This window comes from Rhodobacter capsulatus SB 1003 (genome assembly GCF_000021865.1).
GTDB classification, from domain to species: Bacteria; Pseudomonadota; Alphaproteobacteria; order Rhodobacterales; family Rhodobacteraceae; genus Rhodobacter; species Rhodobacter capsulatus_B.
Genome location: NC_014034.1, coordinates 1517501 through 1630110 on the forward strand (window position 1 = coordinate 1517501; position 112610 = coordinate 1630110).

Consider the following 112610-nt stretch of genomic DNA (forward strand, 5'->3'; position numbering starts at 1 on the left):
GATCAGAAGCGAGAATGTTGACATGAGTAGCGACAAAGAGGGTGAGAGACCCTCTCGCCGAAAGTCCAAGGGTTCCTGCTTAAAGCTAATCTGAGCAGGGTAAGCCGGCCCCTAAGGCGAGGCCGAAAGGCGTAGTCGATGGGAACCAGGTTAATATTCCTGGGCCAGGAGGATGTGACGGATGCTTACTGTTGTCAGACCTTATCGGATTGGTCTGGCAGCTGCGGTGTCCCTGGAAATAGCCCTCCATATGACCGTACCCTAAACCGACACAGGTGGACAGGTAGAGTATACCAAGGCGCTTGAGAGAACCACGTTTAAGGAACTCGGCAAAATGCCTCCGTAAGTTCGCGAGAAGGAGGCCCCATTGATAGGCAACTATCGGTGGGGGGCACAAACTAGGGGGTGGCGACTGTTTACTTAAAACACAGGGCTCTGCGAAGCCGTAAGGCGACGTATAGGGTCTGACGCCTGCCCGGTGCTGGAAGGTTAAAAGGAGGGGTGCAAGCTCCGAATTGAAGCCCCAGTAAACGGCGGCCGTAACTATAACGGTCCTAAGGTAGCGAAATTCCTTGTCGGGTAAGTTCCGACCTGCACGAATGGCGTAACGATCTCCCCGCTGTCTCAAACGTGGACTCAGCGAAATTGAACTGTGTGTCAAGATGCACACTACCCGCGGTTAGACGGAAAGACCCCATGAACCTTTACTCCAGCTTTGCACTGGCATCAGGATTGTGATGTGCAGGATAGGTGGTAGCCTTTGAAGCCGTGACGCCAGTCGCGGTGGAGGCTCCCTTGAGATACCACCCTTCGCACTCTTGATGTCTAACCGCGGTCCGTCATCCGGATCCGGGACCCTGCATGGTGGGGAGTTTGACTGGGGCGGTCGCCTCCCAAATCGTAACGGAGGCGCGCGAAGGTAGGCTCAGACCGGTCGGAAATCGGTCGTTGAGTGCAATGGCAAAAGCCTGCCTGACTGCAAGACTGACAAGTCGAGCAGAGACGAAAGTCGGTCATAGTGATCCGGTGGTCCCAAGTGGGAGGGCCATCGCTCAACGGATAAAAGGTACTCTGGGGATAACAGGCTGATGATGCCCAAGAGTCCATATCGACGGCATCGTTTGGCACCTCGATGTCGGCTCATCTCATCCTGGGGCTGGAGCAGGTCCCAAGGGTATGGCTGTTCGCCATTTAAAGAGGTACGTGAGCTGGGTTTAGAACGTCGTGAGACAGTTCGGTCCCTATCTGCCGTGGGTGTAGGATACTTGAGAGGAGTTGCCCCTAGTACGAGAGGACCGGGGTGAACGTTCCACTGGTGGACCAGTTATCGTGCCAACGGTAGTGCTGGGTAGCTATGAACGGACAGGATAAACGCTGAAGGCATCTAAGCGTGAAGCCCCCCTCAAAACAAGGTATCCCTTGAGGGCCGTGGAAGACCACCACGTCGATAGGCCGGAGATGTAAGTGCAGCAATGCATTCAGTTGACCGGTACTAATTGCCCGATTGGCTTGATTTGATCCAGTAGCAGCAAGGCTCAGGACCAAAAGCAAGTATACACATTGGTTAGAAACAGAACGCTCCGCGCCGGCGCAATGCCGGTGGCCGCATCCGCGGCAGCAGCGCTTCTCAATGTACTCAGACTTGGACATGGCTTCTTCCTCGGTTTGGTGGTCATAGCGTTGGCTAAACACCCGATCCCATCCCGAACTCGGCCGTTAAGGGCCAACACGCCGATGGTACTGCGTCTCAAGACGTGGGAGAGTAGGTCACCGCCAAACCTAGAAAGAAACCAACGTTCTCTCATAACGATACCAATACCCCGATCGCAAATCAGCCCTCGGGACAAACGCGGGGTGGAGCAGCCCGGTAGCTCGTCAGGCTCATAACCTGAAGGCCGCAGGTTCAAATCCTGCCCCCGCAACCAAAAATCTTGTTAAACAATAGATACTTATAACTTGACGCAAACCGTCGGGCTTTTGGCGTTCCCACCTACATCAACGCCACATCAACACCACCCAAGAAAAACCGCAACAGCACGCATAAGCGGGCACCTGCAGGCAGCGACGGGTCTTGCTAGCAACGTCATCGGCGCGGCGTCGCCCGAGCCCGAGAGCGGGGCGACGAGGCGGGCCAGAGCGGCAAGTTGGCCCTGATCTGGCAGGAAGAGCGCGCCGGTGCCGGTGGCGAGGGCGAGACAGCCCGCCCACCAGGTCAGGGATTTGGGGCGAAGGTAACGCATGACAATGTCTCCTTGGGTCAGAAGGGGAAGGGTTCAGAGTGTGTTGGGCTGAGAGAGCAGCGCGAGGGTGTCCGCCTCGCTCAGCCGCCGCAGCGGGCGGGCGAAATCCACCCGGCCGTTGCGATCGACCGGCCAGACGGTGAGCGCGCCGGTGGGATAGCGGCCGTCGCGGAAGAGATCGCGTTCGGCCTCGCGCCGGGGCCGGATCCCGGCGGGGCGCAGCCAGCCCATGAAGGCATCGGCCGCAGCGCGGCGGTTGCCTGCATTCAAATGGCGGGTGAGGGCCGCCTTGGCGATGCCGCCGGTGTTGTAGTGGAAGCTGACCAGCGCATCGAATTCGTGTGGGGCAAGCGGTACCTGCACCGCGCGCGAGACCGCGGCCTCGTAGGTTGTGATGTCGGTGCGGAAAAGGCGGAAGGCGTCTCGGATCGCGGCGGTGACATCCGCAGGCAGACCGCGCGGCATCTGTGCGGGGTCGGGCGGGCCCGCCGCGGCGGTGTGGCCGATGCCGAAGGTCCAGATCTTGCGGACGTCAAGATAGGGCCCGGGCACGATGCCCTCGTGCCGGGCGAGGGCCAGAAGCCCCCGGTTGGTCATGTGCATGGGATCACCCGAATGTGGAGACGAGGAAAATCAGCGCAGCGATGATCACGCCGATGCGCAGGCGGTGGCGGAAGGCCTGGCCCGGATCGGCGGCATCACAGCGGATCGTGCGGGCGCGGCGGAGAAGCTCATGCATCGGCGTCGTCTCCCTTCCGCGCCCGCAGCCGGGCGAGGGCGACCTCGATGAACGCGGGTCCAAAGACGCCGACGAGATAGGCGGCCGAGCCTGCTGCGCCCCCGGCCGGGATCGCCTCGGGCGGCAGAGCAAGCCAGGCGGTGATGAGCGCCATCGAGAGACTTCCCATGCCCGCGGCAATCAGCCCGCCCAGAAGGATATGGCGCAGCGCATCGCGCAGTCGCATGCGCGTGGTGAGCGCGTTCGTGGCGCCGCCGAGCGCTCCCCAGGCGGCGAGGATCACCGCCGTCGAGGTGAGCAGATCGCGCAGCGCGGCGCCGACAAAGCTCGTGTCGTCATTCATGGCCGGATCTCCGTGAGGGGGATGGAGGGGATCGAGCCGAGCCGCTCGAGATCGAGGGTGATGTCGAGCGTGTCGGTGTCGAAGCGGACGGGGACGTCGAAGTCGAAGCCCGCGGTGAGGGTAGCGCCTGCGGCGGGGGCAGTGGCGAAGGTGACAAGGCCGGTGGCGGGCGAGACCGACCAGCCGGAAGGCTGCGGCACCCCGTTCAAGGCGATGGTGACGGTCCCGGCGACGGGCTTGGCGATGATCCGGGTCCAGCTTTGCGCGCCGGAGGTGTAGCGCTTCGTCAGCTGAAACTGCGTCGTGCTACCGTCGCCGGTGCCGATCAGCTGATCGGCCGGGCCCGGGATTTGCGAGGGCAGGCAGGATTTGAAATCGGCCCAGTCCTTGAAGCGAAAGCCGTAAAGACGGCCGTTCCGCGCTTCGAAGAAGGCCACGACCGCCGCCAGATCATCGGCACGGCGAATGCCATAGGCGACGTCATATCGGCGGCGCGAGTTGGCCCAGCTGGCATTACGTTCCTCAGCGCCCGAGGCCAGTTCGACGATCTGGGTGCGCCGTTCCGGGCCACCCCGCGCCCCGCGGCTGATGTTGTCCGGAAACCGGACGTCGTGAAAGGCCATGGTTGATCCTCACATGCCCCGTCGCCCAAGCGAGACGGCCCGGGCGATATCGGCGGCGACCTGCGTGCGCGATTGGCGGAAGCTCTCCGCGTCGCGCGCCATGATCGTGACCTTGACGGTTGGTGCGGTGGCGCTGCCGGTCGCCGCCGCCTCGCGCTTCGAGAGCACCCGTTCTCCGCGCTGCAAGATCGCGGGCACTTCGTCGGGACGCAGACCGGCCCAGCCGCCGGAATGCATCCGAGGGGCATTGGCGAAGGCCAGCGCCGGAACCATCCGGCCCGGGCCCGCGGCGCCGACGGTGCCGCCCGCGTGCAGGATGTTGGCGAAGATCCCGCCCGCACCGCCCAGCGCACCGGAGTGCACATTGGCGAGGGGGCCCAGAATAAAGCGCCGCGCTGCGAGTTTGGTGAGATCGGCGATCATCGAGGTGACCAGATCCCGGAAATCGAGCTTGCCGGTCTTCACGAAGCTGCCCACTGCCTCCTCGGCCGAGGAGAAGGCGCCGACGAGGGCGTTGCCGATATCGCCGCCGATGTCGCGCGCCTTGGCGGCATAGTCGGCGAGCGCATCACTCGCGGCACGCCAGAGCGGCACCGCGCGCTCCGCCCCTTCTGCGGCGGCAGCGCCTGCCGCGCGCGCGGCCCCGCCCGCGCCCCGCGCTGCCTCGGCGGTCTCGTCGAGGCCGGAGGTCAGCCCGCCAGCGGCACCGGTTGCTCCGGTCAGAGCCGTTTCCGCATCGGTGCCGGTGCGTGTCACGGCATCCTTGAGCGCCTGCCAGGAGGCAAGCGGGCGCCCGGCCGCGTCAGAAAGCATGCCCGAGGCTTCGCGATAGGCCTCGGCGCGGGTGCGGGCCTCATCGGCCATGGTGCCGAGGCCGAGATCGGGCGGTTCAATGTAACTCCGCCCGAGCGCCGCCGAGAAGGCATCGGCGGCCGCCGTGCCCGCGGCGGAAGCCGCGCCCTCGAACGGATTGCCGATGCGCCCCAATTCCACCGGATCGAGCGTGCCGATCTTCACCCCGCCATCGCCCACCGCCCAGTCGGGCAGCAGGTCCAGGGCAGCGTTCAGCGCGGTGATGAAGCGGTTGATGCGGCTGACGACGCCGTTCAGCATCGCCTCGACGCCCGAGATCAGCCCGTTCGCCGCCTGAAACGCAAAATCGCCGATCGCGCCCGGCAGCTTGCCCCAGATCGCCACCGCCGCGTCATAAGCGCCTTGAAACACCGCCGCCGTGCGGTCGCCAAAGCTGACGACGCCGGAAATCACCCCGTCTAGCGCCATGAGGCTGTCGGCCTTCAACCCCTGCCAGCCTGCCGCCATCCGGGCGAGCGCCGCGTCGAGCGCGAGGCCGATGCGCGACCAGACCTCGCGCGCTAGATCTGCAAGCAGCCGGAACGCCTCGCCCACGCCCCCAACCCGGGCCGCGAATTCGGAGAACTGATAGACGAGCTCGCCCGCGCCGACGATCAGTGCCCCGATGCCGGTGCGGATCAGCGCCCCGCGCAGGACGACGAGCGCGGTGGCAAGGCCGCGCACGGAAAGCGCCGCTGCGGCAAGGCCCGCGACCCAGCGCGCGCCCAGGAAGGCGGCGAAGGTCGCTGCATAGGTGGTGAGCCGCCCGAGGTTGTCGAAGACGAGGTCGATGGCGCGTCCGAGCGGGCCGCTTGCGCGCGCGGCATCGGCCAGCGCGTTCGCCACGGTCTCAAGCGCGGGGGCGAACGCGGCCGTCAAGCGGTTCGTCAGGCCAAGCCAGATCAGGCTCAGCCGATCCAGCGCATCGCCGGTGCGCTCGATCTGCGCCGCATCGGCCGCGCTCACCGCCACCCCGAAATCGCGCACGTCCTTTGCGGCATCGCGCAGCGTCGCGCTGTCGATCCGCAGAAAGGCAATCGCCGCCCGATCGCCAAAGAGGTCCGAGGCCACCGCCGCGCGCTCGGCCTCCGGCACGAAGCGGGTCAGTGCGCCCTGGATAGCAATGATGCGTTGATCGAGCGGTAGCGCCTGCAACGCGGTCGCCGTCAGGTGCAGCCGCGCCAGCGCGCCGACCGCCGTTCCCGATCCCGCCGCCGCTTCGGAAAGCCGCGTCGTCAGCTTTTTCGTCGCCTGCTCGATCTCGCCCATCGAAACCCCGGCAAGCTCGCCCGCCCAGGTCAGCACCTGCAGGCTCTCGACCGTGGTCTTGAGCGACGCGGCCAGATCCGCCTGCGCGCCGATCGTCTCAAGTCCCGAGCGCACCATTGCCACGCCCGCCGCCGCGGCCGCAGCCGTCACCGCCGCGAGCGCCACCCCGGCCCTGCGCGCGAAGCCCGCGAGCCGCGTGTTGGCCAGCTCCATCTCCGACGAAAGCCGCCCGAAGCCACGGGCTCCGGCCTCGCCGATCCCTTCCAGTTCGGCACGCACCTGGCGCCCGCCCTCCGCCACAAGGCGGACGGAAACGCGTTTTTCAGCCATCGCGATAGGTTTCCATCTGTTCGTTGAGCCTGCGCACCATCACCGCCTCGATCTCGGGCAGGGTTTCGGCGGCCATGAGCCTGTTCACGCCCAGCGCTTGTGCGAGCGTGAGCGCCGCGCCCATGTCCCAGCCGAGCACCGCGCCGGGGACCAGGCGCAGCTGCCCGCCAAGGCGTTGCACCAGATCCCAGACCTGTGCGCCCTCGACCGTCTGCGGCCGGTTCAGTCTTGCGGGGCAGTCGGGGCAGGGGCCTTGGCAGGCGGCGCAATAGTCTTCGCCCCCACCGAAGGACCAGTCGGCGAGGGCGCAGAGGCGTTTTTTCCGCATCCAGCATCAGGCCTCGGGCAACGTAGCGGGTCTGAAACGCCTCGAACACCGGCCAGATGTCGAGAAGCGCGTCGATGCCCTCGGGCGTCACCGGCATCGGAGTGCCAGCTTCGTCGCCTACCCCCTCCCAGTCGAGAATGGCCAGACGCGCCACGGCTTTCGCCATGGCCAGCGCCAGCTCTTCCTGCGCGGCGCCCTCGGGCAGCGCGGCAAGGTCAGGATCGGCGCGAGCGGCCACCATCAGCGCGGTCGTGAGTGGTGCAAGCTTCAGCCGCAGGCCCGGGGCAAGGTCCAGCCATTCGGGCTGGCTTGAGAGGTTTAGACGGATCATGGTCAGTATCCCGTGACAGTGTTCACAAGGGTGGCGGTGCACATGCGGGCCGGGCTGATCGCTTTCGCCGCCTGCCAGTCGAAACTCGCCTGAATGCCCTGCGGGCCCGGGATCTCGATGCGCGGCCGCGGCAGATAGACGGCATGGGCGGTGAAGGTGAAACTCGCGTTTGCACCAAGGCTCCAGGCGAATTCAAGCTCGCAAGGCGTGCCGTCGATGGCCTGGGTCACCAGCGTGCTGTCGGCAAAGCGCACCTCGATCTTGCCGTCATTGCGGATCGTCTCGATCCGGTCGAGACCGTTGGCATAGGTGACCTCGGCCGAGACGACATTGCCAAGCGCCGCCCCGTTGCGCTTCACCGCGCCGTTGAAATGGCCAAACCGCTGCAGCGCGAGCGTGGTCGGCGTGCCCGCGGCCGTGACCGTGTCGATGGCCTCGCCCTGCGCGATCAGCCGGGCGGTGGCGGTGAGCAGCCCGGAGCGGCTCATCTGCCAGCTCAGCTGATCGACCATGCAGCCGGTGTACATCGCGTAGCGCGGCACTTCGGGCATCGCCACTTCGATCGCCATCGAGGGCAGGGTCCAGTTGCCCGACTGAAACGTGTGGGTTTTGGGCGTTGTGCCGGTGGTGGTCGGCGCCCCGAAGGTGCCCTTCAGCCAGAGACCGAAGTTCTCGACATCGATCGGCACCACGACATCGCCATCGGCGGTGAGGGCATCCTTGATCGGTGCCACCGGGTCGCGTCCCTGGCCCAGCAACTCCGAGGCAAGCAGCGGCTGTTCGGAGCCAAGCGAAGTGCTGGCGAAAGGCACCGTGCGAAAGCCGGTGGCGGGGGCGGTGCCATAGACGGATTCGAACGCAAGCGCCATCTGCGCCCGCGCCCCATGGGCTCGTGCCATCGTAGTCTCCTGTGCTTAAGGGGGTCAGCCGAGCGGATCGGCCGTGGTGTAGTGCAAGACGACCGGGATCACCGCCGCCTTCAGACTGGCCGCACCCTCGACCGGCAAATCGACTGGACTCGGGGCCTCGGGTTCGACCCAGTCGCACAGGCCACCGAGCGTCCGGTCGGCGGCCAGCGTGGTGCCGATGGCGGCGATCAGGTCGTCGAAGGCGCTGGCCCGGCCGGGGCTCGCCTGTACGACGACCTCCAGCTCGGCCCGGTGCTGGTAGTGAAAGCGTAGCGGCGAGAGCGTCACCTCGGGCTCCCCGGGTGTACCATCGCGCAGGATGACCAGCCCGGCCGCAGGGATCCGTTCGGGCAAAACCTCGTCGCGCAGGGTGAGGGCGGCAAGCGGCGAGAGCCGCGCGTGCAGCGCGGTGAGGATGAGTTCGCGGGTGGTGGGCATCTACAGTTCACCATATGTACGTCTCGACGGGCCACAGAGCATGTACCCGTAAAAATTGTGTCTTGCCTGTTAACCAGAACTATCTGAGAAATGCGGCATGCGTTCATTAGTCTAGGAGCACACGTTCGAAATGGATCTAATTGTTGCAGGAGCAGATGCACCGCTTTTTGATCACTTTCATCTAAAGCACCTTCAATCTGTTAAGGCGGAGGGAGGGAATTTCTACCGCAATCAAAAGTTTCTAGGAAAAGGTGGAAATGGCACGGCGTTCCTAGTTACATGCACTTCCGGCGCAAACCAAGGAATACAGTTCGCCCTGAAGGTCTTCCACAAAATTAGCGATGAGAAGCGACGCTCTCGATTTCTAGGTGAAATTCGCCATTATCGCTCTCTAAATCATCCGGCACTCTTAAAAGTCTATGACGAGGGCACTTATGTGTCCGGGGATCGCGAATATCCCTTTGCCGTAATCGACTATGTGCCGCGTAATTTGGAGTCTATGATTGGGCGTGGTGGTGCGCCTCAGATTTCCAGACTTGAAGCGGTGAGGTATGTCTACAACATCGCCTCAGCGGTAAATTATCTTCATGCTCAGCCGCAGCCAATAGTTCATCGAGATATTAAGCCTGCCAATATTTTGGTCGACGGTCACTCTGCAAAGCTGGGCGATTTGGGGCTCGCAAAGGTTCTCTTGGGCGAGCATGACGAGATGACTGAGGAGTTTAACGCCTATGCTGCCATGCCATACTTCTACAGAACACCTGAACTGGTTGAGATTGCGAGAGGTAAGAATATTGCACTGAGTCCAGCAAGCGACGTTTACCAGTTGGGGCTAGTGCTCTATCGCTGTGTAACTGGTTTTAATCCACAAAAGCCCCCTGTCAGCAACATAAAGGAAGAAATCGAGTTGGACGTTCGGCCCGTGATAGGTGCTGCAAGTGAGCTACTCAATGAACTATTTGGCTGGATATTCCAAAGCGATCCAACGAAACGCCCGAATACGCTTCAATTGCTGCAACGACTGAATCAGATACACACAGAGGTTTGCGCGGCTGATCTTGCGGCTACAGGCGTAATGCGTTGAAAAGGATAGCAATAGAATACCTTACACATCGCTCCCGTTCGCGACCACCAGCGCAGGAAACGTTCCCATCACCCGCTCGGCCTCCCGCGCCAGATCCAGCCGCTTGCGGAGCCTGACCTGCGGCACGAGGAGGAAGATCGGCATGGTGGTCAGCCCGCGGCCTGTCTTTGCGCGCGACGCCACAGCGCGGCCCTTGCTGTTCAACCGACCCTCGGCCACCAACAGGCTCGGGCCGCGGCGGCGATAGATGAACCGCAACCTCAACCCGGTGCGGCGTTCCCATTCGCCGGGGGTAATCCGTCCGCCGCGGGTGGACTTGCCTGCGGCCGGAGTGGGGATCGCGAGCCAGAAGCCGTCTTTTGAGCGGATCAGCGGCCCCGTGTCATGCGCGCCGATGATCACCGGGGCGTTCGACCATACGAGCGCCGCCGCGTTCAGGCTCTCGCTGCCCTTCGGATAGGTCGCGAGCCGAATCGAATTGCCAAGCCTTGTGCCGAGCCCCGAATGCACGATCTGCCCGCTCCAAGCGGATTTCAGGCGGGCGCCTGCCGCGTGCATCGCGGTGGTGACGGCCTTTTCGCCCGCGCGGATTTCCTCCTGCATCAGCGCGACCAGATCGGGGCGGAAGTTGAGTTTCAGCTTCATCGGGTCCCCTCCGGCCGCAGGTCCAGCGTCCAGATCAGCCGCTCGCGGTCGCGCAGCGGCTCGCCCTGGATCACGAACCGTTCGGCGCCGAGCAAGATCAGATCGCCGGGCCGCGGCGCGGGCAGGTCGCTCACCCGCACGTCCACCACGGTCGTGTCGCTGACAAACCGCCCAGCGCCGAAGTCGGTCACCCGGTCGGGCGCACGGGCGATGACCCTGATCTGGCGCTCTTCGGCGCTCGTGGCCGAGATCCAGAGCGCCGGTGCCGCAAGGGCAGGGTGCTCGAAGAGCCGATCGAGGGCCGCGGCAAAGACCGTCATGGCGCGATGAAGCCCTGCGCATTCACATAGACCTGCGCCCCGGTGGTGATGCAGGCGACGTTCAGCGCCGTGTTGGCCGTCGTGCGCAGCGGATCGGCGAACTGGTGGCTTTCCGAAAGCGTCATCGAAGCGCCAAGATGCCCGCGCCAGATCACGGTGGAGCCATCTTTCAGCACCACCTCTGTCGCCACCGTCCCCGCATTCTTCAGCTGCAGCGCGGTCACGAACCGCCGCAGCCCGGCCCCGGCCGCAGCGCCCAGAACCATATCGCTGGTGTTGGTGATCCCGCCCGCCGCGGCGGCCGAGCTCCATTCCAGCTCGGGGATCTGCCAGGGACGCACCACCTGCACGCCCTGCACCGTGGTGATCAGATCGGCCACATCGCCGCTGGCGACGCTCGCATAGGCCGCCGTCACCGCGCGGGCGGCGACGATCACCGGTGCGGTCGAACCGCGCGCGCCGTCATGGGCGACGGGGCCGACCGCCGTGGCCGTCACCACCGAGCCCGCGACCGTGCGCGCGGCAATCGCCTGTCCCTCGACGATCTGGCCGCGCCCGGCGGTGATTTCCGCGGTAAGCTCGGCATAGTCTTGGCAGTTGATGAAGGACATCTGCAGGCTGACCGCGGTCGGCGCGGCGGCGAGCGCAACCCGGCCCGAGCCTGCGATGTAGGATCCACCGAAGATCGTGCCCTGCAGCTCGATCTGGTTCGCGTCGATCACCGTCACGGTAACGTTGCCGCGCAGCTCCGCCCCGGCATTCGTTACCCCGTTCAGATATTCGACCCAGACGAGGTTGCCGGTCGCAAGCCCATGCGCGGTGACGGTAAGCCGGATCACCCCGCCCGTGCCCGCAACCGCCCCGGTCACCGCCTTCCAGGCGGCATGGTTCAGGCTGCGCAGCCGCAGCTTGTAAAGCGCCGAAGGGTCGGGGATCTGCTGGTGGCGGACATAGGAATTGGCCCGCCCCGAGGTCGCATCGAGCGCACGGGAATGCACATAGGCCTCGTCCGAGAAGGGCTCGATCTCCAGAATGCTGGCGCTCGCGGTGGTGAGGATCGTTACCGTGGCACTTTCAAGCGGCGTCAGACCGCCGTTCTGGCTGAAGTATCGCATCAGCGTGGCGGTGGTGCTGGCCGCGCCGCCGATGTCGATGCCAAAGCAGTGCTTGCCATCGGGCAGGCCGGTGAGCGGATCGACCGAGACGGCTTCAAGGATCTGGTGGTTGTTCGCATGACGCGTGTTCACCACCCCGGCCATGGCGCGAAACGGGATGGTGAAGCTGTCTTTTGACAGAAGTTCGACGACCGCGCCCGCCGTGGTGCCCGAAGCGATGGTCAGTGCGGTGCATGAGATAAAACCCGCGTAGATTTCAGATTTTTAAAATATATTTCAATTATATTTTATTTGCTTTGTGAGCGGATCGCATTAGATAACGTGCAAGATCTATTCGTCCTGATGCAAGAAATTCTTTGTAAATATTAACGAGTTCCTTGGGGGTTTTTCTTGCGATTAATTCTTGAATTCTCAGTCGTTCATGGGCGGGCATGATTTTCTCCAATTGTTGCGATAACTCAAATCTAGGAGCGTAATACTGCATTGCAACTCGTAAGAAGCGCGGCGTCGAGAAAAATACACTTTACCGGGGACTGCCGCGAAATAAGCGAGTACAACTTCCCCGGCATCCAACTCGATACTCGACAAAGCAGGGCCGTGTGATCTGCCGGGTCAGGCTGGGCATGGCGACCTCAGTTCGAGCTGTGGATCCGGACGGCGAGGCGGGGCCGCTTGTTCACCGGCAGGATCGAGGCCTCGGTCATCACGTCGATCCAGCGGCCCTTTTCGTCGAGATGCTGGCGGGCATAAAGCGGCAGGCCGATGGTGTTCGCGGTCTCCAGGAGGTTCGCGGGGCCGCCATAGGTGGTGAAGGTGTCCATCGTGCCCAAGGGGAAGGCGATCCCCTCGTTCGCCGGAACCAGCCGTTCGGTCGCCTTGGTCGAGAGGGTGACGTTGCCAGAATATTCCTCGAAGAGGATGCCGCCGAAGGGGAAGTTGCGCCGCACATCCTCGCGCAGCGGCTGGGCGCCGGTCGCGGGGTAGAACTTGTAGGCCTCCTCGGTCTTGGGGTGCGCGATCAGCTCGTCGAAGAACTCGCGGCTGACGAGGGCATGGACCGAAGTCATCGCCTCGCCCAGAAGGTTGTCCTCGATGGCGCGCAGCACCTCGCGGACCTTGCCTTGCACGACATGACGGCCGCCGTGGTTTGCGGCGGTGCGATCGCCGCGGGCGAGGCCGGTTCCGGCGGGGTGCTGGCAGAAGGCTGCGCATCATCTTCGGAGGCAGTGGTCATCATCGGGCCCTTTCCTTTGGGAGTGGATTTGAGGGTGGCTGTGCCGCGGGGTGCGGCGGCGAAAGCGCAAAAGGCGGTGACCGGATCGGCCACCTCGTCGGCGAGACCGGCGAAGACCGCGGCCTCCCCGCGGAACACGGCGGCCTCGGTGTCCAGCGCCCGGCTTGTGTCGAGGCGGCGGCCACGACCTTCGGCGACGGTTTCGGCGAAGAGCTGGCGGAGGTCCTCCAACTCGCCCGCGATGCGGGCACGGATGGTCTCAGGCAGCGGCTGGTATGGGTTCGCGTCAACCTTGCGGGCGCCTGCGTGGATCAGCGTGACGGCGATGCCCTTCTGATCGAGCGCCCCGCTCATGTCGCTGTGCATGGCCACAACGCCGATGCTGCCGACGGCCCCGGTGCGGGGCAGGATGATCCGGCCGGCCTGGGAGGCCAGCGCATAGGCGGCCGAGAGGGCGTGATCGGCGACGAAGGCTTGGACCGGCTTCTGCGCCCGTGCTGCCCGGATCCGATCCGCCATATCAAAGGCCCCGGCGACCTCGCCACCGAAGCTGTCGATATCGAGGGCAATGCCGCGGATGGCCGGATCGGCGACGGCCGCCTGCAGCTGCGCCGCGATCCCCTCGTAGGAGGTCAGCCCCGAGGATTGCCCGATCCAGGCGCCGCGATGCACCAGCGTGCCCGCAATCTCGATCACGGCCATCCGCACCGGTTCGGCCGCGAGATGGGCGTATCGCGCCGTGGTCTGAACCTGCATGTGGCCGAGGAGCTTGCCGATCATCGGCAGGCCCTGACCTGACGCTACGGCTGTGGATGCGAAGGTGTGGCGCAGGTCGTGGATCCGGACATCCTTGACCCCGGCACGGGCACGGACGCGCTGCTAGAAGGGTTGCAGATCACTCAGGGGCTTCGCCATTGGGCTCGAACCAATGGCGCCGCAATGGCTCACCAGCTGGACCAGGTCGTCGTGCGGTAGCGCGCGGGTGCAGGCTCGCTCATGCATCCCGTCTAACCGCATGGATTCGCGATGTGAATCCTTCGAAGACAGTGTTCTGCAACAACGCCCACCGGCGTCGCCATCTCGACTCCGACATTGTTGAGTAATTCACTTTTCTTTTGTTAGATTCCTGACAATTTTGCCCGACAATGGGCTTCGAAACCGCGCGCAAAGCCTGGCACGAAGCTTGCGAAGCAACTGCGGGGGCATCAGGCCCGTCAGCCAAAAGGGGACATCATGGCGAAGATCGGACTCTTCTTCGGATCGGACACCGGAACCACGCGCAAGATTGCCAAGCAGATCAAGGACATGTTCGACGATGAGGTGATGGCCAAGCCGCTCAACGTCAACCGCGCTGATGTGGCCGATTTCATGGCTTATGACTTTCTGATCCTTGGCACGCCGACGCTGGGCGACGGACAATTGCCGGGGCTGAGCGCCAATGCCGCCTCGGAAAGCTGGGAGGAATTCCTGCCCAGGATCGCCGATCAGGATTTCAGCGGCAAGACGATCGCGCTGTTCGGGCTGGGCGATCAGGTCACCTATCCGCTGGAATTCGTCAATGCCTTGTTCTTCCTGCATGAATTCTTCTCGGATCGGGGGGCGAAGCTGGTCGGGCGCTGGCCTGCCAAGGGGTATGGGTTCGAAGACTCGCTCGCCGTGGTGGAGGGCGAATTCCTGGGCCTTGCCCTGGATCAGGACAATCAGGCGGCGCTGACGCCCGAGCGGCTCAAGGGCTGGCTGTCGCTGATCGCGGCCGATTTCGGCCTTGTCCTGCCTGCATGATCGCTTGCCCCGGAAAGGCCCCCCCCATGAAAGACCTGCCCATGAAAGACCTGCCCCTGTCGCCCGCGACCGATGCCCGCGCCGCCCCGGCCCCGGCCGCGCCCTGGCAAGATGATGTTCTGGCCGTGCTGCGGTTGATGATCGACAGTTACCGCGCGCCGGAACGCGACGGCTGGTGTCTTGCGCTCGACCGGGCGCAGGCGCGCTGGGGCGAGACGCGGGGGGCGATCGTCTTTGCCGATCTGGCGCAGGTTCTGTCGCGGCTGCGTGTGACGCGGCATTCGCCTTTCGGCTTTGGGCGGGTGGACGGATCGCAGCCCCGTCCGACCCGGCACGAGGCGCTGTTTTTGCAGGTGGCGCGGCTGAGCCACGCCGGGCACGCGACGCAGGCCGAGGCGGTGGCCACGCTGCTGTGCGAGGGCAACGAGGTCACCGCTTACCTCAATGCGGTGCGCCGTCTGGTGGCCCATTTCGACTGAGCGGCAAAGCGGAACGCGGGGCCGGAATGCAGAAAGGGCAGCGCCCTGCGCTGCCCTTTTGACGTGGTCCCGATCAAAGCTGGCTGGGGTGCTTTGTGGCTTGCCGTGGTGGCTGGCGGAAAGCGGACCTGGCTTGCGAAGTCGGATCAGGCGTTTTCTTCTTCGAAGTGCCCGCACCAGTCGGATTCCTTCACCACCGGCCACAGGCCGCGGGCGTCGGGGGCAATCTGGGTGACGGGCGGGTTGAAGCGGCACAGACCGGCATCGGCCAGTTCTTTTTCACCGTTCGCGACATGATCTTCGAAGAAAGCGCATTTGGCGCAAGTGGCAGACATGACATGTCTCCTCTGTTCAAACCGGGCGTCGCCCAACCGCGGCGCCTAGGTTTTTGATAGACCCGGCGATCGCGAAAATCAAGTGAACATTAAATGAAATCAAATACTTGATCGTTTTCATGCGGATTGGCCGGGCAAGGGTTTTGCTTGGGTTTCCGTCCCGGTGACGCCGTGCCGCAACCTCCTGATCGAACCGTCGCTTTTCTTCGCTCTCGAATTCCGATAGAAACACTCGACAGTTTACAGGGGCGGTTTGCCCCCCGATCGGCAGGCCCCAACGGCGGTTTCGTCCCCGCAAGGCCCCCTGCGATCCCGCGCGGTGCGCCTCCCCGGCGCGCAAGGAGAATCGCACATGTGCAATGACGAGGGACGGCCGAAACTTGCGCTTGGAAGCGGTGTCGGCAGCGATTTCGGCGGGCAGGGCCCGGACGCGGCGCAAGTCCCCGACATCGCGCCGCCGTTGCACGACGCGCGGGCGCTGACCGAGGGGGGAAGCCTTGTGCGGATCGTGCTGGACGGCGTCACCTATACCCTGCGCATCACCCGCAATGGCAAGCTGATCCTGACGAAGTGATCCGGCCCCCGGGGGGACTATCGGCCTTTTGCGGGTGGCCGGGACCGGCTCAGCCGCTCTTGCGCGGCAACGCCCGGACCAGAACCGCCGCGGCCGCAAGGCCGATCGCCCAGACCAGCGGGCTGGCTCCCGACGCGGGGCTTGCGGCAGGGCGGGGCGCCGCCCCCGATCCGGCCCCCGATCCGGCCCGTGCCAGACAGGCCCGGAACGCGGGCAGGTGATTGAGCGCCGAGGCCGCACGCAGCCGGGCAAAGATCAGCAGCGCGGCCGGATCCTTGACCGTCCGGCTCAAACGGTCATACATCGCGGCATTGGCGATTTCGGCGGCGACTCCGCCTTCACAGGCCGCGATCAGGCTTTCGGGGGCCGCAATCCGACCGGCGAACCGATCTGGCGGCACCGCAAAGCCGTGCTGGCGCAACAGACCCGCCAGCGCCGCCACATGCCGTCCCTCGGCCTGCACGATAGTGGCAAAGGGCTGCACCGGGCCGAACCGCGCCAGAACCGCCGCATAGCTGGCCCGCGCCCTGTATTCATCCTCGATCGCCTCGATCAGCGCCGCCTGCAGCCCGCTTGCCCGTGTCATCGCCTGTCTCCGACCGTTGCCACGCCCGCAGGATACAGATCTGCTCCGCATTGGCCGATTGTTTTTGTCGGATTGCGCAACATGTCGCAGCCGCCCGCGGCGCACAAGTTTTGTTTCGCAAATCACAACCCGGCGCGGTTGAGCGGGGGGAGGCATAATCCTAATAAAAACACTCGGAATAATCGGAGGCGGATCGTGGCAGCGACAGGAACGGACGAGGCGGGGGTGAAGCTCTGGCCGGTGGCGGGGCGGCTGATCGGGTTGATGCGGCGCCGCCGCGGCTTGCTGGCGCTTTCGGTGGTCAGCGGCACGCTGGCGGCGCTGTTCTCGCTCAGCCCCTATCTGGCGACGGCGGCGGTGCTGATGGCGTTTTTCGCGCCGCAGGTCGATTGGGGTTTCGTGGCGCTGGCGGGGCTGGCCGGGCTTGCGGGGGTGGTGGCGGAAAAGGCGCTCTTTGGCCTCTCCACCTATCTGTCGCATCGCATCGCCTTTGCGACGCAGCGCGAATTGCGCTTCGAGCTCGCGCAGAAGCTGGCCCGGGTGCCTTTGGGCTTCACCGACGCGCGTTCCAAGGGCGAGATCCGCAATACGCTGGTGGACGAGATCGAGGTGCTCGAAGACGGCATGGCGCATCTGGTGCCCGAGGTCAGCGCGGCGGTGATCGCGCCCTTGCTGACGCTGGGGCTGATGCTGGCGATCGACTGGCGGCTTTCGCTGCTGATGATCGCGCCGATGCTGGTCGGGCTGTGGATGATGGGCCGGATGATGAAGGATGCCGAGGGGCCGACGCGCGATTATCTGGAGATCCAGTCGCGCATGGCCACGGTGGCGGCGGAAATGGCCGATGGCATCGCCACCGTGCGCGCCTTCAACCAGGATGCGCAGGCCAGCCGCCGCGCCGGGGCGGTCTTTGCCGAGATGCGGCAGATGTCGGATGCCTGGCTTGATCGCGCGATCATTCCGGGCACGGCGGCGCAGGTGCTCTTGACCAGCCATCTGATGTTGCTCGGCTCGGTCGGGCTGGTGATGGCGGCGGCGGGATGGGTCGATCTGGCGGTCTTCGCCGCCTTTCTGGCCGTGGCCTACGGCTTTGGCGATCTGTTCGCGGCGATCCAGGGCATCAGCCACCGGCTGTTTCGCCAGCATGAGCTGCTGGAACGGCTTGACGCCCTGCGCAACGTCGCCGAACTGCCCCCCGCCACCGGCACCCCGATGATCGCCAAGGCCGCGATCCGCTTCGATCACGTCAGCTTTTCCTATGGCCCGCGCGAGGTGATTTCCGACATCAGCTTCGATCTGCCCGCCGGGCGCTGTCTGGCGCTGGTGGGGCCCTCGGGGTCCGGCAAATCCACCGTCGCGCGGCTGATCGGCCGGTTTCAGGACCCCGCCGCGGGCACCATCCGCATCGGCGGGCAGGATCTGTGCGCGATCGACCCCGAGGCGCTGCACCGCCATCTGGCCTATGTGTTTCAGGATGTCTTCCTGTTCAGCGGCACCGTGGCCGAGAATATCGCGCTGGGCCGGGTTGGCGCGACGCAGGCCGAGATCGAGGCGGCGGCCCGGGTGGCGCGGGCGCATGATTTCATCACCGCCCTGCCGCAGGGCTATGACACGGTTCTGGGCGAACGCGGCTTCGGCCTTTCGGGCGGCGAGCGGCAGCGGATCTCGATTGCGCGGGCGATCCTGAAGGATGCGCCGATCCTGATCCTTGACGAGGCGACGGCCTTTGCCGATCCCGAAAACGAGGCGCTGATCCAAGATGCGGTGGCCGATCTGGCGCGCGGGCGCACCGTCGTTGTCATCGCGCATCGGCTGCACACCATCGTTCATGTCGACGAGATCCTGGTGCTTGAAACCGGCCGGATCGTCGAGCGCGGCAGCCATGCGGCGCTGCTGGCGGCGGGCGGGCTGTTCGCCCGGATGTGGCAGGCGCAAGAGGCGACGCGCAGCTTCCGCCATGCCACAGGCGCCCCCCCCATCCCCGCAAATCCGGCCCTGGAGGCGGCACAATGAAACTGATGCGGTTCATCTGGTCCTATCTGCCGCCGATGCGCGGGCAATATCTGGTCTCGATCCTGCTCGCCGGGCTCGAGGGGCTTCTGGCCGCGGTGCCGCCCCTGGCGGTGGGGTTGGGGCTGATGCGTCTGGCCGAGGGTCCGGCGAGTGTGGCCGAGATCGCCCCCCATGCCGCGGCCTGTCTGCTGGCGGTGCTGCTGCGCATCCGGGTGATCCAGCGCGCCTGGAAGCTGGGCTATGGCGCGGGCAACCATGCCGCCGAGGCGGTGCGCAACCGCATCGTCACCCATATGCGCCGCGTGCCTTTGGGCGCTTTGGCGGGGCGCTGGGCCCCGGCGCAGCTGGCCACGCTGATCGCCGAGGATGGCCGCTGGCTGAACGAGACCTCGACCTTTTATCTCAACCGTTTCCTCAATGCGCTTATTGCGACGGCGCTGCTGCTGGCGGCGGCGCTCTGGTTTGCGCCCGCGGCGGGGCTTGCCATCGTGCTGGCGCTGGGCGGGGGCGTCGCGGCGCTGTTCGTCGCCGGGCCGATCCTGACCCGCTTCCTGCGCGCCCGCAACGAGATGATCGGCGAGGCGACCTTGCGGATCGGCGAATATGCCGATGGCATTGCGGTCTTTCGCGCCTTTGGCCGCACCGGCACGGCGCAGGCGCAATTCCGCGCCGCCGTCGAGGCGCTGCATGACACGACGCTGGCGATGGCGCCGAAACTGGTGCCGCTGCAACAGGCCGGGGCGGCGATGATCGCCTTTGCCGCGCCGCTGGCCATCCTGTTCGTCGCGGCCTCGGCGCGGACGGGGCAGGCGCCCGACCCGGCTGCGGTGATCCCGGCGCTGTTCCTGACGCTTGCGGCGGCGACCACCTTTTACACCGGCGTGCTCAAGATCGTGCTGCCGCTGGAGCTGGGCGAGCGGGCGCGGGTCAATATCGGCGCCTTTCTGGCGGTGCCCGAACTGGGCGGCACGCGGCATGATTTCCGCCCCGATCTCGACATCGACTTTCAGGCGGTGCGGTTCCGCCATGCCCCCGACAAGCCCGATGCCGTGCGCGACATTTCCTTTGCCGCGCGGCAGGGCCGGGTCACCGCCATCGTCGGGCCAAGCGGCGCGGGGAAATCGACGCTGGTCGCGCTGCTCTTGCGGTTTCACGACCTGAGCGGCGGGCAGATCCGGCTGGGCGGGGTCGATCTGTCCGAGGCCGATCCGGCGGCGGTGCAGGCGCTGGTTTCGCTCGTGTCGCAAGACGTGCATCTGTTTCGCGACACGTTGCGGGCCAATCTGCTGCTGGGCGATCCGGGGGCCGATCCCGACCGGCTGGCCCGGGTGATCGAGGCGGCGCAGCTGCGCGATCTGGTGGCGGCGCTGCCGGCGGGGCTTGACACCGTGCTGGGCGACACCGGGCGGACGCTTTCGGGCGGCGAGCGGCAGCGGGTGGCGATTGCGCGGGCGCTTCTGAAGGACGCGCCGGTGATCGTGCTGGACGAGGCGACCTCGGCGATGGACCCGCTGAGCGAGGCGGCGATTCAGCGCGCGATTGCGGCGCTGGAAACCGACCGCACGGTGATCGTCATCGCGCATCGGCTGCGCACGGTGACCGAGGCCGACGAGATCATCGTGATGGAGGGCGGCCGGATCGTGGCGCGCGGGCGGCACGAGGCGCTGCTGGCGGCGGGCGGGCTTTATGGCAGGCTTTGGGCGGCGCAGGAGAAAGCCGCGGGATGGCGGCTCAGATGAGCGCCGCGATGCCGGACGAAAACGCGGGGCACTGGCGCATCCTGACGGGGGTCTTTGCCTTCATGCTGGCCTCCTCGGTGCCGATGTCGTTTTTCTACTATGTCTTTCCGCCGATGCTGCGCGCTTCGGGCCATTCGGCGGAGCTCGTCAGCGCGCTGGCGCTGGTCTATCTGCCCTATGTGCTGCGCGGGGTCTGGGCCTTTGCGATTGCCCGGGCGTTGGGCGGGCGGGCGCAGGCCTGGCGCCGTGCGACGCTGGCCCTGTCGGTTCTGGCGGCGGCGGGGGTGCTGGCGTTGCTGCCGCTTGATCCGGCACGCCAGCCCGGCCCGATCATGGCGGTGGCGGCGGTCCTGTTTCTGGTGCTGGCCAGCGGCATGACCACGCTTGACGGCTATGTTCTGGCAACCCTTGGCGAAAAGGGCCGCGCGGCGGTGCCCGGCTGGGGCGCGTCGGGCATGGCGCTCGGGGGCATTCTGGTGGGGGTCGCCTCCTGGCTGGGCTGGATCGGCGGCGATTGGCGCCAGGCGGTCTGGCTTTTGGCGGCGATGACGCTTGCGCCCGCACTGGCGGTGGCGATCCTGCCGCCTCAGGCCCCGGCAGAGCGCGCCGATCCCGCCACGCCGCCGCGGCCGCGGCTGCCGCTGCGCAGCCTGTGGCGCGCGGTCTGGCAGGACCCGGCCCTGCCGCGGCTTGTCCTCGTGTCGCTTCTGGCCCATGGCGCCATCGGGCTCGTCTCGGGCTATCTGCCGGTCCTGCAGGTCGATGCGGGTCTGCAGATCGGCGAGATCGGCCTGTTCAGCGCGGTGGCGGCGAACGGGCTTGGCCTGGCGGGCGCTGTGATCGGCGGCGCCATCGTCGCGCGGATCGGCGGCTGGAAAAGCCTGTCGCTGGTCACGATGCTGCTGGCGCTGTGCCTTGGCGTCGCGGCGGCGCTGCACGGGCTGATCTGGGGCCGCGGCTTTGCCGTCGCGCTGACCGCGGTGACGATGCTGGCGGGCTACATCTATTACGTGCCCTATCGCGCGCTCTGCCTGCAATCGAGCCGCGGCGATCATGCGGTGACGCAGGCGGCCTGGCTGTCCTCTTGCGACATGGTGGTCAGCATCCTGGCGATGTCGGTTGCGGGCACGCTGGCCGCGCGGCTCGGCCTCGTGCCCTTCCTTGTCCTTTGCACCCTTGCGGCCTCTGGCGCCGCCCTTGTGGCGCTGCGCCAGGCCCTGCCGGCCCGGGCCGCGCTGGCCCCGAATTGACAGATTGGAGCGTTCCATGACCTTGCCCGCCCGTTCCTTTGCCCCGCCGTTGGCCCGGAGCACCGCCATCGCCGCCGCGCTGATCTGCCTGCAGGGCGCCGCCCCGGCGCTTGCGCAAGAGCTTGTCGAGCTGGACGAGATCGTCGTCACCGGCTCCAAACGCGGCGAGAAGCTGCGCGATGTTCCCGGCTCGGTCGCCGTCGTCGATGCGCAGAAACTGGCCGAGGAGGGGGTGACCGACGGCGCCACGGCGCTGCGCGAGATCCCCGGGGCGGTGATGTATTCCTATGGCGACCGCAGCAATGCCTTTGTCACGCTGCGCGGGGTCGGCCCGCTTCTGATGCCGCTCAGCCCCGACGACAGTTCGGTGCTGACCTTCGTCGATGGCGCGCCCTTGATGCTGGAACAATCGGCCTCGAGCTATCTGGACCTTGAACAGGTCGAGGTGCTGAAGGGGCCGCAGAACACGCTGTTCGGGCGGTCCACCTCGGGCGGGGCGATCAACCTTGTTCCGGCGCTGCCGACCGATGTTTTCGAAGGGTCGCTGCGCAGCGACTTCGGCAGCGACGGGCTTTACCGTGCCGAGACCGTGCTGAACCTGCCGATCAGGCCCGGGGTGCTCTCGACCCGCTTCGCTTTGCGGCAATCGGGGGTGAACGGCTATGCGGCGAATGATGCGGGCCCGGATCTGGGCGGCAATCAGGTGCTGGCGGGCCGGGCCTCGGTGCTTTATACGCCCGGCGATGCGACGCGGCTTCTGGTCACGCTGGCGGGGGAAAACGCCGATACCACCCCGGTTTACTACACCACCCAGATCGGCGAGGCCGATCCGCTGCCCGCGCGGCAAAGCTTTGCCAGCGACAATTCGCAGTCGCGTCAACTGATGGCGAAATTCGAACAGGATTTCGAGCGCTTCACCTTCACCGCCCAGACCTCGTTCAACGACTACAGCGTGGAGAACAATTATCAGGGCGATCAGCTGCTCTTTTCCACCGTCACCGGGCTACCGATTTCCGATTTTTCCGACACCGCCGACAATTACATGTTCTGGACCAAGGATCAGAGCCGCCTGACGCAGGAATTCCGGCTCTCTTCGCTGGAAGGGGCCGCAATCGGCTGGGTGGCGGGCGCCGTCGCCTATCGCGACGAGAACCGCAACACCAACAGCAGCAATGTCACCGCCTTTGGCGCGACGCAGGCGGGGTTCAAGAGCTATGACCAGGTCACCGATGGCGTGGCGGTCTTTGGCGACATCAGCCTGCCGCTGAGCGAACGGCTGACGGCCTCGGCCGGGCTGCGGCTGACCCATGAGGACAAGGATTTCAGCGCCGATTTCGACTCTCTCGGCTATGACCTGCTCTATCCGGGGATGCTGGCGCGCTATTCCGAAAGCGGTCGGCTGAGCGACGATTTCTGGACCGGCAAGGCGGCGTTGTCTTACGAATGGTCGCCCGATCTGACCACCTATGCCTCCATCGCGCGCGGCTACAAATCCGGCGGCTACGGGTTTTACAACACCTTCATGGGCTTCGGCGTGCCGCGCGGCACCTATGCGCCCTCCGAAACGATCAGCTACGAGATCGGCGGCCGGGCCAGCCTGTTCGAGGGTCGGCTCGATCTTTCGGGGGCGGTCTTCTTCAACGACCTGAACGACGAGCAGATCATGCTGTACGATTCCGCCACCCTGGCCTCGGCCAATGCCAATCTGGATGCGCGCTCGCAGGGGGTCGAGCTCGATGCCACCTGGCGGCCGGATGATCATTGGCAGCTGGGCACGGGCCTGGCCTATACCAGGACCGAGATCACCGATGTGCCCGCCGCCGCCTCGGTGGTGAATGCCGGGCTCGAGGCGGGGGACCGGCTGCCCAACACGCCCGAATGGGCGGGCAGGCTTGATCTGGGCTATCGCGCGACGGCGGGCGAGATCGGCTGGAAGGCGGCCGCTCCGGACACCGAGGTCTATGGCAAGATCGGCTATTCCTGGATGGGCGCGCGCTATTTCGACGCCGCCAATCTGGGCAAGCTGGCGCCGGTCAATCTGGTGTCGGCCCGGCTCGGGATGCGCTGGGGCAATGGCGAGATCTATCTCTTCGGCGAAAACCTGCTCGACGAGCGCTATCTGACCGTGCGCCAGCCCTATGGCGTGGCCGCGGGCACGACGACGCCGGTTTACGGCGTGTCCTATGACCGGGGCCGGGTGATCGGCGTCGGGATGACGGTGACATTCTGAAGGGGGATCCCATGACACAGGTTGCAAGGATCGGGACGGGGGCGCGGATCGCGCCGCGGCTGGGTGGCGTGCCCGAGACGCTGCTCTGGCCACTGCGCTCGCGCGCGGGGATGACGGTGCTTGACCGCGGGTTCTTCGACGATCCGATGGCGGTCGATCTGCTGAACCGGATCGATTATGATTTCGACCGCTTCGGCCCGGTCAGTCACTGGCATGCGGTGCGGTCGAAATATTCGGACGGGCTGATCCGGCGCTATCTGGCCCGCCATCCCGAGGCGCAGGTGCTGGCGCTGGGCGAGGGGCTGGAGACGCAGTTCTGGCGGCTCGACAACGGGCGGCTGCGCTGGCTTTGCGTCGATCTGCCCGAAAGCATCGCGCTGCGCCGCCAGCTTCTGCCCGACCATCCGCGGTTGACGGAGCTGCCGCTTTCCGCGCTTGACCCCGCAGTGTTCGAGGCGGTCGATCCCGAACGGGGGTTTTTCGTCACCGCGGCGGGGCTGGTGATGTATTTCACCGCAGAAGAGACGCTGGCCCTGCTGCGCCGGATCGGCGCGCATCGCGGCCCGTCCCCGGCCGAGATTTTCTTTGACACCATTCCGCACTGGTTTTCGCGCCGGACGCTCCGGGGCATGGTGGTGGACAAGGATTACACCGCGCCGCAGATGCCCTTTGCGCTGGCGCGCCGCGATGTGCCGGCGTTCTTGCGGCAGGTGCCCGGGCTTTCGCTTGTCACCGCGATCGGCTATGGCGAGGCCTTTCCGGAGCGGTCGCGGCTGATCGCGACGCTGGGGCGGTTGCCCGTGGTGCGCGACATGGCGCCGCTTCTGCTCCACGCCCGTTTCGGCTGAGCTCAGCCGCGCTCGGCGCGGGGCGGGCGGCCGAAGCGGCGGCGATAGGCATGGGTGAAATTCGCCGGATCGCCATAGCCGCAGCGCCAGGCGATGTCCCCGATCGGCAAGGCGGTGTCGCGCAGCAGATCGCGGCCCATCTGCAAGCGCCTCTCCAGCACGTAATCAAACAGCCGCACCCCATGCGCGGATTTGAAGGCACGGCGCAGCGTGGTTTCGTTGGTGCCCAGATCATGCGCCAGCCTCAGCGCCGAGGGCACCGCCTCGGGGGCGGCATCGATCCGGGCTTTCGCCTCGGCGGCGAGCTGCGCAGAGCGGCGCGGCAGCGCGGCGGGGCCGGGGGCACGGTCGCCAAGATGGCGGGTCAGCTCGACCACGAGGCCAAGCGCCAGACTTTCGCGATAAAGATCGGCCAGCGCGCCTTGAAACGGCACCGCATGCAGCCGCGCCAGGATCTCGCGCAGCGCCGGGGCCCCCGGCAGGGCGCAATGCCGGACCCCCGGATCCAGCAGCGCCCGCAGCTCCTTCAGCCCGTCCTGCAGATCCTCCGGCCCCTGATCGAAAAAGCCGGGCGTGATCAGCAGCCCCGCCATGCGATAGCGCTGCCCCATCGGTTCGCAAAAGCCGATCGGCGTGTCCTGCCCCAGCGCCGAGATCTGCGCGATGCCCTGGCCCGGATGCACATGCTGCTGCCCCGCGACCTCCCAGCTCGATGCGCCCTCGAACAGGGCCGAGACCCGGATGCAGCGCGGCGAGACCGACACCATATCCAGCGTGGCCGCCAGTTCCAGATCGCAATCAAGGCATTGCAGCCCGCTGCGCAGGGTCTTGCACAGATAGCGCCCCGCCGCCACCACCCCGTTGCGCGGCGGCGGCTTCGGGGCATCCCGGAAGGTGCAGGCGATCTCGTCCCTGAGCATGTCGCGCAGGGCAATCGCCGCTTTGGGGCCATCGTCGACGACGATATCGCGATAGGGCGAGCCATCGGGCGCGGGGTTTTTCATCTGGATCTCCGGAACCGGGCAGAAGGCTAATGTGACAAAAATAGTCAACAAAAGACAGCCCGTCTTCTGCGCCGCGGTCCCTGCGTCCAGATGCCGCCCGCGGGAGATGATTTTCAGCAAGACGTGAGCCCGTTGCCCGCTGCAGGCTTCGTGCCCGCTTCGCCAGGTCAACGCCGGGGATCGAGACGTCCTTCATGGCTCAGCGCTCCTGATCCGCGCCGGATCAATCGGGCCAAGTGGCGTCAGGAGGGGCTCCCCAACCCATCCTCGATGCTCTCGCTTGCACGAGGCCCAGGGCTGAGCGGCAGCCCCGGCGGGCTCTCTTGCGCCGGGCCGGGCAATGGCCTAGGTTTGGCGCCTGCGCACTACCCATGCCGCCGCGGTCGCTTTGGCCGCTCCGGTGCCACAGGCAAGCGTCGTTTCGGTCTTTTCCGCCTGTGGAGAAAAGGGAAATGGGCTTCCTGCCTGCGATGACCAGCCAGACGCACGGGATTTCCCGCACCGCGCCGGTGCGGTGGCGTTCCTTCGAGGCGATGTGCGGGGTGTTTTGGGAAGCCGAGGGCCGGGCCGGGGCGACGGGCTATTACAGCTCGCCCGATCCGCGGGTGATGCTGTTCTTCAACGATGTCTCCGACCAGATCCGGCTCTCGGACCGGGGCGCCGCCGATCAGGGCCATGCCCGCCCGCTGCTGCGCGCGCTTTATGTGCCCGCGGGCATGCCGATCTGGACCCGGTTCGTGGCCGGGCATCGGTTTTCGCATCTGGATCTGCATCTGCACCGCAGCTGGCTTCTGGCGCGGCTGGGCGCGGGTCTGGGGGCGGGCGATGCGATGCGGGTGGTCAGTCAACCGGCCGAGCTGCAGGAGGTTTCGGCGCTCGCCGCGATCGGCGCGGCGCTGCGCCAGGAGATCATCGCCCCCGAGCGCCACCCGATCTTTGCCGAAAGTCTGGCCGTGGCGCTGGTCACGGGGCTTTTGGACATGCCCGGGGCGCCGCCGCCCGAGACGCGCCATTCCGGCGGCCTGACGCCCGAGCAGATGCGCCGGTTGCAGCGGCTCCTGGAGGAGGACGGCAGCGGCCGGCTGAGCACCGCGGCGCTGGCCGAGGCGGTGGGTCTGTCGCCCGGCTGGTTTTCGCAGGCCTTCAAGAAGACCACCGGCAAGACGCCGCTGCAATGGCAGCAGGAACGCCGCATCGCGGGGGTGAAACGGGCGCTTCTGGCCTCGGAGATGATGATTGCCGATGTCGCGATGCAGTTCGGCTTTGCCGATCAGGCGCATCTGACGCGGGCCTTTCGCCGCCACGAGGGCACGACGCCCTCGGCCTGGCTGCGCGCCCAGCGCAAGGGGTGACCCCGGCCGCAAGCGTGGCCGCCGGGGTCGCGCGCTTACCAGCTCTTGCGCAGGCTCAGCCCGATTTCACGGCCGGGGTTGTAATAATCCGCCGTGCCCGAGCCGACGACATGCTGTTCGTCGAGCAGGTTGCTGACATGCAATTCCAGCGTCGCGGTCTCCGACAGATCATAGCCGACCGAGGCATCGACCAGCGTCGCGGCACTGGCCTTGCGGCTGTTGACCGCGTCGAAATAATAGCTGCCGACATGGCGCAGCCCCAGCCCCAGCGTCACATCCCCCCGCGCCTGCGTGCCCGCCAGCGTGTAATTCGCCCAGATCGAGGCGACATGATTGGGCGTTGAGGCGAATTGCTTGCCCGCGATCGAGGCGCCCGAACGCAGCGTGCCCGTCACCACCTCCGAGTCGATGTAGGAATAAGACCCGATCAGCGTCAGCGCCGAGGTCAGCTCGGTCTTGGCTTCCAGATCAAGGCCGCGCACCCGCGATTCCCCGACCTTCTCGCGCTCGATCGCGCCACCGGGCTGCACCACCGCAATCGTCACATCCTTTTTCGTCAGGTCATAGACCGCCGCCGAAATCAGGGTGTTCGACCCCTCGGGGGCGAATTTCACCCCGATTTCATATTGTTCGCCGCGTTCGGGATCGACGCCCACTGTCGGCGGTGCGATCGATTCGACGAAGCTGCCATAGATCGACAGGCTGGGGGTGAACTTCCAGGTCAGCGCCGCCCGGCCCGAACTTTCGGAAAAATCGCCGCTGGCGCTGACCGGCGTCGCGCCCATCAGGTTGGTGCTGGTGACATCCAGCCAGTCATGGCGCAGCCCGACAGTGGCGATCAGCCGGTCGTTGAAGGCCAGGTTCTGCGTCGCAAAGACCGAACGCGTCAGGTTTTCCACCCGCGTGCGGGCATAGACCGAGGGGCTGGCCGGGCCGCCCGAATAAACCGGATTGGCCAGGTCGATCGACCCGGCAAGCCCGTAGATCGAGGTGTCGGTGCTGGTGCCGTCGCGGAATTCGATCCCGCCCAGCGTGCTGCTGCCGATGCTGCCAAAGCGCGTGTCATATTGCAGCACGGCATTGCCGATCGTCTCGGTCGCGCTGCGGTCGGTGCCGAAATAATAGCGCGAGAGCGTCGTGCCGGTGCGTCCGGCATAGTCATAAAGATAGACATAGCCGAAATCGTCGGTCAGGTCGCTGTAGCGCAGATTGCCGCGCAGCGTCAGGCCATTGCCGAAATCATGGGTCAAAAGCGCGGTGACCGAGGTGCGTTCGACATCGTGATAATTGAACCCGGGCTCGCCATAAAAGGCGCTGCGGTCATAGTCCCGATCCAGCGGATAGCCGCCGCTGTTGGGCGTGCCGTCGCGGTCCAGATGATCGACGATCAGGCTCAGCGAGGTGGCGACGTCGGGCGACCAGGTCAGCCCGGCCATCAGGAAGGTCTCGTCATCGTTGGAATGGTCGTATTCCAGCGCGCCATCCTTGAGCTTGCCGGTCAGCCGAAAGGCCAGCGTATCGGCCGCATTCAGCACATTGCCGAAATCAAAGGCGGCTTCCGTGCTGCCAAAGGACCCGTAGCTGAGCCGCGTTTCGGCGATGCGTTCGAATTTCGGCTGTTTGGTGACGAAATTGACCGAGCCGCCCGGATCGGCAACGCCAAACAGCGTCGAATTGGCGCCACGCAGCACTTCGACGCGCTCATAGGCATAGGGGTCTTCGCGCACGCCGCGCATCGAGCCCAGCGTCAGCCCGTCACGATAAGTCGTGGCGCTGAAGCCGCGGATCTGGAAATAGTCGTTGCGGTCGTCGGTGCCGTAGTAATCGGTGTGCAGACCGGCGGAATATTGCAGCACCTCTTCCAGCGTGTCGGCCTTGCGGGCCTCGATTTCCTTTTGCGTGATCACCGAGACCGAGGCGGGCGTATCCTGCAGGCTGGTGGCGACCTTGCCGCCCACCCAAAGCTCGCGGGCGACGACCGTGGCCGCATCGTCATCGGCCTTGCCCGCGGCGTTCACGGTGATCGGCGACAGGCGGAACGGGGTTTCGGCATCGGTTTCGGCGCCGTCTTGGGCCGTGGCGGGCTGGGCGGCCAGCAGCGCCAGCACCGCGCAGCCCGATTTCAGCAGCCGGTGGCGCGGGGCTGCGGTCTGGGAAGGCAAGGTCACGTCGATATCTCCAAAAGGGGGGCGGGCTGGCTCTCCGGGGGCGGGGCCCGGCCGGATGGCTGTGCAAGACAGTGCCGCCGGGCCCCGGGGGCGGCGGCCGAAGCCCTGCGATGCTCGCGCTCTAGCAGCCGGGCGCGGATGGGTCTTGAAGAAACTGATGGTTTTTGTCAGAAACTTTGGCGAAGCCGCGCCGCGCCCGGTTCCGACGGCTGCGCCGCCTTGACCGGCCCGGCCGCCACGGGCAAGGCGGTGCCAATCGAAGGACTCCTGCCGCCATGAAACGCCCCCTGTTCCTGTTGCGCCTTGGCGCCCTTGCCCTTGTGGCGGTGCTGCCGCAGGCGGCGCTGGCCGAATCCTATCCGCTGGAAATCCGCCATGCCTTCGGCACCACCGTCCTGACCGAAAAGCCGGTCCGCATCGCCACGGTGGCCTGGAGCAACCACGAGGTGCCGCTGGCGCTGGGGGTGGTACCGGTGGGCTTTGCGCGGGCGAATTTCGGCGATGACGACGGGGATGGCATCCTGCCCTGGGTCGAGGCGCGTCTGGCGGAACTGGGCGCCCCGCCGCCGGTGCTCTTTGACGAGGGCGACGGGATCGACTTCGAGGCGGTGGCGGCGACCGAGCCCGATGTGATCCTGGCGGCCTATTCCGGCCTTTCCGCGCAGGATTATGCCACGCTCAGCCGCATCGCCCCGGTGGTGGCCTATCCGCAAGCGCCCTGGACGACGGATTGGCGCCAGATGATCGCGCTGAACAGCGCGGGTATGGGCATGGCCGCCGAGGGGCAGGCGCTGATTGCGCGGCTCGACGCCCAAATTGCGAAGACCCGCGCGGAACATCCTGAATTCGCGGGAAAAACCGCGATGTTCGTGACCCATCTGGCGGCGCAGGATCTGAGCCGGATCGGCTTTTACACCGAGCGCGATGCCCGGGTGCAGTTCTTTCGCGACCTGGGCTTTGACGCGCCGCAGATGGTGCGGGAGGCCGCCGCGGGGGGCGCCTTTTCGGCCGAGGTCAGCGCCGAGCTGATCGACAGCCTGGCCGATGTCGACGTGCTGGTGACCTATGGCGGCGCGGCTTTGCGTGACAGCCTGTCAAGCGATCTTCTGACCGCGCAGCTGCCCGCAGTGCGGCGCGGCGCGCTGGTGATGCTCGACAATGACCCGATGGGCACCGCGGCCAATCCCACGCCGATGTCGCTGCCCTGGGTGCTGGAGGCCTATGCCGACCGGCTCTCGGCGGCGGTGACGGCGGGGCGATGAGCGGGCAGACGATGCGCGGGCAGACGGCAATCGGGCAGGCGGGCAGGGTGTTCCGCGGGCTGATGGCCGTGGCGGCGCTGACGGTCGTTGTCGGGCTGTCGCTGGGCCTTGGCGCGCGGTCGGTCGGGCTGGCGGATCTCTGGATCGGGTTGACCGGCACGCCGCACACCATCGCCGAGGCGGCGGTGGCGGCGCGGCTGCCGCGCACGGTTCTGGCGGCGCTCGCCGGGGCTTCGCTGGCCATGGCCGGGGCGGCGATGCAGGGGCTGACGCGCAATCCGCTGGCCGATCCGGGCCTTTTGGGCACCAATGCCGGGGCGGCTTTGGCGGTGGTGATCGCGCTGGCCTGGCTTGGCCCCGGGGGCGCCGCCGCGACGATCTGGATTGCCATTGCCGGGGCGGGGATCGCGGCCGCGGCGGTCTATGCAATTGCCAGTCTGGGGCGGGGCGGCGCGACGCCGCTCAAGCTGGCGCTGGCGGGCGCGGCGCTGGGGGCGGCGCTGGGCGCGCTGACGACGGCAGTGATCTTGCCGCGCGGCGATATCGGCGGTCTGGCGCAATCCTGGATGATCGGCGGCGTCGGCGGCGCCCGCTTTGCGCAGATCGCGCCGGTCTTGCCGTTTCTGGCCGCGGGGGCGGTGGCGACGCTCGTTTCGGCGCGCAAGCTGAACCTGCTGGCCTTGGGCGAGGAGACCGCGACCGGGCTGGGCGAGACGGTCTGGCGGGCGCGGGCGCTGGCGGCGGGCGGGGCGATCCTGCTGTCGGGCGCCACCACCGCGCTCTGCGGTCCGATCGGCTTCGTGGGTCTTGTGGTGCCGCATGCCTGTCGGGGGCTTTTCGGCGTCGATTACCGCTGGATCCTGCCCTTTTCCGCCCTGGGGGGCGCGCTGCTGCTGCTTCTGGCCGATGTCGCGGGCCGGGTGATCGCCCGCCCGGCCGAGGTGGATGCGGGCATCGTCACCGCCTTTCTGGGGGCGCCGGTCTTCATCTGGATCGTGCGGCGCCTGGGCGGGCGGGCGCCATGACGGCGACGCTTGCCATCATCGCCCGGTTGCGCCGGGACCGGCTGCGCCGCCGCGCCCTTGTGCTGGCGCTTCTGGCGGCGCTGATCTTCGCGGGCCTTGCCGCCATGCTGATGCTCGGCCATCGGCTGCTTGCGCCCGGCGTCGTGCTTGAGGTTCTGCGGGGCGCCGAGATCCCGGGCGTCAGCTTCACCCTGCGCGAGCTGCGCTTGCCGCGGGCGCTTCTGGCCGTGGCCGCGGGGGCGGCCTTCGGTCTGGGCGGCATCGCCTTTCAGACGCTGTTGCGCAATCCGCTGGCCAGCCCCGACATCATCGGCATCAGCGCGGGGGCCAGTGCCGCGGCGGTGCTGGCGATCGTCGGCCTTGGTCTGGGCGGGCCCGTGGTGTCGGTTCTGGCGGTGGCGGCGGGGCTGGGCGTGGCCGGGCTGATTACACTTTTGTCCTGGCGCGACGGGCTTTGCGGCACGCGGCTCATTCTGGTGGGGATCGGGCTTTCGGCGCTCTTGCAAAGCCTGACCGCCTATGTGCTGAGCCGCGCGCCAAGCTGGTCGTTGCAAGAGGCCTTGCGCTGGATGTCGGGCAGCCTGAACGGCGCGCAGATGGGGCAGGTGGCGCCACTTGCCGTGGTGCTGGGTCTTGGCGGCGGTTGGCTGATCGCGCGTGCCGCCGATCTGGAGGCGCTGCGGCTGGGCGACGAGGCGGCGGCGGGGCTGGGCTTGCGGCTCGGTCGGCTGCGGGTGGGCGTGATCCTGGCGGCGGTGGCGCTGGTCGCGGTGGCCACGGCGACGGTCGGTCCGGTGGCCTTTGTCGCCTTTCTCTCGGGGCCGATCGCGGCGCGGCTGACCGGGCGCGAGGGATCGCTTTTGCTGCCCGCGGCCTGCGTTGGCGCGGTTCTGGTGCTGGCGGCCGATCTGGCCGGGCAGTGGCTTTTGCCCGCGCGCTATCCGGTGGGCGTCGTCACCGGGGTTCTGGGCGCCCCCTATCTTCTGGCGCTGATCTGGCGCGACAATGCGAAAGGAGCCGGTCTGTGACACCCCCAACCCTGTCGGCGCGCGGTCTTGTGGCGGGCTATGGCGCGGCGCCGGTGCTGCAGGGCATCGACCTTGACATCGCGCCGGGCAAGATCACCGTCATCGTCGGCGCCAATGCCTGCGGCAAGTCCACGCTGCTGCGCGCGCTGGCGCGGCTCTTGCCGCTGCGGGCGGGGCGGGTGACCTTTGACGGCACCGATCTGCACCGGATCGCGCCGCGCAGGCTGGCGCGCAGGCTTGGCTTCTTGCCGCAAACGCCGATCGCCCCCGAGGGCATCACCGTGCTGGATCTGGTCAGCCGCGGGCGCCATCCGCATCAGGGGCTGTTTGCGCGCTGGAGCCCCGCCGATGCCGCAGCCGTCGCCCGGGCGCTCGATGTCACCGACACCGCGGCGCTGGCCGGGCGCGATCTGGCGGCGCTGTCGGGCGGGCAGCGCCAGCGCGTCTGGATCGCCATGGCGCTGGCGCAGGAGACCGAGCTGCTGCTTTTGGACGAGCCGACGACTTTTCTGGACATCAACCATCAGATCGAAGTGCTGGATCTTCTGGCCGATCTCAACCGCCGCCGCGGCACCTCGGTGGTGATGGTGCTGCATGATCTCAATCTGGCGGCGCGCTATGCCGATGTGCTGGTGGCGATGCGGGCCGGGCGGCTGCACGATCAGGGCCCGCCCGGGGCGGTGCTGAGCGCGGCCAATATCCGCGCGCTTTTCGGACTGGACAGCACGATCCTGCCCGATCCGGTCAGCGGGCGGCCGATGATGATCCCGCACGGGCGGCAGACGGGACAAAGGGGGCTTGCGCATGGCTGAAGAAGCGCATCGGATCACCACGCTGTTGCCGGTCGATGCCGAAACCGCACTGCCGCGGTTCGAGGCCCGCGCCAGCGCCATCGGCTTTGCCTCTGCGCGCATCGGGGGGCGGCTGCGGGTGACGCTTTCGGGCGGCACGGCGACGGTCGGCCCCGCCCCGGGGGGCACCGCGCTTGAAGTCACGGCCGAGGATGGCCCGCATCTGCAGATGCTGCGCGACTATCTGACCGAGGAATTGCAGGCGGCGGGGCTGCGCCCGCTTTGGCAGGGACCGCCGGGCGACGGCTGGCCCGCCAGCCATGCGCGCACGCGGGTGGTGGCGGTGCAGCGCCTCTCGCCCGCGTATCGACGCGTCACTCTGGCCGGGGCCGATCTGGCGCGCTTTGACGCGGGCGGGCTGCATTTCCGCCTGCTTCTGGGGCCTGCGGGCGCGGATTGGCCCCGCACCGATGGCAATGGCGTGACGCAATGGCCGGGGGGCGCTGCGGCCTGGCACAGGCCCGTCTACACGATCCGCCATCTGGATCTGACCCCGCCCGAGCCGCAGCTGGCCTTTGATGTCTTCGTGCATGCGGGCGGGCGCGTCACCGACTGGACGGCAACTCTGCGCCCCGGCACCGACGTCGTGCTGGCCGGGCCGGGCGGCGACCGGGGGCCGCGTCCGGCGGCCTGGCACGGCCTTGTCGGCGACGAGACCGCGCTGCCGGTGATCGCCCGGCATCTGGCGCTTTTGCCCGCCGATGCGCGTGGCGCGGCGCGGATCGTGGTTCCCGACCGGGCCGACATCCAGCCGCTGACCGCCCCGCCGGGGGTGGCGCTGCGCTGGCTCTTGCGGGCCGAGGGCGCGACGCCGCTTGCGGCGCTGGCAGAGCTGTCCATTCCCGAAACCGGCCGCGCGGTCTTTTTCGCCGCCGAACAGGCCGAGGCGCAGGCGGCGCGGCAGGCGCTTTTGGCGCGCGGGCTGGCCAGGTCCGAATTCACCGCCGCGGGCTACTGGAGCGCCGTCACCGCCCCCGGAGAGGCCTGACCTGTTGGCGCCACCCGCGCGCGGATATCGCCCAGGTCCGCCCCGCGGCGGCAGATCGGAGAAGACGGCTTGCCTTTCCCGGGCCGAGCGGTCAGATTTTCCGCGTCAGCCAGCTGTGCCTTGCCGCAGCCCAGCCAGAGAATGCAGTCATGCAGGAAAAGGCGGGCAGATGGCGGTTTCGGAACAGGCGGGCACAGAGGCACCGGGGGCGGGGCGCAGGCCGCCGTCGCCCTGGCGCATCCTGAACCCCGTGCGGGGGCAGATCCGGCTGGCGATGGCGATTTCGGCGGGCTCGGCGCTTTCAGCGCTTGGGGTGATGGTGTCGCTGACGCTGGTGATCCGCGCGCTGCTGGACCGGCCGGAGATCATGCCCTGGGGCCCGCTTGGCGCGGCGGCGCTTTGCACGGTTGCCGCCTATGCCGCCCGGCTTGGCGCCTTCAACCAGGCGCATTACGCGGCCTTCCGGCTGGAGCGGATCTTGCGCATCGGTCTGGCGAACCGGCTGGCGCGGGTGTCGCTGGGCTATGTCGAGGCGCAGGGCGCGGGCGCGCTGGCCAAGGTCATCCATGACGACGTGAAGGCGCTGCATGTCTTTGTCGCCGACAGCACGCCGCTTTATGCCCGCGCCTATGTCACGCCGGTCGTGACCTTCGCGCTGCTTTGGCTGTTCGACTGGCGGCTGGCGCTGGTGGCGCTGGCGGTGCTGGCGCTTGGCTGGGGCATCCTGCGCGGGGCGCAGCGGCGGCGGCGCGACATGGTGCGGGCCTATAATGCGGCGCGCGAAAAGGTCAGCGCGGCGGTTGTGGAATATGTGCAGGCGATGCCCGTGGTGCGCAATTTCGACAGCGGCCAAAGCAGTTTCGGCCGCTATCAGGCGGCGCTCGACGGCTATCTGGCGGTGATGCTGGACTGGTACCGCGCCGCGGGTTTTCCGGCGCGGTTCTCCTGGCTGATGCTGGGCCCGATGCCGACGCTGACGCTGGTCCTTGGCGCGGGGCTTTGGTTCAGCGCGATGGGCGATCTGTCGGTGCCGCGCTGGCTGGGGGTGCTTCTGGCCTGCACCGGCATGGCCGAGGCGATGATGCCGATGATGATGCTGCGCCACATGATCGAAAAGGTCGGGCTGAGCGTGGCGCGGATCGAGGAGGTGATGGCCGCCCCCGATCTGGACGAGGCCGGGGCGATGCCGCCCGGGCCGCTCGCCTTCGACCCTGCGGCGCCTGCGCTGCGCTTTGACCGGGTGCGGTTTTCCTATGCGCCCGACCTGCCCCCGGCGCTTGACGATGTCAGTTTCGAGGTCGCGCGCGGCAGTGTCACCGCGCTGGTCGGCCCCTCGGGCGCGGGCAAGACCACGGTGGCGCGTCTGGTGCCGCGGTTCTGGGATGTCACCGCGGGCAAGATCGAGATCGGCGGCCATGACATCCGCAAGATCGGCGCCGGGCGGCTGATGCAACAGGTCGCCTTCGTGTTTCAGGAAAGCTTCCTTTTTGCCGATACCATCGCGGCGAATATCCGCATCGGCCGCCCCGAGGCCACCGAGGCCGAGGTGATCGCGGCGGCACGGGCGGCGCAGGCTCATGACTTCATCACCGCGCTGCCGCAGGGCTACGAGACCCGGGCGGGGGAACGCGGCGTGTTCCTCTCGGGCGGGCAGCGCCAGCGCATCGCCATTGCCCGGGCGCTGCTGCAAGATCGTCCGGTGCTGGTGCTGGACGAGGCGACGGCCTTTGCCGATCCGGAAAACGAGGCCGAGCTGATTGCGGCGCTCTCCGAGCTGATGCGCGGGCGCACGGTGATCATGGTGGCGCATCGGCTGGCGACGATCCGCGATGCCGATCAGATCCTTGTCTTCGAGCGCGGCCGGATCGTCGAGCGCGGCCGTCACGCGGCGCTGGTGGGGCAGGGCGGGCTTTATGCAAGGCTTTGGCAGAATTACGAAACGGCGCAAAACTGGTCGCTTGGCGCGGCCCGGGAGGGGATCTGATGGCGGTCATCGGCAAGGAACCGGCCGGGCGGCCGGGGGCAAGTTCCTTTGCGACGACGTTCCGGCAACTGGCCGAAAGCGTCGGGCCGGAAGATGCGCCGGGGCTGCGGCGCGCGCTTTTCGGGCTGATCGCGGCGGCGGCGCTGCAGGGGCTCGGGCTGGCGGTGATCGCGCCCCTTTTCACCGCCGCGGCGACGCCGGGCGGGCTTGACCGGGCGCTTTCGTGGTTTGCTGTTCTGCTTTTGCTGATGGGCGCGGCCTCGGCGCTGCGCTGGCGCGCGCAGGGCTTCGATTTCGACGGCCGGATGGTGCGGGCGACCTGGCGGCTGCGCCGGCGGCTGGGGGCGAAGCTGCGCGAGATCCCGCTGGAACAGCTGCAGGACAAGCGCGCGGGCGAGATGAACGCGGTCGTGCTGGGCAATGTCGATGAAAACCTGCTTTATGCGCTGACCGTGCTCAATCTGGTCTTTGCCGCGGTCGTCACGCCGTTTTGCGCCGCGCTGGGGCTGATGCTGTTTGACGGGCGGCTGGGGCTTTTGCTGCTGGCGGTGTTTCCGGCGATCGTGCCGCTTTACCGCTGGCGGCGTCCGGCGCTGGGGCGGGGCAAGCGCATCCTCGGTCAGGCGCACCAAGAAGCAAGCGCCGATGTGCTGGAATACACGCAAGGCTTGGCGATCCTGCGCGCGGCGGGGCGGGCCGGGGAAAAGGCCGCCCGGCTGTCGCAGACCTTCCAGAAACTTGAGGCGATTCAGGTCTTTGGCCATCGCAAAGGGGCGAAGCCCAATATCCTTGTGGCCAGCGTGGTCGAGCTGGGGTTGCTCGCCGTGCTGATGACCGGGGTTTTTCTGGTGACGCGCGGCAGTCTTGATCCGGCGGCGCTTGGGGCGGTTTTCGTGATCGTGGTGCGGCTTTCCGAGCCGCTTTCGACCTTCATCCTTTACACCGCGATGCTGGAGGTGATGGAGGCCGCGCTGGAACGGATCGGCGCGCTTCTGGCGATGGCGCCCCTGCCGCAGCGGGCGCCCGCCCTGATGCCGACCCGCCATGACATCCGCTTCGAGGCGGTCAGCTTCACCCATGCCCGGGCCGGGGCGCCGACGATCCGCGCCTTCAGCGCCCTTTTGCCCGAACACTCGCTGACCGCGCTGGTCGGGCCCTCGGGCTGCGGCAAGACCACGCTGACGCGGCTTTTGCTGCGCCATTTCGATCCGCAGGAGGGGGCGTTGCAGATTGGCGGCATCGATCTGCGCCAGATCCCGGCAGAGCGTCTCAACGATCTGATTTCGGTGGTGTTTCAGGACGTCTATCTGTTCAATGACACGGTGCTGGCGAATATCCGCATGGGCCGCCCCGACGCGACCGAGGCCGAGGTGCGGGCGGCGGCGCAGGCGGCGCAATGCCTTGAATTCATCGAGCGGCTGCCGCAGGGCTGGCAGACGCCTTTGGGCGAGATCGGCGGCAGGCTGTCGGGCGGCGAACGGCAGCGCATCTCGATCGCGCGGGCGCTGCTCAAGGATGCGCCGATTGTCGTTCTGGATGAACCGACGGCGGCGCTCGATACCGAAAGCGAGCTGGCGGTGCAGCGCGCGCTGGATGCGCTGGTGGCGCGCAAGACGGTGATCGTGATCGCGCATCGGCTCTCGACGATTGTCGGGGCGGATCAGATCCTGGTGATCGAGGACGGGCGGCTGGTGCAGGCGGGGCGGCATGCCGATCTTTTGGCCGCGGGCGGGCGCTATGCGCGGATGTGGGCGGCGCAGGGGGCGGTGAAACGCTGGTCGGTCGGGCGCTGATTTGGGGGACGTTGATCTGGGGGGCGTTGAAGGGGGTCAGCGCGCCACGATCAGCGGCGTGTGGCTGATCGGATCGTCAAGGATCACCGCCTCCAGCCCGAAGACCTGCCGCAGCAGATCGGGGGTCATCAGCCGGGCGGGCGGGCCCTCGGCCACCACCCGGCCCGCCGCCATCACCACCAGATGATCCGCATAGCGGCAGGCCTGGTTGAGATCATGCAGCACGGCGACGATGGTCCGGCCCTGATCGCGGTTGAGCCGTTGCAGCAGCGTCAGCAGTTCCAGCTGATGCGCGATGTCCAGAAAGGTCGTCGGCTCGTCCAGAAGCAGGATCGGCGTCTGCTGCGCCAGCACCAGCGCGATCCAGACCCGCTGCCGCTGCCCGCCCGACAGCGCATCGACCTCGGCCTGCGCCAGATCGGCCACCCCGGTCGCCGCCATCGCCTCGGCGACGATGCGGGCATCTTCCGCGCTCCATTGCCGGAACGGCCCCTGATGCGGATAGCGGCCGCGCGCCACCAGATCCTCGACACTGATCCCCGAGGGCGCCTGCGCGCTTTGCGGCAAAAGCCCGATCTGCCGTGCCAGCGCCCGCGCGGGCAGCCGCGCGATGGCCTGACCGTCCAGCAGCACCTGCCCGGCCTGCGGCGGCAAAAGATTGCACAGCCCGCGCAGAAGCGTCGATTTCCCGCAGCCATTCGGCCCGAGGATGACGGAAAACCGCCCCTCGGGCAGCGCAAGCGTGACATCGGCGCAGATCTGCCGCCCCGCATAGCCCAGCTGCAGCGCCTGCGTGCGCAACCGGCTTTGCACCCCGGTCGCCGTGGTCTTGCCGTCGTCCCTCATCCCCTTTGCCCCGCGAGTCCCTGCCGTGTCAAAAGCCAGATCAGATAAAGACCGCCCAGAACGCCGGTGACCTGACCGACCGGCAGCATCGCCCCGACGGGCAGAACCCGGGTCAGCAGATCGGCCCCGGCCAGCAGCAGCGCCCCCAGCAGCGCCGCGCCGAAAAGCGGCTGATCGACCGTCCGGCCAAGCCGTTGCGCCAGCTGCGGCGCGGCCAGCGCGACAAAGGCGACCGGCCCCGCCGCGCTGGTGGCAAGCGCGACCAGCAGCAGCGCCGCCAGAAGCATCGCCCCCCGCACCCGCTCGACCGCGACGCCGAGCGGCCCGGCCAGATCGTCGCCCATCGCCATCAGCGCAAGCGGCCGCATGCCGAACAGCATCGCGGGCAAAAGCAGCGCAAGCCCCGTCCAAAGCGGCCAGACATGGCCCCAGTCCCGCCCCTCGACCGAGCCCGCCAGCCACAGATTGGCCGAGATCGCGGCGTCCAGATCGCCCTTGACCAGCAACAGCGCGTTCAGCGCGCTCAGCATCGCGCCGACGCCGATGCCGGTCAGCACCAGCCGATGCGCGCCGACGCGGCCATTCTTGCGCGCCAGAAGATAGACCCCGGCCCCGGTCAGCAATGCTCCGGCCATGGTCGCGGGCACGACATCGGCCCCCGATCCGCCAAAGGCGATGATCTGCACCAGCGCCCCCGAGGCGGCCCCGGCGGTGAAGCCGATCACATCGGGCGAGCCCAGCGGGTTGCGCGCGATGCTTTGAAACACCGCGCCCGAGGCGCCAAGCGCCGCCCCCGCGCCCAGCGTGACCAAGAGCCTCGGCAACCGGATGTCGAAGACCGCATGGGCAACCGCGCGCCCGGGCGCGGCCCCGGTCAAAAGCTGCCACAGATCGGCCGGGCTGACCGGAATCCGCCCCTGCAGCAGCGCGGCGATCCCTGCGGCGGTCAGCAGGGCCAGCAGACCCAGGTTCAGCGCCAGGGCGCGCCGATGGAGCCGCAGCGACCAGCGCCGATGCCGCAGCGTGATCCGGGCCGGGCCGCTCACCGCGCGCCCATCCGCAGCCGCCGCGCCAGCGCGATGAAGATCCCGCCGCCGATCAGCCCCGCCATGATGCCCAGATCGATCTGCCCCGGCGCGCCGATCACCCGTCCGGCCAGATCGGCAAAAGCCACCAGCGCCGCCCCGGTCAGCATCGAGGCCAGCAGCAGCGGCCGATGCGCCGGTCCGGCGATGGGCCGCGCCAGATGCGGCGCCGCCAGACCGACGAAGCTGATCGGCCCCGCCGCCGCGGTGGCCGCGCCCGCCAGCACCACGATCACCGCCGCGGCGGCAAACCAGATCCGGCGCGGATCGGCGCCAAGGCTCTGGCCGAACTCCTTTCCCAGCGCCAGCGCATCGAGCGGCCGCGCCAGCGCCAGCGCCGCGCAAACCCCCGCCGCCCCGATCGCCGCCGTGGGCCCCAGCACCGCCCAGCCGCGCCCCTGCAGCGACCCCACCGCCCAATGACGGAACTGATCGAAGATCGCCGCCTCGGCATTGACGGTGATCACCCGGGTCAGGGTCAAAAGCACGATCGAAAGCGCCGCCCCCGCCAGCACCAGCCGCACCGGATCATGCCCGCGCGCAAGCCCGCCGAGCCCGAAAACCGCCGCGCCCCCCAGCGCCGCCCCGGCAATCCCCGCCCAAAGCGCCGCCGTCACCTCGACATGGCCAAAGACCGCGATCTGACAGACGATCGCCAGCGTCGCCCCGGCCGAAATCCCCAAAAGCCCCGGATCGGCCAGCGGATTGCGCGTCAAGGTCTGCATCAAGGCCCCCGCCGCGCCAAGCGCCGCCCCCACGACCAGCGCCAAGAAGGCCCGCGGCAGGCGCTGCTCGCGCACCAGCAGATGCGCGCCGTCGCCCGGATCAAAGGCGCTCAGCGCGGCCAGCGTCACCCGCAGCCCGATCTCGCGCGGGCCGATGAAGGGGCTGGCCAGCGTGGTGCAAAGCAGGAACAGCAGCGCCGCCGAAAGCAGCAGGCGCGGGCGCGGGGCTTGCATGATCACGCCCCGCCGAAGTGCTGCGCGATGCCCGCCACGATCTCCTGCGCGCTGTAATAATCCACCCGGAAGGAATTCGGCCCCAGCCCATAGACCTGCCCGGCGCGGACCGAGGGCAGGTTGGCGAGGATCGGATCGGCCAGAAACCGGGCGGCATCAGCGCTGGTGCCTGACAGCAGAAAGGTCGTCTCGGCCTGCAGCGCGGTCAGTTGTTCATAAGCGGCGCGGACGAAATCGGCCGAGGCCGTCGCGCCCGTCTCCTGCCAGCTTTGCGGCGGATCTTCGAGGGTGAAGCCCAGCCGTGCCAGCAGCTGGCCATGCACGCCCCTTGCGGTGGCGATCGGATTGGGGGCGCCCGCGCCGTTGTAGCTGATGATATTGGCGCGGCCCGCGGGCAGGTTCAGCCGCGCGCGCGTGGCTTCCAGCTCTTGCGTGAAACCCGCCAGAAGCGCCCCGGCCTCGGCCTCGCGGCCGGTGGCGCGGCCGAGCTGGCGCGACAGCTCCTGCCAGTCGAGCGCGCCGTAATCGAGCACCAGAACCGGCGCCACCTCGGCCAAAGCCTGCCGATGCGCCAGCGCGGAATCCGCGCCCCCGGCGGAAACCACGATCAGATCCGGGGCAAGCGCCCAGACCGCCTCCAGATCCACCGACCCGGCAGGCCAGAGCTTTTCGACCCCGCGGGTTTCGGCAGCCGCCTGCCATTGCGCGAAAAAATCGCCATGCGCGCTGGTGGCAGAACCGATCAGCGGTGCCCCGATCGCCAGCAGGCTGCCCGAAAGCGTGACCGAGCTGGACAGGATGCGCGCGGGCGGGGCGGTCAGATCGGTCACACTGCCATCGGCATTCGTGATCCGCCGGGGCCAAGCCTCGGCCGCCCCGGCGCGCAGGGGCATGGCGGGCAGGGCGCCCGCGCACAGGCTGGCGATCAGAAAATGGCGACGTTCCATGCTTCCTCCGCGCCCGGCGCTGCGGTCAGGCCTCGCTTGCCACGGGCTGCAATGGCCGATAAAAATACTCGGAAATCCGGGGGCGTCAACCTTTGTCTTGGCCATCGCGGCGCGATCGGCGCGGCGCTGACAACCTGACTGACGAAATTGCAGCAGTAAACTATTTTTGTCAGGAATCGCTTTCCGCGCCCCCGGGTTCGCGTAAACGTGACACCCCGGCCCCAGCCTTGCGGCCGGGCCGTCCCATTCCGATGCCAGCCGTTTCACGCCAGCCGTCGCCATTTCAAGGAAAGCAGCATGAAACGACTGAAAGGAGCGCGCCTTCTGCGCGGCGCGAGCATTGCGGCCCTGTGTGTTCTGAGCCCGCAAACCGGGTTCGCCGAGGAAGGCGCCGAGGAAGGCTTTTCGCTGGGCACGATCGTCATCACCGGGGAAAAACTGGCCCGCAGCCTGCAGCGCACCGCGTCGTCGGTGAGCGCGCTCGACGGTGCCGCCGTGGCCAAGGCAGACGAGGCCGGCAAGGACAGCCTGGCCAAGGCGGCAGAGGGGATGGCGAACGTGACCTATCCGTCCGTGGGCGGTCAGGGCGGGGCGCCGACGATCCGCGGTCAGGACAGCGAGGGGCCGAACTCGGGCGCCACCGCGTTTTTCGGCGGCACCGTGCCGCGCATGGCGGTCAGCGTCGACGGCCATTACCTGACTTATAACGAGCTGGTCTGGAGTTCGGCGGCGATCTGGGACGTGGACGGCATCGAGGTGTTCCGCGGCCCGCAAACGGTGGCCCAGGGCGCCAACAGCATTGCCGGGGCGATGATCGTCACCACGAAAGACCCGAGCTTCACCCGCGAGGGCGCGGTGCAGCTGCAATATGGCAGCGACAACCGCCGCCGCGTCTCGGCGGTGGTGTCGGGGCCGGTCGCAACTGATCTGGCGGCGCGGCTTTCGGTCGATTACTCGGCCCGCGACACCTATATTTCCTACACCAACCCCGCCTTTGCGCTGGGGGGCACCGATCAGGATTTCGACGCGAAGACCCTGCGCTTCAAGCTTTTGTGGCAGCCTGCGGGGCTTTCCGGGTTCGAGGCGAAGCTGAGTTTCGCCCATGTCGACACCAGCCGTCCGACCTGGGAAGCGGCGATGGCGCCTTATGAGGATCTGGAAAGCACCGTCACCGGCAACCCGAGCTGGGACCTGCGCAGCAATGCCACCGTGCTGGATCTGAGCAAGGATTTCGGCAATGGCGTGAAGATCGTCAACAGCTTGCGCGTCGCCGACGTGCAGACCTCGCGGATCACCGAGCCGGTGACCTCGGGCAGCGCCGAAAACGATCAGGACATCGTCTCGAACGAGACCCGGCTGACCTTTGGCGACGAGATGGCGACCTTCAGCGGTCTGGCGGGGCTTTTCCTGTCCTCGACGAAGACCGACGAGACGCTGAACCTGCGCGGCTCGACCGTCTTTGAGGATGAAAAGCGCAGCGCCGGGGTGTTCACCGAGCTGAACTATCGCTTTGCCCCCGACTGGATGCTGACCGGCGGGCTGCGCTATCAGCGCGACGACGTGGAGCGGCGCGGCACCACCAGCTTCACGCCCGAGGTGCTGGATTACGACCGGAGTTTCGATGCCTGGCTGCCGAAGCTTGCGCTGACCCATGACCTGAACGACACCACCAGCATCGGCGCGATGGTCAGCAAGGGCTACAACCCGGGCGGGGTGACGCTTGGCTTCGTGTCAAGGCAATATGTGACCTTCGAGCCGGAAACGGTCTGGAACTACGAGCTTTTCGGCCGCACGAAGCTGTTTGACGAGCGGCTCGACCTGACCGGGAACCTGTTTTACAGCCGGATGAAGAATGCGCAGCGCTATGTGACCTCGGTGATCGAGGGCGGCTATACCGATGCGGTGACCGTCAATGCCGACAAGGCGGAATCCTACGGGATGGAGCTGGGCTTCAGCTTCGCGGCGCGCGACGACCTGACCCTGCGCGGCAATCTTGGCCTTTTGCACACCGAAATCGTCAGCTTCGAGAATGCGCTGGCCGATTACGAGGGGCATGAATTCGGCCGCGCGCCCAGCCGCACGCTCAGCCTTGGTGCGGATTGGGCGATCCGTCCCGATGTGACGCTGGCGGGCACGGTGCGTTACACCGACGCCTATTTCTCGGATGACACCAATGCGACGGCGCTTTTGATCGACGCGCATACCGTGGCCGATGCCCGGGTGACCTGGACCCCGCGCGAGGATCTGTCGCTTTTCGCCTATGTGAACAACATTTTCGATGATCGTTCGGTGACCAACCTGCGGTCGCTGCAGGGATCGCTGCAGGGCACCGTGGTCGATCCGCGCTCGGTCGGCGTCGGCCTGAAGATGACCTTCTGACCGACAGCCCGGCCCCGGGACGATCTTCGGGGCCGGGCGCCGCCACCCTGCGCGGCGCCCGCAGGCGCGGGCTCTGTTATCGGTGAAGGCCCCCCTCGGGATCTCCGCGCCGGGGCAAAGGGCAGGGAAAAGGGCGCCCGATCCGAGCGCCCTTTGCTTTTATCTTGCCTCAAATATCCCACGGGGGTGCGGGGGTGTGAAACCCCCGCCGCCGCCCGGTCAGCCCGCGATGCGGTCCAGAATCCGCGCCCAGCTGCGGATGCCCTTGTGGAAGCTCTCAAGGTCATATTTCTCGTTCGGGCTGTGGATCTGGTCGTCGTCCTTGCCAAAGCCGATCAGCATCGCATCCATGCCAAGGATCTCCTTGAAATAGCCCGCAATCGGGATCGAGCCGCCGCAGCCGACGAAAGCCGCGGGCACGCCCCATTCCTCGGTCAGCGCCGCGCGGGCGGCGTCAAAGGCCGGGTCGTCGATCGCCATCACCGAGGCGGGCGAGCCGTTCGGCGCCTTCCAGTCGAGCGTGACATCGGGGGGCAGCTGCGCCTCGATCCAGGATTTGAACGACGCCAGGATCTTTTCCGGGTCCTGATGCGAGACCAGCCGGAAGCTGACCTTGGCGCTGGCCTCGGCGGGCAGCACGGTCTTGAAGCCCGCGCCGGTATAGCCGCCCCAGATGCCGTTGATTTCCGCGGTCGGCCGCGACCAGATCTGTTCGAGCGGCGTGCGGTCCACCTCGCCCGCGGGCTGGCTCAGCCCGACCCCGCCCAGAAAGGCGGCATGGTCGAAGCCCAGCCCCTGCCACTGCGCGCGCACCTCTTCGGGCAGGTCGGCCACATCGTCGTAAAAGCCCGGCACGGTGACGCGGCCCTGATCGTCGTGCAGCTGCCCGAGGATGCGGGTCAAGACCCGGATCGGGTTGATCGCGGCGCCGCCGAAGCTGCCCGAATGCAGGTCCTTGTCGGCCGCCTTCAGGGTGAATTCGATCTTCGCCAGCCCGCGCAGCATCGTCACCACCGCGGGCACCTTGTCGGCGAAAAGCCCGGTGTCGCAAATGAGCGCCAGCGAGGCCTCGCCCAGCTCCTCGGCATTGTCCTTCATGAACGGGATGAGCGAGGGCGAACCCGATTCCTCTTCGCCCTCGAAAAAGATCGTCAGATTGCCGGGCAGGGTGCCATGCACCTCTTTCCAGGCCCGGCAGGCCTCAAGGAAGGTCATCAGCTGGCCCTTGTCATCGGCGGCGCCGCGGCCGCGGATCACCACGCCCCGGGCCGTTTCCTCAAGCGCCGGATCGAAGGGGTCGCGGTCCCACAGGTCAATCGGATCAACGGGTTGCACGTCGTAATGCCCGTAGAACAGGATGTGCCGCCCGGGGCCCGCGTGCCGCGCCACCACCATCGGATGGCCGGGGGTGGGCCGCGCCGAGGCGGTGAAGCCCAGCGATTTCAGCTCCTGCACCAGCCAGGCGGCGGCGCGGGAACAATCGCCCTCGAAGGCGGGGTCGGTCGAGATCGAGGCGATGCGCAAAAGGTCAAGCAACCTGTCGCAGGCGTCGGGCAGAGTGTCGTCGATACGGGCAAGAACGGCGTCGAGTGTCATTGAAGGGCCTCCATGGGCAAAGCCTAGCAGCGCTTGCCGGGCATGGCCAGAGCCCGGGGGGCAGGGGGCAGGGCGCCGCATCGGGCGCGCAAGAAAATGATGCACCGGGATGCGACAATTTAGAACTCCCATTTTTTGGGCGATGCGCGTAAACCTGTGCGCGCCGGACAGGGCCGAAGAGCCGACCCGGCAAACCACAACCAGCAGCAAAGCCAGGGGTGACGCACATGGACTACAATCTCGCGCTCGACAAAGCGATCCAGAAACTCCACGACGAGGGACGTTACCGCACGTTCATCGACATCGAACGCGAGAAGGGCGCCTTCCCCAAGGCGCAGTGGAACCGCCCCGATGGCGGCAAGCAGGACATCACCGTCTGGTGCGGCAACGACTATCTGGGCATGGGCCAGCACCCGGTCGTTCTGGCCGCGATGCATGAGGCGCTGGAAGCGGTCGGGGCCGGTTCGGGCGGCACCCGCAACATCTCGGGCACCACGGCCTATCACCGCCGTCTGGAAGCCGAGATCGCCGATCTGCACGGCAAGGAAGCGGCGCTTGTCTTCTCCTCGGCCTATATCGCCAATGACGCGACGCTCTCGACGCTGCGCGTGCTTTTCCCCGGCCTGATCATCTATTCCGACAGCCTGAACCACGCCTCGATGATCGAGGGGATCAAGCGCAATGCCGGGCCGAAGCGGATCTTCCGTCACAATGACGTCGCCCATCTGCGCGAGCTGATCGCCGCTGATGATCCGGCCGCGCCGAAGCTGATCGCCTTCGAATCGGTCTATTCGATGGATGGCGACTTCGGCCCGATCAAGGAAATCTGCGACATCGCCGATGAATTCGGCGCGCTGACCTATATCGACGAAGTCCATGCCGTCGGCATGTATGGCCCCCGCGGCGCGGGCGTGGCCGAGCGTGACGGTCTGATGCACCGCATCGACATCTTCAACGGCACGCTGGCGAAAGCCTATGGCGTCTTCGGCGGCTACATCGCCGCTTCGGCGAAGATGGTCGATGCCGTGCGCTCCTATGCGCCGGGCTTCATCTTCTCGACCTCGCTGCCGCCGGCGATCGCCGCTGGCGCGCAGGCCTCGATCGCGTTTTTGAAAACCGCCGAAGGGCAGAAGCTGCGCGACGCGCAACAGATGCACGCGAAGGTGCTGAAAATGCGGCTCAAGGCGCTGGGGATGCCGATCATCGACCATGGCAGCCACATCGTTCCGGTGGTCATCGGTGACCCCGTGCACACCAAGGCGGTGTCGGACATGCTCCTGTCGGATTACGGCGTTTACGTGCAGCCGATCAACTTCCCGACGGTGCCGCGCGGCACCGAACGGCTGCGCTTCACCCCCTCGCCGGTGCATGACCTGAAACAGATCGACGGGCTGGTTCATGCCATGGATCTGCTCTGGGCGCGCTGTGCGCTGAATCGCGCCGAGGCCTCTGCCTGAGCCATTCTGCGGATGCACCGCCCTCGGGATTATGCTAGGGATTCGTCAAGAATTCGGGACCGACAGGTTCGAATCGGACAAACCACACCGAGGGCGGGACAGGCAGATGATCAGGTGGAAGGGCAAACCTTCGACGCAGGTTGAGGCCGCGCAAAAAGGCTTTGACGACTTCGACATGAAGCTTGGCGACATGCTTCGCGGCGAACGTGCGACCCTGTCGAAATCGCTGCTTGATGTGCAGCGCGAGCTGCGCATCAAGGCGGTCTATATTGCCGCCATCGAAAATTGCGACCCCAGCGCTTTCGAAAGCCCCTCCTTCATCGCGGGCTTCGTGCGGTCTTATGCGCGCTATCTGGGGCTGGACCCGGACTGGGCCTTTGACCGCTTCTGCAAGGAATCGGGCTTTACCCCCACGCATGGCCTGGCCGCTGCCGCCTCGGGGCCGAAAGCACCGCGGCGCACCGCCGATCTGGCCAGCTCGCTGGCCAATCCCAATGCCTCCTTCATCCCGAAACAGGCGCCGATCTGGACCAAGATCGACCCGCGCGCGGTGGGTTCGCTGGCCGTCGTGGTGATGGTCGCGGGCGGCATCGGCTATGGCGCCTGGTCGGTGCTGCAGGAAGTGCAGCGCGTGCAGCTGACCCCGGTCGAACAGGCCCCGGGCGTGGTGGCCGAGATTGACCCGCTGCAGCCCGTCGCCCCGGTCGAGATGGCCTCGGCCGCCGATGTCCTGCCCGCCGACGTGTTGCCCGATGCCGCCACCGAAGAGGCCTTTGACCGGCTTTACCGCCCCGCCGCGCTGGAAACCCCGGTGCTGATCGCCCGCGACGGTCCGATTGCCGCGATCGACCCGCGCGAGGCAGGTGTGCTGCCCGGCACGGCGCAGGCGATGACCAGCGCGCCGATGGTTCTGGCCGAGGCCGGGCCGACCCCGGCCGAGCCCGGTCAGCTGCCGGTCGTGCATGCGCTGGGCGCCGAACCCGCCGAGGTCGAGGTGCTGGCGGTGCGGCCGTCCTGGGTGCGGATCACCGCCTCGGACGGGTCGGTGATCTTCGAAAAGGTGATGGATGCGGGCGAGCGTTTCGCCGTGCCGAAGCTGGAAGAGCCGCCGAAGCTGCGCACCGGGGAATCGGGCGCGATCTATTTTGCGGTGAACGGCGTCGCGCATGGGCCGGTGGGCTCGAAGGGCGCGGTGACGAAGAATGTCGAGCTGTCGGCGCAGGCTTTGGGCACGGCCTATGCCGTGGCCGACATGGCCGCCGATGGCGATCTGGCGAAGATGGTCGCGGTGGCCGATGCCTCCTCGGTCGTGCCGGGAACGCCCGAGCAGTAACAGTCTTTCGAACGCGACAAAGCGGCCGTTGCCCTTGGGCGACGGCTGACCTATTTGTGGGGCAGCTGAACGGAGGCCTTCCCATGTCGCTCAATCCCCATCGTCCGTGGCGGAACATCACCCGCCGTCCCTCGCGCCAGATCTGGGTCGGCAAGGTGCCGGTGGGCGGCGATGCGCCGATCTCGGTGCAGACGATGACCAACACCATCACCTCGGATGTCACCGCGACGCTGGGGCAGGTGCTGCGGGCGGCCGATGTGGGCGCCGACATCGTCCGGGTCTCGGTCCCCGATGAGGATGCGACCCGGGCACTGAAGGAAATCTGCCGCGAAAGCCCGGTGCCGATCGTGGCCGACATCCATTTCCACTACAAGCGCGCGATCGAGGCGGCCGAGGCGGGCGCGGCCTGTCTGCGCATCAACCCGGGCAATATCGGCGATGCGGCCCGCGTGCGTGAGGTGATCAAGGCCGCCAAGGATCACGGCTGCTCGATGCGGATCGGGGTCAATGCCGGGTCGCTGGAAAAGCACCTTCTGGACAAATACGGCGAGCCCTGCCCGGAGGCGATGCTCGAAAGCGGTCTCGATCATATCAAGATCCTGCAGGACAACGATTTCCACGAATTCAAGATCTCGGTGAAGGCCTCGGACGTGTTTCTGGCCGCGGCGGCCTATACGGCGCTGGCCGAGGCCACCGATGCGCCGATCCATCTGGGCATCACCGAAGCCGGGGGCCTGATGGCGGGCACGGTGAAATCGGCGGTGGGGCTGGGCAATCTGCTTTGGGCCGGGATCGGCGACACGATCCGCGTCAGCCTTTCGGCCGATCCGGTCGAAGAGGTCAAGGTCGGCTACGAGATCCTGAAATCGCTGGGCCTGCGCACCCGCGGCGTGCAGATCATTTCCTGCCCCAGCTGCGCGCGGCAGGGTTTCGACGTGATCAAGACCGTCGATGCGCTGGAAAAACGCCTTGAGCATATCAAGACGCCGATGAGCCTTTCGATCATCGGTTGCGTGGTGAACGGCCCGGGCGAGGCGCTGATGACCGATATCGGCTTCACCGGCGGCGGCGCGGGGTCGGGGATGGTCTATCTGGCGGGCAAGCAAAGCCACCGGCTGTCGAACGAGCAGATGATCGACGAGATCGTGCGGATGGTCGAGGATCGCGCGGCGCAGATCGCGGCCGAGGAACAGGCGGCGGAATGACCCCCGCCTGAAGGGCCTTCACGGCGCGTCCCGAAAGGGGCGCGCCGTTGCGTTTCAGACCAGCGCGCCGTTCACCAGACGGGTCTTGCCGCCCAGATAGGGATGCAGCACGGCGGGCAGGGTGACGGACCCGTCCTCTTGCTGGCCGTTTTCCAGCACCGCGATCAGGCAGCGCCCGACGGCGAGACCCGAGCCGTTCAGCGTCGCGACGAAGTCGGGTTTGCCGCCCGCGGCGGGCTTGTAGCGCCCGTTCATCCGCCGCGACTGGAATTGCCCGCAGGTCGAGACCGAGGAAATCTCGCGGAAGCAGTTCTGCCCCGGCAGCCAGACTTCAAGGTCATAGGTCTTTTGCGACCCGAACCCCATGTCGCCGGTGCACAGAACGATGCGCCGATAGGGCAGGCCAAGCGCCTCCAGCACGGCTTCGGCGCAGCCGGTCATCCGTTCGTGTTCGGCCAGCGCATCCTCGGGGCGGCAGATCGTCACCATCTCGACCTTCTCGAACTGGTGCTGGCGCAGCATCCCCGCCGTGTCCTTGCCCGCCGAGCCCGCCTCCGAGCGGAAGCAGTTCGTATGCGCTGTCATCCGGCAGGGCAGGGCGGCCTCGTCCCAGATCTCATTCGCGATGAAGTTGGTCAGCGTCACCTCGGCGGTCGGGATCATCCACCAGCCATCGGTGGTCGCATAGCTGTCCTCGGCGAATTTCGGCAGCTGCCCGGTGCCCAGCATCGCCTCGGCGCGGACCAGAACCGGGGTGATCGCCTCGGTCAGGCCGTGGCTGTCGACATGCAGATCGAGCATGAATTGCGCCAAAGCGCGATGCACGCGGGCGACGCCTGCGCGCAGCACAACGAAGCGCGCGCCCGAAAGCTTCGCCGCGGTTTCGAAATCCATCGCCTTGGCCACGGCGGAAAGCTGATAATGTTCAAGGGCTTTGAAAGCGAAGCTCGGGATCGTGCCCCAGCGCTTCACCTCGACATTGCCCGCCTCGTCGGCGCCTTCGGGCACCTCGGGCAGCGGCGCGTTCGGAATCAGCATCAGCCTGTCGCGCAGCTCGGCATCCAGCCGCCCGGCCTCGGCTTGCATCGCCGCCACTTCGGATTTCTTTTCCGCCACCAGCGCCCGCAGCCGTTCGAATTCGGCCTCGTCGCCCTTGGCCTTGGCGGCGCCGACCTCTTTCGCGGCGGCATTTTGCGCCGCCTGCGCGGTCTCGGCGGCCAGGATCGCGGCGCGGCGCCGCTCGTCCAGCGCCAGCACCTCGGCCGAGAGCGGCGGCAGGCTGCGGCGGGCCAGATCGGCGTCGAATTGGGCGGGGTTGTCGCGGATCGCGCGGATGTCGTGCATGGGGCTCACCTGTCGCAAGGGGTTGGCTTCGCGTTTAGCACAATTGCGACCCGAGAAAAGCCCCGCCCGCGTTTCGGCGCCGCCCTGGCGATGCTCTCTCTGGCCAAGGCCATCGCCTTGGCCATGCGGGGCCGTGATCCCGGGACCGCCCGAGTGCCCAAAGCACTCGGGCAGCGCCCGTCCCGCCCCTGGCGGGCGCTTCTCGCCCGCCGGGCCGGGCGCTGCCCTCTGTCGTGCTTGCGGAAACGGTCCCGGGGCAGGCGGTGCACGGGCGGGCGGGGAAACGCGGATCGCGTTCCGGTCCGCCGCACCCTGCCGCGGCTTTTCGGAAGATTTACGGTTTGACATATTCACAACTCGGAATGTAAATGGATCGGACAGGCTGGCAAAAGGGAGATGCCGCGATGAAAGCTTTCGTCCTTGTCCTGGCGCTTTGCGCGCTGGGGCTGCCGCGACTGGCCCTGGCCGAGGCCGCCTTTGCCGTGGCGCCGACCGAGGTTACCGACTGGAAGACCGTCTATGGCCAGATCGCGGCCAAGGACATGATCCCGGCGCGGGCGCGGCTGGGGGGCACGCTGGTGTCGCTGAGCGTGACCGAGGGCGATCTGGTCACCGCCGGGCAGGAACTCGGCAAGGTCGTCGATGCGAAGATCGCCTTTCAGATCAATGCCATCGACGCGCAGATTGCGGCGCTGGAAAGCCAGCTTGCGAATGCGCGCGCCGATCTGACCCGGGGCGAGGCGCTGAAGGCGCGCGGCGTGATGACGGCGCAGGCCTATGACGCGCTGCGGACGCAGGTCAGCGTTCTGACCCAGCAGATCGAGGCGCAAAAGGCCTCGCGGCAGGTGACGGAACAGCAGGCGACCGAAGGCGCGGTGCTGGCGCCGATCGCGGGGCGGGTGCTGGAGGTGCCGGTTGCGCGCGGCGCGGTGGTGATGGCGGGGGAAACCGTGGCGACGGTGGGCGGCGGCGGGGTGTTCCTGCGGCTTTCCGTGCCCGAACGGTTCGCGGCCACGCTGCATGCGGGCGATGCGATCACCATCGAGACCGGGGGGGCCTCGGTCGCGGGGACCCTGGCCAAGGTCTATCCGACGATTGCCGGAGGGCGTGTCAATGCCGATGTCGAAGTGCCTGATCTGAAATCGGATTTCGTGGGTGAACGGGTGCTGGTCAAGCTGCCCTTGGCGCGTCGTCAGGCCTTCATCGTGCCCGCGCGCCTGTTGCACACCCGCTCGGGGCTGGATTTCCTGCGCGTCCGGGCCGCCGATGCGGTGACCGAGCGCGCGGTGGTTCCCGGCCCGAAACAGGTGATCGACGGGGTGGAGATGGTCGAGATCGTCTCGGGCCTCTCGGGTGGCGAGGAGGTTCTGGGCGATGAATGATCCGCGCGAAGACGATCTGCCCACCGCGGGGCTCGGGCTTGCGGGCCGTCTGACCCGGGGCTTCATCGGCTCGGCGCTGACGCCCCTGTTCGTGCTGGCGGCGCTGGCTGTCGGGCTGGTGGCGCTTGGCGCGCTCCCGCGCGAGGAAGAGCCGCAGATCTCGGTTCCGATGGTCGATATCCATCTTCAGGCGCCGGGCCTGAAGGCGGAAGATGCGATGAAGCTTGTGACCGAGCCGATGGAGACGATCATCACCTCGATCAACGAGGTGGAACATGTCTACAGCCAGACGAATGACGATGCCGCGCTGGTGATGGCGCGGTTCATCGTCGGCACCTCGTCGGATGCGGCGATCCTGCGCGTGCATGAAAAGGTCAAGGCGAACCTTGACCGCATTCCCAAGGGCATCCCCGAGCCGATCATCGTCGGGCGCGGCATCGACGATGTGGCGATCATGTCGCTGACGCTCTCGGCCAGGCCCGGCAGTCCGATCGGCGCGGCCGATCTGACGCGGATTGCGCGCGAATTGCAGACCGAGGTGACAAAGATCGAGAACGTCGGCCTGACCTATCTCGTCGGAGAGGCGCGCGAGGTGATCCGCATCGCCCCCGACCCGGAGCGGCTGGCGCTTTACGGCATCACGCTGCAACAGCTTTCCGCCAAGGTCGAACAGGCGAACCGCAGCTTTTCGACCGGCCGCTTGCGTGATCAGGGCCAGCAGATCGACCTTGTGGCGGGCAAGACGCTGACCGCGCCCGCCGAGATCGCCGGGCTTTTGCTGACCGCCCGCGATGGCCGCCCCGTCTATGTCGCCGATGTGGCCGATGTCGCCTATGTGCCCGATACGTCGGAACATCTGGTGGCCAATGTCACCCGCGCGGGCGATCAGCTGACCCGCTCCCCCGCCGTCACGCTGGCCATCGCCAAACGCGCCGGGGCGAATGCGGTGATCGTGGGCGAAAAGATCCACGAGCGGCTGGCGGAGCTGGAAGGCAGCCTGATCCCCGAAAGCGTCGATCTGGCCTTTACCCGCGATTATGGCGAGACGGCGAATGAAAAGGCCAACGAGCTGCTGTTCCATCTGGGGCTGGCCACCATTTCCATCATCGCGCTGGTGTTCTTTGCCATCGGCGGCCGCGAAAGCATCGTCGTCGCCATCGTCATTCCGGTGACGATCCTTTTGACGCTCTTCGCCGCCAATGCGATGGGCTTCACGCTGAACCGGGTCAGTCTCTTCGCGCTGATCTTTTCCATCGGGATTCTGGTCGACGACGCCATCGTGGTGATCGAGAATATCGCCCGGCACTGGGCGATGCCGGGGCCGGGAAGCCGCGTGCGCAAGGCCATCGAGGCGGTGGCCGAGGTCGGCAACCCGACCATCGTCGCCACGCTGACCGTGGTCGCGGCGCTGTTGCCGATGCTGGCGGTGGCGGGGCTGATGGGGCCCTACATGTCGCCCATCCCCGCGGTCGCCTCGGCGGCGATGGTGTTTTCGTTCTTCGTCGCGGTGATCATCACCCCCTGGCTGATGGTGAAGATCGCGGGCCGGGCCGACATGTCGGGCCATGAGGGCGGCGCCCATGCCCATGGCGGCAAATTGGGCGCGCTCTATGCCCGCGTGGCGCGGCCGGTGCTGGCCACGAAACGCGCGTCCTGGGCGTTCTTGCTGGCCACCATCGTGCTGTCCTTCGGCTCGCTCGGTCTGCTTTACACCAAGGATGTCACGGTCAAGCTTCTCCCCTTCGACAACAAGTCGGAGCTGAGCGTGGTGATCGACCTGCCCGAGGGCTCCTCGGTCGAGGCGACGGATGCGGTGGCGCAGCAGGTGGCGGCGGCGGTGACGCGCCTGCCCGAGGTGATCTCGGTGCAGACCCATGCGGGCACGGCCTCGCCCTTCAACTTCAACGGGTTGGTGCGCCATTACTATCTGCGCGGCAGGCCCTGGGAAGGCGATGTGCAGATCAACCTGGCGGGCAAGGACGCGCGCGACCGCACCAGCCACGAAATCGCGCTTCAGGTCCGCCAGATCGTGACCGCCCTGCCGGTGCCCGCGGGGACCGTGCTGAAGACGGTCGAGCCGCCCCCCGGCCCCCCCGTCATCGCGACGCTTCTGGCCGAGGTCTATGGCCCCGATGCCGAAACCCGGCGTGCGGCGGCGGGGCAGATCGAGACGGCCTTCCGCTCCGTCCCCTTCGTCGTCGATGTGGACACGAGCTTTGGCGAACAGGCGCGCAGGCTGCGCGCGACGATCGACCCCGACAATCTCGATTTCTACGCGGTCGAGGAAAGCGATGTCTTTGACACGCTTGGGCTTTTGAACGGCCAGACCACGGTCGGCTATTCGCATCGTGGTGCGGAACGGATGCCCTTGCCGATCGTGATGGAACGGGCCAAGGGCGCGAAGGTGATGGATGCGGCGACGCTCTCCACCCCCATTCCCGCCAATCTTCTGCCCGGGGCGCGCGGGGTGGTCGAACTGGGCGATGTCGTCACGGTGACGCCGGAAACGACCAGTTTCCCGATCTTTCGCCACAACGGCCGCGCCGCTGAGATGGTGACGGCAGAGCTTGCGGGCACGTTCGAGGCACCGCTTTACGGCATGCTGGCGGTGGGCGAGGCGATCGAGGCGATGGACTGGGCCCCGGGCACGAAGCCCGAGATCAGCCTGCATGGCCAGCCCGAGGATGAAAGCCATGTGACGCTGCTTTGGGACGGCGAGTGGGAGGTGACCTGGGTGACCTTCCGCGACATGGGCGGCGCCTTCGGCATCGCGCTTGTGGGCATCTACATTCTGGTGGTGGCGCAGTTCGGCTCGTTCCGGCTGCCGCTGGTGGTGCTGACGCCGGTGCCGCTGACGTTCCTTGGCATCATGCTGGGTCACATGATGTTTTCGGCGCCGTTTTCCGCCACCTCGATGATCGGCTTCATCGCGCTGGCGGGGATCATCGTGCGAAACTCGATCCTGCTGGTCGATTTCATCCGCCACGCGGATCGGACGGGCAAGACCGAGATCGAGATCCTGATCGAGGCGGGGGCGATCCGGTTCAAGCCGATCCTGCTCACCGCGGTGGCGGCGATGATCGGGGCGGCGGTGATCCTGTTCGACCCGATCTTTCAGGGGCTCGCCATTTCGCTTTTGTTCGGGCTGCTCAGCTCGACGCTGCTGACGGTTCTGGTGATCCCGGCGATCTATCGCATCTTCAAGACCTGAGGGCCCCGAAAGCGCCCCCGGGCCCCGGGGGCGCCGGGTTTCCCGACTGCGACACTCAGACATCCGGGGCAAAAGACATGCGACGGAATGTCGCAGACGAATTTTGTTCCGACTCTCGCGCAAAGGCGTAACGTGGTCTTGTCGCACGCAGGCGATGTCATCATGGAGGCTTGATAGATATGAAGAATCTTGATCCGGTTTCTGTTTTGACGCTGATGCTGCAGGCTGCTTCCCTGCGGTGACAGGCTGACGCCTGACCGGTTTGTACAAGTCTCGAGGTTCGGAAAGACGGCGCGTCAACTGCGCATGGGGCGTTCCATGCAGGCGTGAGGGTGGTCGATTCGGCCGGACAGCAAATGCGGTGAAAGCTCGGCAATGCCGTCTGCGGCTTGGCGAAAAGACAGTTTCCCGGATACGTCCGACACAGGGGGCCGATCCCGGCGACGGGGTTGGCCTTTTCCTTTGCCCGTGCCGTTCGGGGGCGGGTGCCGCGCGTTTCAGTCGCCCGAGCAGAACTGCTCGTAGACCGTCTGCACCACGCGGGCGGCGCGCGGATCGGAGAGCGAATAATAGATCGTCTTGCCCTCGCGACGGCTTTGCACCAGCCCCTCGAGCCGCAGCCGCGCCAGTTGCTGGCTGACCGCCGCCTGCCGCGTGGACAGCCGGGTTTCCAGCTCGGTCACCGATTTCTCGCCCGAGGCGAGATAGCACATGATCATCAACCGGCCTTCGTGCGCCAGCGCCTTGAGCAGGTTCGAGGCCGCCCGCGCCCGTGTCGCCATTTCCTCGGCGTCCAGCGCCGCGCAGCGCTCGTCCGTGTCGGACCCCATTTCGGGATCGAAATCGTCTTGCGGGTCTTGGGCAGTATCCATTGCCAAGTCGGCTTCCTCGTGCTCGCGGGTCGGGGCATCGGACGGGCATAGCACGGCTGCGGCGCGGAATCGAGAGCGGCGTGGGGGCAGGGGGCCCGGATCAGGTGTCGAACGGATCAGGCTTGAAGCGGATTTCGGGCGGCGGCGCGGGCGGCAAGCGCGCGGCGCAGACGGCTGCCCGCCTCGCGCAGCGCCACGAACAGGATGAAGCCGACCGCAAGCGCGTCGAAACCGGGGAAGTCCATCTGATCCCTGCCTTAGCTGTGAAGTCCCGCCCGTGGTGCGGCATGATTGTGGCGCAACCGGGGCGCGGGTGGGGAATAACCGCGTCACGCCGCGCCGCGCGGGGGCTTGACCGCGACGGCGCGGCGCGGCTTTGTGGGGCGGACCCGCCATCCCGGCGGCCCCATCCTGCGAGGGCGCATGCTGCACGCCTACAAGCCGCTGCCGCGCGGGCTCGCCCGCCTTGGCCAGCAAAGCCCGACCGAGATCGGCGCCGATCTGGAACAGGCGTTCTGGATCGATCTTTACCGTCCGCTCGACAGCCAGGTGGTGGCGGTGGCGGCGCTGGGCGTCGAGGTGCCGACGCTGGCCGACATGGAAGAGATCGAGATCTCGAACCGGCTTTACCGCGAGGAGGGGGTGGATGTGATGACCGTGGTGCTGCCCGGTCACACGCCCTCGGGCGAGCATATTTCCGGGCCGGTCAGCTTCATCCTGTCGTCCGCGCGGCTGGTGACGGTGCGCCACCACGCGCCGCGCAGCTTTGCCACCTATCCCGAACGGGCCGAGCGCACGACCGCGGGCTGCCGCACGCCCGAGCGGATCTTTCTGGGGCTGATCGAGGAAATCGTCGCGCGGCAGGCCGATCTGCTGGAGGCGGCGGGCAAGACGCTGGATCAGGTGTCGGCGCGGGTGCTGGGCCAGGCGCGGCCGATGGAGCTGAAGGCGGCGCTGGGCGAGGTGGGCAAGCAGGGCGAGCTTCTGGGTCACATCCGGCTGGCGCTTTTGACGCTGGAGCGGGCCTTGTCCTTTTATGATCAGACGCTTGCCACGCATCCGCAGGGGGGCGAGCTGCGCCCTCTCGCCAAGGCGCTGATGCGCGACATCACGGCGCTGGCGGTGCATAACGACTATCTGTCCTCGCGGGTGTCGCTGACCGTCGATGCGACGCTGGGCATGATCAACCTGGCGCAGAACAACACCGTGCGGATCCTGTCGGTGGTGACGGCGCTGTTCCTGCCGCCGACGCTGATCGCCTCGGCCTATGGGATGAACTTCGCCAACATGCCGGAACTGAGCCAGCCCTGGGGCTATCCTTTCGCGCTGGCGCTGATGGTGGCCTCGGCCTTTCTGTCCTGGGCCTTCTTCAAATGGAAGGACTGGCTTTAGGGCTTGCGCCCTCGCGCGGCTCGGGCGCCCGGAACGCGGCCATTTGCGGCGCCCGCACCCCCCGCCTGCGGGGGACGATGTCCCCCGCGCCCCCTTGCGTATTTGCGCCAAGAAGAAACCCCTGCCGTTTCTTCTTGGCATAAATACGCCCCTTGCGACGGCGCCGCCGGGGCTAGCGTTCGAGGATCATCCGGCGGTCGTCGAACTGCACCTTGCCGAAGCGGGTCAGGTAGCTCATGCCCAGAAGCGAGCCCTCCATGACGCCGCGATTGACCACCGCCGCCACGTCGCGGTCGGTGAAGGGGCCGACGCTGAGACTGTCGAGCCGCACCGGCGCCGTGGCCACCTCGCCATTCGCGGTGAAGGCGCGGCCGATATAGGCGAGCGCGCCGGTGTCGATGCCCGCCCGCTCCGCATCCGCGCGGCTGAGCACGATCTGCGAGGCGCCGGTGTCGATGACGAAATCGATCGTGGCGCCGTTCACTTGCGCCTGCAGGTAATAATGCCCGTCCGCGCGCAGCGGCAGCTCGATCCGGCCCGATTGCGTCACCGTCTGCGCGGGCAGGATCGCGGCGCGGACATCGGGCCAGATCCCCGCCACGGCGACCACGCCCAGAAAGATCAGCGCCCAGATCATCAGCTGTTGCAGCGCCTGTCCGGGGCGGCGGCGCAGCGCCGCGACCAGATAGCCGCCGATCGCCAGAAGCAGCAGAAGATAATAGATCACACGCGGGATATCGGGGTCCATGGTGCCTCCTGCCCCCGATGTAGGGGCGCAAGGCCGCCCTGTCACCCCCCGAACGAAGCGGCGATGATCCCCGCCCCGCGCAGCCCGTCGAGGATGAACTGCACCGCCAGCGCGGCGAGCAGCATCCCCAGAAGCCGCGTCACCACCATCGTTCCGGTCCGCCCCAGCGCGCGCTCGAGCGGCGTGGCGAGCAGGAACAGCACGAAGACGCAGGCCAGCACCAGCGCCATCACTGCCATCACCGCCGCCAGATGCAGCCCGCCCGTGCCAGATCCCGCCAGAAGGATCATCGTCGCCATCGCCCCGGGCCCCGCCAGCAGCGGCGTGGCCAGCGGAAAGACCGAAGGATCGGGGGCATGCGGCTCGGCCGATTGCCCCTCGCGGCGCTGGGTGCGGCGCTCGAACAGCATGTCCAGCGCGGTCAGGAACAGAAGCACCCCGCCCGCGATGCGAAAGGCGGGCATCGAAATGCCGATGCCGCGCAGCAGTGCATCGCCGAAAAGCCCGAAGGCGGTCAGCAGGATCGCGGCAATGACCAGCGCGCGGATGCCCACGGTGCGGCGCATGCCGGCGCTCATCCCCTGCGTCAGCGCAAGGAAAAGCGGCACGAGGCCGATCGGATCGACCACGACGAAAAGGGTGACGAAGGCGGTGACGAATTCAGGCGTGTTCATGACGGCGACCCTAGCCGGTTGCGCGGGCGCACGCCAGTGGCGGCCAGATCAGAGCGGGGTGTCCTCCTCGGGGTCGGGGGGCATCACGGCGCGGATCTTCGCGGCGAGCGTGCGCGCCCCCGCCGCGATGCGCGTGTCGGCATGCGCCCCCGCCAGCCGCAACAGATGGTGCAGCGCCGCCATCTCGTCTTGCGTCAGCACCAGCGGCGGCAGCGCCACCGGGCGGCGCAGGATGTAGCCCACGCCGCGTTCGCCCTCGATCGGCACGCCGTAATCGACAAGCTTGGCCATGTCGCGCCAGATCGTGCGCTCCGACACCCCGAGTCGCGCCGCCACGTCGCGCGCCCGGAGCAACTCGCCGTCGCGCAGGAGCATCAGGATTTGTTCGAACCTTTCGTTGCGTGTCATCGTCCCTCCGGGGGGCAGGATCGCACATCCGGGCGCAACTGACAAATAACTGTCAGTAATCCCGCGGCAGGGCGGGGGCTGCGGCGGGATTGAACCTTGTCAGCCGGGCGGGCTGCGGGAAAGATCGCCCAAACCCCGTGATATGGAGAAATGACATGCAAATGGGTCCCTGGCAGCTGCTCTTGATCGCCGTCGTCGTTCTGGTGCTGTTCGGTCGCGGCAAGGTCTCTTCGCTGATGGGCGAAGTGGGCAAGGGCATCACCGCCTTCAAGAAAGGCGTGAGCGAAGGCACCAAGGAGATCGAGGAGGCCGCCGCCGAGCCGAAAGCCACCGAGACGACCCCCGACAAGGACAAGGTCTGATCCCTGACCAAAGGCGGATAACGCATGTTCGACATCGGCTGGAGCGAGCTTCTGCTCATCGGCATCGTCGCCCTCATCGTGGTGGGTCCGCAGGACCTGCCGCGGATGTTTCAGGCGCTGGGGCGGCTGACGGCCAAGGCCAAGCGTCTGGGCCGGGAATTCACCGCCGCGATGGAAGAGGCGGCGCGGGACACCGGCGTCAAGGAGGCGGCGGACAGTCTGAGCGACCTGAAATCGATGACCACCAAGAAGGGTCTGGGCATCGACGCGCTGGAACGCGCCACCGAGCGGTTCGAGAAATGGGATCCGAATCTGCCCAAGCAGGCGGCGACGGCGGGGGCGACGGCGGCGCTGACGCCCGACCCGGAGCTTGCGGCCGATCTTGACGCGGCCGATCTGGACGCGGCCGAGCTGGCGCCCGAGCCGGAGGTGGAGCCTGAGATGCGGGCGAAACCCGCGGTGAAACGTGCCGAAGGGCCGGGAGGGTCCGCATGACGGCCGATCATATCGACGAGACCGCAGCGCCGCTGATCGAGCATCTGGCAGAGCTGCGCACGCGCATTCTATATGCGCTTTCCGCCTATGTGGTGGCGGTGGTGCTGTGCTACATCATCTGGCATCCGGTCTTCACCTTCCTGACGCATCCGATCTGCGAGGCGCTTGCCGCGCGCGGGCAGGCCTGTCAGCTCTCGCTGATCAAGCTGCAGGAGGGTTTCTTCGTCGCGATCAACATCGCGATGCTGGGCGGCTTCGCGCTGGCCTTCCCGATGATCGGCTTCCAGCTTTGGCGCTTTGTCGCGCCCGGGCTTTACCGTAATGAAAAGCGGGCCTTCCTGCCCTTCCTGATCGCCTCGCCGGTGATGTTCTTCGTGGGCGCGGCCTTTTGCTATTACATCATCCTGCCGATGGCCTTCAGCTTCTTTCTGGGCTTCCAGATGGGCGATGTGGTGGCGGGGGCCGATGCGAGCGATCCAGCCAACCAGATGGCGGTGATCGGCTTCACCGGCTCGATGGAGGAATATCTGAAGCTGACGACGAAATTCGTCATGGCCTTCGGGATCTGCTTCCAGATGCCGGTGGCGCTGACGCTTCTGGGCAAGGCGGGGCTGGTCTCGGCCCAGGCGCTGGCCTCGGTGCGCAAATACGCGGTCGTCGCCATGCTGACGGTCTCGGCGATCGTGACGCCGCCCGACGTGATGTCGCAGGTGATCATGTTCGCGGTGATCTATCCGCTTTACGAGGGCTCGATCTTCCTTGTCCGGCGGATCGAGAAGAAGCGCGAGGCGCAGATGCGCGCCGAGGGCACCTGGATCGACGACGACGAGGACGACGAAGCATGACCGATCCCCTGACGCGGATTGCCGAGGCGCTGGAGCGCCTTGCGCCTGCGCCCGCGCCCGCCCCCGAGTTTTCGGGGGCGGATGCGTTTTTGTGGCACTCTGCCCCCGACCGGCTGGAGCCGGTGGCCGAGGTGTCGCGCATCGATCTGGGCCTTTTGCGCGACATCGACCGGGCGCGGGACACGCTTTTGGCCAATACGCTGCAATTCGCCCGCGGCGCGGCGGCGAACAATGCGCTGTTGTGGGGCGCGCGCGGGATGGGGAAATCCTCGCTCGTCAAGGCCGTGCATGCCGAGGTGCTGCGCCGGGGGCTGGGGCTGAAACTGGTCGAACTCTCGCGCGAGGATCTGCCCTCGGTCGGGCGGCTGCTGGGCCTGCTGCGCGCCGCGCCCGCACAGCGCTTCGTGCTCTTTTGCGACGATCTGAGCTTCAGCCATGACGATCAGCATTACAAGTCGCTGAAAGCGGTGCTCGATGGCGGCATCGCGGGGCGGCCCGCGAATGTGATCTTTTACGCCACCTCGAACCGGCGCCATCTGATGCCGCGCGACATGATCGAGAACGAACGCTCGACCGCGATCAACCCCTCCGAGGCGGTCGAGGAAAAGGTCTCGCTCTCGGATCGATTCGGGCTCTGGCTGGGGTTCCATCCCTGCGATCAGGACGCCTATTTCGCGATGATCGAGGGCTATGTGGCGGCCTATGGGCTGAACGTCGACCCCGAGGGGCTGCGCGCCGAGGCGGTGGAATGGTATCGCACCCGCGGCTCGCGCTCGGGCCGGGTGGCCTGGCAGTTCTTCACCGATCTGGCAGGGCGGCACGGGCTGGCGCTGTGACGCCGGGCGGGGCGGGGCTGGAAAGCTGCGCCCCGCGGGTGGAAGGAAACTTGCCAGCCCTTGCGCCCCGTTGGGGCAGTGCAAAGGCCGCTTTCGCGGCCCTCTCCGGCGCCCGATCCCGGGCGCCGAGCTTTCGGGGCGTGGCCGCCGGGACCGGCCCCGGTTGCGTCCGGCGCCGATTTACCCCCCAGATCTGGTAGGCCCGACCGCCCCGAACGGGCAGGGCCGCGCGGCTTGCGGATACTAGCCGTAGCGAATCCCCCCATTAAGATTCCTTAAAAATTCCTTAACAATTTCCGCCCTTTTGCCGCCTGTGGCGCGGTTTTGTCCACAACCGGCCCGCAGGCGGCGCGGCGGGCGGTTTTTGACCGAAGTTCTCCACAAGATATGGGGGGGCTGTGGAGAAGTGGCAGAGTCGTCCCCGCCGCGACGGGTAATTCTGCCCAAAGCAAAGGAAATTCGGCCCTTGGGGTGCATGCGGCCGAAACCGGGGCAATGTGGAAGAATCTGCGCGCAGCTTTTGCACGCCGCCGTCAAGCGGGATTCTCGCCGAAAAATAATGAAAATTACGTTGACGATGCCGAGGGGACGCGGCAGGTTGTGGGCTGTCGGCGGCAGGCCTACCAGATATAGTGGGTTTGCGGCGGCAAGACAGCCAAGCAGAATGGTCCGCCCGTCAGGGTCAGACCCGGCCTCGGGGCAAGCGCGCGCGCCCCCCGGGTTGGCGGTTTTGCTTCCGCTTGCGGAGGTCGATGCAAGAAACGGGAAGGGCAGGACCGGCAGATGAAGATCGAGCGCAAGTTCACCACGGTCGAGGGCGGCGCCTACGGGGCGATGACCTTCACCACCACCACCTCGGAAATCCGCAATCCCGATGGCAAGGTGGTGTTCCGCAACGAGGCCGTCGAAGTCCCCGAGGGCTTCAGCCAGGTGGCCTCGGATGTGATCGCGCAGAAATACTTCCGCAAGGCGGGCGTTCCGGCGGCGCTGAAACGCGTCAAGGAAAAGGGCGTGCCCGAATTCCTGTGGCGCTCCGTTCCCGACACTGCCGCGCTGGAAAACCTGCCCGAAGATCAGCGCTTTGTCGGCGAAACCTCGGCCAAGCAGGTGTTCGACCGGATGGCCGGGGCCTGGGCCTATTGGGGCTGGAAGGGCGGCTATTTCACCACCGAAGACGACGCCCGCGCCTATTATGACGAGCTGCGCCACATGCTGGCCGCGCAGATGGCCGCGCCCAACAGCCCGCAATGGTTCAACACCGGCCTGCACTGGGCCTATGGCATCGACGGCCCGTCGCAGGGGCATTACTATGTCGATTACGCCACCGGCGTGCTGACGAAATCCGCCTCGGCCTATGAACATCCGCAGCCGCATGCCTGTTTCATCCAGTCCGTCCGCGACGATCTGGTGGGCGAGGGCGGCATCATGGACCTCTGGGTCCGGGAAGCGCGTCTGTTCAAATACGGCTCGGGCACCGGCACCAACTTTTCCAGCCTGCGCGCCGAGGGCGAGCGGCTGTCGGGCGGCGGCAAGTCCTCGGGCCTGATGGGGTTCCTGAAGATCGGCGACCGCGCCGCGGGGGCGATCAAATCGGGCGGCACCACGCGGCGCGCCGCGAAGATGGTGATCTGCGACATGGATCACCCCGATATCGAGGAATTCATCAACTGGAAGGTCATCGAAGAACAGAAGGTCGCCTCGCTGGTGGCCGGTTCCAAGATGCACGAGCGCGAGCTGAACAAGATCTTCGAGGCGATCCGCGCCTTTGACGGCTCCGACGAAGGCCGCACCGATCCGGCCGTGAACGTGGCCCTGAAAGCCGCGATCCGGTCCGCGAAAAAGGCGATGATCCCGGAAACCTACATCAACCGCGTGCTGCAATATGCGCGGCAGGGGTTCAGCTCGATCGAATTCCCGACCTATGACACCGATTGGGATTCGGATGCCTATATCTCGGTCTCGGGGCAGAATTCGAACAACTCGGTGCGCGTCACCGATGCTTTCCTCAAGGCGGTCAAGGACGACGCCAATTGGGAACTTTTGCGCCGCACCGATGGCTCGGTGGCCAAGGTCGTCAAGGCGCGCGATCTGTGGGATCAGGTCGGCCATGCCGCCTGGGCCTGCGCCGATCCCGGCATCCAGTTCCATGACACGGTGAACGCCTGGCACACCTGCCCCGAGGACGGGCCGATCCGGGGCTCGAACCCGTGCTCGGAATACATGTTCCTGGATGACACGGCCTGCAACCTTGCCTCGCTCAACCTGCTGACCTTCTACACGGGGGGCGAATTCGACGCCGAGGCCTATGTCCATGCCACCCGGCTCTGGACGATGACGCTGGAAATCTCGGTTCTGATGGCGCAATTCCCGTCGAAGGAAATCGCGCAGCGCAGCTATGATTTCCGCACCCTGGGGCTGGGCTATGCCAATATCGGCGGCCTTCTGATGACCATGGGCCTGGGCTATGACAGCGACGAGGGCCGCGCACTTTGCGGCGCGCTGAGTGCGATCATGACCGGGATCAGCTATGCCACCTCGGCCGAGATGGCGGCGGAACTGGGGCCGTTCCCGGGCTATGCGAAGAACCGCGCGCACATGCTGCGGGTGATCCGCAACCACCGCACCGCGGCGCATGGCAAGTCGAAGGGCTACGAGGGGCTGGAGGTGCCGCCGGTGCCGCTCGATCTGGCCAATTGCCCCGATGACCGGCTGCTGCGTCTGGCGCGCATGGCCTGGGACGAGGCGCTGCGTCTGGGCGAGGAACACGGCTTCCGCAACGCGCAGGTCTCGGTGATCGCGCCCACGGGTACCATCGGTCTGGTGATGGATTGCGACACGACCGGGATCGAGCCCGATTTCGCGCTGGTGAAGTTCAAGAAACTGGCGGGCGGCGGCTATTTCAAGATCATCAACCGCTCGGTGCCCGCGGCTTTGGAAACGCTGGGTTACGGCTCGGCGCAGATCGCGGAAATCATCGCCTATGCGGTGGGCCACGGGTCCCTGGGCAATTGCCCCGGCATCAATCCCACGGCGCTGATCGGCCATGGTTTCGGCCCGCGCGAGATCGAAAAGATCGAAGCCGCGCTGCCCTCGGCCTTCGACATCCGTTTCGTCTTCAACCAATGGACGCTGGGCGAGGAGTTCTGCACCAAGACGCTGGGCATCCCGGCCGAGAAACTGGCCGATCCGACCTTTGACCTTTTGCGCCATCTGGGCTTCAGCAAGGCGCAGATCGATGCGGCGAACGATCATGTCTGCGGGACGATGACGCTGGAAGGCGCCCCCTTTCTGCGCCCCGAGCATTACGTCGTCTTCGACTGCGCCAACACCTGCGGCAAGCGCGGCAAGCGCTATCTGTCGGTCGAAAGCCACATCCGCATGATGGCGGCGGCGCAATCGTTCATCTCGGGCGCGATCTCGAAGACGATCAACATGGCCAATACCGCCACGATCGAGGATGTGAAGGCGGCCTACGAACTGTCCTGGTCGCTGGGCATCAAGGCCAATGCGCTTTATCGCGACGGCTCGAAGCTTTCGCAACCGCTCGCCTCGGCCCTGGTCGAGGATGACGAGGAGGCCGAGGAAATCCTCGCCACCGGCAGCCAACAGGAAAAGGCCGCCGTTCTGGCCGAAAAGATCGTCGAAAAGATCGTGGTCAAGGAGATCGTGCGCTCGCACCGCGAGAAGCTGCCCGATCGCCGCAAGGGCTATACGCAAAAGGCCGTCGTGGGGGGCCACAAGGTCTATCTGCGCACCGGCGAATATGCCGATGGCTCCTTGGGCGAGATCTTCATCGACATGCACAAGGAAGGCGCGGGCTTCCGCGCGATGATGAACAATTTCGCCATCGCCGTGTCCGTGGGCCTGCAATATGGCGTGCCGCTGGAGGAATTCGTCGACGCCTTCACCTTCACCAAATTCGAGCCCGCGGGCATGGTGCAGGGCAATGACAGCATCAAGAACGCCACCTCGATCCTCGATTACGTCTTCCGCGAACTGGCGGTGAGCTATCTCGACCGCACCGATCTGGCGCATATCAAGCCGCAGGGCACGATGTTCGACGATCTGGGCGGCGGGCAGAACGAGGGCAAGCGCAATGTCGAGCCGGTGAGCGAGTCGGCGGCGTCTAAATCGCTTGAAGTGCTGCGGCAGATTTCCTCGACCGGCTATCTGCGCAAGCGTCTGCCGCAGGAGCTGGTGGTGCTGCGCGGCGGTGCGGGGACGCAGCTTGATCCGATGGCGGCGCTGAACACGCTGGTGCCCGAAACCGCGCTGGCGGTGGGGGCGGGGGTCTCGACCGCGCTTTCGTCGGGCGTGGTGGCGCTTGACGCCCGCGCCAAGGCGAAGATGCAGGGCTACGAGGGCGAGGCCTGCGGCGAATGCGGCAACTACACGCTGGTGCGCAACGGCACCTGCATGAAGTGCAACACCTGCGGCGCCACCAGCGGCTGCAGCTGAGAGATTGAGGGTTGGGGCGCAAAGGTTGCAGCTTTGCGCCCCGGCTTTCCGGCGGGATGGTAGGCACACCGCTGGATTACCAAATCTCGGCCCTCCCGGGTCGATGGCTTCGGGAGACCATGGCTGAGAGGCGGGATCAATGTCGTGTCGGTCTATCCACAGACCTATCCCGAGGAAACTGAGGGAAGCTGTGGGCAAATATGGAGGCCGGGTATGGCAACGAACACGGGAAGTGGCTTTCGTCGCGGCGCAGTGACCGGACGGACGCAGTTTCAGCGTGATGACGGCAATTGGCAGAAGCGCGACGAGCGCAATGGCCAGTTCATGGAAGTCAAGCAGAGCGATGGTCCTTTCAAAGGCGTCGCGAAAGAACCTGATGGGCGGGACACGTCCAACTCCTGATCAAGTTGGGGGCGGTTGAGCGCCCCCGGCATCTCTGATGTCAAGCCGATCTGGGGATCCCCAGACCACAATCGAGAGCTAAAGCCGTGCATCTGATCATCGCCACCGAAAGCTTCGCCGACGTGCCCCTGCGCCGCATCCCCGGCGGTTACGAGGCCGTGCTGGCGGGCAAGGCGCTCAAGCGCCTGATCGACGCCACCTTCGAGGGCGCCTCGATCGAAGTCTGGGGCGGCGATCTGAGCGCGCATGGGCTTGACGTGACCGACATCCGCATGGCCGGCGCCACCACCACCGTCACGCTGATGGCGGCGGGCGCGAAGGCGATCCACTGACCGAGATCGGGGGCAGGTGCGCTTGCCCCAGACGTCGAGAAGGCCCAGGCGAAACCATAACCTCGGGCACCAATGAAGAGCCTGATCGACGAACCTGGCCCCCGTCCGCAAGGACGGGGGTCTTTTCCTGTGCGGGCCGTGCCGCGCAAGCGGGCGCCTTTGCCGGATCAGCGATCCGGAAGGCTGCGCCGGTAGGTCAGCCCGTTCGCTTCCAGCAGCTGCGCATAGACGACCCTGTTCTCTTCGCGCCGCTCGACAAAGGCGCCGACCTGCGCGTCGATATCGTCCGGCAGCCTGACCGTGTTGCGATGCGCGTCGAGCAGCAGATCCGGAGTGCCGGTCGGGATCTTCGCGAAATCGATCAGTTCGTGGGTGCGCGAGTCATGCGGCAGCAAGGCCGCCCGCACCCCCGAGTTCAGCGCCAGGATCGCGCCGTGCAGCCGCGTCCCGATCACCCCCGCGCGCGATTTCAGGAACCCCGACCAGTCGTCGATCGAGGTGAAGACCTTGCCATGGGCGCGCAGATAGGCCTCAAGCTCCGCCGCGGTGGATTTGCCATAAAGCTCGGGCAATCCGGCTTTCGTGGCATCGCCCGCCCAGTCGTCGCCCATGCTGCCATCGAACAGGCTGATTTCCAGCCGTTCGGACTGGAAGATGATGTCCATCGAGGCCTTGCCGGCAATCGAGAAGATCGTCCGGTCCAGAGACGGCTTGCGCAGATATTGCGGCGACATCACATAGCGCGTTCCCTGCAGGATCAGATCCTTGCTGGGGGGGGCATCGACGTCTTTCGGCAGGTCCATGTAAAGCGAGGGACAGCCGGTCACCACGGTATTGTGGCAGCCCAGATGCGCCAGCACCTTGCGGGTGAATTCGCCGCGCACCGAGATATGCTTGCAGCGCTCGGTCAGGATTTTCGTCAGATCGATGGCGCCTTGCGACAGCGTGAGGCTGGCGGGATCCGTCCCCGCCGAGGCGGCCTGCGCGCCAAGCCCGATGCAGGTGATCGGAAGCTCGATCCTTTTCAGCAGGCGGACGAGCCCGTCCAGCGCCTCGCCGCGGTCGATCCAGTTCGCCGCGGGCATGATGACATGATCGTATTCCGCGTTGATCTTGTCGGGGTCGAAATTGAAACCGATCCAGGAGATGTCCCCGGCGATATTGCGGTAGGCCGCCTCGGTGAACATGTAATTTCCGGTATTGGTCCGGATCGGAGAGCCGGGCACAGGCTTTCGCCGAATGGTGATCGCAGCAATTTTCATGGTTCAGTCCCTGTTGCCCATTCCTTCACAGAGCCGACATGCAAAACCCGGCAGAGGCCGACGCAGGCCCCGATTGCCTTCAGGGCGATCTGCAGGCAGTGCACCAGGCACTTGTCCATGACCCGCCCCGTTCCATCCCGAAAAGCGGCGATCGGCTTCGGGGGGCTTGCCACGGTCCAACCTCGTCTGTGTCCGTGGTCACTACCCCATCCCCGCGCGTGCTGTCGACAAAATTCTTGACCGCCCGTCAGGAGGCGAACCGGCTTTTCGGCATCCGCAGCGGCTCGAAGGTCTCGGCCGAGGCGCGGTTCCAGCGGTCCAGCCAGGCCTGCAGATCGGGGTGGGTCGAGCCGGTCAGCAAAAAGCCCTCGGGCAGATCCTCGAAGACCTCGTTGCCGTCCTGAAAGGCATTGTCCTTTTCGCGGAACATGAAGTGATAGGGCAGGAATTCGGAGGGATGCGACAGCCCGGCGGCGCCCACCAGTTCCCCCAGCGCCTTGAGCGTGTTGCGGTGAAACCGCGCGACGCGCTGGGTCTTGTCTTCGACATCAAGCGCCTTCATCCGCCGCGGATCCTGCGTCGCGATCCCCGCCGGGCAGCGGTTGGTGTGGCAGGACTGCGCCTGAATGCAGCCGATCGCGAACATGTAGCCGCGCGCCGAATTGCACCAGTCCGCCCCCAGCGCCATCGCCCGCGCGATGTCATAGGCGGAAACGATCTTGCCCGCCGCGCCGATGCGGATGCGGTCCCGCAGCCCGGCCCCACGCAAGAGGTTGTGGACGAAATGCAGCCCTTCCAGCATCGGCATGCCGACGCGGTTGACGAATTCCAAAGGCGCCGCCCCGGTGCCGCCCTCCTTGCCATCGACGACGATGAAATCGGGGGTGATGCCGGTTTCCAGCATCGCCTTGACCAGGCACATGAATTCGCGCCGATGCCCGATGCAGAGCTTGAACCCCACCGGCTTGCCCCCCGACAAGTCGCGCAGCAGCGCGATGAAGGCCATGAATTCCAAGGGCGTCGAAAACGCCGAATGCGCCGCGGGCGAGACGCAGTCGCGCCCCATCGGAATGCCCCGCGCCTCGGCGATCTCGGGCGAGATCTTCGAGGCGGGCAGCATCCCGCCATGGCCGGGCTTGGCGCCCTGGCTCAGCTTGATCTCGATCATCTTGATCTGCGGGTCGCGGGCTTGCGCCGCGAATTTCCCGGGCGAGAAGCTGCCGTCGTCGTTGCGGCAGCCGAAATAGCCCGAAGCCACCTGATAGACCAGATCGCCGCCGCCCGCGCGGTGGTAGCGGCTGATGCCGCCCTCGCCGGTGTCATGGGCAAAGCCGCCCAGTTTCGCGCCGCGGTTCAGCGCCGAGATCGCATTGGCCGAGAGCGCCCCGAAGCTCATCGCCGAGATGTTGTAGACCGAGGCGTCATAGGGCTGGCGGCAGTCCGGCCCGCCGACGCGGACGCGGAAATTCGTGTCCTTGATCGTCTTTGGCACGATCGAATGCGTCAGCCAGTTGAACCCCGAGGCATAGACGGATTCGACCGTGCCGAAGGGGCGCTTGTCCTCGACCCCCTTGGCGCGCTGATAGACAAGAACGCGGGTCTGCCGGCTGAAGGGCACCTCGTCGCGGTCGGATTCAAAGAAATACTGCCGGAATTCGGGGCCGACGCTTTCGATCATGTAGCGCAGATGGCCGATCACCGGATAGTTGCGCAAGATCGCATGGCGGCTCTGGCGCAGGTCGTAAAGGCCGACCAGGCTCAGCCCGGCGGCGATCCCGAAGATCGCCAGCACCCAAAGCTGCGGCACGAAGATCAGCACAAGGCCGGAGATCCCGGTCAGCAACAGGAGCGCAAGAAAGGGGAGGTAACGGATGTTGAGGCGCAGCTTGGGCATGGCGGGCTCGCGGATGAGGGGCATCGCCCAATTTGAAAGCACGGCCCCGGGCACAAGACAAGCAGGCGCTGCGTAAAGATGTCTTTCAACCCGCGCGCCGGGCGGCTTCGGCCGTCTCGGCCGCCTGCGCGACGGCGCACAGCCAGTCGCGGAACGCCGCCAGCGGCGGATGCGGCCCCCGCCCGCGCGGGGCGCACAGATAATAGGCCTCGTCCGAGCGCATCCGCGCCGCGAGCGGCACCACAAGCCGCCCCGAGGCGATCTCGTCCTCGATCAGGAACTCGGGCAAAAGCGCGACGCCCAGCCCCACCATCGCCGCCTGCGCCACGGTGGCGAACTGGTCGAACAGCATCCCGTGCAGCTGCTGCGGCGCCATCCCCGCGCGGTCGAAGAACTTTTCCCAGGCATCCGGCCGCGAGGTCAGATGCAGAAGCGGCGCCGCGCGCAGCTCTTGCAGCGTCGCAAAGCCGTGCCGCGCCGCCAGATCGGGCGAACAGGCGGGCACCACATGTTCGCCGCGCAGCCAGGTGCACTCCGCCCCCGGCCAGTCCGGCACGCCGAAATGGATCGCGGCATCGACCGCCTCGGTGGCGAAATCGAACTGCGTCAGCCGGGTCACCAGGTTCAGCGTGATCCCCGGATGGGCGGCCAGGAAATCGGGCAGCCGCGGCGCCAGCCAGCGCGTTCCGAAGGTGGGCAGGATCGCCAGCGTCAGCGTGCCCCCGCCCGGATTGGCCCGCAGCGTCAGCGAGGCGGTGGAGATCTTTTGCAGCGCCGCCCGGATGTCGCGCGCATAGGCCGCGCCGCCCTGGGTCAGCCGGATCGTCTGCCTTTCGCGGTGGAAAAGCTCGGTGCCCAGCTGCGCCTCCAGCGCCCGGATCTGCCGCGACACCGCGCTTTGCGTCAGCGACAGCTCCGCCGCCGCCGCGGTGATGCTTTGCGTGCGCGCGGCGGTCTCGAAGGCCTGCAACAGCGAGAGCGAGGGCAGAAAACGGCGCGGGGTCTTCATCTTTCCTCCGGTCTGGCCTTTTTGCGGCCTCTCGCCCGGTTTCTCAAGGGTTTTTCGCCCCGGCGCGCGAAAAGGTCATTCCGAAACGGAATGACCTGAGATGTATCGGGAATTGGCCTTGGCGCGCAAAACCGGGCAGGAAGGGGCCGGAACAGCCCCAGGAGGCGCAGATGCGCAACGATCCCCGCTCGCATGGTCTTTGGGAGGTCTCGGCGCCGCCCGCGCCTGCGACGGCGCCGCTGTCCGGTCCGGCCGAGGCCGAGGTGGTGGTGATCGGCGCGGGCTTCACCGGGCTGTCGGCGGCGCTGCATCTGGCCGAGGCGGGCAGATCGGTGATCGTGCTGGAAGCGGAGCAGATCGGCTTTGGCGCCTCGGGGCGCAATGTCGGGCTGGTCAATGCGGGCATGTGGGTGATGCCCGAGGCGATGCCGCGGGCGCTGGGTCCGGTCTGGGGGCCGCGGCTGCTGGAGTTTCTGGGCGCGGCCCCGGCCGAGGTTTTCGCGCTGGTGCGCCGTCACGCGATCGACTGCGAGGCGGTCGCGCATGGCACGCTGCATTGCGCCGTCGGTGCCGCGGGGCTGGCCGAGATCACCGAACGCGCCCGGCAATGGGCGGCGCGGGGCGCCCCGGTCGAGGTGCTGGACGCGGTCGAAACGGCGCGGCGGCTGGGCGGCGGGCGCTATGCGGGGGCGCTGCTGGACCGGCGCGCGGGCACGATCCAGCCGCTGGCCTATGTGCGCGGGCTGGCACGGGCGGCGCTGGCGGCGGGGGCGCGGATCTGCACCGAAAGCCCGGCGGCAAGCGCCAGGCCGCAGGGCGCGGGCTGGTGCGTCACCACGCCCGAGGGCCGGGTGCAGGCGGCGGCGCTGATCGTCGCCACCGACGCCTATACCGGCGCGCTGTTTTCCGGGCTGCGCCGCGAGCAGGTGGGCTTGCCCTATTTCAACATGGCGACGCCGCCCTTGCCCGCGGCGATCTGCGCCGGGCTGCTGCCGGGGGGCGAGGGGTGCTGGGACACGCGCGCGGTGCTCTCGTCCTTTCGCAGGGATGCGGCGGGGCGGCTGGTTTTCGGCTCGGTCGGGCGGCTGGGCCGGGCCGAGGCCGCCATCCACCGCGCCTGGGCGCTGCGCGCAATGCACCGGATCTTTCCGCAACTCCGCGGCATCGGCTTTGAACGCGAATGGTCCGGCCGGATCGGCATGACCGCCGACGCCCTGCCGCGCCTGCATGTGCTGGGGAAAAACGCTGTCGCCATGGCGGGTTACAACGGCCGCGGCATCGCCCCCGGCACCGTCTTCGGCAAGGCTTTGGCCGAGCATGTCCTGGGTCTTCGCCCGCTCGAGGCCATGCCCCTGCCGGTCAGCCCGATCACCCCGGCGTCCTTGCGCCTGGCGCAAGAGGCCGGATACAGCCTTGGCGCGGCGGCGGCGCATCTGCTGGCCTGCCGGATCTGAGGAATGACGATGCCCACGACGCCCCCCCGTTTCCGCCTGTCGACAAGCCCCGAAATCGCGCTTTCTGCCGCCGGAGGGCTGTCGCTTCTGCTGCTTGCCAGCCTTGTTCTGGGCAAGATCGGCGCGGCCTGGCTGCCGGGGGCAGGGGCGCTGCTGACCCTTTCGGCCGCGACCGCCATCGTTCTGGCGCTGTTGCGGCTGCCGCGGGTCTCGCGCATCGCGCAGGTGTTTCTGGCGGGCGCCTTTCTGGCCACGCTGATCGTGGCGCTGGCCCTGCCCAAGGCCCTGCCCGCGATGCAGGCGGCGCTTTTGCAGGGCACCGCCTTTTCCGCCTTTCTGACCGCGCTTGGCCTGATCCGCGCCCCGGTGCGTCGCTCAAGCCTGATCGCCCGCGCCGCCGAGGGGCTTTTCGCCCATTCCGCCCGGGCGCGCGTCTTTGCCGTCTCGCTGGGCGCGCAGGGGATTTCGGTTCTCTTCAACATCGGCACGATCGGGATGATTTCCGACATCGCGCGCAACCATGATGCGGCGCGCAAGGCGGCGGGCAAGCGCGGCATCGACAGCCGCGCGATGACTTTGGCGGCGCTGCGCGGCACGCTTCTGATGACGGTCTGGTCGCCGATCGGGCTTGGTTTCGCCATCGTCACCAGCGCCATCCCGACGCTCGATCCGGTGCGCTTCTTCGCGCTGGCCTTCGGCATCGTCGCCGTCCTGTCGCTTGCCGCCGCGGGCCTTGATGCCGCCGCCACCCCGGTTCCGCCGGGACCGCGCCCGCAGGACCCCGCGCCCGAGGGGGCGGGCCGTGCGCTGGCGCTTGTTCTGGCCGCCATCGCCGGGCTGATCGCGCTGACCCTCGCGGCGCATCGGTTGCTGGACGTCAGCTTCCTGATTGCCGCCTGCCTGGTGCTGCCGCTGCTGGCCGCGCTTTGGCCGCGGCTGGAGCCCGGCCTGCGCAGCCCCGGCCCCGAGGGCGCGCTGACCCGGCTTTCGGCCGCCTCCGAGGGGATGGCGACGGAAAGCACGATATTTCTGGCGGCGGCAGTGATCGGCGCGGCGGTGGCGGCAGCGGCGCAGGCGGCGGGGATCGACGCGCTGATCGCGGGCGGGCAGCTTCCGGCGCTGGGCGTGATCCTGGCCTGCCTTGTCCTGATCCCGGCCGTGGGCGCGGTGATGATCCCGCACACCATCGTGATGATCATGGCGGCCAGCCTTTTCGGTGCCGGGCCGGTCGGCACCGATCACCCCTATGCGCTGGGTCTTGCGCTGCTTTTCGCCTGGGCGCTGGCGATTGCCGCCTCGCCGATCTCGGCGATGTCGATCATCACCGGGCGCGAACTCGGCGTCACGCCGCAGCGTGTCACCTTCGCGCTCAACCTGCGCTTCACCCTGGGACTGATGGCCGCCGCGGCGCTGGTCGTCGGCCTTGTCTATGCCCTTGACTGACCTGAAAGGACGCCCGATGACCCTGCGCGACGAGACCCGGACCCTGCTTTCCCGCCTTGGCGTCGCCGCCGCCGCGTATCAGGGCGGAGCGATGGCCAGCTTCTCGCCGGTGACGGGCGAGCAGATCGGCGCGCTGACCCCCGAGACGCCCGGCACCGTCGCCGCCGCCATCGACCGCGCCGCCGCCGCCTTTCGCAGCTGGCGGCTGGTGCCCGCGCCGAAACGCGGCGAGCTGGTCCGGCTCTGGGCCGAGGAGCTGCGCGCCGCCAAGGCCGATCTGGGCCGTCTGGTCTCGATCGAGGCGGGCAAGACCCTTTCCGAAGGGCTGGGCGAGGTGCAGGAGATGATCGACATCTGCGATTTCGCGGTGGGGCTTTCGCGCCAGCTTTACGGGCTGACCATCGCGACCGAGCGGCCGGGGCATCGGATGATGGAAAGCTGGCATCCGCTGGGCGTCGTCGGCGTGATTTCGGCCTTCAACTTCCCGGTTGCGGTCTGGGCCTGGAACACCGCGCTGGCGCTGGTCTGCGGCGATCCGGTGATCTGGAAACCGTCCGAAAAGACGCCGCTGACCGCGCTGGCCGCGCAGGCGGTGCTGACCCATGCGATCACCCGTTTCGGCGCCGCGCCCGAGGGGCTGGCGCAGCTCTTGATCGGCGGGCCGGAGATCGGCGCCGCGCTGGTCGAAAGCCCGAAAGTGGCGCTGATTTCCGCCACCGGCTCGACCCGGATGGGGAGGATCGTCGGCCCGAAGGTGGCGGCGCGGTTCGGCCGCTCGATCCTGGAACTGGGGGGCAACAATGCGGGCATCGTCTGTGCCTCGGCCGATCTCGACATGACCCTGCGCGCGGTGGCCTTTGGCGCCATGGGCACGGCCGGGCAGCGCTGCACCACGCTGCGGCGCCTTTTCGTGCAGGACAGCATCTACGAGGCGCTGGTGTCGCGGCTGATGCGGGCCTATGCCTCGGTTTCGGTCGGCAACCCCCTGGAAACGCAGGCGCTTGTCGGCCCGCTTATTGACCGCGCCGCCTTTGACGCGATGCAGGCGGCGCTGGATGCTGCCCGCGCCGCCGGGGGCGTCGTGCATGGCGGCACCCGGGTTGCCTGTGGCCCCGACACGGCCTTTTACGTCCGCCCGGCCTTGGTCGAGATGCAGGCGCAGATCGGCCCGGTGCTGGAGGAAACCTTCGCGCCGATCCTTTATGTGATGCGCTTCTCGACCCTCGAGGCGGTGATCGAGGAGCACAACGCCGTCGCGGCGGGGCTGTCCTCGTCGATCTTCACGCTGGATCTGCGCGAAATGGAGCTGTTCCTTTCGGCGGCCGGGTCGGATTGCGGCATTGCGAATGTCAACATCGGCACCTCCGGCGCCGAGATCGGCGGCGCCTTTGGCGGCGAAAAGGAGACCGGCGGCGGGCGCGAAAGCGGCTCGGACGCCTGGAAGGGCTACATGCGCCGCGCCACCAACACCATCAACTATTCCCGCGCGCTGCCCCTGGCGCAGGGCGTGGTTTTCGACATCGCATGAGGATCGGATGACCCTGCAAGACCAGACCGCCGCCGCCTTCCGCCCGGCTGACCGCATCGCCAGGCTTGGCGTCTCCGAAATCCTGCAGATCGGCGCCAAGGCCGCGGCGATGCAGCGCGCCGGGCGGCCGGTGATCATCCTGGGCGCGGGCGAGCCCGATTTCGACACGCCCTCGCATGTCAAACAGGCCGCCGCCGAAGCGATGGCGCGGGGCGAGACGAAATACACCGCGCTGGACGGCACCCCGGCGCTGAAAGCGGCGATTGTCGAAAAGTTCAGGCGCGAGAATGGTTTGGACTACACAGTTGCGGAAATCACCGTGGCCGCCGGGGCCAAGCAGGTGCTTTACAATGCGATGATGGCGACGCTCGATCCGGGCGACGAGGTGATCATCCCGACCCCGTGCTGGACATCGTATTTCGACATCGTGCGCATCGCGGGCGGCGTGCCGGTCGCCGTGCCCTGCGACGGCGCGCAGGGCTTCAAGCTGTCGCCTGACGCGCTCTCTGCCGCGATCACGCCGAAGACGCGCTGGGTCATGCTCAATTCGCCCTCGAACCCGACCGGCGCGGCCTATGCAGAGGCCGATTACCGCCCGCTGCTCGACGTGCTTCTGGCCCATCCGCAGGTCTGGCTGCTGGTGGACGACATGTATGAGCACATCTGTTACGAGGGGTTTCGTTTCACCACCCCCGCCGCGCTGGAGCCGCGGCTGAAGGGGCGGATCCTGACGGTGAACGGCGTCTCGAAAGCCTATGCGATGACCGGCTGGCGGATCGGCTATGCCGGGGGCCCCGAGGCGCTGATCAAGGCGATGGCGGTGGTGCAAAGCCAGTCAACCTCTTGCCCCTCCTCGATTTCGCAGGCCGCAGCGCTGGCGGCGCTGAACGGGCCGCAGGATCTGCTGGCGGCCCGCGCCGCCGATTTCCAGCGCCGCCGCGATCTGGTGGTGGCGGGGCTGAACGCCATTCCCGGCATCACCTGCCGGGTGCCGGAAGGGGCCTTCTACACCTTTGCCGATTGTTCCGGCCTCATTGGCGCGACCACGCCCGAGGGGGGCACGATCACCACCGACCGCGAGTTCTGCGCCTGGCTGCTCGAAACCGCCGAGGTGGCGATGGTGCCCGGCGCGGCCTTTGGCCTCTCGCCCTATTTCCGCATCTCTTACGCGACCTCCGAGGCCGAGCTGCGCGAAGCCCTGGCGCGGATCAGCGCCGCCTGTGCCCGGCTGCGCCCCGCCTAAGCCTTTGACAGCAGCGAACAGGCCCGGCGCAGGCAGAGCTCGTAGCCCTCGGTGCCAAAGCCCGCCATCACGCCATCGGCCCGGCCCGAGACATAGCTGTGATGGCGGAAGGGCTCGCGCTTGTGCACGTTCGAGATGTGGCATTCGAACACCAGCCCGTCATAGGCGTTCAGCGCGTCAAGGATCGCGACCGAAGTATGGGTGAAGGCGCCCGGGTTGATGATGATCGCGGCGGCTTCCTCGCGGGCGCGATGGATCGTGTCGATGATCACGCCCTCATGGTTCGACTGAAAGAACGCCACCGTGACCCCAAGGCTTTCGGCCAGCGCCCGGCAACGGGCCTCGACATCGGCCAGCGTCTCGGCGCCGTAGATGTCCGGCTGGCGCTTGCCCAGAAGGTTCAGGTTCGGGCCGTTCAGGATGAAGATGGTGTGCGACACGGGCGGTCTCCTGCGATTTGCGCCAAACTAGCCCGCGGCGGGGGCAAGGGCCACCGAAAACCGGCCCGGCGTCAGTTCGGGGCAGGGCGGCTGGGCGCCTCGCCGGTCCAGCTGCGCCAGGCCCGCCAGAACACCGTGCCATCGGCATAGCCAAGCGCCTGCGCCACCGCCTCGACCGAAAGGCCGCGTTCGCGCAAGAGCACCTCGGCCCGGCGCTGCCGCTGCCGACGCAAAAGCCCGCTCAGGCTTTGCCCCTCCTCGGCCAGCCGCCGTTGCAGGCTGCGCGGCGCCATCCGCAACGCCGTCGCGATGGTCGGCAGATCGATCGGCCGCACGCCGAGATAGAGGTCGATCAGCGCCTCGACCTGCGTCGCAAGGCTTTCGGACCGGCCCGCATCGGCGGTCAGATCCTGCAGATGCCGCTCGATAAGCGCGATCATGTCCGGGTCCTCGGCACGATGCACCCGGTCGGCCCCGGCGGCGGAAAAGACGATGGCATTGACGGGCTGGGAATGGCGCACCGGCGCGCGAAACAGCGCCTCAAGCCGCGGCTTCTCGGCGATCGGCGGATGGGTGAAGCGGATCTCCAGCGGCCGCCAGCGCGGATCAAAGGCGCCGCGGATCAGCCGACAGACGGCGGCCAGACTGAATTCCGTATCCTGCCGCGAGGCGATCAGCACCGGCGCCGTCAGCCGGTAGGTGAAGACCAGCTGGTCCTCCTCCTCGGTCAGGCTGGATTGGGTGGCGCTTTGCAGCGCCCCCGACCAGCGCGCAAAGGCGGTCAGCGCGCCGCGGATCGTGCCCGCCTGCACCGCGCGCAGCCCGATGGGCGCCAGATTGCCCGGCCGCATCCCGAAGCCCAAGCGTGCGCCAAAGAGCGGATCCCCTGCCAACTCCGCCGCAGCCTCGAAAATCGAGAGATAACTTTGCAAGGGAATCGCTTCGTAAGGGTCGGCCAGCACCTCGGGCGAGAGCTGTTCACGGGAAAGCAGAGTTTTCAACTTGCCCGGATCATCGGCAAAGTATTCCAGAATTGGCCCAAAAATCAGGGCCCTGACAGACAGCATTCCGGGCAGCGGGGTGCTGATCGTGGACATTTTTCCTCATTTTCCCCCCTTGGGGGTGCATTGGCGCAAACTATCGGATTTTTGGCGCGTTTTGCAATGGCCGCTCTTGTCCCGCCGCCTGCAGACCGGTTCCAAAGAAACCGAAACAGGGATCGGTAAAATGGAAAACCAACCGGGCGCAAACCGCCTGCAGGCCAATTCGATCGGGCTTGCGCATATCATCTTCTTTGTCGTCGCGGCCGCCGCGCCGATGACTGCGGTCGTGGGCGCGACGCCGCCCGCCTTTGCTTTCGGCAATGGCGCGGGGGTGCCGGGCGCCTTCATCCTGGCGGGCATTCTTTACCTGCTCTTTTCGGTCGGCTTCACCGCGATGACCCGCCACATCAGCGGCGCCGGGGCGTTTTACGCCTATATCACCCGCGGCCTTGGCAGCCCGGCGGGGATCGGCGGCGCGCTGACGGCGCTTCTGGCTTATTTCGCCATCCAGATCTCGGTCTTTGCGCTTTTCGCCGTCTTCGTCTCGGGTTTTGCCGCCTCGCTCGGCCTTGATCTGCCCTGGTGGGTCTGGGCCTTTGCGGGGCTCGCCATCGTCGTCGCTCTCGGGCGGCGTCACATCGCGGTTTCGGGGGTGATCCTGGGCCTGTGCATGATTGCCGAGCTGGTGATCCTGCTTGTCCTTGATCTCGCGATCCTCGCCCATGGCGGCGGCGCGGCCGGGATCTCGGTCTCGGGCTTCCGCCTGTCCGAGGTTTTCGGCCCCGGCCTTGGCGTTACCATGGTTTTCGTTCTCGGCTCCTATGTCGGCTTCGAAGCCACCGCGATCTTCGGCGAGGAAGCCTCGAACCCCGACCGCACCATCCCCCGCGCGACCTATATCGCCGTGATCCTGATCACCGCCTTCTATGCCTTTTCGACCTGGGCGATCGTGCAATATTACGGCCCCGACAAGGCGCAGGCCGCCGCCTCCGCCTCGCTCGAAGGGTTCTATTTCGCCCCGATGGAGGCGCTTCTGGGCGGCTGGGTGGTGAAACTGGCCAATGTCCTCCTCATCACCAGCCTCTTTGCCTGCCTTCTGTCCTTCCACAACACGCTCAACCGCTATTTCTACGCGCTGGGGCACGAGGGGCTGCTGTCCTCGCATGTGACGAAAGTGCATGACGATCACGGCTCGCCGCATGTGGCGGGGCTGGTGCAGGCGGCGCTGGTGGCGACGATCCTCGGTCTTTTCGCGCTGATCGGCGCCGACCCCTACGGCGTCGTCTTCTCCTGGATGTCGGCGCTTGCGGTGCTCTCCATCGTCGCGGTGCAGATCATGGTCTCGGTCGCCGTCATCGCCTTTTTCCGCCGTGACAGCTTTGGCCGCTCGCCCCTTGTCACCCTTGTCGCGCCGATCCTTGCCACGCTGGGCCTGATGACCGCTTTCGGCCTTGTCTGGTCGAACCTCTCGATGCTGACCGGGTCCGAAAGCCCGATCGTGCAGGCCTTCCCGGTGATCGTGGTCTGCGTCGCGGCCTCGGGTTCGCTTCTTGCGCTGCGGATCAAGCGCAGCCAGCCCGAGCTTTACGCCCGCCTTGGCCGCGCCTTCGACTGAGCCTTTCCCGCCCTGCCACCCGGCGGGGCATCCCTTCCCAAACCAGTGAGAAATCCCATGAACGCCGAAACGCGTATCGACTTTCTGTACCTTTCCGAACCCGACATGATCAAGGCGGGCGTCACCGACATGGCCGCTTGCGTCGATTGCATGGAGGAGATGTTCGGCCTTCTGCACGCGGGCGATTACCGCATGGCCGGGCCGAACAACGACAGCCACGGCGCGATGGTGGTCTTTCCGGCCGAAAGCCCGTTCCCGACGATGCCGAAACCCACCGCGGACCGCCGCTTCATGGCGATGCCCGCTTACTTGGGCGGCCGCTTCTGCACCACCGGGATGAAGTGGTACGGCTCGAACATTGCGAACCGGCAAAGGGGCCTGCCGCGCTCGATCCTGATGTTCACGCTCAATGACACCGAGACCGGGGCGCCGCTCGCGCATATGTCGGCCAACCTCCTGTCCGCCTATCGCACCGGGGCGGTGCCCGGCGTGGGGGCGCGTCATCTTGCCCGGCCCGACTCGAAGATCGTCGGTATCCTGGGGCCGGGGGTGATGGCGAAGACGACTTTGGCCGCCTTCATGGTCGCCTGCCCGAAAATCGACACGCTGAAGGTCAAGGGCCGCGGCGAGAAGAGCCTGCAGAACTTCCTGGCCTGGGTGGCGGAAACCTATCCGCAGATCACCAGCGTGACGGTCGTTGACAGCATCGAAGAGGTCGTGCGCGGCTCGGATTTGTTCTCCTATTGCAACTCGGGCGAGACCGGCGACCCCTCGACTTATCCGATCGTCAAACGCGACTGGGTCAAGCCCGGCGCCTTCATGGCGATGCCCGCGGTGTGCAACATCGACGAGGGGATGCAGGCCCCCGACGTGCGAAAAGTGCTTGATAATACCGGGCTTTACGAGGCCTGGTATGAAGAGGTGCCAAAGCCCGCGCATGCCACCATCCCGGTGATCGGCGTCAAGTTCATGGACATGATCGCCGAGGGGAAACTCTCCCATGACGATCTGGAAGACCTTGGCGCCATCGTCGCGGGCGAGGCGCCGGGCCGCAAGAACGATCAGGAAATCATCATCATGTCGGTGGGCGGCATGCCGGTCGAGGATGTCGCCTGGGGCACGGTGCTTTACCGCAACGCGCTGGAACGCGGCATCGGCGTGAAGCTGAACCTTTGGGACGAACCCGTCCTGCGCTGACCAACAGGGGGGCGCCATCCTGCCCGGGATCAGCCCCCCAAACCTTCAGGAAAATCCATGACAAAGATCGTGAAGCTGAAATCCGGCGCGGTGCTGGAGGACCAAAGCAGCTATTCCCGTCTGGTCGCCGTGGGCGACTGGATCCAGGTCTCGAACACCGCCGGGCGCAATCCCGACACCAAGCTGATCCCCGAGGACGTGGCCGCGCAGACCCATCAGGTCTTCGCCAATATCGCCCGCGCTTTGGCGGCGGTCGGCTCGGGTCTGGGCGACGTGATCGCCGCCCGCGTCTTCATTCAGGAGCCCGCCGACACACCCGCGGTGATGGCGATCTTCGCCGAGGTCTTTCGCGGCGTCGATCCGGCGCTGACCGTGACCTGCCCGCCCTTGGGCTCGACGGTCTACAAGGTGGAGATCGAAGTGACCGCTTTCCGCGGCGCGGCGCAGGGCGCCGAAGTGATCCGGCTGGGGGTGTAAGCCATGGAACCGCTTGCCAATCTTCCGCCCTCCACCGCCGACATTCCGGCGCAAACCACCGTCGTCGTGATCGGCGCGGGCATCGTGGGCTTGTCCGCCGCGCTGACGCTGATCGAGCGCGGCATCCCGGTGACGGTCCTTGAAAAGGGCCGCATCGGCGCCGAGCAATCGGGGCGCAATCTCGGCTGGGTGCGCAAGACCTCGCGCGCGCCCGCCGATGTGCCGCTGGCGCAGGCCGCCGACCGGCTTTGGGCCGAGATGCCCGGCCGGATCGGCGCCGATTGCGGCTATCGCGCGGCCGGGATCCTGTTCGTCACCCGCTCGCAAAAGCAGATGGGGATTTACGAGGACTGGCTGAAGGCGGTTTCGGCCCTTGATCTGGGCGCGCGCCTGCTTGCGCCCAAGGACATCGACCGGCTGGTGCCGGGCGGGCAGGGCGACTGGCTGGGGGGCGTGCACACGCCTTCGGACGGGCGGGCGGAGCCCTCGCTCGCCTGTGCCGCGCTGGCCCGGGCGGTGCTGGCGAAGGGCGGCCAGATCGTCGAAAACTGTGCCGTGCGCAGCCTGTCGACGGCGGCGGGCAAGGTCTCTGGCGTCATCACGGAGCGCGGCGAGATCGGCTGCGAAAAGGTGATCCTGGCCGCCGGGCTCTGGTCGCGGCGGTTTCTGGGCAATCTTGGCATCTTCCTGCCGACACTGCCCTTGATCTGCTCGGTCCTGCGCACGGCGCCGATGGAGGGCCCCTGCCAGACCGCCGTGGGCGGGCCGGATTTCTCCTTCCGCAAGCGTCAGGACGGCGGCTTCACCATCACCCAGCGCGGCCGGCTTGATGCGCCGCTGACGCCCGATCATCTGCGGCTGGGGCTGCGCTACCTGCCGGTTCTGCGCGCACAAAAAGGCGCGACGCAGGTCGGATTGGGGCGTACCTTCCTGCATGAACTTCTGTCGGCAAGGCATTGGAAAGACGATCAGATCACGCCCTTCGAGCGCTGCCGGATCATGGACCCGGACGTCAACCCCGCCCTGAACGCCGAGGCGATGGCGGCGCTGCGCAAGGCCTGGCCCGTCTTTGATCAGGCCCGCATCGCGGCCGCCTGGGCGGGGATGATCGACGTCACCCCCGACAGCGATCCGGTGATCGACACCGTCGCCGCGCTGCCCGGTCTGATCCTCGCCACCGGCTTTTCCGGCCATGGTTTCGGCACCGGCCCGGCGGCGGGGCATCTGGCGGCCGATCTGGCCACGGATCACGCGCCGATCGTCGATCCCGCGCCCTATCGGCTGGCGCGGTTCTGATCCGGGGGGCCGTGAAAACCGCTGGCCAAAGGCCGGGTTTCATGGTCCCCTGAGAGCCTCGCAACCCTGGGGGGAGTCGATGCGCAGGCCGTTATCCCTTGTCCTCCTGCTCCTGCTCGGGCTCGGGCTGGGTGTGGCCCGGCCCGCCGAGGCCGCCGATATCGTGATCGAGGATTTCACCATGCATCCCGAAACCCGCTGGCGCTTTTTCACCGATGCCGTGATGGGCGGCGTCTCGACCGGGCGGCTGGAGATGGTCACGGGGGACGGCGCCCCGCATGCGCGGATGACCGGCCGGGTCAGCACCGAAAACAACGGCGGGTTCATCCAGATGCGGCTTGATCTGGCCGCGCCGCCGCCCGCGGGCACGACCGGGCTGCGGCTGATCGTGCGCGGCAATGGCCAGCGCTATTTCGCGCATCTGCGCAATGGCGCGACGCTGATGCCCTGGCAATATTATCAGGCGCCCTTCGAGGTCACCCCCGACTGGGCCGAGATCCGGCTGCCCTTCACCGCCTTTCGCGCCTCGGGGCGGCTGATGCCGGGCACGCCCGCGGTGAAGAGCCTGCGCTCGGTCGGCGTCGTCGCCTATGGCCGCGCGCATGAGGCCGAGATCGAGGTCCGCGAGGTCGGTTTCTACTGACCCCCGGGCCCCGCGGCGGCTTGCGCGGAAAAAGCGTCCGGGCCGGGGCGGATTAGCCTTTCCTTCAGCGCTTGGCGTCATGCTGCGCCGGACCGCGGCTTTCGCAAAGGCCCCCGATGACCGTTCTTCCCCGCTTTCTTGTCGCCTTTCTCTGCGCGCTTGGCCTGTTTTGGGCCGCGGCGGGACCCGGGATCGCCGCCGATCTTCCCTATGCGGGCGCCTGCGAGCTGACGCGCGCGGGCGGCGTCTACTATCGCGGCACCTGCGCCATTCAGCGCGCGCCGATCCCGCCGGACCCCGGCTGCCGCGGCGAGCTGATCTCGCTGCAGATCCCCGGTCGCGGCGGGGCCGATCTTCTGCGCGGCACCGGGCCGGGCTGCGGCTCCGATCTTCTGGGCAGCCCCGTCACCTTCATCGCCGAGGATGTCGAGGGCTGGCTGGTGATCACCACCGAGGCGGGCAAGATCCTGCGCATCGACCCCGGCCCGGACCCGCGCCTGCCCGCGCTGGATGACACCCTGGCCGGGATGGAGCGCTGCAGCCCCGCGCCGCCGCTGCGCGCCTTTCTGGACAGCCTGCGCGCGCGTTTCCCGCAGGCGCAAGCCGCGCCCGAGGGGCCGGTGCCCTCTGACGGGCTGCCGCTGCCCTGGCCGCCGGGCGGCTGGCTCGCCCCCGAACAGATCCGCGCCGAAAGGCGCGGCCCGATCCTGCGGATCGAGGTGCAGCTGGAGGGCAGCTTTCTGGGCCTGCCGCTCTCTCTTCTGCGCGTCAGCTTCGGGCCCGACGGTGCGGTTTTGGCGCAGGAACTGGTCTTTGCCCTTCCCCGCGCCCGGCTTGGCCGCGCCCGCGATCTGCCCGAGCGGCCGGACAAGGCCACGCCCGGCAGCCCCTTTCTGGCCCCGGGAGAGCCGGGCACGCTGGTCTGCCGCGCCCGCCCCTGAGGCCGCTTGCCTCTTGACCCCGCCGCCCGCGGCGGGATACTGGGCGGGCCGGGCGCGGAAACCGTGGCGCCACAGGCTTCGCGCAATTGTCGGGACGGTCCGATTGCAAATCGGGACGCCACGGGCGTCAACCTGCCATGTTCACCTTTTCTGCACCGCTGCGGCGGCTGATCTATGTCCTCACCTTCGAAGCGGGGGCGATCGCGCTCTCGACGCTGCTGCTGACCCGGCTCAGCGCCGGTCCGGCGGCGGACTCGCTTCTTGTCTCCGTCCTTGTCACCGGCATCGCGCTGATCTGGAACCTGGTCTTCAACACCGGCTTCGAGGCGGCCGAACAGCGCTTCCGGCTGCGCCGCAGCCTTGCCCTGCGCGCGCTGCATGCGCTGGGCTTCGAGGGCGGGCTTTTCCTGTTCACCGTGCCGCTTTACATGGGCTTTTACGGCGTCAGCCCGGCCGAGGCCGTCGCGATGGAGGCGGCGCTGCTGATCTGCTTCCTGATCTATACCTTCCTGTTCACCTGGGGCTTCGACCGGGTCTTTCCGCCCCCGCCGCTGCCCGCCCGGGCCTGATCCGAACTGACCCCCCAAACTGACCCGCTGGGCTGCCCGGCCCTTGTTTTCAAGGCTTGCGTTGACGCCCGCCTGCCTTCGCCTCTAAATGGCGCAGGAACTGAACAAGGACACAAGATATGGCCCTCACGGCGAAGCCTTTGAGTGCATTGGGGCTGACGGCCCGCCCGGGAAGCGACGTTGCGGTGACGGGCCTTTCGGTGGACAGCCGCCTCGTCAAGCCCGGGCATCTGTTCGCGGCGCTGCCCGGCACCAGGGTTCATGGCGCAACCTTCGTGACGGCGGCGCTGGAACGCGGCGCGGGCGCGGTGTTGACCGACCGCGCGGGCGAGGACACCGCCCGGCAGGCGCTGGCGGGCGGCACCGTGCCGCTGCTTGTCGTGGAGGATGCGCGGCTGGCGCTGTCCTGCGCGGCGGCGCTGTTCTTTGGCGCCCAGCCCGCGACGATGGTGGCGGTGACTGGCACGAACGGCAAGACCTCGGTTGCGACCTTCACCCGGATGATCTGGCAGGCGCTTGGGCTTGATGCCGCGAACATCGGCACCACCGGGGTCGAGGGCGCCTTTGCCGCGCCCTCCAGCCACACCACGCCCGAGCCGATCACCCTGCACCGCCTGCTGGCCGAAATGGCCGCGGCGGGCGTCACCCATGCGGCGATGGAGGCCAGTTCCCACGGGCTGGCGCAGCGGCGTCTGGATGGCGTGATGCTGAAAGCCGCCGCCTTCACCAATTTCACGCAAGACCATCTCGATTATCACGCCACCTTTGACGAGTATTTCGACGCCAAGGCCGGTCTTTTCAGCCGCGTCCTGCCCGAGGAGGGGACGGCGGTGATCAACACCGACGATCCGAAAGGGGCGGTTCTGGTCGAACGGGCGCGGGCGCGGGGGCAAAAGCTGATCCGGGTCGGGCAGGGCGACACCTGCGAGATCCAGCTGCAGGGGCAGCGTTTCGACGCCGCGGGGCAGGATGTCCGCTTCCTGTGGCAGGGCGGTCCGCAGATGGTGCGCCTGCCGCTGATCGGCGGCTTTCAGGCGATGAACGTGCTGACCGCGGCGGGGCTGGTGATCGCCTGCGGCGCCGAGCCGAAAGCCGTCTTCGAGGTCCTGCCGCAACTTGCAACCGTGCGCGGCCGGATGCAGCTGGCCGCGACGCGCACGAATGGCGCCACCGTCTTCGTCGATTACGCCCATACGCCCGATGCGGTCGAAACCGCGCTCCGGGCGCTGCGCCCGCATGTTCTGGGCCGCATCATCGCCATCGTCGGCGCCGGGGGGGATCGCGACCGCACGAAACGGCCGCTGATGGGCGCGGCCGCCGCCGCCCATGCCGATGCGGTCATCGTCACCGACGACAACCCCCGCACCGAGGACCCGGCCTTGATCCGCGCCGCCGTCATGGCGGGCGCCGGACCCGAGGCGACCGAGGTGGGCGACCGCGCCGAGGCGATCTTGCGCGGTGTCGATGCGCTGGGCCCGGGCGATGCGCTGTTGATCATGGGCAAGGGGCATGAACGCGGGCAGGTCATCGGCACCGATGTCTTCCCCTTTGACGATGCCGAACAGGCCTCGATCGCCGTGGCCGCCTTGGATGGGAAGATCTGACATGGCTGTTTTGTGGACCTCGATCGACGCGGCCGTCGCCACCGGGGGCCGCGCGACGCGGCCGTTCATGGCGACGGGGCTTTCGATCGACACCCGCTCGATCCGCCCGGGCGAAATGTTCGTGGCGCTGAAGGACGTGCGCGACGGCCATGATTTCGTCGCCGACGCGCTGAAAAAGGGCGCCGCCTGCGCGCTTGTGAGCCGCATTCCCGAGGGCTGTTCCGAGGAAGACCCGTTGCTGCTGGTGCCGGACGTGCTGAGGGCGCTGGAAGACCTGGGCCGGGCGGGCCGGGCGCGCGCGCGCGCGCAGGTGATCGCGGTGACGGGCTCGGTCGGCAAGACCTCGACCAAGGAGATGCTGCGCGCGGTTCTGTCGGCGCAGGGCCGCGTTCACGCCGCCGAGGCGTCCTTCAACAACCACTGGGGCGTGCCGATCACGCTGGCGCGGATGCCCGCCGAGGCCGATTTCGCGGTGATCGAGGTGGGAATGAACCACCCGGGGGAGATTTCGCCCTTGGTCAAGATGGCGCGACCCCATGCCGCGATGATCACCACGGTGGCCGCGGCGCATCTGGAGGCCTTCGAAACCCTCGACGACATCGCGCGCGAAAAGGCCGCGATCTTCGACGGGCTGGAGCCCGGCGGCACCGCCGTCGTGCCCACCGGACTGGAGAGCACGCCGATCCTTCTGGCTGCGGCAAAGGCGCGCGCCGGGCAGGTGGTGACCTTTGGTCCCGCGCCCGGATCGGACTATCGGCTGGTCAGCGCAAAGATCGCGGGGGATGCCACGATCGTGCAGGCCGAACAGGCCGGAAAGCCCATGCTTTTCAAGGTGATGACGCCAGGAAAACACTTTGCGAACAATGCCTTGGGGGTTCTTGCCCTGGCGCGGGCGGTGGGCGCCGATCCCGCCGTTGCGGCGCTCGACATCGGGCTTTGGGCGCCCCCCGCCGGGCGCGGCACGCGCGAGCGGATCTGGCTTGACCTGATTGACGAAGCGCAAAGCTTCGATCTCTTCGACGATGCCTTCAACGCCAATCCCGCTTCGATGGAAGCGGGGCTCGAGGTGCTGGCCGGGCAGGTTCCGCGCGACGGGGTGGGGCGGGTCAAACGCGGCCGTCGGGTGGCCATTCTGGGCGACATGCTGGAGCTGGGCGCGGGGGAGGCGCGGCTTCATGCCGCGATTGCCGAACTGCCCGCAATGGTATCGATAGACATCGTGCATCTGGCCGGACCGCGGATGCGGGCGCTTCACGAAGCGCTGCCGCGGGAGAAGCGGGGCGAATGGGTCGAGACCGCCAGGGATCTGGCCGCCCGCGCGCCGCATCTGGTCGATGCAGGGGATGTGGTGCTGGTAAAAGGATCGAAAGGCTCGAAGGTTTCGCTCGTGGTTGACGCGCTCAGAAAACTCGGTCAGCCCGGCGCGGCAGAGGCCTTCAAGGGAAAAGAATAATGCTTTACTGGCTTGCGAACCTTTCGGACGGGGGCGATTTCTTCAACCTCTTCCGCTACATCACCTTCCGCGCCGGTGGGGCCTTCTTCACCGCGCTGATCTTCGGCTTCCTGTTCGGGCGGCCCCTGATCGACATGCTGCGCCGCAAGCAGGGCAAGGGCCAGCCGATCCGCAACGACGGCCCCGCCACCCATTTCGCCAAGGCGGGCACGCCGACGATGGGGGGCTTGCTGATCCTCTCGGCGCTCTTGTTCGCGACGCTGCTTTGGGCGCGGCTTGACAATGGCTATGTCTGGATCGTGCTGGGCGTCACCTATGGCTATGCCGCGATCGGCTTTGCCGATGATTACGCCAAGGTGACGAAACAGAACGTCAAGGGCGTCTCGGGGCGCACGCGCATGGCGCTGGGCCTCGCGCTGGCGGCGCTGGCGGCGGTCTTTGCCGCGCTGATGCATCCGCCGGAACTGACCAACATGCTGGCGCTGCCGGTCTTCAAGGACGTGCTGATCAACCTTGGCATCTTCTTCGTGCCCTTCGCCATGTTCGTGATCGTCGGCGCCGCCAATGCGGTGAACCTGACCGACGGGCTGGACGGTCTGGCGATCATGCCGGTGATGATCGCGGCCGGAACGCTGGGCGGCATCGCCTATGTGGTGGGCCGGGCCGACTTCACGCAATATCTGGGCGTCAATTTCGTGCCCGGCACCGGGGAGCTGTTCGTCTTCACGGCCGCGCTGATCGGCGGGGGCCTGGGCTTTCTGTGGTACAACGCCCCCCCCGCGGCGGTGTTCATGGGCGATACCGGCAGCCTTGCCCTTGGCGGCGCCCTGGGCGCCATCGCCGTCTGCACCAAACACGAGCTTGTTCTGGGCGTCGTCGGCGGGCTTTTCGTCGTCGAGGCGCTCTCGGTCATCATTCAGGTGGCTTACTTCAAGGCCACCGGCAAACGGGTGTTCCTGATGGCACCCATCCACCACCACTTCGAGAAGAAGGGCTGGGCCGAACCGCAGATCGTGATCCGCTTCTGGATCGTCTCGCTTGTTCTTGCGCTGATAGGCCTTGCCACGCTGAAGATCCGCTGACCCTTGAAAAGGAAGGAAGACCCGCATGATCAAGAACTTCACGGACCCGCTGAAAGTCACGGCGCTGCTGCTGCCGTTCCTCGTGTTCTTTGCCGATCTGACCGGCATGAGCAATCTGACGCTGGGCTGGGGCCCGGTCTTTGCGCTGACCGTCGGTACGCTGGCGCTGTGCAAGTTCCTCGACGTGATCGTCGGCGCCGATACCCGCCCGATGACCGCCGAACGCGCCCGCACCTCGGTCTGGGTGTTCCTCGCCCTGCTCAACATCGTCGCGCTGATCTTCGCGATGACCCAGCCGGGCCTGGCGCCGGTCGCCTTTGCGGGCGCGGTGGTGCTCTGCTTCGTCTCGATCGCGGGCTATGCGCTGAAGAAGCGCTGAGAGGCTGACATCGGCGGGGGCGCCTGCGCCCCCGATGCGGCCGCCGGGCCTTGCCGCCCGGCAACCGATCCTGCCTTGCGGGCGCCGGATCGGGGCTGACGCCGCCACGCCCGCATTGTGGCCGCCGCGCCCCAGAACGCGCGCCCCGGCCCCTCAAGGATGGCGGCGGCCCGGGGAATGCGGGCGAGACCGGGCCGGACCGGCGCCTGTCTTCCGACCTTTTCCCAGCGGATCCCGCGACGGGGTGCGACGCCTTGCGGCGCCGCCCGAAAGGGGGGCTGCGCGCCCCCCTCTTGGGCCGCGCGGCGCGGGCCCAATTCACCCCCGCAGCTTACGGAGGTCGCAGATGATACCGGTTCAGGGATATGAGGGTGCGCGCGTCGCGGTGCTGGGGCTCGGGCGCTCGGGTCTGGCCACGGCGGCGGCATTGCGGGCAGGGGGCGCCGAGCCCGTGCTTTGGGACGACAGCCCCGAGGCCCGCGCCAAGGCCGAGGCCGCGGGCTACGCCTGCACCGATCTGACCCGGGCGGGCGCCTTTGAGGGCATCGCCGCCCTGATCACCTCACCCGGCATTCCGCATCTTTATCCCCGCCCCAATCCGGTCATCGCCGCGGCGATGGCGGCAGGCGTGCCGGTCGACAATGACATCGGGCTTTTCTTCCGCTCCTGGGCGACGGCGGGCTGGGATGATTTCGACGTCACGCCGCGCACCGTCTGCATCACCGGCTCGAACGGCAAATCGACGACGACGGCGCTGATCCACCATATCCTGAAACATGCGGGGCGCGCCACCCAGATGGCGGGCAATATCGGCCGCGGTGTCCTTGACCTTGATCCGCCCGAGGATGGCGAGGTGGTGGTGCTGGAACTGTCGAGCTACCAGACCGATCTGGCCCGCGCGCTGACCCCCGACATCGCGGTTTTCACCAATCTTTCGCCCGACCACATGGACCGCCATTCCGGCATGGGGGGCTATTTCGCCGCCAAGCGTCGGCTGTTTGCCGAAGGCGCACCCGACCGCGCGGTGATCGGCGTCGATGAGCCCGAGGGGGTCTATCTGGCCAATCAGATGGCGATGGGGGCCACGGACGATCGGGTGATCCGCGTCTCTTCGGCGAAGAAACTGGGCGATTTCGGCTGGTCGGTCTTTGCGCGCAAGGGCTTTCTGGCGGAATGGCGCAAGGGGCGGCAGGTCGCCTCGATCGATCTGCGCGGCGTCAAGGCGCTGCCCGGGGCGCATAACCACCAGAACGCCTGTGCCGCCTATGCCGCCTGCCGCAGCCTCGGCCTGGCGCCGAAGCTGATCGAGGAGGCCTTTCACAGTTTCGGCGGGCTGCCGCACCGCAGCCAGACCATCGCGGAAAAGCGCGGCGTGCGCTATGTGAACGACAGCAAGGCCACCAATGTCGACAGCGCGGCCAAGGCGCTGGAGGCGTTTTCGAACATCCGCTGGATCGTCGGCGGCATGGGCAAGGAAGGTGGCGTCAGCGCGCTCAAGCCGCTTCTGGGCTCGGTGAAGAAGACCTATTTCATCGGCCATTCGGGGCGCGATTTCGCGCTGGAACTGGCGCCGCTCGAACACGAGATCTGCGAGACGATGGAACGCGCCGTGGCCCGCGCCGCAGAGGAGGCAGAGCCGGGCGATACCGTGCTTCTGGCGCCCGCGGCGGCCTCGTTCGACCAGTATCCGAATTTCGAAAAGCGCGGCGAGCATTTCACCGCGCTGGCGCAGGCGCTGCCCGACTGAGGCGGCGCTTGCGGGGGGGCGCGCGGGCCGCCATACTCGCCCCGATCCGGCAACAGGCGAGAGCGCAGCGATGATGGTGTTTCCCCGCGAAAACCTTGTGTTCTTCGCGGTTCCCAAGACCGGCACCACTGCGATCGAGGCGGCGCTGGATGCCCGCGCCGCCATTGTCCTGCGCGATCCGCCGCAGATGAAACATATGACCGTGGCCAGCTACGCGCGCAGTCTGCAGCCGCTTCTGAAGGCCGATTACGAGATGATGGCGGTGATCCGCCATCCGCTGGACTGGCACGGCTCGCATTACCGCTATCGCAGCCGCCCGGCGCTGAAGGGCACGGCGCGTTCGACCGCCGAGCAGAGTTTTGCCGATTTCATCACCCGGATGCTGACCCCGGGCAATGCCGAGGCCGATGGCTCGCAATCGCGCTTTCTCAGCCTGAGGGACGGGTCTTGCCCGGTGCGGCATCTGTTTCGTTACGAGGCGCAGGACCGCATTCTGGCCTTTCTGGCCGAGCGTTTCGGCGGCCCGGTGGCGCTGCCCGTGGTCAATGTCTCGCCCCGCCGCGCGCTGGATCTGCCCGCGGCGCTGCGCATGGCGCATGAAACCCGGTTTGCCCGCTGCTACGAGATGTGGGAGACCGCGCAACATTGAGGAGAAGCGCATGACCGAATGGACGGGCCGTTGCAGCTGCGGGCAGCTGCGCTACCACCTGACCGCGGCGCCGATGATCACCCATGCCTGCCATTGCAGCTGGTGCCAGCGCGAGACCGGCACCGCCTTTGCGCTCAATACGCTGATCGAGACCGACCGGCTGCAGGTGACGGGGCAGGTTGACTATGTGCTGACCCCTTCGGCTTCGGGCAAGGGGCAGGAAATCGCGCGCTGCCCCAGCTGCCGCGTCGCCGTCTTCAGCCATTATGCCGGGGCAGGGCGGGCGCTGGCCTTTGTCCGCGTCGGCACGCTGGACAGCCCCGCCGCCTGTCCGCCCGATGTGCATATCTTCACCGCGACGAAACAGCCCTGGGTGGTTTTTCCCGAAGGGGCGCAGGTGTTCGAAGAATATTACAAAAGCGCCGAGGTCTGGACGCCCGAGGCGCTGGAGCGCCGCCGCGCGGCCTTGGCGCAGGCGGGCTGAGCGGCACCCCCACGCGGTGCTTTTCAACCGGCCCCCTTTGCGCTAGGGCTTCGCACGACGAATCCGACGGAGACAGCGATGACCGAGCGCAAGACTGGCCTGACCTATGCCGATGCAGGCGTGGATATCGACGCGGGCAATGCGCTCGTCGAACGGATCAAACCGGCGGCGAAACGCACGGGCCGCCCCGGCACCGTGTCCGGGCTGGGCGGCTTCGGCGCGCTGTTTGATCTGAAAGCCGCGGGCTACACTGACCCGATCCTGGTGGCCGCGACCGATGGTGTCGGCACGAAACTGCGCATCGCCATCGACACCGGTGTGGTCGACACGATCGGCATCGACCTGGTTGCCATGTGCGTGAACGATCTGGTCTGCCAGGGCGCCGAGCCCTTGTTCTTCCTGGATTATTTCGCCACCGGCAAGCTGGAGGTCGCACAGGCCGCCACCATCATCGAAGGCATCGCCGAGGGCTGCGCGCAATCGGGCTGTGCGCTGATCGGCGGCGAGACCGCCGAGATGCCGGGCATGTACGCGAAAGAGGATTTCGATCTGGCGGGCTTTGCCGTCGGCGCGATGGAGCGCGGCGCCGATCTGCCCGCGGGCGTGGTCGCGGGGGATGTGCTTCTGGGCCTTGGCTCGAACGGGGTGCATTCGAACGGCTACAGCTTCGTGCGCAAGGTGGTCGAGCTTTCGGGCCTTGGTTGGGACGCGGCTTCGCCCTTCAGTGACGGCACGCTTGGTCAGGCGCTGCTGGCACCGACCCGGCTTTACGTGAAACAGGCGCTGGCCGCGATCCGCGCGGGGGGCGTGCATGCGCTGGCCCATATCACCGGCGGCGGGCTGACGGAAAACCTGCCGCGCGTGCTGCCGGAGGGTCTGGGCGCGACGATCGACCTTTCTTCCTGGCCGCTGCCGCCGGTCTTCCGCTGGCTGGCCGAGACCGCAAACATGGCCGAGCCGGAACTGCTCAAGACCTTCAACTGCGGCATCGGCATGATCTGCGTCGTCTCGGCCGACCGGGCTGCGGCGCTGCAAGCGCTTCTGGAAGCCGCGGGCGAGAGCGTCACCGTGATCGGCACCGTGACCGAGGGGCAGGGCGTCGCCTATACGGGCAAGCTGTTGTGACCACCCGCGTCGCGATCCTGATTTCGGGCAGCGGGTCGAACATGATCCGTCTGGTCGAGGACATGCAGGGCCTGGGCCATGCGACGCCGGTTCTGGTCGCCTCGAACGATCCCGCGGCGGCGGGGATCGACCGCGCCGCGCGGCTGGGGGTGGCGACGGCGGTGATCGACCATCGCCCCTTCGGCAAGGATCGCGCGGCGTTTGAGGCGGAGCTGCTGAAGCCGGTCCTGGCGGCCGAGCCCGATGTTCTGTGTCTGGCGGGCTTCATGCGGGTGCTGACGCCCGATTTCGTGAGGCGGTTCGAGGGGCGGATGCTGAACATCCATCCCTCGCTTTTGCCGAAATATCCGGGGCTGCACACGCATCAGCGCGCGATCGAGGCGGGCGATGCCGAGGCGGGTTGCACCGTGCACGAGGTGACGCCGGTTCTGGATGACGGCCCGATCCTCGGTCAGGCGCGGGTGCCGGTTGAACCCGGCGATACCGCGGAAACGCTGGCCGCCCGGGTTCTGGTGCAGGAACACAAGCTTTACCCCGCCGTGCTGCGCCGCTTCGTGACCGGCAACCGCAGCCGTCTGGATCTGTGACGGCGATCCGCTGATCTGACCGAGGCCATCGCCGAGGTCACGCGACACATTGGCCCCGTGACCGCCGAGGGCCCAGAGGCCCTCGGCCTGCGCCCGCCCCGCCCATGGCGGGCGCATTCGCGCCGCCGGGGCGGGACGCAGGCCTCCCGCGCGCTTGGGGAGGCGATCTTGTCACCGGCTTGGTCGCGACGGGCGGGGAAAGGCGATGCCTTTCCTGATCCGCCCGATCAGACCTGTTGCCTGCCGCCCGTCTCACAACCTTTTGTGCATTCCTGCAACGACACGCTTTCCTTTGTGCGGACAAATGCCTAAACCGAAGGGACAAGGCGGGATGACCCCGCGATCCCCGGGAAAGGCACGATGCAGACGATTACCACCACCGACGCACTAGAGCAGTTCTGCACCCGCGCCAAGGCTGCCCCCTATGTGACGGTCGATACCGAGTTCCTGCGTGAACGCACCTACTGGTCGAAGCTCTGCCTGGTGCAGATGGCGCTTCCCGGCAAGGAGGGCGAGGCGGTTCTGGTCGATCCGCTGGTCGAGGGGCTCTCGCTCGAACCGCTTTACGATCTTTTCCGCCATCAGGCGACGGTCAAGGTCTTTCACGCCGCCCGGCAGGATCTGGAGATCTTCTTCACCGAGGCCGGGGTCTTTCCGCTGCCCCTGTTCGACACCCAGGTCGCGGCGATGGTCTGCGGCTTTGGCGAGCAGGTCGGCTATGAAACGCTGGTGAAGAAAATCGCCAAGCAGTCGCTGGATAAAACCTCGCGCTTCACCGACTGGTCGCGCCGTCCGCTGACCGATGCGCAAAAGGCCTATGCCTTGGCCGATGTCACGCATCTGCGGGTGATCTACGAATTCCTCTCGAAAGAGCTGCGCAAATCGGGCCGCGAAAAATGGGTCGAGGAGGAGGAGGCGATCCTTCTGAACCCCGAGACCTATATCACCCGTCCCGAGGACGCCTGGGAACGGGTGAAGACGCGGACGAATTCGGGGCGGTTCATGGCGGTGGTGCGCGAACTGGCGCGCTTCCGCGAGACCTTTGCCCAGGGCAGGAACATCCCGCGCTCGCGCGTGTTCAAGGATGATGCGCTCCTGGAGCTGGCCTCGACGAAGCCGGTGTCGCTTGATGAGCTGGGCAAGTCGCGGCTTTTGCTGCGCGAGGCGCGGCGGGGCGACATTGCCGACGGCATCATCGCGGCGGTGAAGGCCGGGCTTGAGACGAAGCCCGAGGATTTCCCGCGTGTGCCCGACGAGGACGCGCAGCTGCAGGTGAACACGGCCTTGGCCGATCTGTTGCGGGTGCTTTTGAAGGCGAAATCCGAAGAGGCCGGGGTGGCGGCGAAGCTGATCGCCACCGCCTCGGATCTGGACCGGATCGCCGCGGGCAAGCGCGACGTGGCGGCGCTGAACGGCTGGCGGCTCGATGTCTTCGGCAATGACGCGCTGCGGCTGGCCAAGGGCGAGATCGCGCTGACCGCCTCGGGCGGGGCGGTGCGGGTGGTGCAGGTCTGACGCCCGATCGGGCCGAGGCCATCGCCGAGGCCCCGCGCAGCATTTCCCCCTGCCCGCCGAGGGCCCAAAGGCCCTCGGCCTGCGCCCGCCCCGCCATCGGCGGGCGCATTCGCGCCGCCGGGGCGGGACGCAGGCCTTTGTTGCGCTTGGGGAAACGGTCTTGCCGCGGCTGTTGCGATGCGGGCGGGGAAAGGCAGTGCCCTTCCTGATCCGCCCGAACCGGGGCTCAGAACGGCACGTCGTCCAGCCCGACGGCGGGTTTCAGGAACCCGGCCTTGACATGTTTCGACCCGGCCTTGTCGAATTCGATCAAGGCGGTATCGCCTTCCAGATCGATCACCTCGCCATAGCCGAATTTGACGTGGAACACCCGGTCGCCCACGCCAAAGGCGAGGCTGTCCACCGTCGTCACCGTGCGCGCCTTGGGCCGCGGCGGCGTGCTGGCGCGGCTTTCCATCCGTTTCCAGCCCGGGGAATTGTAGACATCGGCCTTGGTCGCGCGGGCTTCCAGACTGCCAAAGCCGGTCTGCGTCGCCGCGCCGAAGCCGCCGCCGTAAAGCCCGGGCGGGGTCAGCACCTCGACCCGCGTGGCGGGCAATTCGTCGATGAAGCGCGAGGGCAGCTGCGACTGCCATTGCCCGTAAACCCGCCGGTTGCCCGCGAAGGAGATGGTGCAAATCTCCTCGGCCCGGGTGATGCCGACATAAGCCAGCCGCCGCTCTTCCTCGAGCGCGCGCAGCCCGCCCTCGTCCAGAGCGCGCTGGCTGGGAAACAGCCCGTCCTCCCAGCCGGGCAGGAAGACGGCCGGAAATTCCAGCCCCTTCGCCGCATGCAGGGTCATGATCGAGACCTTGTCCTCGGACTGGTCCTTGTCGTTGTCCATGATCAGCGCGACATGTTCGAGGAAGCCCTGCAGATTCTCGAAGCTTTCCAGCGCCTTGACCAGTTCCTTCAGGTTTTCGAGCCGCCCCGGCGCCTCGGGCGTCTTGTCGGCCAGCCACATGTCGGTATAGCCCGATTCCTCCAGAATGGTTTCGGCCAGCCGCACATGGTCGGCATTCTCCAGCACCGCCGCATGCCAGCGCCCGATTCCGTCGAGGAAAGCGCGCAGGGCCCCTGCCGCCTTGCCGCCGATCGCGCCCTGTTGCAGCGCCGCTTTCGCGCCCATCACCAGACCCGCCTCGGCCTGACGGGCACAGGTCTGAATCACCGCCTGCGCCTTGTCGCCCAGACCCCGTTTGGGCAGGTTCACCACCCGCTCGAAGGCCAGATCATCGTCGGGCGACACGGCCAGGCGGAAATAGGCCATCGCATCGCGGATTTCCTGCCGTTCATAGAACCGCGGGCCGCCGATGACGCGATAGGGCAGGCCGATGGTCAGGAACCGGTCTTCAAAGGCGCGCATCTGATGGCTGGCGCGGACAAGGATAGTGATTTCACCAAGCATAAACGATTGAAAGAGAGCTTCCACATTGGAAGAGCGATCTTCCAATCCATATTGCTTGAGCAGCAATCCTCGCGTGTGAATGTCTCCGAAAATTCGACGATCTGACAACAAAGTGTCAGGCGGAATCTCTGGCAACATGGGAGGAAGCTGGTTTTTTACGCGCCGTTCGAATTCTTGCTCGTGAGTCTTTGACCGTGTGTTCCTTCTGTTTTTCGCTAACGGATGGGAACCATTATATAATTTCTCGATCTCTTCGCCGATCCAGCGCGCTTCCTCGTCGCCGTCCCAATGGCCGATCAGCCGAACCTTTTCGCCGCCCTTGTCGGCGGTCCAGAGCGTCTTGCCCAGCCGGTCGCGGTTGGCGGCGATCAGACCGGACGCGGCGGCCAGAATATGTTCGGTCGAGCGGTAGTTCTGTTCCAGCCGCACCACCACGGCGCCCGGAAAATCCTTTTCGAAGCGCAGGATATTGCCCACCTCGGCACCGCGCCAGCCATAGATCGACTGGTCGTCATCGCCGACGCAGCAGATGTTGCGATGCCCCTGTGCCAGAAGCCGCAGCCACAGATATTGCGCGGTGTTGGTGTCCTGATATTCGTCGACAAGGATATATCTGAACCAGCGCTGATACTGCTGCAGCACGTCGGGGTGACGCTGGAAGATCGTCACCATATGCAAGAGCAGATCGCCGAAATCGACGGCGTTCAGCGTGCGCAGCCGGTCCTGATAGGCGGCGTAAAGCTCGGAGCCGCGGTTGTCGAAATGCGCGGTGTCCGCGCCGCGGACATGTTCGGGCGTCCAGGCGCGGTTCTTCCAGCTGTCGATCAGCCCGGCCAATTGCCGCGCGGGCCAGCGCTTTTCATCCATGTTCGCGGCCAGGATCAGCTGTTTCAGCAACCGGATCTGGTCGTCTGTGTCCAGAATGGTGAAGTTCGACCGCAGCCCGACCAGTTCCGCGTGACGGCGCAGAAGCTTGACGCAGACCGAGTGAAAGGTGCCCAGCCACGGCATGCCTTCGAGCGTCTGGCCCATCAGACGGCCGATGCGGTCCTTCATTTCCCGCGCGGCCTTGTTGGTGAAAGTGACGGCCAGAACCTCGTTCGGGCGGGCGCGGCCGGAATGGATCAGATGCGCGATGCGCGCGGTCAGCGCCTTGGTCTTGCCGGTGCCCGCGCCCGCCAGCATCAGCACCGGGCCATCCAGCGCCTCCACCGCCCGCCGCTGCGCGTCGTTCAGACCGTCGAGCCAGGGCGTGCCCACCGGACCCCGCGCCGCCATCATGGCGCGTTGCGACAGGCTCAGCCCGCCGAAATCGTCATCATCAAGGATACTGCTCATGGGGCGCCACTATAGCTTGCGTTCCGGCAAAGCCAAGTCCGTTCGACTTTTGTTCGCTTTGGCCGTGTTGATTTTGTTCCGAAAGTCGTGCAACCATAGGTAGAGCACCGGGTATTCTGGAGGAGGCGAGATGATGCTGACGAACTCCGCCGCGAAGTTTTCCTTTCTGCTCCGTCGGGCCGATGCGCTTGCGTGGGAGCATCTTCCGAACCGGATGAACGGGTTTCAGCGGTTTCTGTTGATGACCTGGTTGATCTCTGCGGCGTTCTGGCCGCTGGTGCTGCCTCTGGGCGGGCCTGCGTCATCGGGGGCGGCATTGCTGGAGGTGCTGGCGTTTTTTCTTTTGCATCTGGGACTTGCGGTTGTCGTGCTGGCGGTTTGGGCGCGGTTGCGGGCAAAGCGGCGCATCCCGGTGCCGGTCGAGGCGCAGCTGGAAGATCTTGGGGAAAGTCTGGTCTGGACGATGGGCAGGCGCCCCCCGCGCCTGCTTGCGCCCGAGGCGATCCGTCAGGTGCGTCTGGGGCCGGACCATGTCTTCGTGGAAGCGCCACCAGAGCTGATCATCATCCCGAGGCCCGTCTTCGGGACGGCGCAGGCTGCGGAAGCCTTTGTGATGCGATGGGAAAAGCGTCGCAGCATGTGTTTCCTGTAAAAGAAACCCCCCGGGCGATCCCCTGCGGCAAACCCGATGCCGATGGGATCCCCCGGGGGGCGCGGGTCACGCGAAGGGAGGGGGCGCCCTCCGCAACGCGTCACCCGGCATGCACAAGCGATGCGAACAGTTTCGGATCAAGGCTCGCGCTGGCGAAAGTGGGGCCTTCGGTCAGCACCGCCACCGCATCGTGGCTGTGCAGGCTTTCCTGATGGCTGGCGATGACGCGGAAATCGCCCACCCGCGGCTCGGCCATCAGCCCCGCCGCGAAAGAGCGCACCGCATCTTCGACAAAGATCGGATTGGCGGCGTTCAGTTCCGCAAAGGCCTGTTCGTCCTCGCGCTTCACCATCACCTGGGTTTCCGTCGGCACATTCGCCCGGGCAATCTCGATCAGGTCTTCGAACCACAGCGTCTTGCCCGGCTCGATCACCGCCGAAATCCGCGCCACCGAACGCTGCGAATGCGGCGTTGCCAGACGGCCGCGGCGGATGCGGGCATCTTCCGACAGCTCCAGCGAGCAGGGGCAGGTCGAGGAATAGACGTAGTCGAGATGCACGATCTTGGTGCGCACCCCCGCCTGTTCCACCAGCTCCAGCGCGATATCGTAATATTGCCAGCCGCGCAGACCCGAGCGCAGGCTCTCCACCTGCAGGGGCAGCGAGAAGCGCATCATCAGCCGCGCGTCGAAGCTTTCCAGATGGTCGATATAATCATCCAGCGCCGCCGCCATCACCTCGAAGGAAAATTCGCTTTCCGAATGGGCATAGAAGCTGCGCAGGATGCGCGACATGTTGATGCCCTTCTTCTCGGCCTCAAGGCTGACGGTGCCGGTGACCGAGGTTTCGAGCATCACATCGCCGCCGTCGCGCAGCTTGTAGCGGATCGGCAGGCGGAAGTTCGAGATGCCGACATGCTCGATCCGGGTTTTCGCGCCGCGGATCAGCGAGGCGGGACCGTTCTGCAGATCGGGCATCGCGGCCTTGTAGGCGTCATCGGGGCGGAATTCGGCGTCATAGACGCGGGCCAGCTCCGGATAGGGGCCGGGCACCGGGGTGAAAAGTCGGGCAATCGCCGGATCAAGCGCCGCCACCTCGGCCGGGTGCGCCTGAGCCACAAAGGCCCGCAGCAGCTCAAGCGCGGCCTTGGCTTCCGCCGTGTCGGGCGTGTCGATGCGTCCGTGGATATTCATGGCGTCTCCCTTTCGCCTGTCGCGCAAGTTTCGATATGGGAGTGAGACGCGGAAAGTCCAACCGAAGTTGCACAAGAAACGACGAAAGAGCCCCGGAAATCGTCGGACCGGCAATTTGTGCCGGGCAAGCACGGAAAAAAGAGGAAAGGCGTTCTGTTTCCCCGCTTCCGAGACCCCCGCAATTTCAGAGCCTTGCGCCGGGGCGGGGCTCAGCCCGCCTCGCCGCATTCGCCCAAAGCGACTTCCAGCGCCGAGCGGATATCCTCCACCAGATCGGCCGTATCCTCGATGCCGAAGGAAATCCGCACCAGCCCGGGGGTGATGCCGATCAATGCCCGGTCTTCATCGGTCAGGTTCTTGTGCGTCGTCGTTGCCGGATGCGTGGCAATCGATTTCGCATCGCCGAGGTTGTTCGAGATCGACACCACATCCAGCGCATCCAGGAAGCGGAAGGCCACCTCCTTGCCGCCTTCGAAATCGATCCCCAGCATCGTGCCGCCCGCGCCCATCTGCGCCATCGCCAGCGCGTGCTGCGGATGGCTGGGCAGGCCCGGATAGATCACCCGGTTCACATGCGGATGGCCGTCGATCGCTTCGGCGACGGCCTTGGCCGAGGCCGCCTGTGCCCGCACCCGCAGATCCAGCGTCTGCAGGCCATTGAGCAAGAGCCAGGCATGAAACGGGCTCATCGCGCCGCCGGTGTGCTTGACATAGGTTTCCAGCGGGCCGCGGATGAAGTCGCGCGTGCCGCAGACGACCCCGCCCAGCACCCGGCCGCCGCCGTCGATGTGTTTCGTCGCCGAATAGACGATGACATCGGCGCCAAGGTCCACGGCGCGCGAAAAGATCGGGCTGGCAAAGGCGTTGTCGACGACGACGAGGGCGCCGACCGCATGGGCGATCTCGGAGACGCCCTTGATGTCGATCACCTCAAGCCCCGGATTGGACACGCTTTCAAAGAAGCAGATCTTCGTGGTCGCCTTGACCGCCCCGCGCCAGTTTTCAAGATCGGCACCGTCGATCAGCGTCACCTCGACCCCGAAACCCGCCAGCACCTTGAGCACATGCAGGCAGGACCCGAACATCTGCCGCGCCGCCACCACATGATCGCCGGTCTTCAGACCGCAGCTCAGCGCGCCGTTGATCGCCGCCATGCCCGAGGCGCAGGCAAAGGCATCCTCGGTCCCCTCGATCGCGGCCATCCGGTCTTCGAACATCCGCGTCGTCGGGTTGCCGTAGCGGGCATAGATGAATTCATCCTCACCGGCCTCGATGAAGCGGGCCTCGGCGGCCCCGGCCGAGGGGTAGATGAACCCCTGCGTCAGAAACAGCGCTTCGGCCATTTCGCCGAACTGGCTGCGCCGGATCCCCTCGTGGACCAGTTTCGTGCGTGTGCGCCACTCGCTCATCGTCGTCTCCCCGGGATCGTGCGGAATTTCTTCGGATAAGCCGCTGTTTGGCATGGGTCAAGGCCGGGACCCGTTCAAACCTTTAAGAGAATCACATGCGCCCGGAAAATGACCAGCGCAACAGACCCGAGGAGGTGCCCAATGAAAGTCGTATCCATCGTAGGCCCATCGCAGGCCGGCAAGACCACGCTTGCCGAGGCGCTGGCCACGCTCGAAGGGGCCAAACCGCGCAAACATGTGCTTTTCGGCGAGACCGCCGTAACGCGCTTCGCTTTCATGGGGGAAGACTGGGCGCTGCTGGAGGCGCCCGGGGGCGCCGACCATCTGCCGCAGCTGGGTCCGATGCTGGCCGCCTCGGATGCCGTCGTTTTGTGCGTTCCCGCCGAGACCGAGGCCGCGGTGCTCTGCGCGCCCTATCTGCGGCTGGTCGAGGCCGCGGCCCTGCCGACCTTCATCTTCATCAACAAGATCGACATCGCGCAGGACCGCACCAGTGAAATCGTGGCGGCGTTGCAGGCCTTTTGCCCGCATGGAATCGTGCTGCGGCAGATCCCGATCCGCAAGGACGGCCATGTGATCGGCGCGGTCGATCTGATTTCCGAACGCGCCTGGGAATATCACGATCACGCCCGGTCGTCGCTGATGGAACTGCCCGAGAGCATCCGCGACCGCGAGGCCGAGGCGCGGGCGGAACTGCTCGAACATCTGGCCGATTTCGACGAGGCGCTTTTGACCGAACTGATCGAGGATCAGGCCCCGATGACCGACGAGGTCTATGAGGTCTCGACCAAGGTGCTGCAACACCACGATCTTCTGCCCGCGCTGCTGGGCTCGGCCAGCCATGGCAACGGCATGATGCGGCTGATGAAAAGCCTGCGCCATGAAGTGCCGGACGTGGCCGAGACGCGCGCACGCATCGGCGCGCTGGCGGTGGGGGCGCTCGCTGATACGGTCAAGCATCTGGGCAAGACGGTGCTGATCCGCGCGCTGGCCGAGGGGGTCGCGCCCGGGGCGAAGCTTTGCGGCGCGGCCGTGGGCTCGATTGTCGATGTCGATGGCAAGACCCAGTTGGGGGCGCTGAAGCCGGGCGAGATCGGGCTGACGGTGAAGACCGATCACCTGAGCCTGAGCGGGCCGCTTTACACCGCCGAAGGCATCGTGCCGAACCCGGACTGGATGGCGGCGCATGCGGCGAACCACCGGCTGATCCTGGAACCGGAAAACGAGCGCGACGAGACCCGGCTGGCGGCGGCGCTGCCGAAGCTTCTGGAAATCGACCCCGGGCTGAGCCTTGGCACCGATCCGGCGACGGGCAAGACCGTGCTGGGCACGCAGGGCCCGCTGCATCTGCGCCGGGTGCTGGAAAAGCTCGAGGCGGATTTCGGGCTGAAACTGGCCACGGCGCCCCTGGTCGCGGCGCTTTGCGAAACCATCACCGGCACGGCGCAAAAGCAATACCGGCACCGCAAGCAATCGGGCGGCGCGGGGCAGTTTGCCGATGTGGTGATCGAGGTCAGCCCGCTCGGCCGTGGCGAGGGCTTCCGCTTCACCGAAACGGTCAAGGGCGGCGCGGTGCCGCGCAATTACATCCCCTCGGTCGAGGCGGGCGCGCGCGAGGCTTTGGCGGCGGGGCCGAAGGGCCATCCGGTCGTTGATCTGGCGGTGAACCTGTCCGACGGCAAGCATCACGCGGTCGACAGTTCCGACCACGCCTTCCGCACCGCGGGCAAGATGGCGCTGCGCGAGGCGATGGCGGAAATCGGCACCGTCGTTTTGCAGCCGGTCAGCAAGGTGGTGATTTCGGTGCCCTCGACCTATGCGGGCGGGCTTTCGCCGCTGGTTTCGGGGCTCAAGGGGCAGGTGCTGGGCTTTTCGGCCGATCCGGCGGCGAAGGGCTGGGATCTGTTCGAGGCGCTGATGCCGGCCGCGTCCTTGCCCGAGCTCTTCCAGTCGCTTGGCGGCGCCACCCGCGGCACGGCCAGTTTCGCTGCCACGCTCGATCACTACGAAGAGCAGTATTGAGCACCTGACCCGAACGAAAAGGGCGGTCCCCCGGGACCGCCCCTTGCGATTTCCGCCCCGGTCAGCGGCTGATCGAGCGCTGCGTCTCGGCGCCGATCACCACGACTTTCGTCACCTCGGCCAGCAGGACATTGTTGATGAAGGCGGCCGCCGTCACCTCGCGCGATTGCGGGGTGCTGATGCGGTTCGCCGCCGGGCTGCCCGGATCGGGCCAGGCGACGACGAAGCGATAGGTCATCACGCCCTCGACCGGCTTGCCGTCGTTTTCCGCCAGAAGCTTCGCCCCCCACCAGCCCTGCGTCGGCGTCAGGCCGGTGGCGGCCACGATCGCGCCGCCCTGGGTCTGTTTCACCTCGAGCGCGGTGACCTGGGCGATCAGCTCGCGCGGGTCTTCCTTGACGTCCGGGTAGCCTTCCTTCGGCGCAAGCGTCATCACCTCTTCATGCGTGAACCAGTTCCACGGGTTCAGCTTCGTCTTGCCGATGCCGCAGCCCGAAAGCGCCAGCGCAAGGGCAAGCGACAGGGCAACGGGGGCAGGGCGGGCACGCAGCAACATGGGGCACCTCGGAAGGCTTGGATCGGTCCTGCCTTGGGTAGCCGATCCGGCCCGGTTTGAAAAGCGGCGTTTGGCCCGGCGCTTGCGCGCACCGCCGCGCGCCTCTTGCCGCGCCGCCGCATGAAGGCTACGCAAGGGAAAACGCAGGAGTTTCCCATGGCCAGCCCCGCCTTTGAAGAGATCGCCGAAACCTTCGACTTCCTCGACGATTGGGAGGATCGCTACCGCCATGTGATCGAACTGGGCAAGGCGCTGCCCGCGCTGGATGACGCGCTGAAAGTGCCCGCGACCAAGGTCGAGGGCTGCGCCAGCCAAGTCTGGCTGATGCCGCGGATTTCGGGCACGGGGCCGGGGGCGGTCTTCGATTTCGAGGGCGCCTCCGATGCGATGATCGTGCAGGGGCTGATCGCGCTTTTGCATGCGCTTTACGCCGGTCTGACCGTGGCCGAGGTGGGCGCGGTCGATGCGAAAGCCGAGATGGGGCGGCTGGGCCTGAACGAGCATCTGTCCAGCCAGCGCTCGAACGGGCTGGCCGCGATGGTCGAGCGCATCCGCAAGCTGGCCGCCGAAGCCGCCGCCTGACCCTGCAGCTTTGCACAGATCCTGCGCGGGCTTCCCCCCTTTGCGCAAAGCCGTGACTTTGCTACGGTTTCGCGAAAGGAGCGTGACATGGACAAGAGCGGACATCGCCCGGTGGTGGGGGTCATCGGCAATCGCGGGCTGATCAACGACCGCTATCCGATCCACGAGGGCGGGCAGATGAATTCCTGTGCCGTGGCCAATGTCGCGGGCTGTCTGCCGCTGCTGATCCCGGCGGATCCGGAGATGGTCTCGGTCGCCGAGCTGATGCGGGTCTGCGACGGGTTTTTGCTGACCGGCGGGCGGCCGAACATCCATCCGTCGGAATATGGCCACGAGGAAACCGACAAGCACGGCAGTTTTGACCGCGCCCGCGATGCGATCACGCTGCCCTTGGTGCGGGCCTGCGTGGCGGCGGGGCAGCCGTTTTTCGGCATCTGCCGCGGCTTTCAGGAGGTCAACGTGGCGATGGGCGGCACGCTGCACCCCGAAATCCGCGACTTGCCGGGGCGGATGAACCACCGCATGCCGCCCGAGGGCACGCTGGAAGAGGCTTTCGCGCTGCGCCACCGGGTCATGCTGACCCCCGGCGGGCGCTTTGCGCGGCTCTTCGGGTGCACCGAGGTGATGACCAACACCCTGCACGGGCAGGGCATTTTCGAACCGGGCCCGCGCATCGTGATCGAGGGCCGGGCCGAGGATGGCACGCCCGAGGCGATCTATGTGCAGGACGCGCCGGGGTTCACGCTCGCGGTGCAATGGCATCCGGAATGGAATGCGGCCAATGATCCGGTCTCGCGGCCGTTGTTTCAGGCCTTTGGCGCTGCGGTGCGGGATTTTGCCGCCGCGCGCCGGTGACGGGCGGCGCAAGGGCGTATTTGGGCCAAGAAAAAACACCCGTCATTTCAGGTATTTCGAGGCTTCCTTGCGGGCAAAGGGCTTGAGCGTGGCGCCATGCTCGGCCAGCCATTGGCGCACGGCTTCGGCATCGTGTTTCGACAGCTCGCGCAGCCACCAGGCGATGGCTTTCTGGATGAACCAGTCGCGATCCGGGGCGAGGCGGAGGCACCAGCCCAGCACGCGGGCGCGCGCGGCACGTTCGGTGGCGTCGGGGTGGTTCGATTTCGTGAAGGGCAGGGTGATGACCAAAGCGGCGCGGCGGGTCCAGATGTTTTCCGCGTCGAGCCAGGTCTCGATCTCGTCAAGCCGTTCGGGCGCGCCCGCCAGCCGCCGCCCGCCCGCATTGCAGGCGTGATCGGCAATCGCCCAGGCGTCGAAGCCGGGCACCCAAGCGGCGATGGTGCGCCAGACCGCGTCATCGGGGCGGATGCGCGCCTGGGTCAGCAGTTTCGCCGCCGCGATCTTCGCCTCGTGGATGTCGCTGTGCCAGAGCCCGTCGGCCAGCGCGATGCGGTCGTCCAGCGTCGCCTGCGCCCGCCAGAGCCGCGCCATATCCTCGATCAAGGGCACCGGCACGCCCAGATAGCGCCGGTCCACCTTGTGATAAGCCGCGGCCCCCAAAGCCTTTTCCGCATCGCCACAGGCTTCGAGCGCGGCGATCGCCTCGGCCAGCGTCGGCGGCGGGCCAAGGTCGTCCTTCCCGGTCGCTTCCTCGTATTGGGTGTAATCGGCGTCCGAGGCGGCATAGGCCGCGGCCTCGGCGGCAAGTGCCGCTTCTTCCTCGGTCAGGGGCCGGTCTTCGGCGACGATCACCCGGGATCCGCGCTTGCGTCCCATCATTCCACCGTCACGGATTTCGCCAGATTGCGCGGCTGATCGACATCGGTCCCCTTGGCGATGGCGGTGTGATAGGCCAGAAGCTGCGCGGGCAGGGCGTACAGGATCGGCGCGAAGGGCTCGGCCACTTCGGGCAGGCGCAGGCTGGCCCAGGTGCCCTCGGCCGCGGTCGCAATCCCCTTGCCGTCGGTGATCAGAAGCACCTTGCCATGCCGCGCCATCACCTCCTGCATGTTCGAGACGGTCTTGTCGAACAGCCGGTCATGTGGCGCCAGAACGATCACCGGCACCATCCGGTCAATCAGCGCGATCGGCCCGTGCTTGAGCTCGCCCGAGGCATAGCCCTCGGCGTGGATGTAGCTGATTTCCTTGAGCTTCAAGGCCCCTTCCAGCGCCAGCGGATACATCGGGCCGCGGCCAAGGAAAAGGATGTCCTGCGCCTCGGCCAGCTGCCCCGCCAGTTTCGCGATCTCGTCGGAGGTGGAGAGCGCCGCATTCATCAGCCCGGGCAGCGCGCGCAGCGTCTCCAGATGGCCCGCCAGCTGATCGGGGCTCAGATGGCCGCGGTCGATCCCCGCCTTCAGCGCCATCACGGCGAGGGCGAGCAGCTGACAGGTAAAAGCCTTGGTCGAGGCGACGCCCACTTCCACCCCCGCCAGGATCGGCAGCGCCAGATCGGCCTCGCGCGCGATGGACGAGGTGGGCACGTTCACCACGGCGATGGTTTTTTGAACCTTTTCCGTGCAGTAGCGCAGGGCGGCCAAGGTATCGGCGGTTTCGCCCGACTGGCTGACGAAGACCGCGTAGCTTTTCGCGGGCAGCGGCGGCTCGCGGTAGCGGAATTCCGAGGCGACATCGATTTCGCAGGGCAGGCCCGCCAGTTGCTCGAACCAGTATTTCGCCACCGAACAGGCATAAAAGGCCGTGCCGCAGGCCACCAGCGTCAGCCGCTCAAGGCCGGAAAAATCCAGCTCGGCCGGAAGGTTGACGCCCTCGGGCCGGAGGTAATGGCGAAGCGCGTCGCCCAGAACCACCGGCTGTTCGGCGATTTCCTTGGCCATGAAATGCTTGTAGCCCGCCTTTTCGACCCGGGTGGAGGACAGGTCGATCCGGGTCTCGTCCCGGTTCGCCCGCCGCCCCCCGGCGTCGAAGATCTCGACCCCGGCGCGGCTGACAAAGGCGTAATCGCCCTCGGCCAGATAGGTGATGCGGTCGGTGAAGGGCGAGAGCGCGATCGCATCCGAGCCGACGAACATCTCGCCCTCGCCGTGCCCGATGGCGAGCGGCGAGCCCTTGCGGGCGGCGATCATCAGATCGTCCTCGCCCTCGAAAAGCCACAACAGCGCAAAGGCGCCCTCGAGCTTTTGCAGCGTCGCCACCGCGGCCTCGCGCACCGACAGGCCGCGGTCGATGAAAAGCCGGGTCATCAGCGCCACGGTCTCGGTGTCGGTCTGGGTTTCGGGGGCGATCCCGGCCCTGGCCAGTTCGGCGCGCAGCTCGCGGAAATTCTCGATGATGCCGTTATGCACCACCGCCACCGGCCCCGAGCGATGCGGATGCGCATTGACCGTGGTCGCCGCGCCATGCGTCGCCCAGCGGGTGTGACCGATGCCCGCCTTGCCCGCGAGCGGTTCATGCACGAGCAGATCCGACAGGTTGACAAGCTTGCCCACGGCGCGGCGCCGATCCAGCCGGCCTTCGTTCACCGTGGCGATCCCCGCCGAGTCATAGCCGCGATATTCCAGCCGCTTGAGGCTTTCAACCAGCAGCGGCGCAACCTCGTGATTGCCCAGAACGCCAATGATCCCGCACATTTACGCGCCTTTCTTCTGCGCGGCCTTTTTCGCGCGCAGCATCTCGAACAGTTTCACCGCCAGTCCCGGTTTCACCACCTGCTTCGCCCGTCCCAAGGCGACGGCGCCCGGCGGCACGTCCTCGGTGATCGTCGAGCCAGAGCCCGTCAGCGCGCCATCGCCCACCGTCACCGGCGCCACCAGCATCGTATCCGAGCCGATGAAGACATTCGCGCCAATCGTCGTGCGGTGCTTGAACACGCCGTCATAATTGCAGGTGATCGTGCCCGCGCCGATATTGGTGAATTCGCCCACGTCGGCATCGCCCAGATAGGTCAGATGCCCGGCCTTGACGCCCTCGCCGAGGATCGAATTCTTCACCTCGACGAAATTGCCGATATGCACATCCTCGGCCAGTTCCGTCCCGCCGCGCAGCCGCGCAAAGGGCCCGACAGAGGCCCCGCGCGAGATGTGGCAATCTTCCAGATGACAGAAAGCCTCGATCGTGGCCCCGCTTTCGATCGTCACATCGGGGCCGAAAACCACGTTCGGCCCCAGCACCACATCGCGGCCGATGCAGGTGTTCAGCGCGAAATAGACGGTGGACGGGTCCACCATCGTCACGCCGTTGTCCAGCGCCTCGGCGCGGGCGCGGGCCTGAAAGGCGGCCTCGGCGGCGGCCAGTTCCGCGCGGGTGTTGATGCCCAGCGTCTCGGCCTCGTCGCAGCGCACCACCTCGGCCAGATGGCCTTTGGCGCGGGCAAGGCCCACGATGTCGGTCAGGTAATATTCCCCGGCCGCATTGTCATTGGAAAGTTCGCGCACAAGGGCCGCCAAAAGCCCGGCATCGCAGCAGATCACCCCGGAATTGCAAAGGGTTATCGCGCGTTCTTCCGCCGTCGCATCCTTGTATTCGACGATCCTTTCCAGCCGGTCGCCGGTCGCGATCAGCCGCCCGTAGCGGCCCGGATCGGCGGCCTCGAACCCCAGAACGACGACATCGGCGGGGTTTTCGACCAGCCGCTCCAGCGTCTCGGGCGCGATGAAGGGGGTGTCGCCGTAAAGCACGACCACCTTGCCCTCGAAGGTGGCCAGCTGCAGCAGCGCCTGCGCCACCGCGTGGCCGGTGCCCAGCTGCTCGGCCTGCAGCGCGATCTCGGCCTCGGGTTCGATCTTGCGCGCGGCCTTTTCGACCAGATCGGCGCCGTGACCGACAACGACCACCACCCGCTCGGGATCAAGCCTGCGACCCGCCGCCAGCGCATGCGCCAGAAGCGGCGCACCGGCCAGACGGTGCAGCACCTTCGGCAGGTCGGAATTCATCCGGGTTCCCTGCCCGGCGGCAAGGACGATAAGGGCAATGGCCATGAGAACGCCTTTTCTTCTGCTCTCGCCTGTTTTACCGATACCCTATCTCGCCGCAAGGGGGCGAGGATCACGCAATCTTTCGCGGGCGTAACAGTATCTTTCGGGGGCGCGACAATGGGCACGGTGGTTTTCGATCTGGACGGCACGCTCGCCGACACCTCGGCCGATCTGATCGCGGCGGCAAATGCCTGTTTCGACGCGCGCGGTCTGGAGCCGGTCCTGGACCCGGTGGCGGATGCGCTGACCGCCTTTCAGGGCGGGCGGGCGATGCTGGCGCTTGGCCATGCGCGGCTGGGCACGCCCGATCCCGGCCCGCTGGTGGCCGAGGATTACTTTCGCCTGCTTCTGCATTACGGCGAGAATATCTGCGTGCACACAAGGCTTTATCCGGGGGCCGCGGGGGCGGTGGCGATGCTGCGCGCGGCCGGGTATCGCACCGCGATCTGCACCAACAAGCCCGAGGCGCTGGCGGTGCAGTTGCTCGACACCCTGGGGGTCGCGTCGCTTTTCGATGCGCTCGTCGGCGCCGACACGCTGCCCACCCGCAAGCCCGATCCCGCGCCCTATCACGCCGCGGTGACGCGGGCGGGGGGCACCGTCACGCGGTCGCTTCTGGTGGGCGACACCGTGACCGACCGGGAAACGGCGCGCGCCGCAGGCGTGCCCTGTCTGCTTGTCGCCTTCGGTCCCGAGGGCCGGGCGATCGAACGGCTGGCGCCCGAGGCGATGCTGGAGAGTTTCGCCGATCTGCCCTTGCGGGTGGCGCAATTCCTGCCGCGCCATGGCTGAGCCGCTGAAAAACCCCCGCCGCGCGACGGTCTTCATCCTGATCGTGGTCTTTTTCGACATGGCCGGGCTTGGGTTGATCCTGCCGGTCCTGCCGCGGCTGATCGAGGAAGTGGGCGGGCTGCAGCTGCAGGATGCGGCGCAGGTGGGGGGCTGGCTTTATGCGGTCTATTCGCTGGCGCTGTTCCTGACGGCGCCGCTTCTGGGGGCGCTCTCCGACCGTTTCGGACGGCGGCCGCTGCTGCTTGTGTCGCTGGCGGGGCTGTGCGTCGATTATGTGCTTTGCGCGCTGGCGCCCTCGCTTTTGTGGCTGTTCCTTGCGCGGATCGTGGCGGGGATCTGCGGCGCGACGCAGGGGATCGCCAATGCCTATGTCGCCGATTTCACCGCGCCCGAGGATCGCGCCCGCGCCTTTGGCTGGCTGGGCGCGGCTTTGGGGCTTGGCTTCGTGCTGGGGCCAGCCTTGGGCGGGTTGCTTGGCGCCTTTGGGCCGCGGGTGCCGTTCTGGGCTGCCGCGGCGCTGGCCGCGCTCAATTTGCTCTGGGGGCTTCGGGCCTTGCCGGAAACCCTTGCGCCGGAAAACCGCCGTGCCGTGGTTTGGCGCGAGGCGAACCCGTTCGGCATCCTGACCGTCTTTCGCCGTCACAAGGGGGTGCTGCCGCTTGTCGCGATCTATGCGCTCTATTTCTTCGCCTCGGCGGTCTATCCGGCGGTCTGGTCCTATTGGGGGATCGCGAAATTCGGCTGGTCCGAGGTCACGATCGGCGTTTCCCTCGCCGCTTTCGGCATCGTCTGGGCGCTGTTTCAGGGGCTTTTCACCGGCCCCGTGGTGGCGCGCATCGGCGAGCGGCGGGCGGCGCTTCTGGGCCTTGCCATCGCCGGTCTGGCGGCGGCGGGCTATGGCCTTGTGCCCGGGATCGTCGGTGTCGTCGTGCTGTTGATCTTCCACGGTCCCGAGGGCTTCGCGCAACCGGCGCTGACGGCGATGATGTCGGCGCGGGTGCCCGAAAGCGAACAGGGCGCGCTGCAGGGCGGGCTGGGTGCGGTCACCAACCTGATGATGCTGGCGGGGACGCTGTTCTTTGCCCAGGTCTTCGGCTATTTCCTTTCGGATGCGGCGCCGGTGCAAAGCCCCGATGCCGCCTATTTCGCCGCGGCGGCGCTGTTGGCGGTGCCCTTCGTGATGCTGTTGCGCAGGAAAGAGACATGACGGACACGGTCTTCACCGGCAATTTCACCCAGCAGGAACCGATCGACGAGGCCGCCATCGCCGCCGCCGTCGCCGTGCTGCGCTCGGGGCGGTTGCATCGCTACAATGTCGCGCCCGGCGAGATCGGCGAAACCGCGGCGCTCGAGGTCGCGTTTGCCGCCTTCACCGGGGCGAAATATTGCCT

General features: G+C 67.0%; 98 protein-coding genes, 1 tRNA gene, 2 rRNA genes and 3 pseudogenes (2 of these 104 running past the window's edge). 62 read left to right on the forward strand and 42 right to left on the reverse strand.

What is annotated here, in order from left to right:
* The 3 genes from RCAP_RS06965 to RCAP_RS06975 all read left to right on the forward strand — a co-directional run.
* Positions 1 to 1517: ribosomal RNA gene (locus tag RCAP_RS06965) — 23S ribosomal RNA — on the forward strand; it begins 1318 nt to the left of the window's first position.
* Between the two features lie 147 nt (positions 1518 to 1664).
* Positions 1665 to 1779 (forward strand): 5S ribosomal RNA (gene rrf, locus RCAP_RS06970).
* A gap of 69 nt (positions 1780 to 1848) precedes the next feature.
* Positions 1849 to 1925 (forward strand) — tRNA-Met (locus RCAP_RS06975).
* Positions 1926 to 2273: 348 nt separating this feature from the next.
* Here the strand turns inward: RCAP_RS06975 and RCAP_RS18410 are convergent.
* From RCAP_RS18410 to RCAP_RS07010, 9 genes and pseudogenes are all read right to left on the reverse strand, one after another.
* The gene (locus RCAP_RS18410; RefSeq protein WP_013067131.1) at positions 2274 to 2843 is read right to left on the reverse strand and encodes a lysozyme; all 570 of its coding nucleotides are present in this window, start codon (positions 2841 to 2843) and stop codon (positions 2274 to 2276) included.
* 4 nt (positions 2844 to 2847) lie between these two features.
* Positions 2848 to 2979 carry a hypothetical protein gene (locus RCAP_RS20035; protein ID WP_013067132.1) on the reverse strand — a complete coding sequence of 44 codons (132 nt, stop codon included), beginning with the start codon at positions 2977 to 2979 and terminating at the stop codon, positions 2848 to 2850.
* Entirely contained in the window at positions 2972 to 3322 is a 351-nt protein-coding gene (locus tag RCAP_RS06985) for a hypothetical protein (RefSeq protein ID WP_013067133.1), read from the reverse strand. Before RCAP_RS06985 ends, RCAP_RS20035 begins: the two co-directional genes overlap by 8 nt.
* On the reverse strand, positions 3319 to 3945 hold the full coding sequence (locus RCAP_RS06990; protein ID WP_013067134.1) for a DUF2460 domain-containing protein: 627 nt from the start codon (positions 3943 to 3945) through the stop codon (positions 3319 to 3321). The genes RCAP_RS06985 and RCAP_RS06990 overlap by 4 nt, the downstream gene beginning before the upstream one ends.
* Before the next feature lie 9 nt (positions 3946 to 3954).
* Positions 3955 to 6396, reverse strand: coding sequence for a phage tail tape measure C-terminal domain-containing protein (locus RCAP_RS06995; RefSeq protein ID WP_013067135.1), 2442 nt, complete (start codon positions 6394 to 6396; stop codon positions 3955 to 3957).
* Positions 6389 to 6577, reverse strand: a complete 189-nt coding sequence (locus RCAP_RS18890) for a DUF7697 family protein (protein ID WP_023911281.1) — start codon at positions 6575 to 6577, stop codon at positions 6389 to 6391. The genes RCAP_RS06995 and RCAP_RS18890 overlap by 8 nt, the downstream gene beginning before the upstream one ends.
* A gap of 41 nt (positions 6578 to 6618) precedes the next feature.
* Positions 6619 to 7055: pseudogene (locus tag RCAP_RS19875) on the reverse strand (hypothetical protein).
* A gap of 2 nt (positions 7056 to 7057) precedes the next feature.
* Positions 7058 to 7954, reverse strand: coding sequence for a phage tail tube protein (locus RCAP_RS07005; RefSeq protein WP_013067137.1), 897 nt, complete (start codon positions 7952 to 7954; stop codon positions 7058 to 7060).
* 24 nt (positions 7955 to 7978) lie between these two features.
* Complete coding sequence (locus RCAP_RS07010; protein ID WP_013067138.1) at positions 7979 to 8401, reverse strand: hypothetical protein; 423 nt, start codon at positions 8399 to 8401, stop codon at positions 7979 to 7981.
* A gap of 130 nt (positions 8402 to 8531) precedes the next feature.
* Between RCAP_RS07010 and RCAP_RS18900 the strand changes: the two genes are divergently transcribed.
* Positions 8532 to 9485: a serine/threonine-protein kinase gene (locus tag RCAP_RS18900; protein WP_013067139.1), complete on the forward strand. Its 954-nt coding sequence runs from the start codon at positions 8532 to 8534 to the stop codon at positions 9483 to 9485.
* Positions 9486 to 9506: 21 nt separating this feature from the next.
* Here RCAP_RS18900 and RCAP_RS07015 read toward each other — a convergent pair whose 3' ends face one another.
* The 6 genes and pseudogenes from RCAP_RS07015 to RCAP_RS19795 all read right to left on the reverse strand — a co-directional run.
* The gene (locus tag RCAP_RS07015; protein ID WP_013067140.1) at positions 9507 to 10130 is read right to left on the reverse strand and encodes a DUF6441 family protein; all 624 of its coding nucleotides are present in this window, start codon (positions 10128 to 10130) and stop codon (positions 9507 to 9509) included.
* Positions 10127 to 10450 (reverse strand): head-tail joining protein, encoded by a 324-nt coding sequence (locus tag RCAP_RS07020; protein ID WP_013067141.1) that lies wholly within the window; start codon positions 10448 to 10450, stop codon positions 10127 to 10129. The genes RCAP_RS07015 and RCAP_RS07020 overlap by 4 nt, the downstream gene beginning before the upstream one ends.
* On the reverse strand, positions 10447 to 11709 hold the full coding sequence (locus tag RCAP_RS07025) for a hypothetical protein (protein ID WP_013067142.1): 1263 nt from the start codon (positions 11707 to 11709) through the stop codon (positions 10447 to 10449). Before RCAP_RS07025 ends, RCAP_RS07020 begins: the two co-directional genes overlap by 4 nt.
* 488 nt (positions 11710 to 12197) lie before the next feature.
* A pseudogene (locus RCAP_RS07030) lies at positions 12198 to 12692 on the reverse strand (major capsid protein); the annotation flags it as partial.
* A complete protein-coding gene (locus tag RCAP_RS07035; protein ID WP_373995830.1) occupies positions 12629 to 13318 on the reverse strand; it encodes a S49 family peptidase in 690 nt (229 codons plus the stop codon). The pseudogene RCAP_RS07030 and the gene RCAP_RS07035, both read right to left, overlap by 64 nt.
* 153 nt (positions 13319 to 13471) lie before the next feature.
* A pseudogene (locus RCAP_RS19795) lies at positions 13472 to 13708 on the reverse strand (tyrosine-type recombinase/integrase); the annotation flags it as partial.
* 324 nt (positions 13709 to 14032) lie between these two features.
* On the opposite strand from RCAP_RS19795, the gene RCAP_RS07040 reads away from it, so the two are divergent.
* Together RCAP_RS07040 and RCAP_RS07045 are read left to right on the forward strand one after the other, a co-directional pair.
* Positions 14033 to 14581 (forward strand): flavodoxin, encoded by a 549-nt coding sequence (locus RCAP_RS07040; protein ID WP_013067145.1) that lies wholly within the window; start codon positions 14033 to 14035, stop codon positions 14579 to 14581.
* Between the two features lie 41 nt (positions 14582 to 14622).
* A complete protein-coding gene (locus RCAP_RS07045; RefSeq protein ID WP_131618301.1) occupies positions 14623 to 15060 on the forward strand; it encodes a hypothetical protein in 438 nt (145 codons plus the stop codon).
* A 146-nt stretch (positions 15061 to 15206) separates the two neighbouring features.
* Here the strand turns inward: RCAP_RS07045 and RCAP_RS07050 are convergent, their stop codons facing one another.
* A complete protein-coding gene (locus tag RCAP_RS07050) occupies positions 15207 to 15395 on the reverse strand; it encodes a hypothetical protein (protein WP_013067147.1) in 189 nt (62 codons plus the stop codon).
* A gap of 448 nt (positions 15396 to 15843) precedes the next feature.
* On the opposite strand from RCAP_RS07050, the gene RCAP_RS19880 reads away from it, so the two are divergent.
* Positions 15844 to 15969: a hemin uptake protein HemP gene (locus RCAP_RS19880; protein ID WP_238530249.1), complete on the forward strand. Its 126-nt coding sequence runs from the start codon at positions 15844 to 15846 to the stop codon at positions 15967 to 15969.
* Positions 15970 to 16018: 49 nt separating this feature from the next.
* Here the strand turns inward: RCAP_RS19880 and RCAP_RS07060 are convergent, their stop codons facing one another.
* Positions 16019 to 16555: a ferritin-like domain-containing protein gene (locus RCAP_RS07060; RefSeq protein ID WP_013067149.1), complete on the reverse strand. Its 537-nt coding sequence runs from the start codon at positions 16553 to 16555 to the stop codon at positions 16019 to 16021.
* Between the two features lie 195 nt (positions 16556 to 16750).
* Here RCAP_RS07060 and RCAP_RS07065 point away from each other — a divergent pair, with 195 nt between their 5' ends.
* Genes RCAP_RS07065 through RCAP_RS07085 form a run of 5 tightly spaced genes read left to right on the forward strand, consistent with a single transcriptional unit; the run spans position 16751 to position 24635 of the window.
* A complete protein-coding gene (locus tag RCAP_RS07065) occupies positions 16751 to 18568 on the forward strand; it encodes an ABC transporter ATP-binding protein (protein ID WP_013067150.1) in 1818 nt (605 codons plus the stop codon).
* Positions 18565 to 20307, forward strand: coding sequence for an ABC transporter ATP-binding protein (locus tag RCAP_RS18420; RefSeq protein WP_013067151.1), 1743 nt, complete (start codon positions 18565 to 18567; stop codon positions 20305 to 20307). The genes RCAP_RS07065 and RCAP_RS18420 overlap by 4 nt, the downstream gene beginning before the upstream one ends.
* On the forward strand, positions 20304 to 21557 hold the full coding sequence (locus tag RCAP_RS07075) for an MFS transporter (protein ID WP_157850509.1): 1254 nt from the start codon (positions 20304 to 20306) through the stop codon (positions 21555 to 21557). The genes RCAP_RS18420 and RCAP_RS07075 overlap by 4 nt, the downstream gene beginning before the upstream one ends.
* Before the next feature lie 16 nt (positions 21558 to 21573).
* Complete coding sequence (locus RCAP_RS18425) at positions 21574 to 23787, forward strand: TonB-dependent receptor (protein ID WP_013067153.1); 2214 nt, start codon at positions 21574 to 21576, stop codon at positions 23785 to 23787.
* Positions 23788 to 23798: 11 nt separating this feature from the next.
* Positions 23799 to 24635, forward strand: coding sequence for a class I SAM-dependent methyltransferase (locus RCAP_RS07085; protein ID WP_013067154.1), 837 nt, complete (start codon positions 23799 to 23801; stop codon positions 24633 to 24635).
* Between the two features lie 2 nt (positions 24636 to 24637).
* Here the strand turns inward: RCAP_RS07085 and RCAP_RS18430 are convergent, their stop codons facing one another.
* Positions 24638 to 25639 carry a helix-turn-helix transcriptional regulator gene (locus tag RCAP_RS18430; RefSeq protein ID WP_013067155.1) on the reverse strand — a complete coding sequence of 334 codons (1002 nt, stop codon included), beginning with the start codon at positions 25637 to 25639 and terminating at the stop codon, positions 24638 to 24640.
* Positions 25640 to 26091: 452 nt separating this feature from the next.
* On the opposite strand from RCAP_RS18430, the gene RCAP_RS07095 reads away from it, so the two are divergent.
* Positions 26092 to 26991: a helix-turn-helix domain-containing protein gene (locus RCAP_RS07095; protein ID WP_013067156.1), complete on the forward strand. Its 900-nt coding sequence runs from the start codon at positions 26092 to 26094 to the stop codon at positions 26989 to 26991.
* Between the two features lie 35 nt (positions 26992 to 27026).
* On the opposite strand, the gene RCAP_RS07100 is transcribed toward RCAP_RS07095, so the two are convergent.
* Complete coding sequence (locus RCAP_RS07100) at positions 27027 to 29159, reverse strand: TonB-dependent siderophore receptor (RefSeq protein WP_013067157.1); 2133 nt, start codon at positions 29157 to 29159, stop codon at positions 27027 to 27029.
* Positions 29160 to 29434: 275 nt separating this feature from the next.
* On the opposite strand from RCAP_RS07100, the gene RCAP_RS07105 reads away from it, so the two are divergent.
* From RCAP_RS07105 to RCAP_RS07135, 7 genes are all read left to right on the forward strand, one after another.
* Complete coding sequence (locus tag RCAP_RS07105; RefSeq protein ID WP_013067158.1) at positions 29435 to 30421, forward strand: iron-siderophore ABC transporter substrate-binding protein; 987 nt, start codon at positions 29435 to 29437, stop codon at positions 30419 to 30421.
* Complete coding sequence (locus tag RCAP_RS07110) at positions 30418 to 31446, forward strand: FecCD family ABC transporter permease (protein ID WP_013067159.1); 1029 nt, start codon at positions 30418 to 30420, stop codon at positions 31444 to 31446. Before RCAP_RS07105 ends, RCAP_RS07110 begins: the two co-directional genes overlap by 4 nt.
* Positions 31443 to 32474 carry a FecCD family ABC transporter permease gene (locus RCAP_RS07115; RefSeq protein WP_013067160.1) on the forward strand — a complete coding sequence of 344 codons (1032 nt, stop codon included), beginning with the start codon at positions 31443 to 31445 and terminating at the stop codon, positions 32472 to 32474. Before RCAP_RS07110 ends, RCAP_RS07115 begins: the two co-directional genes overlap by 4 nt.
* Positions 32471 to 33286 (forward strand): ABC transporter ATP-binding protein, encoded by an 816-nt coding sequence (locus tag RCAP_RS07120; RefSeq protein ID WP_013067161.1) that lies wholly within the window; start codon positions 32471 to 32473, stop codon positions 33284 to 33286. The genes RCAP_RS07115 and RCAP_RS07120 overlap by 4 nt, the downstream gene beginning before the upstream one ends.
* Positions 33279 to 34313 (forward strand): siderophore-interacting protein, encoded by a 1035-nt coding sequence (locus RCAP_RS07125; RefSeq protein WP_013067162.1) that lies wholly within the window; start codon positions 33279 to 33281, stop codon positions 34311 to 34313. Before RCAP_RS07120 ends, RCAP_RS07125 begins: the two co-directional genes overlap by 8 nt.
* 169 nt (positions 34314 to 34482) lie before the next feature.
* Positions 34483 to 36297: an ABC transporter ATP-binding protein gene (locus RCAP_RS07130; RefSeq protein WP_013067163.1), complete on the forward strand. Its 1815-nt coding sequence runs from the start codon at positions 34483 to 34485 to the stop codon at positions 36295 to 36297.
* On the forward strand, positions 36297 to 38090 hold the full coding sequence (locus RCAP_RS07135; protein ID WP_013067164.1) for an ABC transporter ATP-binding protein: 1794 nt from the start codon (positions 36297 to 36299) through the stop codon (positions 38088 to 38090). Before RCAP_RS07130 ends, RCAP_RS07135 begins: the two co-directional genes overlap by 1 nt.
* A 36-nt stretch (positions 38091 to 38126) precedes the next feature.
* On the opposite strand, the gene RCAP_RS07140 is transcribed toward RCAP_RS07135, so the two are convergent.
* From RCAP_RS07140 to fepB, 4 genes are read right to left on the reverse strand one after another with little or no spacing between them, the layout of a single operon-like run.
* Complete coding sequence (locus RCAP_RS07140; RefSeq protein WP_013067165.1) at positions 38127 to 38936, reverse strand: ABC transporter ATP-binding protein; 810 nt, start codon at positions 38934 to 38936, stop codon at positions 38127 to 38129.
* On the reverse strand, positions 38933 to 39982 hold the full coding sequence (locus RCAP_RS07145) for a FecCD family ABC transporter permease (RefSeq protein WP_013067166.1): 1050 nt from the start codon (positions 39980 to 39982) through the stop codon (positions 38933 to 38935). Before RCAP_RS07145 ends, RCAP_RS07140 begins: the two co-directional genes overlap by 4 nt.
* Positions 39979 to 40980 carry a FecCD family ABC transporter permease gene (locus RCAP_RS07150; protein ID WP_013067167.1) on the reverse strand — a complete coding sequence of 334 codons (1002 nt, stop codon included), beginning with the start codon at positions 40978 to 40980 and terminating at the stop codon, positions 39979 to 39981. The genes RCAP_RS07145 and RCAP_RS07150 overlap by 4 nt, the downstream gene beginning before the upstream one ends.
* A 2-nt stretch (positions 40981 to 40982) precedes the next feature.
* A complete protein-coding gene (gene fepB, locus RCAP_RS07155; RefSeq protein WP_013067168.1) occupies positions 40983 to 41927 on the reverse strand; it encodes a Fe2+-enterobactin ABC transporter substrate-binding protein in 945 nt (314 codons plus the stop codon).
* Positions 41928 to 42224: 297 nt separating this feature from the next.
* Here fepB and RCAP_RS07160 point away from each other — a divergent pair, with 297 nt between their 5' ends.
* Entirely contained in the window at positions 42225 to 44306 is a 2082-nt protein-coding gene (locus tag RCAP_RS07160) for a TonB-dependent receptor (protein WP_013067169.1), read from the forward strand.
* A gap of 219 nt (positions 44307 to 44525) precedes the next feature.
* Here the strand turns inward: RCAP_RS07160 and RCAP_RS07165 are convergent, their stop codons facing one another.
* Positions 44526 to 45902, reverse strand: coding sequence for a M20/M25/M40 family metallo-hydrolase (locus RCAP_RS07165; RefSeq protein WP_013067170.1), 1377 nt, complete (start codon positions 45900 to 45902; stop codon positions 44526 to 44528).
* A gap of 227 nt (positions 45903 to 46129) precedes the next feature.
* Between RCAP_RS07165 and hemA the strand changes: the two genes are divergently transcribed.
* From hemA to ispG, 3 genes are all read left to right on the forward strand, one after another.
* Positions 46130 to 47359 carry a 5-aminolevulinate synthase gene (gene hemA / locus RCAP_RS07170; protein ID WP_013067171.1) on the forward strand — a complete coding sequence of 410 codons (1230 nt, stop codon included), beginning with the start codon at positions 46130 to 46132 and terminating at the stop codon, positions 47357 to 47359.
* A 106-nt stretch (positions 47360 to 47465) separates the two neighbouring features.
* Entirely contained in the window at positions 47466 to 48692 is a 1227-nt protein-coding gene (locus tag RCAP_RS07175; protein ID WP_013067172.1) for a helix-turn-helix domain-containing protein, read from the forward strand.
* 83 nt (positions 48693 to 48775) lie between these two features.
* A complete protein-coding gene (ispG, locus tag RCAP_RS07180) occupies positions 48776 to 49897 on the forward strand; it encodes a flavodoxin-dependent (E)-4-hydroxy-3-methylbut-2-enyl-diphosphate synthase (RefSeq protein WP_013067173.1) in 1122 nt (373 codons plus the stop codon).
* A gap of 54 nt (positions 49898 to 49951) precedes the next feature.
* Here the strand turns inward: ispG and serS are convergent, their stop codons facing one another.
* The gene (serS, locus tag RCAP_RS07185; RefSeq protein ID WP_013067174.1) at positions 49952 to 51241 is read right to left on the reverse strand and encodes a serine--tRNA ligase; all 1290 of its coding nucleotides are present in this window, start codon (positions 51239 to 51241) and stop codon (positions 49952 to 49954) included.
* A 404-nt stretch (positions 51242 to 51645) separates the two neighbouring features.
* On the opposite strand from serS, the gene RCAP_RS07190 reads away from it, so the two are divergent.
* Both RCAP_RS07190 and RCAP_RS07195 read left to right on the forward strand, forming a co-directional pair.
* Positions 51646 to 52623, forward strand: a complete 978-nt coding sequence (locus RCAP_RS07190) for an efflux RND transporter periplasmic adaptor subunit (protein ID WP_013067175.1) — start codon at positions 51646 to 51648, stop codon at positions 52621 to 52623.
* The gene (locus RCAP_RS07195; RefSeq protein ID WP_013067176.1) at positions 52616 to 55834 is read left to right on the forward strand and encodes an efflux RND transporter permease subunit; all 3219 of its coding nucleotides are present in this window, start codon (positions 52616 to 52618) and stop codon (positions 55832 to 55834) included. The genes RCAP_RS07190 and RCAP_RS07195 overlap by 8 nt, the downstream gene beginning before the upstream one ends.
* Positions 55835 to 56331: 497 nt before the next feature.
* Here RCAP_RS07195 and RCAP_RS07200 read toward each other — a convergent pair whose 3' ends face one another.
* Together RCAP_RS07200 and RCAP_RS20040 are read right to left on the reverse strand one after the other, a co-directional pair.
* Entirely contained in the window at positions 56332 to 56706 is a 375-nt protein-coding gene (locus RCAP_RS07200; RefSeq protein WP_013067177.1) for an ArsR/SmtB family transcription factor, read from the reverse strand.
* 116 nt (positions 56707 to 56822) lie between these two features.
* Positions 56823 to 56951: a hypothetical protein gene (locus tag RCAP_RS20040; RefSeq protein ID WP_023911294.1), complete on the reverse strand. Its 129-nt coding sequence runs from the start codon at positions 56949 to 56951 to the stop codon at positions 56823 to 56825.
* A gap of 178 nt (positions 56952 to 57129) precedes the next feature.
* On the opposite strand from RCAP_RS20040, the gene RCAP_RS07205 reads away from it, so the two are divergent.
* A complete protein-coding gene (locus RCAP_RS07205; protein WP_013067178.1) occupies positions 57130 to 58098 on the forward strand; it encodes a magnesium transporter CorA family protein in 969 nt (322 codons plus the stop codon).
* Between the two features lie 172 nt (positions 58099 to 58270).
* On the opposite strand, the gene RCAP_RS07210 is transcribed toward RCAP_RS07205, so the two are convergent.
* The 3 genes from RCAP_RS07210 to RCAP_RS07220 are packed head-to-tail and all read right to left on the reverse strand — an operon-like array spanning position 58271 to position 59928.
* Entirely contained in the window at positions 58271 to 58846 is a 576-nt protein-coding gene (locus tag RCAP_RS07210) for a retropepsin-like aspartic protease family protein (protein ID WP_013067179.1), read from the reverse strand.
* A gap of 41 nt (positions 58847 to 58887) precedes the next feature.
* A complete protein-coding gene (locus RCAP_RS07215) occupies positions 58888 to 59520 on the reverse strand; it encodes a MarC family protein (RefSeq protein ID WP_013067180.1) in 633 nt (210 codons plus the stop codon).
* Between the two features lie 48 nt (positions 59521 to 59568).
* Positions 59569 to 59928 carry a helix-turn-helix transcriptional regulator gene (locus RCAP_RS07220; RefSeq protein ID WP_013067181.1) on the reverse strand — a complete coding sequence of 120 codons (360 nt, stop codon included), beginning with the start codon at positions 59926 to 59928 and terminating at the stop codon, positions 59569 to 59571.
* Positions 59929 to 60083: 155 nt separating this feature from the next.
* Between RCAP_RS07220 and tatA the strand changes: the two genes are divergently transcribed.
* The 7 genes from tatA to RCAP_RS07250 all read left to right on the forward strand — a co-directional run bounded on the left by tatA (position 60084) and on the right by RCAP_RS07250 (position 67658).
* Entirely contained in the window at positions 60084 to 60290 is a 207-nt protein-coding gene (gene tatA / locus RCAP_RS07225) for a twin-arginine translocase TatA/TatE family subunit (protein WP_013067182.1), read from the forward strand.
* 24 nt (positions 60291 to 60314) lie between these two features.
* The gene (gene tatB / locus RCAP_RS07230; protein WP_013067183.1) at positions 60315 to 60785 is read left to right on the forward strand and encodes a Sec-independent protein translocase protein TatB; all 471 of its coding nucleotides are present in this window, start codon (positions 60315 to 60317) and stop codon (positions 60783 to 60785) included.
* Positions 60782 to 61630 (forward strand): twin-arginine translocase subunit TatC, encoded by an 849-nt coding sequence (tatC, locus tag RCAP_RS07235; protein ID WP_013067184.1) that lies wholly within the window; start codon positions 60782 to 60784, stop codon positions 61628 to 61630. The genes tatB and tatC overlap by 4 nt, the downstream gene beginning before the upstream one ends.
* Entirely contained in the window at positions 61627 to 62466 is an 840-nt protein-coding gene (locus tag RCAP_RS07240; protein WP_013067185.1) for an ATP-binding protein, read from the forward strand. Before tatC ends, RCAP_RS07240 begins: the two co-directional genes overlap by 4 nt.
* 783 nt (positions 62467 to 63249) lie before the next feature.
* Positions 63250 to 66924: a vitamin B12-dependent ribonucleotide reductase gene (locus RCAP_RS07245; RefSeq protein WP_013067186.1), complete on the forward strand. Its 3675-nt coding sequence runs from the start codon at positions 63250 to 63252 to the stop codon at positions 66922 to 66924.
* Between the two features lie 213 nt (positions 66925 to 67137).
* The gene (locus tag RCAP_RS18905) at positions 67138 to 67326 is read left to right on the forward strand and encodes a hypothetical protein (protein ID WP_013067187.1); all 189 of its coding nucleotides are present in this window, start codon (positions 67138 to 67140) and stop codon (positions 67324 to 67326) included.
* Positions 67327 to 67412: 86 nt separating this feature from the next.
* Positions 67413 to 67658, forward strand: coding sequence for a hypothetical protein (locus RCAP_RS07250; RefSeq protein ID WP_013067188.1), 246 nt, complete (start codon positions 67413 to 67415; stop codon positions 67656 to 67658).
* Positions 67659 to 67825: 167 nt separating this feature from the next.
* Here the strand turns inward: RCAP_RS07250 and RCAP_RS07255 are convergent, their stop codons facing one another.
* From RCAP_RS07255 to RCAP_RS07265, 3 genes are all read right to left on the reverse strand, one after another.
* On the reverse strand, positions 67826 to 68920 hold the full coding sequence (locus RCAP_RS07255; protein WP_013067189.1) for a polysaccharide pyruvyl transferase family protein: 1095 nt from the start codon (positions 68918 to 68920) through the stop codon (positions 67826 to 67828).
* 247 nt (positions 68921 to 69167) lie between these two features.
* Positions 69168 to 70814, reverse strand: coding sequence for an FMN-binding glutamate synthase family protein (locus RCAP_RS07260; RefSeq protein WP_013067190.1), 1647 nt, complete (start codon positions 70812 to 70814; stop codon positions 69168 to 69170).
* 85 nt (positions 70815 to 70899) lie between these two features.
* Positions 70900 to 71823: a LysR family transcriptional regulator gene (locus RCAP_RS07265; RefSeq protein WP_013067191.1), complete on the reverse strand. Its 924-nt coding sequence runs from the start codon at positions 71821 to 71823 to the stop codon at positions 70900 to 70902.
* A 170-nt stretch (positions 71824 to 71993) separates the two neighbouring features.
* Between RCAP_RS07265 and RCAP_RS07270 the strand changes: the two genes are divergently transcribed.
* From RCAP_RS07270 to RCAP_RS07285, 4 genes are read left to right on the forward strand one after another with little or no spacing between them, the layout of a single operon-like run.
* Positions 71994 to 73277, forward strand: coding sequence for an NAD(P)/FAD-dependent oxidoreductase (locus tag RCAP_RS07270; RefSeq protein ID WP_013067192.1), 1284 nt, complete (start codon positions 71994 to 71996; stop codon positions 73275 to 73277).
* A gap of 3 nt (positions 73278 to 73280) precedes the next feature.
* Complete coding sequence (locus RCAP_RS18910) at positions 73281 to 74720, forward strand: hypothetical protein (RefSeq protein WP_023911299.1); 1440 nt, start codon at positions 73281 to 73283, stop codon at positions 74718 to 74720.
* Between the two features lie 16 nt (positions 74721 to 74736).
* Positions 74737 to 76248 carry an L-piperidine-6-carboxylate dehydrogenase gene (gene amaB, locus RCAP_RS07280; RefSeq protein WP_013067194.1) on the forward strand — a complete coding sequence of 504 codons (1512 nt, stop codon included), beginning with the start codon at positions 74737 to 74739 and terminating at the stop codon, positions 76246 to 76248.
* 7 nt (positions 76249 to 76255) lie between these two features.
* A complete protein-coding gene (locus RCAP_RS07285; protein WP_013067195.1) occupies positions 76256 to 77491 on the forward strand; it encodes a pyridoxal phosphate-dependent aminotransferase in 1236 nt (411 codons plus the stop codon).
* Here the strand turns inward: RCAP_RS07285 and aroQ are convergent.
* Together aroQ and RCAP_RS07295 are read right to left on the reverse strand one after the other, a co-directional pair.
* Positions 77488 to 77931, reverse strand: coding sequence for a type II 3-dehydroquinate dehydratase (gene aroQ, locus RCAP_RS07290; RefSeq protein WP_013067196.1), 444 nt, complete (start codon positions 77929 to 77931; stop codon positions 77488 to 77490). The genes RCAP_RS07285 and aroQ overlap by 4 nt on opposite strands.
* A 71-nt stretch (positions 77932 to 78002) precedes the next feature.
* The gene (locus tag RCAP_RS07295; protein WP_181443871.1) at positions 78003 to 78932 is read right to left on the reverse strand and encodes an AraC family transcriptional regulator; all 930 of its coding nucleotides are present in this window, start codon (positions 78930 to 78932) and stop codon (positions 78003 to 78005) included.
* 226 nt (positions 78933 to 79158) lie between these two features.
* Between RCAP_RS07295 and RCAP_RS07300 the strand changes: the two genes are divergently transcribed.
* From RCAP_RS07300 to rnd, 17 genes are all read left to right on the forward strand, one after another.
* On the forward strand, positions 79159 to 80589 hold the full coding sequence (locus RCAP_RS07300; protein ID WP_013067198.1) for an APC family permease: 1431 nt from the start codon (positions 79159 to 79161) through the stop codon (positions 80587 to 80589).
* Positions 80590 to 80646: 57 nt separating this feature from the next.
* Complete coding sequence (locus tag RCAP_RS07305; protein ID WP_013067199.1) at positions 80647 to 81786, forward strand: tyramine oxidase subunit B; 1140 nt, start codon at positions 80647 to 80649, stop codon at positions 81784 to 81786.
* A gap of 57 nt (positions 81787 to 81843) precedes the next feature.
* Positions 81844 to 82263, forward strand: coding sequence for a Rid family hydrolase (locus RCAP_RS07310; protein WP_013067200.1), 420 nt, complete (start codon positions 81844 to 81846; stop codon positions 82261 to 82263).
* Positions 82264 to 82266: 3 nt separating this feature from the next.
* Entirely contained in the window at positions 82267 to 83559 is a 1293-nt protein-coding gene (locus RCAP_RS07315; protein ID WP_013067201.1) for an NAD(P)/FAD-dependent oxidoreductase, read from the forward strand.
* 79 nt (positions 83560 to 83638) lie between these two features.
* Positions 83639 to 84202, forward strand: coding sequence for a CIA30 family protein (locus RCAP_RS07320; protein WP_013067202.1), 564 nt, complete (start codon positions 83639 to 83641; stop codon positions 84200 to 84202).
* Between the two features lie 116 nt (positions 84203 to 84318).
* On the forward strand, positions 84319 to 85143 hold the full coding sequence (locus RCAP_RS07325; RefSeq protein WP_013067203.1) for a hypothetical protein: 825 nt from the start codon (positions 84319 to 84321) through the stop codon (positions 85141 to 85143).
* Positions 85144 to 85280: 137 nt separating this feature from the next.
* Positions 85281 to 85712 carry a PACE efflux transporter gene (locus RCAP_RS07330; RefSeq protein ID WP_013067204.1) on the forward strand — a complete coding sequence of 144 codons (432 nt, stop codon included), beginning with the start codon at positions 85281 to 85283 and terminating at the stop codon, positions 85710 to 85712.
* Positions 85713 to 85831: 119 nt separating this feature from the next.
* Positions 85832 to 87316, forward strand: coding sequence for a UDP-N-acetylmuramoyl-L-alanyl-D-glutamate--2,6-diaminopimelate ligase (locus RCAP_RS07335; RefSeq protein ID WP_013067205.1), 1485 nt, complete (start codon positions 85832 to 85834; stop codon positions 87314 to 87316).
* A 1-nt stretch (position 87317) separates the two neighbouring features.
* A complete protein-coding gene (locus RCAP_RS07340; protein WP_013067206.1) occupies positions 87318 to 88769 on the forward strand; it encodes a UDP-N-acetylmuramoyl-tripeptide--D-alanyl-D-alanine ligase in 1452 nt (483 codons plus the stop codon).
* Positions 88769 to 89851 carry a phospho-N-acetylmuramoyl-pentapeptide-transferase gene (mraY, locus tag RCAP_RS07345; RefSeq protein ID WP_013067207.1) on the forward strand — a complete coding sequence of 361 codons (1083 nt, stop codon included), beginning with the start codon at positions 88769 to 88771 and terminating at the stop codon, positions 89849 to 89851. The genes RCAP_RS07340 and mraY overlap by 1 nt, the downstream gene beginning before the upstream one ends.
* A 25-nt stretch (positions 89852 to 89876) precedes the next feature.
* Positions 89877 to 90230 (forward strand): hypothetical protein, encoded by a 354-nt coding sequence (locus RCAP_RS07350; RefSeq protein WP_013067208.1) that lies wholly within the window; start codon positions 89877 to 89879, stop codon positions 90228 to 90230.
* Positions 90231 to 90576: 346 nt separating this feature from the next.
* Positions 90577 to 91977 (forward strand): UDP-N-acetylmuramoyl-L-alanine--D-glutamate ligase, encoded by a 1401-nt coding sequence (murD, locus tag RCAP_RS07355; protein ID WP_013067209.1) that lies wholly within the window; start codon positions 90577 to 90579, stop codon positions 91975 to 91977.
* 70 nt (positions 91978 to 92047) lie between these two features.
* Positions 92048 to 92626, forward strand: coding sequence for a hypothetical protein (locus RCAP_RS07360; protein ID WP_013067210.1), 579 nt, complete (start codon positions 92048 to 92050; stop codon positions 92624 to 92626).
* A gap of 10 nt (positions 92627 to 92636) precedes the next feature.
* On the forward strand, positions 92637 to 93110 hold the full coding sequence (locus RCAP_RS07365; RefSeq protein WP_013067211.1) for a GFA family protein: 474 nt from the start codon (positions 92637 to 92639) through the stop codon (positions 93108 to 93110).
* A 78-nt stretch (positions 93111 to 93188) separates the two neighbouring features.
* Positions 93189 to 94235, forward strand: coding sequence for a phosphoribosylformylglycinamidine cyclo-ligase (purM, locus tag RCAP_RS07370; RefSeq protein ID WP_013067212.1), 1047 nt, complete (start codon positions 93189 to 93191; stop codon positions 94233 to 94235).
* Positions 94232 to 94822 carry a phosphoribosylglycinamide formyltransferase gene (purN, locus tag RCAP_RS07375; RefSeq protein ID WP_013067213.1) on the forward strand — a complete coding sequence of 197 codons (591 nt, stop codon included), beginning with the start codon at positions 94232 to 94234 and terminating at the stop codon, positions 94820 to 94822. The genes purM and purN overlap by 4 nt, the downstream gene beginning before the upstream one ends.
* 360 nt (positions 94823 to 95182) lie before the next feature.
* Positions 95183 to 96337: a ribonuclease D gene (rnd, locus tag RCAP_RS07380; protein ID WP_013067214.1), complete on the forward strand. Its 1155-nt coding sequence runs from the start codon at positions 95183 to 95185 to the stop codon at positions 96335 to 96337.
* Between the two features lie 226 nt (positions 96338 to 96563).
* On the opposite strand, the gene RCAP_RS07385 is transcribed toward rnd, so the two are convergent.
* Positions 96564 to 99122, reverse strand: coding sequence for an ATP-dependent helicase (locus RCAP_RS07385; protein ID WP_013067215.1), 2559 nt, complete (start codon positions 99120 to 99122; stop codon positions 96564 to 96566).
* A 130-nt stretch (positions 99123 to 99252) separates the two neighbouring features.
* Between RCAP_RS07385 and RCAP_RS07390 the strand changes: the two genes are divergently transcribed.
* Positions 99253 to 99774 carry a hypothetical protein gene (locus RCAP_RS07390; RefSeq protein WP_013067216.1) on the forward strand — a complete coding sequence of 174 codons (522 nt, stop codon included), beginning with the start codon at positions 99253 to 99255 and terminating at the stop codon, positions 99772 to 99774.
* A 100-nt stretch (positions 99775 to 99874) separates the two neighbouring features.
* Here RCAP_RS07390 and folE2 read toward each other — a convergent pair whose 3' ends face one another.
* Entirely contained in the window at positions 99875 to 100966 is a 1092-nt protein-coding gene (gene folE2, locus RCAP_RS07395) for a GTP cyclohydrolase FolE2 (RefSeq protein WP_013067217.1), read from the reverse strand.
* A 209-nt stretch (positions 100967 to 101175) separates the two neighbouring features.
* On the reverse strand, positions 101176 to 102375 hold the full coding sequence (gene metZ, locus RCAP_RS07400; RefSeq protein ID WP_013067218.1) for an O-succinylhomoserine sulfhydrylase: 1200 nt from the start codon (positions 102373 to 102375) through the stop codon (positions 101176 to 101178).
* Between the two features lie 141 nt (positions 102376 to 102516).
* Here metZ and RCAP_RS07405 point away from each other — a divergent pair, with 141 nt between their 5' ends.
* The gene (locus tag RCAP_RS07405; protein ID WP_013067219.1) at positions 102517 to 104397 is read left to right on the forward strand and encodes an elongation factor G; all 1881 of its coding nucleotides are present in this window, start codon (positions 102517 to 102519) and stop codon (positions 104395 to 104397) included.
* A gap of 61 nt (positions 104398 to 104458) precedes the next feature.
* Here RCAP_RS07405 and RCAP_RS07410 read toward each other — a convergent pair whose 3' ends face one another.
* Complete coding sequence (locus RCAP_RS07410) at positions 104459 to 104953, reverse strand: hypothetical protein (RefSeq protein WP_013067220.1); 495 nt, start codon at positions 104951 to 104953, stop codon at positions 104459 to 104461.
* A gap of 156 nt (positions 104954 to 105109) precedes the next feature.
* Between RCAP_RS07410 and RCAP_RS07415 the strand changes: the two genes are divergently transcribed.
* Complete coding sequence (locus tag RCAP_RS07415; protein ID WP_013067221.1) at positions 105110 to 105535, forward strand: SufE family protein; 426 nt, start codon at positions 105110 to 105112, stop codon at positions 105533 to 105535.
* An 87-nt stretch (positions 105536 to 105622) separates the two neighbouring features.
* Positions 105623 to 106390, forward strand: coding sequence for a gamma-glutamyl-gamma-aminobutyrate hydrolase family protein (locus tag RCAP_RS07420; protein WP_013067222.1), 768 nt, complete (start codon positions 105623 to 105625; stop codon positions 106388 to 106390).
* A 42-nt stretch (positions 106391 to 106432) separates the two neighbouring features.
* Here RCAP_RS07420 and RCAP_RS07425 read toward each other — a convergent pair whose 3' ends face one another.
* Genes RCAP_RS07425 through glmU form a run of 3 tightly spaced genes read right to left on the reverse strand, consistent with a single transcriptional unit; the run spans position 106433 to position 110430 of the window.
* Positions 106433 to 107272: a DNA alkylation repair protein gene (locus RCAP_RS07425; protein ID WP_013067223.1), complete on the reverse strand. Its 840-nt coding sequence runs from the start codon at positions 107270 to 107272 to the stop codon at positions 106433 to 106435.
* A complete protein-coding gene (glmS, locus tag RCAP_RS07430; protein ID WP_013067224.1) occupies positions 107269 to 109083 on the reverse strand; it encodes a glutamine--fructose-6-phosphate transaminase (isomerizing) in 1815 nt (604 codons plus the stop codon). The genes RCAP_RS07425 and glmS overlap by 4 nt, the downstream gene beginning before the upstream one ends.
* Positions 109084 to 110430, reverse strand: coding sequence for a bifunctional UDP-N-acetylglucosamine diphosphorylase/glucosamine-1-phosphate N-acetyltransferase GlmU (glmU, locus tag RCAP_RS07435; protein WP_013067225.1), 1347 nt, complete (start codon positions 110428 to 110430; stop codon positions 109084 to 109086).
* A 114-nt stretch (positions 110431 to 110544) separates the two neighbouring features.
* On the opposite strand from glmU, the gene RCAP_RS07440 reads away from it, so the two are divergent.
* The 3 genes in view from RCAP_RS07440 to RCAP_RS07450 are tightly spaced (each overlapping or abutting the next) and all read left to right on the forward strand, a layout consistent with a single transcriptional unit that may run on beyond the window.
* Positions 110545 to 111219, forward strand: coding sequence for an HAD-IA family hydrolase (locus tag RCAP_RS07440; RefSeq protein WP_013067226.1), 675 nt, complete (start codon positions 110545 to 110547; stop codon positions 111217 to 111219).
* Positions 111212 to 112426 carry an MFS transporter gene (locus RCAP_RS07445; protein WP_013067227.1) on the forward strand — a complete coding sequence of 405 codons (1215 nt, stop codon included), beginning with the start codon at positions 111212 to 111214 and terminating at the stop codon, positions 112424 to 112426. The genes RCAP_RS07440 and RCAP_RS07445 overlap by 8 nt, the downstream gene beginning before the upstream one ends.
* Positions 112423 to 112610: the start of a DegT/DnrJ/EryC1/StrS family aminotransferase gene (locus tag RCAP_RS07450; protein ID WP_013067228.1), read on the forward strand. It continues 1009 nt past the right edge of the window; 188 of the gene's 1197 nt are visible here — the first part of the coding sequence; it begins with the start codon at positions 112423 to 112425; the stop codon falls past the right edge of the window. The genes RCAP_RS07445 and RCAP_RS07450 overlap by 4 nt, the downstream gene beginning before the upstream one ends.

Bases quoted from the DNA above. Each gene is read 5' to 3' on its own strand.
- RCAP_RS07095 (WP_013067156.1), top strand. From the start codon at position 26,092: ATGGGCTTCCTGCCTGCGATGACCAGCCAGACGCACGGGATTTCCCGC.
- RCAP_RS07200 (WP_013067177.1), bottom strand. From the start codon at position 56,706: ATGGATACTGCCCAAGACCCGCAAGACGATTTCGATCCCGAAATGGGG.
- tatB (WP_013067183.1), top strand. From the start codon at position 60,315: ATGTTCGACATCGGCTGGAGCGAGCTTCTGCTCATCGGCATCGTCGCC.
- glmU (WP_013067225.1), bottom strand. From the start codon at position 110,430: ATGGCCATTGCCCTTATCGTCCTTGCCGCCGGGCAGGGAACCCGGATG.
- RCAP_RS07340 (WP_013067206.1), top strand. From the start codon at position 87,318: ATGGCTGTTTTGTGGACCTCGATCGACGCGGCCGTCGCCACCGGGGGC.
- tatC (WP_013067184.1), top strand. From the start codon at position 60,782: ATGACGGCCGATCATATCGACGAGACCGCAGCGCCGCTGATCGAGCAT.
- metZ (WP_013067218.1), bottom strand. From the start codon at position 102,375: ATGAGCGAGTGGCGCACACGCACGAAACTGGTCCACGAGGGGATCCGG.
- RCAP_RS07115 (WP_013067160.1), top strand. From the start codon at position 31,443: ATGACGGCGACGCTTGCCATCATCGCCCGGTTGCGCCGGGACCGGCTG.
- RCAP_RS18425 (WP_013067153.1), top strand. From the start codon at position 21,574: ATGACCTTGCCCGCCCGTTCCTTTGCCCCGCCGTTGGCCCGGAGCACC.
- RCAP_RS07105 (WP_013067158.1), top strand. From the start codon at position 29,435: ATGAAACGCCCCCTGTTCCTGTTGCGCCTTGGCGCCCTTGCCCTTGTG.
- RCAP_RS07035 (WP_373995830.1), bottom strand. From the start codon at position 13,318: ATGGCGGATCGGATCCGGGCAGCACGGGCGCAGAAGCCGGTCCAAGCC.
- RCAP_RS07190 (WP_013067175.1), top strand. From the start codon at position 51,646: ATGAAAGCTTTCGTCCTTGTCCTGGCGCTTTGCGCGCTGGGGCTGCCG.
- RCAP_RS07365 (WP_013067211.1), top strand. From the start codon at position 92,637: ATGACCGAATGGACGGGCCGTTGCAGCTGCGGGCAGCTGCGCTACCAC.
- RCAP_RS07260 (WP_013067190.1), bottom strand. From the start codon at position 70,814: ATGCCCAAGCTGCGCCTCAACATCCGTTACCTCCCCTTTCTTGCGCTC.
- RCAP_RS07425 (WP_013067223.1), bottom strand. From the start codon at position 107,272: ATGATGGGACGCAAGCGCGGATCCCGGGTGATCGTCGCCGAAGACCGG.
- RCAP_RS07150 (WP_013067167.1), bottom strand. From the start codon at position 40,980: ATGCAAGCCCCGCGCCCGCGCCTGCTGCTTTCGGCGGCGCTGCTGTTC.
- RCAP_RS07075 (WP_157850509.1), top strand. From the start codon at position 20,304: ATGAGCGCCGCGATGCCGGACGAAAACGCGGGGCACTGGCGCATCCTG.
- RCAP_RS07385 (WP_013067215.1), bottom strand. From the start codon at position 99,122: ATGAGCAGTATCCTTGATGATGACGATTTCGGCGGGCTGAGCCTGTCG.
- ispG (WP_013067173.1), top strand. From the start codon at position 48,776: ATGTCGCTCAATCCCCATCGTCCGTGGCGGAACATCACCCGCCGTCCC.
- RCAP_RS07410 (WP_013067220.1), bottom strand. From the start codon at position 104,953: ATGTTGCTGCGTGCCCGCCCTGCCCCCGTTGCCCTGTCGCTTGCCCTT.
- RCAP_RS07415 (WP_013067221.1), top strand. From the start codon at position 105,110: ATGGCCAGCCCCGCCTTTGAAGAGATCGCCGAAACCTTCGACTTCCTC.
- RCAP_RS18900 (WP_013067139.1), top strand. From the start codon at position 8,532: ATGGATCTAATTGTTGCAGGAGCAGATGCACCGCTTTTTGATCACTTT.
- RCAP_RS07335 (WP_013067205.1), top strand. From the start codon at position 85,832: ATGGCCCTCACGGCGAAGCCTTTGAGTGCATTGGGGCTGACGGCCCGC.
- RCAP_RS07020 (WP_013067141.1), bottom strand. From the start codon at position 10,450: ATGACGGTCTTTGCCGCGGCCCTCGATCGGCTCTTCGAGCACCCTGCC.
- RCAP_RS07050 (WP_013067147.1), bottom strand. From the start codon at position 15,395: ATGTCTGCCACTTGCGCCAAATGCGCTTTCTTCGAAGATCATGTCGCG.
- RCAP_RS07040 (WP_013067145.1), top strand. From the start codon at position 14,033: ATGGCGAAGATCGGACTCTTCTTCGGATCGGACACCGGAACCACGCGC.
- RCAP_RS07045 (WP_131618301.1), top strand. From the start codon at position 14,623: ATGAAAGACCTGCCCCTGTCGCCCGCGACCGATGCCCGCGCCGCCCCG.
- RCAP_RS07320 (WP_013067202.1), top strand. From the start codon at position 83,639: ATGCGCAGGCCGTTATCCCTTGTCCTCCTGCTCCTGCTCGGGCTCGGG.
- RCAP_RS07270 (WP_013067192.1), top strand. From the start codon at position 71,994: ATGCGCAACGATCCCCGCTCGCATGGTCTTTGGGAGGTCTCGGCGCCG.
- purM (WP_013067212.1), top strand. From the start codon at position 93,189: ATGACCGAGCGCAAGACTGGCCTGACCTATGCCGATGCAGGCGTGGAT.
- RCAP_RS07245 (WP_013067186.1), top strand. From the start codon at position 63,250: ATGAAGATCGAGCGCAAGTTCACCACGGTCGAGGGCGGCGCCTACGGG.
- RCAP_RS07085 (WP_013067154.1), top strand. From the start codon at position 23,799: ATGACACAGGTTGCAAGGATCGGGACGGGGGCGCGGATCGCGCCGCGG.
- RCAP_RS07300 (WP_013067198.1), top strand. From the start codon at position 79,159: ATGGAAAACCAACCGGGCGCAAACCGCCTGCAGGCCAATTCGATCGGG.
- RCAP_RS07405 (WP_013067219.1), top strand. From the start codon at position 102,517: ATGAAAGTCGTATCCATCGTAGGCCCATCGCAGGCCGGCAAGACCACG.
- RCAP_RS07440 (WP_013067226.1), top strand. From the start codon at position 110,545: ATGGGCACGGTGGTTTTCGATCTGGACGGCACGCTCGCCGACACCTCG.
- RCAP_RS07350 (WP_013067208.1), top strand. From the start codon at position 89,877: ATGATCAAGAACTTCACGGACCCGCTGAAAGTCACGGCGCTGCTGCTG.
- RCAP_RS07165 (WP_013067170.1), bottom strand. From the start codon at position 45,902: ATGACACTCGACGCCGTTCTTGCCCGTATCGACGACACTCTGCCCGAC.
- RCAP_RS07215 (WP_013067180.1), bottom strand. From the start codon at position 59,520: ATGAACACGCCTGAATTCGTCACCGCCTTCGTCACCCTTTTCGTCGTG.
- RCAP_RS07325 (WP_013067203.1), top strand. From the start codon at position 84,319: ATGACCGTTCTTCCCCGCTTTCTTGTCGCCTTTCTCTGCGCGCTTGGC.
- tatA (WP_013067182.1), top strand. From the start codon at position 60,084: ATGCAAATGGGTCCCTGGCAGCTGCTCTTGATCGCCGTCGTCGTTCTG.
- fepB (WP_013067168.1), bottom strand. From the start codon at position 41,927: ATGGAACGTCGCCATTTTCTGATCGCCAGCCTGTGCGCGGGCGCCCTG.
- RCAP_RS06990 (WP_013067134.1), bottom strand. From the start codon at position 3,945: ATGGCCTTTCACGACGTCCGGTTTCCGGACAACATCAGCCGCGGGGCG.
- RCAP_RS07390 (WP_013067216.1), top strand. From the start codon at position 99,253: ATGATGCTGACGAACTCCGCCGCGAAGTTTTCCTTTCTGCTCCGTCGG.
- mraY (WP_013067207.1), top strand. From the start codon at position 88,769: ATGCTTTACTGGCTTGCGAACCTTTCGGACGGGGGCGATTTCTTCAAC.
- RCAP_RS07255 (WP_013067189.1), bottom strand. From the start codon at position 68,920: ATGAAAATTGCTGCGATCACCATTCGGCGAAAGCCTGTGCCCGGCTCT.
- RCAP_RS07360 (WP_013067210.1), top strand. From the start codon at position 92,048: ATGATGGTGTTTCCCCGCGAAAACCTTGTGTTCTTCGCGGTTCCCAAG.
- RCAP_RS07220 (WP_013067181.1), bottom strand. From the start codon at position 59,928: ATGACACGCAACGAAAGGTTCGAACAAATCCTGATGCTCCTGCGCGAC.
- amaB (WP_013067194.1), top strand. From the start codon at position 74,737: ATGACCCTGCGCGACGAGACCCGGACCCTGCTTTCCCGCCTTGGCGTC.
- RCAP_RS06995 (WP_013067135.1), bottom strand. From the start codon at position 6,396: ATGGCTGAAAAACGCGTTTCCGTCCGCCTTGTGGCGGAGGGCGGGCGC.
- RCAP_RS07310 (WP_013067200.1), top strand. From the start codon at position 81,844: ATGACAAAGATCGTGAAGCTGAAATCCGGCGCGGTGCTGGAGGACCAA.
- RCAP_RS18420 (WP_013067151.1), top strand. From the start codon at position 18,565: ATGAAACTGATGCGGTTCATCTGGTCCTATCTGCCGCCGATGCGCGGG.
- RCAP_RS07130 (WP_013067163.1), top strand. From the start codon at position 34,483: ATGGCGGTTTCGGAACAGGCGGGCACAGAGGCACCGGGGGCGGGGCGC.
- hemA (WP_013067171.1), top strand. From the start codon at position 46,130: ATGGACTACAATCTCGCGCTCGACAAAGCGATCCAGAAACTCCACGAC.
- RCAP_RS06985 (WP_013067133.1), bottom strand. From the start codon at position 3,322: ATGAATGACGACACGAGCTTTGTCGGCGCCGCGCTGCGCGATCTGCTC.
- folE2 (WP_013067217.1), bottom strand. From the start codon at position 100,966: ATGAATATCCACGGACGCATCGACACGCCCGACACGGCGGAAGCCAAG.
- glmS (WP_013067224.1), bottom strand. From the start codon at position 109,083: ATGTGCGGGATCATTGGCGTTCTGGGCAATCACGAGGTTGCGCCGCTG.
- RCAP_RS07315 (WP_013067201.1), top strand. From the start codon at position 82,267: ATGGAACCGCTTGCCAATCTTCCGCCCTCCACCGCCGACATTCCGGCG.
- RCAP_RS07305 (WP_013067199.1), top strand. From the start codon at position 80,647: ATGAACGCCGAAACGCGTATCGACTTTCTGTACCTTTCCGAACCCGAC.
- RCAP_RS07060 (WP_013067149.1), bottom strand. From the start codon at position 16,555: ATGACACGGGCAAGCGGGCTGCAGGCGGCGCTGATCGAGGCGATCGAG.
- RCAP_RS20035 (WP_013067132.1), bottom strand. From the start codon at position 2,979: ATGCATGAGCTTCTCCGCCGCGCCCGCACGATCCGCTGTGATGCCGCC.
- serS (WP_013067174.1), bottom strand. From the start codon at position 51,241: ATGCACGACATCCGCGCGATCCGCGACAACCCCGCCCAATTCGACGCC.
- RCAP_RS07015 (WP_013067140.1), bottom strand. From the start codon at position 10,130: ATGAAGCTGAAACTCAACTTCCGCCCCGATCTGGTCGCGCTGATGCAG.
- RCAP_RS18410 (WP_013067131.1), bottom strand. From the start codon at position 2,843: ATGCACATGACCAACCGGGGGCTTCTGGCCCTCGCCCGGCACGAGGGC.
- RCAP_RS07195 (WP_013067176.1), top strand. From the start codon at position 52,616: ATGAATGATCCGCGCGAAGACGATCTGCCCACCGCGGGGCTCGGGCTT.
- RCAP_RS07205 (WP_013067178.1), top strand. From the start codon at position 57,130: ATGCTGCACGCCTACAAGCCGCTGCCGCGCGGGCTCGCCCGCCTTGGC.
- RCAP_RS18430 (WP_013067155.1), bottom strand. From the start codon at position 25,639: ATGAAAAACCCCGCGCCCGATGGCTCGCCCTATCGCGATATCGTCGTC.
- RCAP_RS18910 (WP_023911299.1), top strand. From the start codon at position 73,281: ATGACGATGCCCACGACGCCCCCCCGTTTCCGCCTGTCGACAAGCCCC.
- RCAP_RS07135 (WP_013067164.1), top strand. From the start codon at position 36,297: ATGGCGGTCATCGGCAAGGAACCGGCCGGGCGGCCGGGGGCAAGTTCC.
- RCAP_RS07330 (WP_013067204.1), top strand. From the start codon at position 85,281: ATGTTCACCTTTTCTGCACCGCTGCGGCGGCTGATCTATGTCCTCACC.
- RCAP_RS20040 (WP_023911294.1), bottom strand. From the start codon at position 56,951: ATGGACTTCCCCGGTTTCGACGCGCTTGCGGTCGGCTTCATCCTGTTC.
- RCAP_RS07025 (WP_013067142.1), bottom strand. From the start codon at position 11,709: ATGGCCGGGGTGGTGAACACGCGTCATGCGAACAACCACCAGATCCTT.
- RCAP_RS07140 (WP_013067165.1), bottom strand. From the start codon at position 38,936: ATGAGGGACGACGGCAAGACCACGGCGACCGGGGTGCAAAGCCGGTTG.
- RCAP_RS07445 (WP_013067227.1), top strand. From the start codon at position 111,212: ATGGCTGAGCCGCTGAAAAACCCCCGCCGCGCGACGGTCTTCATCCTG.
- RCAP_RS18905 (WP_013067187.1), top strand. From the start codon at position 67,138: ATGGCAACGAACACGGGAAGTGGCTTTCGTCGCGGCGCAGTGACCGGA.
- murD (WP_013067209.1), top strand. From the start codon at position 90,577: ATGATACCGGTTCAGGGATATGAGGGTGCGCGCGTCGCGGTGCTGGGG.
- rnd (WP_013067214.1), top strand. From the start codon at position 95,183: ATGCAGACGATTACCACCACCGACGCACTAGAGCAGTTCTGCACCCGC.
- RCAP_RS07240 (WP_013067185.1), top strand. From the start codon at position 61,627: ATGACCGATCCCCTGACGCGGATTGCCGAGGCGCTGGAGCGCCTTGCG.
- RCAP_RS07005 (WP_013067137.1), bottom strand. From the start codon at position 7,954: ATGGCACGAGCCCATGGGGCGCGGGCGCAGATGGCGCTTGCGTTCGAA.
- RCAP_RS07160 (WP_013067169.1), top strand. From the start codon at position 42,225: ATGAAACGACTGAAAGGAGCGCGCCTTCTGCGCGGCGCGAGCATTGCG.
- RCAP_RS07285 (WP_013067195.1), top strand. From the start codon at position 76,256: ATGACCCTGCAAGACCAGACCGCCGCCGCCTTCCGCCCGGCTGACCGC.
- RCAP_RS07420 (WP_013067222.1), top strand. From the start codon at position 105,623: ATGGACAAGAGCGGACATCGCCCGGTGGTGGGGGTCATCGGCAATCGC.
- RCAP_RS07110 (WP_013067159.1), top strand. From the start codon at position 30,418: ATGAGCGGGCAGACGATGCGCGGGCAGACGGCAATCGGGCAGGCGGGC.
- RCAP_RS07010 (WP_013067138.1), bottom strand. From the start codon at position 8,401: ATGCCCACCACCCGCGAACTCATCCTCACCGCGCTGCACGCGCGGCTC.
- RCAP_RS07265 (WP_013067191.1), bottom strand. From the start codon at position 71,823: ATGAAGACCCCGCGCCGTTTTCTGCCCTCGCTCTCGCTGTTGCAGGCC.
- RCAP_RS07125 (WP_013067162.1), top strand. From the start codon at position 33,279: ATGGCTGAAGAAGCGCATCGGATCACCACGCTGTTGCCGGTCGATGCC.
- RCAP_RS07175 (WP_013067172.1), top strand. From the start codon at position 47,466: ATGATCAGGTGGAAGGGCAAACCTTCGACGCAGGTTGAGGCCGCGCAA.
- RCAP_RS07210 (WP_013067179.1), bottom strand. From the start codon at position 58,846: ATGGACCCCGATATCCCGCGTGTGATCTATTATCTTCTGCTGCTTCTG.